Annotated in this window: 97 protein-coding genes and 16 pseudogenes (2 of these 113 cut by a window edge); 59 read left to right on the top strand and 54 right to left on the bottom strand. The window is 68.9% G+C overall.

What is annotated here, in order from left to right:
• Window positions 1-531, top strand: the end of a protein-coding gene (locus OH809_RS43415; RefSeq protein WP_406415271.1) for a glycoside hydrolase family 97 catalytic domain-containing protein. Its footprint begins 2,130 nt before the window's first position; only the last 531 of its 2,661 coding nucleotides appear in the window; its start codon lies beyond the left edge, outside the window; its stop codon occupies window positions 529-531.
• Between the two features lie 318 nt (window positions 532-849).
• Here OH809_RS43415 and OH809_RS43410 read toward each other — a convergent pair.
• Window positions 850-1,721, bottom strand: a pseudogene (locus tag OH809_RS43410) (integrase core domain-containing protein).
• Between OH809_RS43410 and OH809_RS43405 the strand changes: the two are divergent.
• On the top strand, window positions 1,656-1,970 hold the full coding sequence (locus OH809_RS43405; protein ID WP_406425455.1) for a hypothetical protein: 315 nt from the start codon (window positions 1,656-1,658) through the stop codon (window positions 1,968-1,970). The pseudogene OH809_RS43410 and the gene OH809_RS43405 overlap by 66 nt on opposite strands.
• Before the next feature lie 270 nt (window positions 1,971-2,240).
• Here OH809_RS43405 and OH809_RS43400 read toward each other — a convergent pair whose 3' ends face one another.
• Window positions 2,241-3,479: a protein kinase domain-containing protein gene (locus OH809_RS43400; RefSeq protein ID WP_406424614.1), complete on the bottom strand. Its 1,239-nt coding sequence runs from the start codon at window positions 3,477-3,479 to the stop codon at window positions 2,241-2,243.
• Window positions 3,480-4,017: 538 nt separating this feature from the next.
• Here OH809_RS43400 and OH809_RS43395 point away from each other — a divergent pair.
• Window positions 4,018-4,158, top strand: coding sequence for a hypothetical protein (locus OH809_RS43395; protein WP_406415273.1), 141 nt, complete (start codon window positions 4,018-4,020; stop codon window positions 4,156-4,158).
• 331 nt (window positions 4,159-4,489) lie between these two features.
• Window positions 4,490-5,767, top strand: coding sequence for a helicase associated domain-containing protein (locus OH809_RS43390; protein WP_406415274.1), 1,278 nt, complete (start codon window positions 4,490-4,492; stop codon window positions 5,765-5,767).
• A 524-nt stretch (window positions 5,768-6,291) separates the two neighbouring features.
• On the opposite strand, the pseudogene OH809_RS43385 reads toward OH809_RS43390, so the two are convergent.
• Window positions 6,292-7,169: pseudogene (locus OH809_RS43385) on the bottom strand (transposase); the annotation flags it as partial.
• A gap of 452 nt (window positions 7,170-7,621) precedes the next feature.
• Between OH809_RS43385 and OH809_RS43380 the strand changes: the two are divergent.
• The 9 genes and pseudogenes from OH809_RS43380 (at window position 7,622) to OH809_RS43340 (ending at window position 14,797) form a co-directional block, all read left to right on the top strand.
• The gene (locus OH809_RS43380) at window positions 7,622-9,085 is read left to right on the top strand and encodes an APC family permease (RefSeq protein WP_406415275.1); all 1,464 of its coding nucleotides are present in this window, start codon (window positions 7,622-7,624) and stop codon (window positions 9,083-9,085) included.
• Window positions 9,082-9,771, top strand: a complete 690-nt coding sequence (locus OH809_RS43375; protein ID WP_406415277.1) for an SDR family NAD(P)-dependent oxidoreductase — start codon at window positions 9,082-9,084, stop codon at window positions 9,769-9,771. Before OH809_RS43380 ends, OH809_RS43375 begins: the two co-directional genes overlap by 4 nt.
• On the top strand, window positions 9,771-10,550 hold the full coding sequence (locus tag OH809_RS43370; protein WP_406415279.1) for an SDR family NAD(P)-dependent oxidoreductase: 780 nt from the start codon (window positions 9,771-9,773) through the stop codon (window positions 10,548-10,550). Before OH809_RS43375 ends, OH809_RS43370 begins: the two co-directional genes overlap by 1 nt.
• A 32-nt stretch (window positions 10,551-10,582) precedes the next feature.
• Entirely contained in the window at window positions 10,583-11,479 is an 897-nt protein-coding gene (locus OH809_RS43365; protein WP_406415281.1) for a polysaccharide deacetylase, read from the top strand.
• 111 nt (window positions 11,480-11,590) lie between these two features.
• Window positions 11,591-11,908, top strand: a complete 318-nt coding sequence (locus OH809_RS43360) for a hypothetical protein (protein WP_406415283.1) — start codon at window positions 11,591-11,593, stop codon at window positions 11,906-11,908.
• A 227-nt stretch (window positions 11,909-12,135) separates the two neighbouring features.
• Complete coding sequence (locus OH809_RS43355; protein ID WP_406415285.1) at window positions 12,136-12,507, top strand: hypothetical protein; 372 nt, start codon at window positions 12,136-12,138, stop codon at window positions 12,505-12,507.
• Window positions 12,477-13,034, top strand: a pseudogene (locus OH809_RS43350) (helix-turn-helix domain-containing protein); the annotation flags it as partial. The gene OH809_RS43355 and the pseudogene OH809_RS43350, both read left to right, overlap by 31 nt.
• 112 nt (window positions 13,035-13,146) lie before the next feature.
• Window positions 13,147-14,424, top strand: a complete 1,278-nt coding sequence (locus OH809_RS43345) for an ISL3 family transposase (RefSeq protein ID WP_406415286.1) — start codon at window positions 13,147-13,149, stop codon at window positions 14,422-14,424.
• A gap of 37 nt (window positions 14,425-14,461) precedes the next feature.
• Window positions 14,462-14,797, top strand: a complete 336-nt coding sequence (locus tag OH809_RS43340) for an integrase core domain-containing protein (protein WP_406425450.1) — start codon at window positions 14,462-14,464, stop codon at window positions 14,795-14,797.
• 163 nt (window positions 14,798-14,960) lie between these two features.
• Here the strand turns inward: OH809_RS43340 and OH809_RS43335 are convergent, their stop codons facing one another.
• Window positions 14,961-16,154: a M14 family zinc carboxypeptidase gene (locus OH809_RS43335; protein WP_406415287.1), complete on the bottom strand. Its 1,194-nt coding sequence runs from the start codon at window positions 16,152-16,154 to the stop codon at window positions 14,961-14,963.
• A 281-nt stretch (window positions 16,155-16,435) separates the two neighbouring features.
• Between OH809_RS43335 and OH809_RS43330 the strand changes: the two genes are divergently transcribed.
• Window positions 16,436-17,491, top strand: a complete 1,056-nt coding sequence (locus OH809_RS43330) for a M14 family zinc carboxypeptidase (RefSeq protein WP_406378336.1) — start codon at window positions 16,436-16,438, stop codon at window positions 17,489-17,491.
• Between the two features lie 354 nt (window positions 17,492-17,845).
• Window positions 17,846-18,532, top strand: a pseudogene (locus tag OH809_RS43325) (helicase); the annotation flags it as partial.
• A 327-nt stretch (window positions 18,533-18,859) separates the two neighbouring features.
• Here the strand turns inward: OH809_RS43325 and OH809_RS43320 are convergent.
• The 5 genes from OH809_RS43320 to OH809_RS43300 form a co-directional block, all read right to left on the bottom strand.
• A complete protein-coding gene (locus tag OH809_RS43320; protein ID WP_406415289.1) occupies window positions 18,860-19,096 on the bottom strand; it encodes an IS3 family transposase in 237 nt (78 codons plus the stop codon).
• Window positions 19,097-19,122: 26 nt separating this feature from the next.
• Window positions 19,123-19,752: an IS3 family transposase gene (locus OH809_RS43315; RefSeq protein ID WP_406425448.1), complete on the bottom strand. Its 630-nt coding sequence runs from the start codon at window positions 19,750-19,752 to the stop codon at window positions 19,123-19,125.
• A gap of 17 nt (window positions 19,753-19,769) precedes the next feature.
• Window positions 19,770-19,991: a transposase gene (locus tag OH809_RS43310; protein WP_406415291.1), complete on the bottom strand. Its 222-nt coding sequence runs from the start codon at window positions 19,989-19,991 to the stop codon at window positions 19,770-19,772.
• Between the two features lie 104 nt (window positions 19,992-20,095).
• A complete protein-coding gene (locus OH809_RS43305; protein WP_406415293.1) occupies window positions 20,096-21,043 on the bottom strand; it encodes an NAD(P)-dependent oxidoreductase in 948 nt (315 codons plus the stop codon).
• 281 nt (window positions 21,044-21,324) lie between these two features.
• Entirely contained in the window at window positions 21,325-22,092 is a 768-nt protein-coding gene (locus tag OH809_RS43300; RefSeq protein WP_406415295.1) for an SDR family NAD(P)-dependent oxidoreductase, read from the bottom strand.
• Window positions 22,093-22,412: 320 nt separating this feature from the next.
• Here OH809_RS43300 and OH809_RS43295 point away from each other — a divergent pair, with 320 nt between their 5' ends.
• The gene (locus OH809_RS43295) at window positions 22,413-22,610 is read left to right on the top strand and encodes a helix-turn-helix domain-containing protein (RefSeq protein WP_406415297.1); all 198 of its coding nucleotides are present in this window, start codon (window positions 22,413-22,415) and stop codon (window positions 22,608-22,610) included.
• A gap of 9 nt (window positions 22,611-22,619) precedes the next feature.
• Here OH809_RS43295 and OH809_RS43290 read toward each other — a convergent pair whose 3' ends face one another.
• Both OH809_RS43290 and OH809_RS43285 read right to left on the bottom strand, forming a co-directional pair.
• Complete coding sequence (locus tag OH809_RS43290) at window positions 22,620-23,459, bottom strand: CPBP family intramembrane glutamic endopeptidase (protein WP_406415299.1); 840 nt, start codon at window positions 23,457-23,459, stop codon at window positions 22,620-22,622.
• A gap of 400 nt (window positions 23,460-23,859) precedes the next feature.
• On the bottom strand, window positions 23,860-24,774 hold the full coding sequence (locus OH809_RS43285; RefSeq protein WP_406415300.1) for a DUF5937 family protein: 915 nt from the start codon (window positions 24,772-24,774) through the stop codon (window positions 23,860-23,862).
• Window positions 24,775-24,888: 114 nt separating this feature from the next.
• Between OH809_RS43285 and OH809_RS43280 the strand changes: the two genes are divergently transcribed.
• The 3 genes from OH809_RS43280 (at window position 24,889) to OH809_RS43270 (ending at window position 26,764) form a co-directional block, all read left to right on the top strand.
• Window positions 24,889-25,362, top strand: a complete 474-nt coding sequence (locus OH809_RS43280) for a cupin domain-containing protein (protein WP_406415302.1) — start codon at window positions 24,889-24,891, stop codon at window positions 25,360-25,362.
• 267 nt (window positions 25,363-25,629) lie between these two features.
• Complete coding sequence (locus OH809_RS43275) at window positions 25,630-26,304, top strand: SDR family NAD(P)-dependent oxidoreductase (RefSeq protein ID WP_406415304.1); 675 nt, start codon at window positions 25,630-25,632, stop codon at window positions 26,302-26,304.
• A 109-nt stretch (window positions 26,305-26,413) separates the two neighbouring features.
• Window positions 26,414-26,764 carry an antibiotic biosynthesis monooxygenase family protein gene (locus tag OH809_RS43270; RefSeq protein WP_406415306.1) on the top strand — a complete coding sequence of 117 codons (351 nt, stop codon included), beginning with the start codon at window positions 26,414-26,416 and terminating at the stop codon, window positions 26,762-26,764.
• Window positions 26,765-26,946: 182 nt separating this feature from the next.
• On the opposite strand, the gene OH809_RS43265 is transcribed toward OH809_RS43270, so the two are convergent.
• Both OH809_RS43265 and OH809_RS43260 read right to left on the bottom strand, forming a co-directional pair.
• The gene (locus tag OH809_RS43265) at window positions 26,947-27,093 is read right to left on the bottom strand and encodes a hypothetical protein (RefSeq protein WP_406415308.1); all 147 of its coding nucleotides are present in this window, start codon (window positions 27,091-27,093) and stop codon (window positions 26,947-26,949) included.
• 61 nt (window positions 27,094-27,154) lie between these two features.
• Window positions 27,155-27,592, bottom strand: coding sequence for an Lrp/AsnC family transcriptional regulator (locus OH809_RS43260; RefSeq protein ID WP_406415310.1), 438 nt, complete (start codon window positions 27,590-27,592; stop codon window positions 27,155-27,157).
• Between the two features lie 155 nt (window positions 27,593-27,747).
• On the opposite strand from OH809_RS43260, the gene OH809_RS43255 reads away from it, so the two are divergent.
• The 4 genes and pseudogenes from OH809_RS43255 to OH809_RS43240 all read left to right on the top strand — a co-directional run bounded on the left by OH809_RS43255 (window position 27,748) and on the right by OH809_RS43240 (window position 31,809).
• Window positions 27,748-28,932 (top strand): trans-sulfuration enzyme family protein, encoded by a 1,185-nt coding sequence (locus tag OH809_RS43255; protein ID WP_406415312.1) that lies wholly within the window; start codon window positions 27,748-27,750, stop codon window positions 28,930-28,932.
• Between the two features lie 90 nt (window positions 28,933-29,022).
• Window positions 29,023-30,303, top strand: coding sequence for an amidohydrolase family protein (locus OH809_RS43250; protein WP_406415314.1), 1,281 nt, complete (start codon window positions 29,023-29,025; stop codon window positions 30,301-30,303).
• 107 nt (window positions 30,304-30,410) lie between these two features.
• The gene (locus OH809_RS43245; protein ID WP_406415316.1) at window positions 30,411-30,683 is read left to right on the top strand and encodes a GFA family protein; all 273 of its coding nucleotides are present in this window, start codon (window positions 30,411-30,413) and stop codon (window positions 30,681-30,683) included.
• Between the two features lie 110 nt (window positions 30,684-30,793).
• Window positions 30,794-31,809 (top strand): annotated as a pseudogene (locus OH809_RS43240) (hypothetical protein).
• Window positions 31,810-31,859: 50 nt separating this feature from the next.
• Here the strand turns inward: OH809_RS43240 and OH809_RS43235 are convergent.
• Both OH809_RS43235 and OH809_RS43230 read right to left on the bottom strand, forming a co-directional pair.
• On the bottom strand, window positions 31,860-32,273 hold the full coding sequence (locus OH809_RS43235; RefSeq protein WP_406415318.1) for a hypothetical protein: 414 nt from the start codon (window positions 32,271-32,273) through the stop codon (window positions 31,860-31,862).
• A 28-nt stretch (window positions 32,274-32,301) separates the two neighbouring features.
• Window positions 32,302-32,784: a methyltransferase domain-containing protein gene (locus tag OH809_RS43230; RefSeq protein WP_406415319.1), complete on the bottom strand. Its 483-nt coding sequence runs from the start codon at window positions 32,782-32,784 to the stop codon at window positions 32,302-32,304.
• Between the two features lie 345 nt (window positions 32,785-33,129).
• Between OH809_RS43230 and OH809_RS43225 the strand changes: the two genes are divergently transcribed.
• Window positions 33,130-34,092: a transposase family protein gene (locus OH809_RS43225; protein ID WP_406424628.1), complete on the top strand. Its 963-nt coding sequence runs from the start codon at window positions 33,130-33,132 to the stop codon at window positions 34,090-34,092.
• A 681-nt stretch (window positions 34,093-34,773) separates the two neighbouring features.
• Window positions 34,774-36,609, top strand: coding sequence for a glycoside hydrolase family 15 protein (locus tag OH809_RS43220; RefSeq protein WP_406415321.1), 1,836 nt, complete (start codon window positions 34,774-34,776; stop codon window positions 36,607-36,609).
• Window positions 36,610-36,665: 56 nt separating this feature from the next.
• On the opposite strand, the gene OH809_RS43215 is transcribed toward OH809_RS43220, so the two are convergent.
• Both OH809_RS43215 and OH809_RS43210 read right to left on the bottom strand, forming a co-directional pair.
• Window positions 36,666-36,800: a hypothetical protein gene (locus tag OH809_RS43215; protein WP_406415323.1), complete on the bottom strand. Its 135-nt coding sequence runs from the start codon at window positions 36,798-36,800 to the stop codon at window positions 36,666-36,668.
• Window positions 36,801-37,625: 825 nt separating this feature from the next.
• Window positions 37,626-37,799 carry a hypothetical protein gene (locus OH809_RS43210; protein ID WP_406415325.1) on the bottom strand — a complete coding sequence of 58 codons (174 nt, stop codon included), beginning with the start codon at window positions 37,797-37,799 and terminating at the stop codon, window positions 37,626-37,628.
• A 189-nt stretch (window positions 37,800-37,988) separates the two neighbouring features.
• On the opposite strand from OH809_RS43210, the gene OH809_RS43205 reads away from it, so the two are divergent.
• A complete protein-coding gene (locus OH809_RS43205; RefSeq protein ID WP_406415326.1) occupies window positions 37,989-38,627 on the top strand; it encodes an SMI1/KNR4 family protein in 639 nt (212 codons plus the stop codon).
• Between the two features lie 313 nt (window positions 38,628-38,940).
• Here OH809_RS43205 and OH809_RS43200 read toward each other — a convergent pair whose 3' ends face one another.
• Window positions 38,941-40,293, bottom strand: a complete 1,353-nt coding sequence (locus OH809_RS43200) for an endonuclease domain-containing protein (RefSeq protein ID WP_406415328.1) — start codon at window positions 40,291-40,293, stop codon at window positions 38,941-38,943.
• A complete protein-coding gene (locus OH809_RS43195) occupies window positions 40,254-40,490 on the bottom strand; it encodes a hypothetical protein (protein WP_406415329.1) in 237 nt (78 codons plus the stop codon). The genes OH809_RS43200 and OH809_RS43195 overlap by 40 nt, the downstream gene beginning before the upstream one ends.
• Before the next feature lie 999 nt (window positions 40,491-41,489).
• Here OH809_RS43195 and OH809_RS43190 point away from each other — a divergent pair.
• Window positions 41,490-42,512, top strand: a complete 1,023-nt coding sequence (locus OH809_RS43190) for a tyrosine-type recombinase/integrase (RefSeq protein ID WP_406415331.1) — start codon at window positions 41,490-41,492, stop codon at window positions 42,510-42,512.
• The gene (locus tag OH809_RS43185; RefSeq protein WP_406415333.1) at window positions 42,512-44,341 is read left to right on the top strand and encodes a tyrosine-type recombinase/integrase; all 1,830 of its coding nucleotides are present in this window, start codon (window positions 42,512-42,514) and stop codon (window positions 44,339-44,341) included. Before OH809_RS43190 ends, OH809_RS43185 begins: the two co-directional genes overlap by 1 nt.
• A gap of 27 nt (window positions 44,342-44,368) precedes the next feature.
• On the opposite strand, the gene OH809_RS43180 is transcribed toward OH809_RS43185, so the two are convergent.
• Window positions 44,369-44,962 (bottom strand): Imm21 family immunity protein, encoded by a 594-nt coding sequence (locus OH809_RS43180; RefSeq protein ID WP_406415335.1) that lies wholly within the window; start codon window positions 44,960-44,962, stop codon window positions 44,369-44,371.
• Window positions 44,963-45,141: 179 nt separating this feature from the next.
• Here OH809_RS43180 and OH809_RS43175 point away from each other — a divergent pair, with 179 nt between their 5' ends.
• The 3 genes from OH809_RS43175 to OH809_RS43165 all read left to right on the top strand — a co-directional run bounded on the left by OH809_RS43175 (window position 45,142) and on the right by OH809_RS43165 (window position 52,076).
• Complete coding sequence (locus OH809_RS43175; protein ID WP_406415336.1) at window positions 45,142-46,122, top strand: Mu transposase domain-containing protein; 981 nt, start codon at window positions 45,142-45,144, stop codon at window positions 46,120-46,122.
• The gene (gene istB / locus OH809_RS43170) at window positions 46,119-46,952 is read left to right on the top strand and encodes an IS21-like element helper ATPase IstB (RefSeq protein ID WP_406415338.1); all 834 of its coding nucleotides are present in this window, start codon (window positions 46,119-46,121) and stop codon (window positions 46,950-46,952) included. The genes OH809_RS43175 and istB overlap by 4 nt, the downstream gene beginning before the upstream one ends.
• Window positions 46,953-47,927: 975 nt before the next feature.
• A complete protein-coding gene (locus tag OH809_RS43165; RefSeq protein ID WP_406415340.1) occupies window positions 47,928-52,076 on the top strand; it encodes a carboxypeptidase regulatory-like domain-containing protein in 4,149 nt (1,382 codons plus the stop codon).
• A 323-nt stretch (window positions 52,077-52,399) separates the two neighbouring features.
• Here OH809_RS43165 and OH809_RS43160 read toward each other — a convergent pair whose 3' ends face one another.
• Window positions 52,400-53,329 (bottom strand): NADP-dependent oxidoreductase, encoded by a 930-nt coding sequence (locus tag OH809_RS43160; RefSeq protein ID WP_406415341.1) that lies wholly within the window; start codon window positions 53,327-53,329, stop codon window positions 52,400-52,402.
• 89 nt (window positions 53,330-53,418) lie between these two features.
• On the opposite strand from OH809_RS43160, the gene OH809_RS43155 reads away from it, so the two are divergent.
• Window positions 53,419-54,354 (top strand): AraC family transcriptional regulator, encoded by a 936-nt coding sequence (locus OH809_RS43155; protein WP_406415342.1) that lies wholly within the window; start codon window positions 53,419-53,421, stop codon window positions 54,352-54,354.
• A gap of 489 nt (window positions 54,355-54,843) precedes the next feature.
• Here OH809_RS43155 and OH809_RS43150 read toward each other — a convergent pair whose 3' ends face one another.
• The 5 genes and pseudogenes from OH809_RS43150 to OH809_RS43130 form a co-directional block, all read right to left on the bottom strand.
• A complete protein-coding gene (locus tag OH809_RS43150; RefSeq protein ID WP_406415344.1) occupies window positions 54,844-55,140 on the bottom strand; it encodes a hypothetical protein in 297 nt (98 codons plus the stop codon).
• Between the two features lie 244 nt (window positions 55,141-55,384).
• On the bottom strand, window positions 55,385-58,075 hold the full coding sequence (locus tag OH809_RS43145) for a SpoIIE family protein phosphatase (protein WP_406424630.1): 2,691 nt from the start codon (window positions 58,073-58,075) through the stop codon (window positions 55,385-55,387).
• An 88-nt stretch (window positions 58,076-58,163) separates the two neighbouring features.
• A pseudogene (locus OH809_RS43140) lies at window positions 58,164-58,643 on the bottom strand (hypothetical protein); the annotation flags it as partial.
• A 103-nt stretch (window positions 58,644-58,746) separates the two neighbouring features.
• Complete coding sequence (locus OH809_RS43135; RefSeq protein WP_406415346.1) at window positions 58,747-58,887, bottom strand: hypothetical protein; 141 nt, start codon at window positions 58,885-58,887, stop codon at window positions 58,747-58,749.
• Between the two features lie 337 nt (window positions 58,888-59,224).
• Window positions 59,225-59,656: a hypothetical protein gene (locus tag OH809_RS43130; RefSeq protein ID WP_406514806.1), complete on the bottom strand. Its 432-nt coding sequence runs from the start codon at window positions 59,654-59,656 to the stop codon at window positions 59,225-59,227.
• A gap of 33 nt (window positions 59,657-59,689) precedes the next feature.
• On the opposite strand from OH809_RS43130, the gene OH809_RS43125 reads away from it, so the two are divergent.
• The 5 genes and pseudogenes from OH809_RS43125 to OH809_RS43105 all read left to right on the top strand — a co-directional run.
• Entirely contained in the window at window positions 59,690-61,102 is a 1,413-nt protein-coding gene (locus OH809_RS43125; RefSeq protein WP_406415349.1) for a Mu transposase C-terminal domain-containing protein, read from the top strand.
• Window positions 61,006-61,458: a transposase gene (locus tag OH809_RS43120; protein ID WP_406424632.1), complete on the top strand. Its 453-nt coding sequence runs from the start codon at window positions 61,006-61,008 to the stop codon at window positions 61,456-61,458. The genes OH809_RS43125 and OH809_RS43120 overlap by 97 nt, the downstream gene beginning before the upstream one ends.
• Before the next feature lie 252 nt (window positions 61,459-61,710).
• Window positions 61,711-62,913 (top strand): M14 family zinc carboxypeptidase, encoded by a 1,203-nt coding sequence (locus OH809_RS43115; RefSeq protein WP_406415351.1) that lies wholly within the window; start codon window positions 61,711-61,713, stop codon window positions 62,911-62,913.
• A gap of 11 nt (window positions 62,914-62,924) precedes the next feature.
• Window positions 62,925-63,956, top strand: coding sequence for a M14 family zinc carboxypeptidase (locus OH809_RS43110; protein ID WP_406415353.1), 1,032 nt, complete (start codon window positions 62,925-62,927; stop codon window positions 63,954-63,956).
• Between the two features lie 218 nt (window positions 63,957-64,174).
• Window positions 64,175-65,080: pseudogene (locus OH809_RS43105) on the top strand (RNA-guided endonuclease InsQ/TnpB family protein); the annotation flags it as partial.
• A gap of 430 nt (window positions 65,081-65,510) precedes the next feature.
• On the opposite strand, the gene OH809_RS43100 reads toward OH809_RS43105, so the two are convergent.
• The 3 genes from OH809_RS43100 to OH809_RS43090 are packed head-to-tail and all read right to left on the bottom strand — an operon-like array spanning window position 65,511 to window position 69,170.
• Entirely contained in the window at window positions 65,511-67,685 is a 2,175-nt protein-coding gene (locus OH809_RS43100) for a xanthine dehydrogenase family protein molybdopterin-binding subunit (RefSeq protein WP_406415354.1), read from the bottom strand.
• 17 nt (window positions 67,686-67,702) lie between these two features.
• Window positions 67,703-68,680 (bottom strand): FAD binding domain-containing protein, encoded by a 978-nt coding sequence (locus OH809_RS43095; RefSeq protein WP_406415356.1) that lies wholly within the window; start codon window positions 68,678-68,680, stop codon window positions 67,703-67,705.
• Between the two features lies 1 nt (window position 68,681).
• Window positions 68,682-69,170: a (2Fe-2S)-binding protein gene (locus OH809_RS43090; RefSeq protein WP_376667718.1), complete on the bottom strand. Its 489-nt coding sequence runs from the start codon at window positions 69,168-69,170 to the stop codon at window positions 68,682-68,684.
• A 279-nt stretch (window positions 69,171-69,449) separates the two neighbouring features.
• On the opposite strand from OH809_RS43090, the pseudogene OH809_RS43085 reads away from it, so the two are divergent.
• The 7 genes and pseudogenes from OH809_RS43085 to OH809_RS43055 all read left to right on the top strand — a co-directional run.
• Window positions 69,450-70,202, top strand: a pseudogene (locus OH809_RS43085) (DUF4158 domain-containing protein); the annotation flags it as partial.
• A gap of 203 nt (window positions 70,203-70,405) precedes the next feature.
• Complete coding sequence (locus OH809_RS43080) at window positions 70,406-71,557, top strand: Gfo/Idh/MocA family oxidoreductase (protein WP_406415358.1); 1,152 nt, start codon at window positions 70,406-70,408, stop codon at window positions 71,555-71,557.
• A gap of 462 nt (window positions 71,558-72,019) precedes the next feature.
• Window positions 72,020-74,809: an AAA family ATPase gene (locus OH809_RS43075; RefSeq protein WP_406415360.1), complete on the top strand. Its 2,790-nt coding sequence runs from the start codon at window positions 72,020-72,022 to the stop codon at window positions 74,807-74,809.
• Window positions 74,810-74,919: 110 nt separating this feature from the next.
• Window positions 74,920-75,612 (top strand): alpha/beta fold hydrolase, encoded by a 693-nt coding sequence (locus tag OH809_RS43070; RefSeq protein WP_406415362.1) that lies wholly within the window; start codon window positions 74,920-74,922, stop codon window positions 75,610-75,612.
• Between the two features lie 345 nt (window positions 75,613-75,957).
• On the top strand, window positions 75,958-76,203 hold the full coding sequence (locus OH809_RS43065; protein ID WP_406424634.1) for an alpha/beta fold hydrolase: 246 nt from the start codon (window positions 75,958-75,960) through the stop codon (window positions 76,201-76,203).
• A 108-nt stretch (window positions 76,204-76,311) separates the two neighbouring features.
• Entirely contained in the window at window positions 76,312-77,574 is a 1,263-nt protein-coding gene (locus OH809_RS43060; RefSeq protein ID WP_406415364.1) for an RICIN domain-containing protein, read from the top strand.
• A gap of 216 nt (window positions 77,575-77,790) precedes the next feature.
• Window positions 77,791-78,501, top strand: coding sequence for an IS6 family transposase (locus tag OH809_RS43055; protein WP_406424636.1), 711 nt, complete (start codon window positions 77,791-77,793; stop codon window positions 78,499-78,501).
• A gap of 75 nt (window positions 78,502-78,576) precedes the next feature.
• On the opposite strand, the pseudogene OH809_RS43050 reads toward OH809_RS43055, so the two are convergent.
• A pseudogene (locus OH809_RS43050) lies at window positions 78,577-78,819 on the bottom strand (transposase); the annotation flags it as partial.
• A gap of 411 nt (window positions 78,820-79,230) precedes the next feature.
• Here OH809_RS43050 and OH809_RS43045 point away from each other — a divergent pair.
• Entirely contained in the window at window positions 79,231-79,422 is a 192-nt protein-coding gene (locus OH809_RS43045) for a hypothetical protein (RefSeq protein WP_406415366.1), read from the top strand.
• A gap of 147 nt (window positions 79,423-79,569) precedes the next feature.
• On the opposite strand, the gene OH809_RS43040 is transcribed toward OH809_RS43045, so the two are convergent.
• The 8 genes and pseudogenes from OH809_RS43040 to OH809_RS43005 form a co-directional block, all read right to left on the bottom strand.
• On the bottom strand, window positions 79,570-79,974 hold the full coding sequence (locus tag OH809_RS43040; RefSeq protein ID WP_406415368.1) for a hypothetical protein: 405 nt from the start codon (window positions 79,972-79,974) through the stop codon (window positions 79,570-79,572).
• Window positions 79,971-80,821, bottom strand: a pseudogene (locus OH809_RS43035) (IS5 family transposase). Before OH809_RS43035 ends, OH809_RS43040 begins: the two are co-directional and overlap by 4 nt.
• 617 nt (window positions 80,822-81,438) lie before the next feature.
• Window positions 81,439-82,653 (bottom strand): M48 family metalloprotease, encoded by a 1,215-nt coding sequence (locus OH809_RS43030; RefSeq protein WP_406415370.1) that lies wholly within the window; start codon window positions 82,651-82,653, stop codon window positions 81,439-81,441.
• Window positions 82,650-83,033 carry a BlaI/MecI/CopY family transcriptional regulator gene (locus OH809_RS43025; protein WP_406415372.1) on the bottom strand — a complete coding sequence of 128 codons (384 nt, stop codon included), beginning with the start codon at window positions 83,031-83,033 and terminating at the stop codon, window positions 82,650-82,652. The genes OH809_RS43030 and OH809_RS43025 overlap by 4 nt, the downstream gene beginning before the upstream one ends.
• Window positions 83,034-83,245: 212 nt before the next feature.
• Window positions 83,246-83,632 carry a hypothetical protein gene (locus tag OH809_RS43020; RefSeq protein ID WP_406415374.1) on the bottom strand — a complete coding sequence of 129 codons (387 nt, stop codon included), beginning with the start codon at window positions 83,630-83,632 and terminating at the stop codon, window positions 83,246-83,248.
• Window positions 83,633-83,710: 78 nt separating this feature from the next.
• Window positions 83,711-85,561, bottom strand: a complete 1,851-nt coding sequence (locus OH809_RS43015; protein WP_406415376.1) for a phosphatidylglycerol lysyltransferase domain-containing protein — start codon at window positions 85,559-85,561, stop codon at window positions 83,711-83,713.
• Complete coding sequence (locus OH809_RS43010; protein ID WP_406415378.1) at window positions 85,537-85,998, bottom strand: BlaI/MecI/CopY family transcriptional regulator; 462 nt, start codon at window positions 85,996-85,998, stop codon at window positions 85,537-85,539. The genes OH809_RS43015 and OH809_RS43010 overlap by 25 nt, the downstream gene beginning before the upstream one ends.
• Before the next feature lie 103 nt (window positions 85,999-86,101).
• Window positions 86,102-86,548 carry a hypothetical protein gene (locus OH809_RS43005; RefSeq protein WP_406415379.1) on the bottom strand — a complete coding sequence of 149 codons (447 nt, stop codon included), beginning with the start codon at window positions 86,546-86,548 and terminating at the stop codon, window positions 86,102-86,104.
• A gap of 93 nt (window positions 86,549-86,641) precedes the next feature.
• Between OH809_RS43005 and OH809_RS43000 the strand changes: the two are divergent.
• Both OH809_RS43000 and OH809_RS42995 read left to right on the top strand, forming a co-directional pair.
• Window positions 86,642-87,514, top strand: a pseudogene (locus OH809_RS43000) (hypothetical protein); the annotation flags it as partial.
• Window positions 87,515-87,546: 32 nt separating this feature from the next.
• Window positions 87,547-88,491 (top strand): lysylphosphatidylglycerol synthase domain-containing protein, encoded by a 945-nt coding sequence (locus OH809_RS42995; protein WP_406415381.1) that lies wholly within the window; start codon window positions 87,547-87,549, stop codon window positions 88,489-88,491.
• A 661-nt stretch (window positions 88,492-89,152) separates the two neighbouring features.
• On the opposite strand, the gene OH809_RS42990 is transcribed toward OH809_RS42995, so the two are convergent.
• Window positions 89,153-90,799: a DUF1416 domain-containing protein gene (locus OH809_RS42990; RefSeq protein WP_406415383.1), complete on the bottom strand. Its 1,647-nt coding sequence runs from the start codon at window positions 90,797-90,799 to the stop codon at window positions 89,153-89,155.
• Window positions 90,800-90,842: 43 nt separating this feature from the next.
• Window positions 90,843-91,676 (bottom strand): sulfurtransferase, encoded by an 834-nt coding sequence (locus OH809_RS42985; protein ID WP_406415385.1) that lies wholly within the window; start codon window positions 91,674-91,676, stop codon window positions 90,843-90,845.
• A gap of 1,014 nt (window positions 91,677-92,690) precedes the next feature.
• Here OH809_RS42985 and OH809_RS42980 point away from each other — a divergent pair.
• Window positions 92,691-92,993: a DUF1778 domain-containing protein gene (locus tag OH809_RS42980; RefSeq protein WP_406415387.1), complete on the top strand. Its 303-nt coding sequence runs from the start codon at window positions 92,691-92,693 to the stop codon at window positions 92,991-92,993.
• Window positions 92,990-93,376 (top strand): fic family toxin-antitoxin system, toxin component, encoded by a 387-nt coding sequence (locus OH809_RS42975; RefSeq protein WP_406415388.1) that lies wholly within the window; start codon window positions 92,990-92,992, stop codon window positions 93,374-93,376. Before OH809_RS42980 ends, OH809_RS42975 begins: the two co-directional genes overlap by 4 nt.
• Before the next feature lie 300 nt (window positions 93,377-93,676).
• Here OH809_RS42975 and OH809_RS42970 read toward each other — a convergent pair.
• Both OH809_RS42970 and OH809_RS42965 read right to left on the bottom strand, forming a co-directional pair.
• Window positions 93,677-94,605 (bottom strand): annotated as a pseudogene (locus OH809_RS42970) (integrase core domain-containing protein).
• Window positions 94,606-94,617: 12 nt separating this feature from the next.
• Window positions 94,618-94,749 carry a hypothetical protein gene (locus OH809_RS42965; RefSeq protein WP_406415390.1) on the bottom strand — a complete coding sequence of 44 codons (132 nt, stop codon included), beginning with the start codon at window positions 94,747-94,749 and terminating at the stop codon, window positions 94,618-94,620.
• Window positions 94,750-95,637: 888 nt separating this feature from the next.
• Here OH809_RS42965 and OH809_RS42960 point away from each other — a divergent pair.
• The gene (locus tag OH809_RS42960; RefSeq protein WP_406415391.1) at window positions 95,638-96,531 is read left to right on the top strand and encodes a hypothetical protein; all 894 of its coding nucleotides are present in this window, start codon (window positions 95,638-95,640) and stop codon (window positions 96,529-96,531) included.
• A gap of 125 nt (window positions 96,532-96,656) precedes the next feature.
• On the opposite strand, the gene OH809_RS42955 is transcribed toward OH809_RS42960, so the two are convergent.
• The gene (locus tag OH809_RS42955; protein ID WP_406415393.1) at window positions 96,657-97,091 is read right to left on the bottom strand and encodes a hypothetical protein; all 435 of its coding nucleotides are present in this window, start codon (window positions 97,089-97,091) and stop codon (window positions 96,657-96,659) included.
• Between the two features lie 1,279 nt (window positions 97,092-98,370).
• On the opposite strand from OH809_RS42955, the gene OH809_RS42950 reads away from it, so the two are divergent.
• From OH809_RS42950 to OH809_RS42940, 3 genes are all read left to right on the top strand, one after another.
• Window positions 98,371-99,228, top strand: a complete 858-nt coding sequence (locus tag OH809_RS42950; RefSeq protein WP_406424638.1) for an IS982 family transposase — start codon at window positions 98,371-98,373, stop codon at window positions 99,226-99,228.
• 697 nt (window positions 99,229-99,925) lie between these two features.
• The gene (locus tag OH809_RS42945) at window positions 99,926-102,184 is read left to right on the top strand and encodes a M4 family metallopeptidase (RefSeq protein WP_406415395.1); all 2,259 of its coding nucleotides are present in this window, start codon (window positions 99,926-99,928) and stop codon (window positions 102,182-102,184) included.
• A gap of 56 nt (window positions 102,185-102,240) precedes the next feature.
• A complete protein-coding gene (locus tag OH809_RS42940) occupies window positions 102,241-102,456 on the top strand; it encodes a hypothetical protein (RefSeq protein ID WP_406415397.1) in 216 nt (71 codons plus the stop codon).
• Between the two features lie 37 nt (window positions 102,457-102,493).
• Here the strand turns inward: OH809_RS42940 and OH809_RS42935 are convergent.
• From OH809_RS42935 to OH809_RS42925, 3 genes and pseudogenes are all read right to left on the bottom strand, one after another.
• A pseudogene (locus OH809_RS42935) lies at window positions 102,494-102,762 on the bottom strand (hypothetical protein).
• 41 nt (window positions 102,763-102,803) lie between these two features.
• Window positions 102,804-102,989, bottom strand: a complete 186-nt coding sequence (locus OH809_RS42930; protein ID WP_406425446.1) for a hypothetical protein — start codon at window positions 102,987-102,989, stop codon at window positions 102,804-102,806.
• 22 nt (window positions 102,990-103,011) lie between these two features.
• Window positions 103,012-103,506 (bottom strand): putative T7SS-secreted protein, encoded by a 495-nt coding sequence (locus tag OH809_RS42925; RefSeq protein ID WP_406415400.1) that lies wholly within the window; start codon window positions 103,504-103,506, stop codon window positions 103,012-103,014.
• A gap of 213 nt (window positions 103,507-103,719) precedes the next feature.
• On the opposite strand from OH809_RS42925, the pseudogene OH809_RS42920 reads away from it, so the two are divergent.
• Window positions 103,720-104,133: pseudogene (locus OH809_RS42920) on the top strand (IS630 family transposase); the annotation flags it as partial.
• Window positions 104,134-104,319: 186 nt separating this feature from the next.
• Here OH809_RS42920 and OH809_RS42915 read toward each other — a convergent pair.
• Entirely contained in the window at window positions 104,320-105,807 is a 1,488-nt protein-coding gene (locus tag OH809_RS42915; RefSeq protein ID WP_406415402.1) for a lipase family protein, read from the bottom strand.
• 279 nt (window positions 105,808-106,086) lie between these two features.
• Between OH809_RS42915 and OH809_RS42910 the strand changes: the two genes are divergently transcribed.
• On the top strand, window positions 106,087-106,254 hold the full coding sequence (locus OH809_RS42910; RefSeq protein WP_406415403.1) for a hypothetical protein: 168 nt from the start codon (window positions 106,087-106,089) through the stop codon (window positions 106,252-106,254).
• A gap of 476 nt (window positions 106,255-106,730) precedes the next feature.
• On the opposite strand, the gene OH809_RS42905 is transcribed toward OH809_RS42910, so the two are convergent.
• From OH809_RS42905 to OH809_RS42895, 3 genes are all read right to left on the bottom strand, one after another.
• Complete coding sequence (locus tag OH809_RS42905) at window positions 106,731-106,907, bottom strand: Tn3 family transposase (protein ID WP_406425444.1); 177 nt, start codon at window positions 106,905-106,907, stop codon at window positions 106,731-106,733.
• Between the two features lie 111 nt (window positions 106,908-107,018).
• Complete coding sequence (locus OH809_RS42900) at window positions 107,019-107,390, bottom strand: fic family toxin-antitoxin system, toxin component (RefSeq protein ID WP_406424642.1); 372 nt, start codon at window positions 107,388-107,390, stop codon at window positions 107,019-107,021.
• Window positions 107,391-107,392: 2 nt separating this feature from the next.
• Window positions 107,393-107,656, bottom strand: a complete 264-nt coding sequence (locus tag OH809_RS42895) for a hypothetical protein (protein ID WP_406415405.1) — start codon at window positions 107,654-107,656, stop codon at window positions 107,393-107,395.
• Window positions 107,657-107,970: 314 nt separating this feature from the next.
• Here OH809_RS42895 and OH809_RS42890 point away from each other — a divergent pair, with 314 nt between their 5' ends.
• The gene (locus tag OH809_RS42890) at window positions 107,971-108,612 is read left to right on the top strand and encodes a GNAT family N-acetyltransferase (RefSeq protein WP_406415407.1); all 642 of its coding nucleotides are present in this window, start codon (window positions 107,971-107,973) and stop codon (window positions 108,610-108,612) included.
• A 49-nt stretch (window positions 108,613-108,661) separates the two neighbouring features.
• Window positions 108,662-109,186 (top strand): annotated as a pseudogene (locus OH809_RS42885) (transposase); the annotation flags it as partial.
• Between the two features lie 597 nt (window positions 109,187-109,783).
• Here OH809_RS42885 and OH809_RS42880 read toward each other — a convergent pair.
• Window positions 109,784-110,380, bottom strand: a complete 597-nt coding sequence (locus tag OH809_RS42880; protein WP_406415409.1) for a hypothetical protein — start codon at window positions 110,378-110,380, stop codon at window positions 109,784-109,786.
• Window positions 110,381-110,624: 244 nt separating this feature from the next.
• Between OH809_RS42880 and OH809_RS42875 the strand changes: the two genes are divergently transcribed.
• Complete coding sequence (locus OH809_RS42875; protein ID WP_406516332.1) at window positions 110,625-110,783, top strand: hypothetical protein; 159 nt, start codon at window positions 110,625-110,627, stop codon at window positions 110,781-110,783.
• Window positions 110,784-110,829: 46 nt separating this feature from the next.
• Here the strand turns inward: OH809_RS42875 and OH809_RS42870 are convergent.
• Window positions 110,830-110,991 (bottom strand): annotated as a pseudogene (locus tag OH809_RS42870) (VOC family protein); the annotation flags it as partial.
• Between the two features lie 117 nt (window positions 110,992-111,108).
• On the bottom strand, window positions 111,109-112,635 hold the full coding sequence (locus OH809_RS42865; RefSeq protein ID WP_406415410.1) for an MFS transporter: 1,527 nt from the start codon (window positions 112,633-112,635) through the stop codon (window positions 111,109-111,111).
• A 632-nt stretch (window positions 112,636-113,267) separates the two neighbouring features.
• Between OH809_RS42865 and OH809_RS42860 the strand changes: the two genes are divergently transcribed.
• The gene (locus OH809_RS42860; RefSeq protein WP_406415412.1) at window positions 113,268-114,767 is read left to right on the top strand and encodes a carboxylesterase/lipase family protein; all 1,500 of its coding nucleotides are present in this window, start codon (window positions 113,268-113,270) and stop codon (window positions 114,765-114,767) included.
• A gap of 533 nt (window positions 114,768-115,300) precedes the next feature.
• Here the strand turns inward: OH809_RS42860 and OH809_RS42855 are convergent.
• Window positions 115,301-115,343, bottom strand: the final stretch of a protein-coding gene (locus OH809_RS42855; RefSeq protein WP_406415414.1) for a hypothetical protein. 143 nt of this gene lie beyond the right edge of the window; the window shows 43 of its 186 coding nt (coding positions 144-186); its start codon lies beyond the right edge, outside the window — the gene reads right to left on this strand; the stop codon is at window positions 115,301-115,303.

Raw genomic sequence — 115,343 nt, 5'->3', positions numbered from 1 at the left:
ACAGTGACGGCCCGCTACAGCGTCGACCTCCAGGGCAAGAACGCGACCCTCTCCAAGGAGAGCAAGCTGCGGGTCTTCGTTCCGCAGCCCGGCGTGGCCTATGTCAGCGAGCTGCCTTTCGCCGCAGAGTCCAACGGCTGGGGCCCGGTGGAGCGTGACATGTCCAACGGCGAAAACAACAGGGGCGACGGCAACATCATGCAGATCGCCGACACCCGGTTCTATAAAGGGCTCGGAGTGCACGCCGCCAGCTCGGTCTCCGTCCAGCTCGACGGACGGTACAAGCGCTTCATCACCCAGGTGGGCGTGGACGACGAGGTGGGCAGCAACGGCTCCATCGCCTTCGAGGTGGTCGCCGACGGCAAAGTGATCGCGACCACCCCGGTCATGACCGGGAACGACCCGGCGCGCACCATCGACGTCGATGTCACCTCGGTCCAGCAGCTGACGCTTCGCGTCACCGACGGCGGCAACGGAGTCGGCTTCGACCACGCCGACTGGGCCAACGCCCGCCTGGTGCCGACCGACTGACATCCCGCATCGACAGGCACCACTGCCCCGGCCGATCCCCGGTCGGGGCAGCACCCTGGTGAGCCTCGTCTGCGACGCCGTCGGCCGCCCGCTCGCCTTCGCCCTCGCCGGCGGGAACACAACGGCTGCACCCGGTTCACCGCCGTGATGGACGCGATCCGGGTGCCCCGCACCGCCTCGACAGACGCCGCCGCGATCGCCTCGGCGGCATTCTCCACGAGTACCGACATGCCGCATGACCTCAATGGATGACGTTTTCGGCAAGGGCAGCGTCTTGACCGTCAGCCCTGCGCTTGCCGAATACCTCATCCGTGCTGGTCAGGCCGCATGCTGGTACTCGTGGAGGGTGCCGCCAAGCCGCGCTCGTCGTCGTATGTCCAGACGGGCGATCCGGTCCCGGTCCTCGATCGGAACGGGCAGCAGGTGGGGGGCGGGCGTTCGCAAGGCCCTGGTGCGGCCTCTGCTCGTTGTAGAACGTCTCGAACTCGCGTAGTGCGTACAGGAGATGACGCTGATCCCAGATCAACATGCGGTCCAGCAGTTCTCGCCGGCAGGTCTGCACCCACCGCTCCATGATCGAGTTCATTCTCGGCATCCGGACGCCGCTGAGCACGACCTCGATACCCTCGTCCTGGAGCACCTGGTCGAACAACCGCGGGAACTTCCCGTCCCGGTCCCTGATCAGATAGCGCGCCCGGCAGCCGGCCCTCAAGGTCCATGACAAGATTCATCGCCGCCTGGACCACCCAGGAGGCGGTCGGATGCGCGGTCGCGCCCAGGATCCGGATCCGCCGGCTCGCGTGCTCGATCGCGGCGAACACGTACAAGCGGGCCCCGGACAGGGTGACGGCCTCGAAGAAGTCGCAGGCCAGCAGGGCGTCGGCCTGAGAGCGCAGGAAGTCCGCCCACGTGCTGCAGGCGCGTGCGGGTGCCGGGTCGATTCCGGCCTCCTTCAAGATCTCCCAGACCGTGGATGCCGCCACCTTCACCCCGAGCACGAGCAGTTCACCGTGCAGGCGCCGATAGCCCCAGCCTGGATTTTCCCTGGCCAGGCGCAGCACCAGCGCCCGGATCGAGCGCACGGTGCGCGGCCGGCCTCCGCGCTTCGGCCGGGACTGGGCGGCGTGCCGGCGCGCGATGAGATTACGGTGCCAGCGCAGCAGCGTGTCCGGCCGCACCAGCAGTCGCATCCGGCGCAGCACCTGTCGCGGCAGGCCCTGGAGCAACGCGGCCAGGAACGCCCGGTCACTCGCGTGGAACCGGACCCGCTGCCCGTTCAACTGCCGCTCCAAAGCCGCACGGATCTTTGGCACGACGTCCGCAAGGTCGCAGGGCCTGAAGCCACAGCCGAGAGCATCGCCGAACGCCTGCCAGTCCTCGGCTACACGACGTCATCGCAACGCCTGAAGGAACTCCCGCAGCTGTTCATCGCAGTCTGAAACCTGATCGTTCTGTCCGCCGAACACCTTGCTCGGTCACGGTATTCAGCGGTCCAGGCAGAGTCCTACGACGAACGCCGTGACCAGCCGCCGCGCCCTTGGACCCCCAACTGCCGGACGACGCGCCCCGGCCCGGCCCACGCCCCCAGGGCGCTGAGAAGGACAACCGAACGGGACCACGGCCCACTATGGTCTTTCCCCTTTCCCGCAGAGCAGCCAGATCACGCGTGTCCCGCTCCGCCAAGGCCGGCACGCGCGATCGGCCCCGTGTCACAAAAGCTTGGCGTATGCGACCGCCACCTCACCGGTGATACGCCGCAAGGCAACCAGCGCACTGGGCAGAAGAACATTCACATCCTCATCCCGGCTGGCCAGCACCTTGCCATCCTGCTGGATTTCCGCCGCCAAGGTCGTGATGGTCCCCATGAGGAACCCGCCCAGCACGATCCGACGTCCTGCCGCGTCCGGCACCGTGCTCAACACCGCCATGCCGTCGACCCCCGTGTCGTACTCGGGATCATCGGGATAGCCGTGCAGGTCGATCAGCCGCACACCCTCCGGGTGCCGTTCAGCCAAGGCAGACGGGAGCCAGCGGTCGCTCTCACCGTGCTGCGCCTTGGCCAGGCGTCGCATCTGATCAGGCAGGAGCCGCCGCAACTCCTCCTCATGACGCCGCACGTCGGCGGTGGCCGCTTCCAGAGCGCGAAAGCCCCGCCGGATTGCGGGGTGGGCGGGTGCGACCGGGCCCGGATGCAGCTCCAGCCACGCAGCGAGCTCGTCGCGGAAGGCAGCCATGGTCAGCCTGTCGCGCGGCTCGTAGGCGGTCGCCGCCTCCATCACCGGGGCCAGATCCATCGCCGCTTCCCCACCCTGCGCCCACAGCGAGTATTCGTTGCCCTGCATGTAGTGGGTGCCCTCAGGGGGGTACTTCAGGCCCTTGGCCAGCACGAACAGCGACTTGGCCAGCGACCACACATCCGCCGGATAGCCGGGCGTGCCCGGCTCGGGGAACCGCATCTCCGGCGCGAGAAAGTACCTCGGCCCCATCTTTTGGGTGGCGGCCGTCAGCTCCGGCCGCTCCGGCCACGCGGCGATACCGAAGTCCGCGACCGCCGGCCGGCCTTGGTAGTGAAGGAGGTTGTCGGGCTTGATGTCCCGGTGCGAGATGTCCCGCTCGGCCAGCACAGCCAGAGTGTCGGCGACCTGAAGGATCACCTCTACCGCCTTCCGCAGCTCGGCCGACCGACCATCCGGGCTGAGGACATCGCGCAGTTTCACAGCCTTCGGCATGACGAACCACTGCGGTGGATCGTCCGGGTCGGCATCGAGGACCGGCACGATGCCCGTGACCCCGTCCCGGGTCAACTGCTGCATGCGGCGCACCTCCTCGTGGAAGCGCTGCCGCGTGGTGTCGTTGACTTTGCCGCCCCCGCTCGGCCGCGGCGACTTCAGCACGCCTTCTCTTCCGTCTTCGTGCCTTACGAAGTGGACGTGTCCGAAGCCCTTCATAGGACGGACTTCACGCCAAGGGCCCCAGGAGAGGCGAACAGTTGCAGACATGTCAGGCAATGTAGAGCAGCACCGAGGCTGCCGTGGTCCCTTCGCCCAGTCGCTGTCCGACGCTCCTGGAAAGCCCGACCGAATCCGCCCGGCGGAAACACCCGCCCATCACGGTGAGCTCTCCCCCGGGACAGCGTGCGAACGCCACCGTCCTCGCCCGCGCCGCCCAGCCCCGACGCACCCTTGACCCCAGCCCGCCACCGCTCAGCCCACCGCTGCAGTGCCGGCCGGGCGTTCTGGGCGGCTTCTCCTCACCCGCCGCCTGCCCCGCCGAGTCCGAAAGCCGGACCGCGCCCGCACGACGCCCCCGCCGCGCACCGCAGCGCACCCGCCGGCACCCGGGCCAGAGCCGCTGACCGCCCGGCACACACCTTCCGCAATGATGTGGCTTGTGCTGACGGGCCCGACCACACCGTGAGTGACCGCCTGCCCGACCAGAGGAAGGCTCTGACCAACGCCTCGCCGCGTCCCGATCCCTACCCGGGCCATGGGTGCTTCGATCCGTCAACTTCGCCTCGGCTGCGGAGAACGCCGAATCCTGGCCATCCTGCTGCTACGTCCGATCATCCTGCCGCTGATCGAACAGACATCGCTCGTACCCACCGACGGGCTGGCCCCCTTCCAGTGACGCGAGCAGCAAGTGAGAAACAGGGCATGGTCGTCGCAGACGCCTGGGGACCAGGCCAGTACTCACGGGTGATCGTCCCCTCCACGGTCACCTCGTTCTTCTAATCTTCGTCGTCGCCCTCGAAGCCTTCCACGGCGCGCCCCCGTTCCAGGGCGCGAGGTGGGAGGCTTCCGGGTGTGTGGGCAGAAGCCAGGCGCCCGGCCCGCTCGTGTACTTCGACCTGGAACGACCGGGAGCCGGGTCTCAACTGGAGTGTCAGCGGCATGTGCTATGCCATGTCGCAGTGCCCTGATGGGGGGCTTGCGCAGGTTAAAGCTGTGGGGGGGATTACTTGATCACGACGGATGCTGACGGTATCCGGGCCTGCTCGGAGGCCGAAGACCACCGCTGGCCGGACGACGGCCGCGGCCGGGGCTGCCCGTTCTGCGCCGGCCACCGCATTTCTTCCACCAACCGTTTTTCGGACCTCTATCCGGACGACGTCCCGAGGTTGGACACTGAGCGCTCGGGCATCACCGCAGACCAACTGCGCGTCGGCAGCAGCCAAGTGGTGTGGTGGGCATGCGACATCAACCCCGCGCACCCTTCGTTCCGGCGGATCGTGAACGCCTTCACCGGGGGCAGGAAAGGTAACGGCACCAAGACGTGTCCCAAGTGCCGCCTGGTGGGGACCTCGGTACAGGAGCTTCAGCTGAAGGCTGAGCTCGCCACCGTGCTACGCATCGATCAGGCCCGCAAACAGGTGCCGGACGCCGACGGGCGCAGCGCGGCCGTCGACATCGTTGCCCTCGATGAGCACGGCAACCCGTCTCTTGTGTTGGAGTTCGACGGAGTCTGGTGGCATGAGGGCAAGGAGGAAAAAGACGCAGCCAAGGCTGCCCGGCTGCGCGCTGCGGGGTTGACTGTGGTGCGGATCCGCGAGGCGCCCCTGGCACCACTGGATCCGACGTTCGATGTGGTCGTCGGGTTCCTGGCTGTTGCCGAAGACGCCGCCGCCGACGTGCTGGACCACCTGGTCGGGCTGGGCTTGGTAGGAAAGGCCGAGGCCTATCGCTATCGCGAGGATTCCTTCGCCGGTCCACAGAACCGACCTCTTGCAGTGCAGTGGATTCGCGACCGCCTCGGGGAAGCCGCGCTTCACGTCGAGCGGAACCTGCACAAGGAACGGTGGGCGCGGATGTATGCCGCACTCGTTGACTACGAGGATATCGAGGGCCATTGCTACCCGAGCGATCGGGAAGTCACGGTCGATGGCGTCGATCTGGCCCGTTGGGTCCGAAAACAGCGCGCCTTGGCGGCCAGTGGCGGTTTGGATGATGAGCGCGCCCGACGTCTGGCCATCATCGACTCGTGGTCGACCGAGAATGCCCACGACGCGTCATTCCGCCGACAGCGCGACCGCTACCGAGCGGCCATCCTGAACGAGCACGGCGCGATGGAAGCGCGCGAGGCGACCGTGTGGGCGAACAATATTCGTATGACCCGCAAGCGGCTGGCCGACCAGGGCGAGGACCTACCCGTATGGAAGCTCGAAGCCCTGGCGTCGATACCCGGTTGGAGCTGGGACCCGTTCGAGGAGGGATTTCTGGCCAAGGTCGTGATCCTCTAGAACTTCGCCGCCGAGACCCAGCGCAGTGTCGGCAGCATCAAGCAGAGGGAAGAGTGGAGTGGCCACAGGGTAGGCGTCTGGATCAATTCCTTCCGGAGCCGACGGGCTATCTGTGACGCGGAGCGCAGAGCCGTTCTGGAAGAGTTACCGGGCTGGGCGTGGACACCACAGGAAGACGCCTGGAACGCTGCGTTGGCCGAGTTGTGCGTCTGGGCGACCGAACACGGCCGGATGCCACGAGCACACGCTTCCGATACCGCCGAACGGCGACTTGGGGTGTGGAAGCGGAATAATAAGAGCAAACGTCAAGGTCGCACTGACGACGACCAGGCTCTCCGGCTACGGGCTCTGCTGGCCGAGTACGGCGAGCACATGCCCTGACAACGGCTGGCTGCGCGAGCAGCAAGCGGTCGTGAGCGGTCTCGGTGGCAGGTCCGCCCTCTCGCCCAACTGGACCGCTTCTAGAAGACTCATGAAGATCTTGTTGAGGGGCTGTCCGGCCGGGGCCGGGCGGCCTCCTCTGGTCATCCGGTGGCTGGGGCGAGGTGCCAGATTCCGTCGGTTCGGGTGAGTCCGAGGTTGATCAGTCGGCGGAGGTTGAGGGCGGCTGCTCGGGTGTGGAGCCAGGTGTCGTTCTTGATGGTTCCGCGGTAGCGGAGTCTGCGGTTGTTTCGGTGGACGAGCCAGGCGACGGCGCGTTCGACCGGTGGTCTCCAGCGGCGGTAGTCGGCCTGCCAGTCGGGATCGGTGGCGGCCTGGTGGCGGGCGGCGGCGAGCAGGTCGTGGTGCGGGCGGATGGTCAGGACGCGTCCGGCCTTGGCTCTCGTGCACCGCTCGCGCAGCGGGCATCCGGTGCACAAGCCCCCGAAGGAGGCTTTGCGCTGCTGGTGCCGGCCGCCGGGCTGGGAAAGCTCGACGGTGTGTCCGGCAGGGCAGGTCACCGTGTTGGCGGTGGTGTCGATGGCGAAGTCGTCGAGGGTGAAGCCGCCGGGGACGGCGCCCGCAGCGGGGCGGGCTTGAAGAACAGCCGGTGCCCGGCCTCCTCCAGGGCCTGGCGGGCGTCGCCGGTGGAGTAGGCGGTGTCGCCGAAGGCGTCCACGGGGACGTCCTCGTCGGCGAGCAGGTCGAGACCGACGGCGGCCTCGTGATGCTCCGGTCCGGTGCCGGGGGTCAGGGCGACGGCGGTGTATAAGCCGGTCTCGGGTTCGATGGCCAGATGGGCCTTGAAGCCGTCCTGCTGGTGGGAGCGGGTCTTGTGCACGTGCCGGGCTTCGGGGTCGACGGTGGACACGACGCGGTCGTAGGCGGTGCCTTGGGTGATGCGCCAGCGTCCGCCGCGGCCGTCACTGTCGTCGGCGGGTTCAACGTCCTGCCCGGCGACCAGGGCCAGGATGCCGATCGCAACCTGTTCAACCGCATGCTGGGGATGCGACAAACAACGCGCCCGCGGCAAGACCCACACACAGGCCCTCCTCCGCCTCGCACGCCAACGCATCAGCGTCCTGTTCGCCATGCTCCGAGACGGCACCTTCTACGAGCCCCGCGAACCCCGAACCAACACCCCAGCAACCGCATGAACCCCATCCCGGCAAACCATCCCAGAACCGGCACCTTGGGGTTGACGAAGAGCATAGAGGCCCCCCGCGCCGGCCCCGGTGGCCGTGCCGAGCGAGGTCGCCTGAGGCAGGACCCCCGCGCCCGGCGGCGCCGACCCCGTGGTCGGCGCCGCCGGGCGCGTTGTGCATTCGTATAAGACGTGCGCCAAGGGTGTGACGTCGGGCGGCTATTGCGCGGTGCCACGGTGCCACGAGACTGAGGCCGAAATTCACTGGCCCACCCCAGGAGGTCACCGCAATGGGACCAGCCAGCCCTGAGAGCACCGCCGACCGCGCGGTTGTGACGCTGCCGGACGGCGGCCACGACGTACTGAACCGCGGGTTCGGGTTCCGCTCCGCACTGTCGCTCGCCTTCGCCGACGTCTCGCCGATCGTGGCGCTGTACGCCATCTTCGCGCTAGGCCTGTTCGCCGCCGGCCCGCGCTTCTTCTGGGCGTTCCCGATCGTGCTCGGCGGCCAGCTGCTCGTGGCGCTCGTCTTCGGCGAGCTCGCCTCGCGCTGGCCGTACGCCGGCAGCGTCTATCAGTGGGCCCGGCACGCCCGCGGCACGGCCTGGGGCTGGACCGCCGCGTGGGCGTACATCTGGGGCCTCACCCTCACCCTGTCGACGATGGCGTACGCCGCGGCAGGCTTCCTGCTCGAGGTCTTCGACGTCGCCGCGCCGGGCCGGCTGCAGCTCGTCCTGGTCTCGATGGGCATCATCGGCCTCGGCACCGCGGCGAACATGATCGGCCGCCAGGTCCTCAAGGTGATGATCATCGCGAGCATCCTGTGCGAGATCGTGGGCTCGGTCGGGCTCGGCATCGTGCTGCTGGCCTTCCACCAGGTCAACCCGGTCTCGACCCTCTTCGATGGCCTGCCCCACGCGAACGGCGGCACGCTGAGCACGATGCTCGTCGCGATGGCCTTCGTCGGCTGGGCGTTCCTCGGCTTCGAGTCCGCCGGGTCGATCGCCGAGGAGGTGCAGGATCCGGAGCGCAACGTGCCCAAGGCCATCGTCTTCGGCCTGCTCCTGGTCGGCGTGATCGTGATGTTCTCGGCGGTCGCGGTCATCCTCGCCATCCCGGACCTGCCCGCCGTGCTGAGCGCGCAGAGCGGTGACCCGGTCTCCGCGACCCTGACCGAGCAGCTCGGCGCCTCGATCGCCAAGCCGCTGCTCATCATGTTCGTGATCGGCTTCGTCTCGGCGTTCCTCGCCGTCCAGTCGGCCGTCTCGCGCGCCGTCTACGGCATGGCCCGCGACGGGGCCCTGCCCGGCGCGGCCTCCCTCGCCAAGCTCGGTGGCCCGGAGCGGATGCCGATCCGCGCGATCGGCCTGACCGCCGTCGTCTCGGCGCTCTTCCTGCTCTTCGCCGGCTCGGACCTCTACAACGTGCTGGTGAACTTCTCCGTGCTGGGCCCCTACATCGCCTTCGCGGTCCCGGTCTTCGCCGCCGTCCTGCTCCGTCTCAGCGGGCGCTGGGTGCCCGGGCCCTTCTCCATGGGCCGCTGGGGTGTGATCGTCACGTACGCCGCCGCGGCGTGGCTGGCCTTCGAGATCGTCAACGTCCTCTGGCCGCGCACGAGCCCCGGTCAGCCGTGGTACATCAACTGGAGCATGGTGATCAGCTTGGTCGCACTGGGCATCGTCGGCGTCGCGGTCTACGCGAGCCGCCGCAACCGGATCAGTGAGCCGGTGGGCGAGCGGGAGGTCGTCCGATGAGCGCGCGCGTCGCGGTCGTCACGGGCGCCGCCTCCGGCATCGGCGCGGCCGTGTGCCGGTCGCTGGAGAAGACGGGCTGGATCGTCTGCGGTCTCGACCTGCGTCCCGTCGAGCACCTGAAGCACTCCTACGAGTGCGACGTCGCCGACCCGGCGTCGGTGTCCGCCGCCTTCCGCCGGATCGAGGCCGAGGTCGGGCCGGTGGGCGCGCTGGTCACGGCGGCGGGGCACTACGAGCTGGTGCCGGTCGGCGAGATCACCGAGCAGGCCTGGAACCGGATGATGCACGTCCACGTGGGCGGCCTGCTCAACCCGGTCCGGGCGGTGCTGCCCGGGATGATCGACAGGGGTGAGGGCGCCGTCGTGGCGATCTCCTCCGAGCTCGGCATCGGCGGCACCGAGAGCGAGGCGCACTACTCGGCGGCCAAGGGCGCGATCCTCGGCTTCGTGCGCAGCCTCGGCGCGGAGGTCGCCGAGCACGGCGTCCGCGTCAACGCGGTCGCGCCCGGCCCGACCGACACGCCCCTGCTGCCGGCGGCCCAGCGCACGCCGGAGTACCTGGCGTTCCTGCCGGCGCGGGCCCTCGGCCAGCCCGAGGACATCGCCCAGGCCGTGCAGTTCCTGGTCGACGAGGGCGGGTTCTGCTTCGGCGAAGTGCTTTCCCCCAACATGGGAGCGGTGATCTGATGAGCGAGCCGAACGTACGACGTCACCAGGAGGGCCGGGTCGCCGTCGTGACCGGCGCGACCCAGGGGATCGGCCGGGCGATCGCGCTCCGGCTGGCCGCGGAGGGCGCGAAGGTCGGCGTGAACGGCCGGGCCGACACCCCGCAGATGCGTGAGGTGGTCGAGCTGACCGGTGGCTTCCCGGTGGTGGCCGACATGGCAGACCCCGAGGCGGTGCGGACCGCGTTCGCCGCGGTCGAGCGCGAGCAGGGACCGGTCGACGTACTGGTGTGCAATGCGGCATACATGTCGATGAGCCCGATCCTTGACCAGCCGCTCGACGACTGGTGGCGCAATATCGACACGAACCTGTCAGGCACCTTCCGGTGCGTGCAGGCCGTGCTGCCCGGGATGCGGCGCAAGGGGCGCGGCAATATCGTCGTCATCACCTCCGAGTGGGGGGTCGTCGGCTGGCCGCGCGCCACGGCGTACGCCTCCTCGAAGGCGGGACTCATCGCGCTCACCAAGTCGCTGGGCCGTGAGCTGGCGCCCGAGAACATCACCGTCAACGCGGTCGCGCCGGGCATCATCGACACGCCCCAGCTGCAGGTGGACGCCGACGACGCCGGCCTGAGCCTGGAGGAGATGCACGCTCAGTACGGCGCCGAGATCCCCGCCGGCAGGATCGGCCGTCCCGAGGAGATCGCCGCCACCGTCGCCCTGCTCTCGCGGCCGGGTCTGACCGCGTTCGTCGGTCAGACCATCTCGGCCAACGGCGGCAGCACCCGCGCCCGCGCCTGAGCTCCTGCTTCTCTGGATCTGAAGGGACCGTCATGACCACCCCCACCGGCGACGCCACCCAGCCGGCCGCCCCGATCACCTGGCCGACCGGCTTCCGGGCCGCCGCCAACCTCGGCTTCGACCTCGACGCCGAGGACGTCGCCCTCACCATCGACCGTGGCACCCGGGACCGTCTGTCCGTGATGAGCCACCAGGCGTACGGCGCGCTGACCGGCGTACCCCGCGTGCTCGACCTGCTCGACCGGTTCGACCTCAAGGCGACCTTCTTCGCGCCCGGGTACACCGTCGAGCGCTACCCCGACCTGCTCCGGCGGATCCGCGATGCCGGCCACGAGATCGCGCACCACGGGTACATGCACGAGGCGATGGCCGGGCTGTCGTACGAGGAGGAGGAGGCCGTCATCGACCGCGGACTCGAGTCGCTCGACAAGGTGCTCGGCGTCCGGCCCGTGGGGTACCGCGCGCCGCTGTGGGAGACGTCGTACTCGACGGCGGAGATCCTGCTCGACCGCGGCTTCCTCTACGACTCCAGCCTGATGGACTCCGACCTTCCCTACGAGCTCGCCGAGCGGCCCGGCGACGGCACCCGCTCGATCGTCGAGATCCCCGTGTCGTGGGCGCTCGACGACTGGGAGCAGTTCGCCTTCGTCCCCGAGGTCTTCGGCCCCGGCGTCATCGAGGACCCCGCCAAGGCGCTGTCGATGTGGACCGGCGAGCTCGCCGAGGCCTACCGCTACGAGTCCTGCTTCACCCTCACCATCCACCCGTTCCTGAGCGGCCGGCTGGGGCGGCTGCGCGCGCTGGAGTCGCTGCTGGAGACGATGGCCGGGTTGCCGGAGCTGTGGGTCACCACGTGCGGGGAGATCGCGGAGCACGTGCGGTCGCTGGAGCTGACGCCGCGGGTGTTCCCGCAGCCGGAGGTGGACTGACCGGAGGATCGACGTTTTGCGTACCCCGCTTGCCAGCAGATTCCGCGATCGACTTGGCATTGAGGCAATGCGCGGCACATCCGCGCGTTCTCGGGCTCATGGGAGAAGAGCGTGATCGGAAGGTCCTTGGCCGCGCTCGCGGTCGCGCAGGTGGACCAGAGCCCGATCGGCGACCAGGTCCCCGAGAAGTCGGTGGGTCCCGTGGAGGACGTCGACAAGGGAGCCTGCTCGACCAAGGTGACGAAGGATCTCGGGCAGCGCATCACGCAGGTCAACGCCGCCGGCGTCCGGTGGTCGGGCGCGACGACGGACTTCGTCTATCGCGTCGGAGCGACCTCGACGCTCGGCGTCGTGGTGTCGCTCACCGGCAAGGCGGTGACGAAGAACCGCGTGGCCAGTCCCGTGCTCGCGGCATCGGAGCACGCCTGATTTCGGACGTGATCGACGGTCACCAGGGTCGTCAGGGCGCTGACCCGCCAAACCCTGACGGCGCCTCCACCCGGCCTTGCGGTCGGGCTCGACAACTGACCCTGTTGCCCATTTGACTGATGACTGGTCGTCATGGTGCTTCTGGTGTCAGGCTTGCCGATGCGGCCGGTTGTCTTCCGTTCCCCCGGTCGCGGGGTGGGAGCGGTCGTGTCGATGGAGCCGATGCCGTGGCCGGAGCCGCGCCTGAGGTCGCGCGGGCGGTGCGGGCGAAGAACTACGGGTGGAAGGTCCCGTTACCGGTGGCGGTGCGTGACCGGCTGGGTGAGCTGTTCCCGGACGCCGAGTACGCCCAGGCGTTCGGGAAGACCGGGCCGGCCGGCTGGTCGCCGGGGCGCCTCGCGCTGGTCACGGTGTTCCAGCTGGCCGAGAGCCTGACGGACCGTGCCCTTGCCGATAACCTCATCCGCCCTGGTGGGGGTGGGTGTGCCGGGTTTCGCGGATGCCGACAGCGATCGCTCAAGCAAGGGCTCTCGCGCTGCCGGCGGTCACTGCGGCATCATGATCGACCGTGCTGCTTCGACTGGCTTACCTCGGTGTGACGAACACGTTCGCCATGCTGCGCCTGCTACCGATGGGCGACAGGGACAAGGACATCGAGATCCTCGCCCAGCGCCACCAACTGTCGGTGCTGGAGCGTCAATTCGGCAAGGCGAAGGTGCGGTTCAGCCCGAGCGATCGAGTGTTTCTGGCGGCGCTGCTGCATCGGCTCCCGCTGGACGTACTGCGCCGGCTACGGCTACTCGTTCAGCCGGACACCGTGCTGCGCTGGCACCGCGACCTGGTCGCACACCGCCACGCTGCCGCGTCACGCCCGAAACGACCGGGACGGCCGCGTACCGTGCAGTCCATCCGCGTTCTTATCCTGCGCCTGGCACGGGAGAACCCCAGCTGGGGCTACCGCCGCATCCACGGCGAACTGATGGTCCTCGGCGTGAAAGTGGCCGCCTCCACCGTCTGGGAGATCCTGCGGGACGCCGGGATCGACCCGTCACCCGAACGGAGCTCGAGTACCTGGGCGGACTTCCTGCGTTCCCAGGCCGAGGCCCTGCTGGCCTGCGACTTTTTGGGCTCTCCTGTCGCTTCCGTGGGTCGTTGACCAGGGCTGATACGCAGAACACGCCGTACCCGGGGTACGTTTCGACTGCTGAAGGTACGAAACGAATAAACCTGGATACGGCGTGCAAAGTAAGAGTATATGGGTTCGGTTGCTCGGTTTCGAAAAGACGCTGATCGAGCAGGTCGAGGCCGAGGAGGCAGACCCCGAGGGCGGTGTCGGTGGTGAGCTGGTGATCGTGGCGCATGTCCGACCGGCGAAGGGCCACAGGGAGCGGTGCGGGATCTGTCGGCGCAAGGTGGCGAAGTACGACGCTGGTGAGGGACGCCGCCGCTGGCGGGCCCTGGACCTGGGCGTCATCCAGGCATTCCTCGAGGCCGACGCGCCCCGGGTCTCCTGCCCCGAGCACGGCATAGTGGTCGCCTCGGTTCCCTGGGCGAGGCACGGCGCCGGACATACCCTGGCGTTCGACGCGCAGGTGGCCTGGCTGGCGACCTGCTGTTCCAAGACGTCCGTCACCCAGCTCATGCGGACCGGTTGGCGCACGGTGGGCAACATCGTCGCCCGGGTCTGGGCGGACGTCGAGAAGTCGGTGGACCTGTTCGCCGGGCTACGACGGATCGGTATTGACGAGATCAGATACAAGAAGCGCCACAAGTACCTGACCGTCGTGGTGGATCACGACTCTGGGCGTCTGGTCTGGGCTGAGGCCGGCCGGGACAAGGCCACCCTGCGTAAGTTCTTCGACGCCCTGGGGAACGAGCGCGCCGCGAAGCTCACCCACGTGTCCGCGGATGCGGCCGACTGGATCTCCACGGTGGTCGCCGAGCGCTGCCCGCAGGCGGTACGGGTGATGGACCCGCTTCACGTCGTTCAGTGGACCACCGACGCCCTGGACGTCGTGCGCCGTCAGGTGTGGAACGCCGAGCGCGGAGGCAAGGGCAGATCCACCCGAGGCTCGAAGTCCCTGAAGAAAGCCCGCTTCGCGCTGTGGAAGAACCCCGAGGACCTCACGGCCGGGCAGCGGGCCCAGCTGCTCTTCATCGCCAAGGCTCACCCGCTGCTCCACCGGGCGTACTTGCTCAAGGAAGGTCTGCGCACCGCCCTCAAACAGGGCCCCGACACCACCGAGGCGCTGTGGGACTGGGTGCTCTGGGCCCGCCGCTCACGGATAGCGGCCTTCATCGAGCTGCAGCGCAGCATCGTCAGACACTTCGACGCCATCACCGCCGCCGCCGAGCACGGGCTGAGCAACGGCCTGGTCGAGTCCATGAACACCAAAATCCGACTGATCACCCGCATCGCCTTCGGCTTCAAGGACCCCAAGTCCCTCATCGCCCTCGCGATGCTCAGCCTCGGCGGCCACCGACCCCAGCTACCAGGCCGTCAACTCACGAACTGACCACCCACGGAAGCGACAGGAGAGCCAGTTTTCCGACCTGTTCAACACGGTCCTGCGGGATGCGGAGATAGAGGTCGTACTCAGTGGCGTCCAGATGCCGCGAATGAACTCGATCATGGAACGCTGGGTGCAGACCTGCCGACGCGAACTGCTGGACCGCACCTTGATCTGGAACCAGCGACATCTGATCCACGCCCTGCGCGAGTTCGAACACTTCTACAACGGGCACCGACCCCATCAGGGCATCGCCAACGCCCGTCCGCTGTACCCGCTGCCCACGCCGATCACCGATCCGCACGGGATAACCCGCCTGGACATACGACGACGCGACCGCCTCGGCGGTACTCTCCACGAATACCAACATGCAGCCTGACCTCGGTGGATGAGGTTTTCGGCAGGGGCAGGGTCCGCGGTCCGGCAGGCGTGAAGCGGCACCTCCCGGCACGGCGGCGGTTCCCCTGGCTCCGGACCGAAGTGTCGGTGCGGAGCCAGGGGAGAGCCGGACTGCCGGGCGATGCCGCGGGCCGTCCACTCCGTCAGACGCCGGGGCCGTCGGAAGGCAGCGTGACGCGCTTCGGGATGGCGTCGTAGACGCCCGTGTCGAGGGAGTTCACCGAGCCGTCCGCGACGGCGTCGACCAGGCCGCCGAGCCCGGTCTCGACCATCTTGGCGAGCATGCCGTTGCGCTTCATGCCGTCGTATTGGGTCTGCGAGGACGTCTCGAAGAGAATCGCCGCAGAGCCGCGCAGCTGGTACGAACCGAGCGCGGTGCCCGGCAGGTTGGTGGACTGGGGGTAGAGGGTCAGGTCGCCGTAGGAGGACTTGCCCCGCTTCTGGAGTGCCTGGTAGACGGCGACGTTGGCCCGCTTGGAGGCGTCCATGTCGAACTTGGGCCAGCTGCCGAACTCAGCCGGGTTGTCGATGAACTTGGCCGAGATGGACAGCGGCGACATGCTCTCCATGTCATCGGTGGCGTAGCAGGACCACTGGTTGTGCAGGTCGACGAAGTAGTCGACGGTGCCGAACTCCTGCTCCAGCGAACGGTAGACATTGCGGGAGGTCTGCGCCTCGGGAGTGATGTACCAGCCGGTGTCGGCGCTGTCGCCCGGGAAGTCCTTGGCGGCGGGAACGTAGTCCAGGTTCGGGTGGAAGTCACGATTGATGTCGAAACCGCCGACCCGGGAGTTGTAGTTCCACGACGGGGACGCACCCGCCAGCTGCGGGAAGTCGGCGACGACCTCGTCCCAGGTCATGTCATTCTGCCGCTGGTCGAGCTCGCCTCCGTCGACGTTCAGCCGGGGGATGACCACCACGGTGACGTTTTTCCGCAGCTTCTTGGCCGCCGGGCTGTTAGAGCCCCACTGCTTGAGCAGCTCCAGGGCCGCCTCGGTGCCGTGCATCTCATTGCCGTGGATCTGCGTCTGCACGTACACGACCTTGTCGCCCTCGCCGACGCGCGCGGTGTGGATGGCGCGGCCCTGGTTGGAGTACCCGGCCACCTCCACGTCGACGGTGCCGCCGGTGCTGGTCTCCAGCTGCTGGAGAGCGGTGGTCAGTTGCGCGTAGTCGGCGAAGCCTTCGTTGCCGGATCCGGAGGCCTCGGTGCCGCAGTGGGACACCGGCGGGATCGCGCCGTTGGTGGGGTTGCCGGTGGCGTTGGCGGCGACGGTGGAGAGGCCGGCGATCAGGGCGGTGCTCGCCAGTGTGGCGACCCAACTCCGAGCGGACATTCACTGCTCCTCAGGTTTCGTAAGGCGCTTCCGAGGGGGGCGTGCGCCACTCTAGGCGGCCGAGAGACATCTGTGAATGGGGGTCTTGCTCCTGTCGCATACGCGCCTGGCCCGGCGGGCGGCCGTCCTGCCTGCAACGGCCATGCACTTCGCGATATTTTCCCGCCAAATGCTCTCATCTGCAGTAACGCCGCTTTAGACGCAAGGGCATTGACGGGTTTTCACCAAGATCATAGGCTCGCCCGCCGTCAGACGCTGCTCGCGACACCAGGGAGAAACACATGCGTAGGTCCAGTGCTTTCGCCAGATCCGCCCGTACTACTACCGCCGCCCTCACCGGCGCACTCCTGCTGACCGGTGCCCTGTTCAACGGCACCGCCGCTGCGGTCGGGGAAGGCCCCGACTACCGGGGCAACGAGACGATCAACACCTCGATCCTGTCCACCTACGACGATGTGGCCCGCTTCCTGAAGGACCAGGACGCCAAGCAGGACGCCATGAAGCTCGAGGTGATCGGGCAGACCGTCAAGGGCCGCGACATCCACCTGGTCAAGTACGTCAGCAACCCGGACAACCCGACGATCCTGTACCTGGCGCAGCAGCACGGCAACGAGCAGCTGACCACCGAGGCCATGCTGCACACCATCAAGTCCCTCGGCTCGCCGTCCAAGGCCTCGCTGCTCAAGAAGGTGAACGTCCTCTTCATCCCGATGTTCAACGCCGACGGCGCAATGGGCGACGTGAACTTCCCCCTCGACGGCTACCTCGCCAAAGGCGAACGCCACCTGACCCGCTACAACGCCAACGAGGTCGACCTCAACCGCGACCACGTGGCCAAGGAGCAGCCCGAGACGCAGGCCCTGCACGAGAACGTGCTGCGCGCCTACGACGTGGACTACGCGATCGACCTGCACCACCAGGGCACCCAGTCCCGCGTGAACGGGGATCTGGTGTCCGGTTCGATCCTGTACCCGACGACCCCGGACGTCTCGCCCGAACTGGTCGAGAAGTCCAAGCGGCTCGGCTCCGTGGTGTACCACAACGTCGACCGCACCGGCTGGGGCCACATCGGCCGGTACGACGGGGGCTCGGCCAACACCATCGGCCGTAACGGCATGGCGGCCGAGTACGGCATCGCCACGCTGCTGTTCGAGATGCGCGGGATGAGCGACCACGAGTACGCACCGTATGTACTCGGCCAGAAGTCCAACGGCTACCTGATCCGGCAGTCGGTGGTCACCATGGAGGCCACTATCCAGGCGGTCGCCGACGGCTCGATCGACCAGGCGGACACCTCCTTCTGGGACACTCTCCCCCAGCAGTGCAACACCTGCTGACGACGGCACCACCGCGGTGAACCCCCGGGTCACCGCCCCTCGGAGGGCGGTGACCCGGGGGTTCCGCTGCCCGGCAGGCCCTCAGAAACTGGAACCTAAAGCGGGAGCCCAGGAGCACGTCGGCCGGTGAAGTCGGTGAGTCGACCTGAGGCGCGGTGCCGGGATTGCTCCCGGTCCGTTTCCTCAGGCCGCTCTCCGCACCCGCCGTGCGGCTCACACCGCAACGGGCTCTCCACGGAATCTGCCGTAAGGCTGTGTTCTTGCAGGTCAACGCCAGGGACTGGGAATCTTGCTGCCTCGGTGGCGGTATCGGGTGACGGGCACCCGCGCCAGGGCGAGTAGTTATTTATCGACAGCTCGCTGGACGACCCGGACGGCACGTACGGCGCGTGGCTGGCCGAACTGGGGCTCTCGGAGGCGATCGAGCGCGAGATCCTCGCCGGATTCGAGATCGACGTGCTGGAGATCCGCGACCCCTCCCCCGTCCTCGGGGAGTCGGAGTAGGCGCGGCGGGGCCGGCGCCTCGCGCTCCTGCAGACGGCGCTCCTGGAGCACGCGGCGGCGTACAACCTGCGCACCGTGATGACGTTCCACCAGAAGGTGGAGGAAGCCGCCGCGTTCGCGGAGAAGCTGCCGGAGACCGCCGCCGAGCTGTACGTCAACGACGCCTCCGACGACGACCTGGCGGCCGCGGACCGGCTGTCGAAATCGTCGATCGCCGCGGAGTTCTACGAGCTGGAGGCCGACCGCCACGTACCCCCGGACCGGGTGTGGTCAGCGTGGCTGTGCGGCGACCACCTCGTGTCCGAGCGGCGGGAGGTGTTGCGGCAGTTCGCCAACAGCATCGACGCGGCCGGTCGCCGGGTACACCGCGCCTTCCTCGCGAGCGTTCGCGTGCTCGGGGAAGGCGTGGACATCACCGGCGAGCGGGGCGTGGAGGCCGTCTGCTTCGCCGACACCCGCGGCTCCCAGGTAGAGATCGTGCAGAACATCGGCCGCGCGCTCCGGCTCAACCGCGACGGCAGCACGAGGAGACGGCGTACCACTACCTGCCGGGCCAGTCGCCGGTCCTGCGCGCGAGACACAAGTGGCCCCGCATCAGCAGCACTCGCGGTGACCAAGCCCCCATGGGCAGCAGCACGCGACAACGACCGAGCATTCATACCCACCAGAACACCCCGGCGCCCACCCGGTGAGCACAGGAATGTGCATCCTCACGTCAGCCGGATACCAAGTGTGCTAGGCCGAACTAGCAGGTGATGACAGCAACTCAGTCACCCCATGACAGCCGAGATCTACAGAAGACGAGTCGGAAGAGACCAGCTCAACGCACTATGAAGTTCCCCCCTGATCTTGGACAGCGGTTGCTTACGCTGCGGGGGTGAAGTCGTGCTGCAGCCTGGCTCGGGTTTCGAGTGGGGTGAGGTACCCGAACTCGGGGTGCTTGCGGAGCCGGGTGCGATTGTACTCGACTTCGATGAAGCGGAAGACGTCGGCGCGGGCCGCCTCGCGGCTCTCCCAGACGGTGGTGCCGATCTCCGCTTTCAGCAGTCCGAAGAAACTCTCGGCTGCGGCGTCATCGCAGCATATGCCGGTTCGTCCCATGCTCTGTCTCAGGCTCAACTCCCGTATTACAGTGCGGAATTCGCCACTCGTGTACTCGCTTCCGAACGATCGGTGTGCATGATGCAGCCGCACTGGAGGTCGCCGCGGCCGGCGGCCATCCGCAGCGCGTCGGTGACCAGCTCGGCACGGTGGTGTTCGGCCATCGCGTACCCGATCACCTCGCGCGTCGCCAGGTCGATGACGGTCGCGAGATACCACCAGCCCTCGACCGTCGGCAGATAGGTGATGTCGCCGACGAGCTTCGTGCCGGGCCGGGTGGCGGTGAAGTCGCGGCCGACCAGGTCCGGGGCCGGTGCGGCCTTGGTGTCCTGCTGCGTCAGGTGGCGGCGCCTGCGGCGGGTGACGCCGCGGATGTCGCGCTCGCGCATAATCCGCTCGACCTTCTTCCGGTTGATCGCATGACCCTTGCGCCGCAGCGCGGCGTGCACGCGCGGAACACCGTAGGCACCCCGTGAGGAGGCGTGGATCTCACGGATCTCCTCGGCCAACGCGTCCTCGGCGCACCGACGTTCGGCCGCTGCCGGCCGGGCGCCCAGCCAGGCGTAGTAGGTGGAGCGGCTGATCCCCGTGACGCGGCACAGCAGGGCCACGCTGTAGCCGCCGGGGTTGGTCCCGGCGGCCTTCTCCGCGTCGATGAAACGGCACAGCGTGCCTACTTCATCGACTCCTTCGCGAAGAAGGCCGCGGCTTTTTTCAAGATCTCGATCGTCTGCTGCTGTTCCCGGCTCTCCCTGCGCAGCCGCTGGAGCTCTTCCCTCTCCGCCGTGGTCAGCGCGCCGGGCGCCCCCTCGCCGCGGTCAATCTTCGCCTGCTTCACCCAGCCGCGAAGCCCCTCCGGACTCACACCGAGTTCCCGGGTGTCCAGTGCGGGCATCGCCATACTCGTCCCGGGTCATCCGGCGCTGCTTGGGCGGGTGGGCTGTCCGTTCTCATCGAAGCCAGTCGCCGTCTCATCCAACCCAGTCGAGCTATAGCCGGTCAGGGGTGCGGTGACAGGCCGTCGCCCACGGGGACGTTCTGGGCTTCCAGCGTGAGGCCGGAGTTCCTGGCCTGCTCAAGGATCAAGGCGGCGAAGTCCTCCTCGGCATGCCCTGCCCCGATGGCACCCGCGACGAGCTGAGCGGTGGCGGCGGCGAGAGGCATCGGGACCTCCAGCTCGCGGGCTGCGGACAGCCCCAGATCGAAGTCCTTGCGCAGCAGCGGCATGGTGAACGTCGGTTTGAAGTCCAGGTTGACCATCGCTGGCGACTTGTAGCGGGTGTAGACCGAGCCCATCACGGAGCCGTTGAGGAATTCCAGGAAGGCGGCACGGCTGACACCGCCCTTCTGCGCGAGGATGGTGATCTCGGCGAGCGACTGGGTGACGACACCGAGGAAGACGTTGTGCGCGATCTTGACGAGACGGGCGACTTCGTCCTCACCGACGTAGGTCACCCCGTGCCCCAGCAGTGCCAGCAACGGCTCGACCTGGTCGAATACCTCGCGCGAGCCGGAGACCGCGACGGTCAACTTCCCTGCGGCGATCACCTGCGGGTTCCCGCTCACCGGGGCGGCCAGGAAGTCGGTCCCCCGCTTGGCAGCTGCGGTGCGGATCAGCGCGGACATCTGCGTGGACACCGTGGAGTTGTCAACCAGCGCCCCCGGTGCGGCATCCGGCGAGGTCAGCACGCCGCCAGGGCCAGTCGTGACCGCCTGCAGGTCGGGCGAGGCGGAGACCATGGTGAAGACGACGTCCCGGTCGGCCAGATCGGCCGGCCGGTCGACGATCGCGGCTCCCCGTTCAGCCAGTGGTTCGGCCTTGGCGCGGGTCCTGTTGTAGACGGCTACGTCATGCCCCGCGTCCAGCAGCCGGGCGGCGAGCTGGAAGCCCATGCGGCCGGTACCGATCCAGCCGATACGCGGGCGGTCCTGGGCGACATACGTCATTCCTCTACCTCAATCCTGGAAGACGGCTCGAGTGGTGCGGCCCCGCGGCTCACGGGCCGGACGGCGGCATACAACCGACAGGCGACGGCCTTCGCATGCGCTTGCATGAGCACCCCCGCCCTGCCGGACACGGTGCCGGTCGAAAGCGGTCGCCTGCCAACTACAGCGCTCAGCGCCTCGTTCATGTGCGGGTGAAGGCTGCGGTGGTGTGAAAAGGCCCAGCAGGACGCTGTGGCCCCCAACCACCTGATACTCCATCGCGCGAACCTGCCCTTCTCGGGTCAGAACCAGCCGCCGTCGGCCTGGACGGTCCGGCCGGTGATGAACGAGGCATCGTCCGACACCAGGAACGAGACGACCGCGGCGATTTCGGAGGGCTGGGCCATCCGCCCGAGCGAACTGGCAGTGCGAATGAGCGTGTTGAAATCAGTATCGACGTCGGGATGGACGTAGTGGGAAGCCGCTTGAGCAGACATGTCGGTGACGGTTCCACCAGGCGCGATGGCGTTGATGGTGATGCCGCGCCTACCGAGTTCAGGGCTGAGGTTGAGCGCGATGCATTCGACAGCGGCCTTACTCGACGCATACAGGGCGTGGTAAAAGACCGCCTTGTGGGCACTCTGCGATGACGTCAGTACGATCCTCCCTCCTTCGCCCATATGCCGTACCGCATTCTGTACGGCGAAGAACTGGGCCCGTGTGTTGATGGCGTAGACACGGTCGAAGTCGGCAGGGGTGACGTCGTCCAGCTCGCCGAAGTACTCGATTCCGGCGTTGCTGGCCAGAATGTCCAGTCCACCAAGAGCTTCGGCGGCCTGATCGGCCAGCCGCCGGATCTGGTCCGGATCACTGACATCCCCCTTGATCGCGATCACGCGGCGGCCGTCGGCGGCGATCTCGGCGGCGAGCGCTTCGGCCGCGTGGCCGCTGCTCCGGTAGTTGAGCGCCACGTCGGCTCCGTCGGCGGCGAGCCTGCGGGCCACAGCGGCACCGATCCCTCGTGCGCCACCGGTGACCAGAGCCTTCCTGCCTGTGAGCTTTCCGCTCATCGGTCTTCTCCCGTCCACGGGAATCCGGTACTCATACCGAATGGGGGCAACATGGTGTGAGGGTGCCAGAACTCACGGCAGCAGATGACTTTCCTCATAGAAGTGGGCGTGTCCTCGTTCACCCCGTTCGCCCCTGGGCCGTCGGCATACGAATCGCCCCGGCCTGGGCACCGACGCCACTCGGAGCAAAGTCCGGCCCCGAGTGGCACACCCGCCGTTCCGGCACCAGCTCGCCCCGCCTCCGGCCAAGACAACTGGCCCGCAATCGACGCACGAGGGCCGGAAGCCCTGCCCACCCCCGGCCGGCCCCGTCGCCGTTCATGCCGATCAGCCACCACCGACAGCGCGGGCTTGCCCGCGGCCAGACCGGCGGACGGCCCCCACGGCTCACCCCGGAACAGATCGAACTGGCACAACAGCTCTACGACTCCGGCACCCCGGTCCCGAAGATCGCCCGCACCTTCAAAGCCTCGCCCGCCACCATCTACCGCTACATCACACCCAAAGCGGAGAAGTGACAGCCGGGCTTATCGCAGGATCAACACGGCCAGCGTCCCGATAACTGCGTTGGCGGTCACGTGCACCAAGTAGGTGATCAGGATGCCACCGCTACGCACGCGCATGACACCCAAGACGAACCCCCAGGTCCCCGCCATGATCATGCCGACGGGGCCGGACGGGAAGCCCACGAAATGCGCGGCTCCGAACAACACAGCCTGCAGCACCACCGCGGCCCTGACCCCCCAGACCGAGGCCAGTTCGGTCAGCAGCACCCCCCGGAAAAGCATCTCCTCCCACACCGGATTGACCAGGGCGAACGCCACGATGCCCAAGATTGCGAGCCAGAGCGGGAGTCGTTGCAGCTCACTCATGTATTCCGGTGGCTCGGGCCGCACAACGAGGACCCATGCCGTGAGCGCCGCCGCACTGAGCACCACAGTTGCCACACCCAGCCACGGGGCCTCGGGGGTCAACGATCCGCGCGTCAGCCACGGAACCGCCGGTCTCAAGGCGGTACGGCGACCAGCGAACAGCAAGCATCCCAAGGGAAGCACGCACACCAGAACCGTGGTGACCGCGGGCGGCCACCCGCCGAGAATCCCCACCGCGAAACAGCCGAAGAGCGGACCGATGAACACCGCCACGCGGATCGCCGGCGCCGATCGCAGGACGCAGGCGCCGATGATCAGCACGACCGCGACCACACCGACGATCGCCGTCCGGGCAGGCGCCTCCGGCCGGATAGGCAGGACCGCGCATACGCCCAGAGCGACGATGCACGCTCCAGCAAGTGTCGTCCCGACGGAGGAGAAAGCTCTCCCGGCGGCCAGCTGCGGCGGCGCCGAATCTTCCAGCTCGGAGGTCATCCATGGCTCCGATCAACTTGCTGGCAGCAGAGGGCAGGCAGATCATCCTGCTACATCACGCCGAGAACGCCGATCGCAGGTCTCGCGGACACGATGAATTGAGACACAGTCCGCCGTCTATGTTTGGCGGACACGACATTGTGAGATTCCGGCAACGGCACGTCTCGCCACACACGGCATCACGCCTGCTCAGAGCGCCGACACGAAGCTAGATCAAATGAGACGGGACACTCGTTCGCCTTCGGTGAAGATCACCAGTGGTCGGCGGGGACGGCTGGGGTCATCTGTTCGGGCTTCGCGGGCAGCGGCTTGCAGTCGGCGACGGCGTCGTGCGGGCCGCCGAGGGGGTTGGTTGCGGTAGGCGCCGCGCTTGACTGACCACCAGCAGCTCCCCGACCTGTCATGGCCGCGGCGAGGCCGCGTCCAGGAGAGCACGTCCAGCCTTGGTGAGCTCGTGCGTGGCCGTGCGACCGGCCCGGCTGCTGTCGATCAACCCGGCGTCTCGCAGGATTGCCAGGTGTTCGCTGGCCGTCGGGGGGGTGACGCTCACCAGCCTGGCCACAACGGTCGTCTGCAGCGGAGTGGCGAGCGCGGCCAGGATCCTCGATCGAGTCACCCCCAGAAGACGGTCAAGCGACCTCGGAGTGGGAGGTGCCGCCCAGAGGTACCGCCCGGATGCCGGGTAATAGATCGCCGGAGTCCAGTGGTCCGAGGTGGTGCACTGCATCCGGTCGGTGATGAACAGCGACGGTACGAGAATGAGTCCTTCAGGGCAGTCGACGTCGATGTCGACGGTCTTCTCGACGGTGATGGTGTCGCCTTCGCACGCAGCGGAAGGGTGCAGGCGCGGAAGGACTGCGCGCAGCCCCTCGCGGTTGACCTGGATGGCCCGATCCAGCATCTCGGCACGCAGCGCCTGCCGCATGGACGGCCATTCCGGTTCGACAACTGCCTTCCAGAGGCGGCGCAGCGCATCGGCGGCCTCGGACCTGGCTCGGTCGGGGTCATCGAGCAGTCGGCGGCCCATTGCTGCCCCGCGCCCCATCGTTGCGTCGACCAGCTCGGCGTACGTCTGGTCCGCCGGCGCGGCGAGGAGGGCATGCATGCCTTCCTCGAACGTTGGCTCACTGGACATCGGCGATGGGTCGAGGAAGTCGGGTCGATACGCGCCATCGGCCATGAAGACCGTGAGCGCCCCCAGGTCGGGGAGCGAGAGACGGCGGTGGCGACGGCGAAGCCACGGGTGGAACATCGGGTGACGCTGCGGTTCGGTCAAGAGCTGGGCAAGACTGACCACTTCGTGGATCGGCGACATCGCCCACCGCACGCTCGCAGCACCAACGCCCAATCGGTAACGGATCACTCCACTATTGTTAGGCCACCGCCGAAGTGAGCGCGAGCAGAACGGCGAAGCACCGAGACTCGGGTCATGACCGACACGGAGTCGATTGCCCGGTGTTCCAAGGAACCCGAGCGAGCCCAACAGACGCGAACGATCCGGCTGGGCGCCAGCGGATCGACCATCGAAGTCCTCGCGGGTCCGGCGGAGACCAGCGGGATCGTGAGCATCTACCGGTGGCGCATGTCGCCCTCCAGCCGGGGACCTGCCCCGCACTTTCACACGACCTTCAGCGAGACCTTCATCGTTGAAGAAGGTGAAGTCGACTACTTCGATGGGCAGGCCTGGCGAACACTGCTGCCCGGCGACACCGCGCATGCCGCGGTGGGTGACGTCCACGCCCTCCGGAAGGAGCGCGCCGAACCTACCACCCTCCTGATGGCACTCTCGCCAGGTGTACCGCGGGAGGAGTACTTCGCACAGCTCGCCACTGTGAACGAGCGTGACCTGAGCCGGCTTCACGAAGCCCACGACAACCATTTCGTCGACGACTACGAGCGGTGAGGGCACCGGCAACGGCATGTGCCCCGTCCCCCGAACCACCCCACTACCTGGAATGCGCTCGTAGAACTGCTCCCGCGCGTGATCGCCACCGCCGAGCCGGGTCCGGAGGCCGACTTCGTCCGCAGTGGCCCTCGAGGTGTTGGTGATCTCTGCCTACGACCTGGAGCAGGCTGGCGAGGCGTTCGGCGCCGGCACGCTCGGCAAGATCGCGCTCACCGTCGCCTGATCCACCCCTTTCCCAACGGGTTTCCCAGCAAAGGATTCACTGTGCCCAGCATCGCCATCGTCGGAGCCGGCCCCGGTATGGGCCTGGCCATCGCCCGTACCTTCGGCTCCCACGGCTTCGACGTCGCCCTCATCGCCCGCAACCGCGACAAGCTCAACGACCTGGCCGGCCGGCTCGACGCCGAAGGCATCACCGCCGCCGCGTTCCCCGCGGACGTACTCGACCATGACGCACTCACCCAGGCGCTCAAGGACGCCGCCACCCGCTTCGGCGGAATCGACGTCCTGGAGTACTCCCCAGCCGGGAGCCTCGAATCCACGACGCTCACCGCTCCGTCCGAGACCAACCCGTCCGATGTGCAGTGGGCGATGGACTTCCTGCTCTACGGGGCCATTGCCGCCACACGGGCCGTGCTGCCCGCAATGCGCGAGGCCGGCGCGGGCACCCTGCTCTACACCAACGGCGCCGGCTCGGTCGACCCCACTCCGATGCTCGGCAACCTCAACGCCGCCCAGGCCGCGCTGCGCAATTGGGTACTCAGCCTGCACAAGGAACTGGCCGACACCGGCGTCCAGGCCGCGCACGTCGCCATCGGCGTGTGGATCGGCACGGACGGCCCGCCCGGAGTACCGGCGGCCTCGGCCAAGGAGGTCGCCCCCCTCTACTGGGACCTGCACACGCAGCGCGACGAAGTCGAGCGCGTCTTCACCGTGTGACGCCGTCCCGGCCCTACCCGTCCCACCATCGTTGATCCCTGATCCGCCAGTACGGCGGTGGCCGGCCTCGGTGCCTTGGGACAACCGATTGCGAGAGGAAGTACCGAAGATGGCCAAGCTGCAGAGCCTGGACTCGAATACGTCGGTGTTCGCGCAGTTCAAGGAGGAGACCGGGCCCATCGTCCTGGCCAACACCTTCTTGGTTCCGAAGGAGAGGACCGAGGCGTTCCTGACCCTCTTTCGGAGGCAGGCGGAGTTCATGAAGGCTCAGCCGGGATTCGTCTCCCTGCAGATGCACAAGGGAACGGCGGGCAGTCGACTTCTGATGAACGTCGCGGTCTGGGAGTCGACCGAGGCTCTCGCCACGGCGTTCGGCAGCCCGGAGTTCCAGCGCATGGCTGCCGAGTTCCCCGACGACATCGTGTCGTACCCGCACATCTTCGAGCGGGTCGACGTATGACACCGGAGCTGTAGAGGCGTCACTGTGCTCGTCAGCGACCCCGCCCTGCACGGCACCCTCTCCACTCGCTCGGCCAGCGACACTCCTGACGAACGCGCCATGCCCATCCCCTCCTCAACCCATGGCCAGGCCCTCCCCGGCCCGGCGTTTCACCCCGGGAGCGACGCCAGGCGGACGGGTCTTCAGGATGCCGACCCGGCCGCACCGTCCGCAGCCGACTGTGCGCTTTCCGCCTCGGGCGCGGTGCGGGGGCCGGGCACCGTGGCCGTGGCGGCGGCGAGGGCGAGGTGGGAGTTCATGTCCAGCTCGAACCGGCCGTAGGGGTTCACGTGGGTGCCCCCTGGTCGCGGGCCTCGAAGAGGCGGGCGGCGTAGGTGGGCGGGAGGGCTGTCATGCGGTGTCGAGCGTCTTCATGATGACGAAGCTGTTGACCGTGCCCACCCCGGGCAGGGCGGCCAGCTGGTTGGCGTGGAATTCCTCATAGGCCGGCAGGTCGGCCACCTCCACCTGGAGCAGGTAGTCGAAGTTGCCGGTGATGTGGTGACAGGCGATCACCTCGGACAGCCCCATCACCTCCTCTTCGAAGGCGACCACGTCCGCGCGGGTGTGCCGCATCAGCCGCACGCCCGCGAACACCCGCAGGCCCCGGCCGACCGCTGCCGGATCGATCAGCGTCCGGTAGCCGCGGATGACCCCGGCCTCCTCGAGATGGCGGACGCGCCGCAGGCAGGGGGAGGGCGACAGCCCGACCCGGGCGGCGAGCTCATTGTTGCTGATGCGGCCATGCCGTTCGAGTACGGCCAAGATCGACCGGTCCACTTCATCCATGACAGCAGAATATTGCTACTGACGACTCTTTAGCACAACGGTATGCCCGCACCCGGCGCAATCTATTGCCAAGATTGCTGTCAGCCGGGTCGTGTCGGGGTCACCGGCAGCCATGCTGGTTGCAGACATAGCGTCGAATTCCGGAAGGGTTGGCCATGCCTGGCAAGAGCACCGTCACCGTTCACACTGACCGTGAGACTCACCCCAGCCGCGCCGTGGCGCCGCCCATCTACCAGACGGCCGCGTTCTCGGCCGAGGACGCGCACACGTTCGCCGCGGGCGCCGTCGAGCCGCGCGGCAAGGACTTCTACACCCGCTTCGGCAACCCGAACCATGCCCAGGTCGCCGCCGTCGTCGCCGAACTCGAGAGCACCGAGGCGGCGATGGTCACCGCGTCCGGCATGGCAGCGATCACCACGGCCGTGCTCGCCCTGGTGTCCGCCGGCGACCACGTCATTGGACAGAAGTCCATCTATGGGGGCACCGCGTCGGTGCTGCTGAACCTGCTGCCGCGCCTGGGCGTGTCCACCACGCTGGTGGACCAGAGGGACCCTGAGGCGTTCGAGAATGCCCTCACCCCCAAGACCCGCCTGATCTTGGTGGAGTCCCCGAGCAACCCGCTGCTGCAGATCACCGACCTGCGCGCTGTCGCCGACCTGGCCCGGGCGCACGACGTGCTGACCCTGGCGGACAACACCTTCGCCACGCCTCTGAACCAGCGGCCGGCGGACTTCGGCATCGACGTGGTCTGGCACAGCGCGACCAAGTACCTCAACGGTCACTCCGACGTCTCCGCCGGAGTGCTGGCCGGACCGGCCAAGATCCTTGACCGCATCTGGGACACCAGCCTCCTCACCGGCGCCACCCTCGGCCCGATCGACGCCTGGCTCCTGTTGCGTGGCATACGCACCCTGCCGCTGCGCATGCCACGGCACAACGACAACGGCCTGGCGCTCGCCGAGGCACTGAGCAAGCACCCGGCCGTGACGAAGGTGCACTACCCCGGCCTGGCAACCCACCCGCAGCACAAGCTCGCCGCCGACCAAATGAACGGATTCGGCGGAGTGCTCAGCGTCGAATTCACCGGCGGATTCGACATGGCCGACGCCTTCCTGGGACACCTGCGCTACCCCCGCCGCTCCGCCAGCCTCGGCGGCGTGGAATCACTCGCCGTGCACCCGGCGTCCATGTGGGCCGGAATGCTCAGCGACGACCAACTCACCGAAGCCGTGCCACCGGGCCTGGTGCGGCTGGCGGCCGGCACGGAGGACACCGCCGACCTGGTCGCCGACGCACTCGCCGCGGCCGACGCCGTACTTGCCCAAGCCGCAACCGCCTGAACGGCTGTCGTGCGATGCAGCGCACACGCCCCTGCCCACCCACCCCCACCGCAACGAGCCCGTGAACCACCCCGAAGTGAAGGAGCCCCCATGAAGATCCTGCTTTCCGGCGGCACCGTGGTCAGCATGGACCCGTCCGTCGGCGACCTCGGCCGCGGTGACGTACTCATCGAAGACGGCGTCATCTCAGCCGTGGCCGAGCGCATCGACGCCCCGGACGCCGAAGTGATCGACGCGAGCGACCGGATCGTCATGCCCGGCTTCGTCGACAACCACCGCCACGCCTGGCAGACCGCGTTCCGCGGCATCGGCGCCGACTGGACCTTCCCCCAGTGGGCCGCCGCCATGCACGGCACCCTCAAGCCCCACTACACACCCGAGGACGTCTACGCGGGCACCCTGCTCGGCCGGCTGGAGGCCCTGCACTCCGGCGTGACCACGATGCTGGACTGGTACCACGTCGCGCAGGGGCACGAGCACGAAGACGCCGCCATCGCCGCACTGCGCGACACGCCGGGACGCTCCATCTTCTGCCTCGGTGCCGGATGGGGCAGCCCCGACCCCGTCGACGACGACATCCGCCGCGTCCGCTCCGGCCTCACCGAAGACGGCCTGGTCACCATGGCACTCGGGCTGCGTGGCCCCGAGGCCACCAGCATCGACACCGTCGCTCGGGAGCTGAAGCTGGCGGACGAACTCGGCCTGCGCACCAGCCTGCACATCGAAGCCGGCGGCACGATCACCACATTGCGCGAACACGGCCTGCTGCAGGCAACCACCACGGCCGTGCACGCCAACGGGATCAGCGACGAAGAACTGCGGACGCTCGCCGACGCCGGCGCCTCGCTCTCAATCAGCCCGGACGTCGAGCTGAAGATGGGCTTCGGATCGCCGATGACTGGCCGCGCACTCGCCGCCGGCCTGCGCCCGACCCTGTCGATCGACGACGTCCCCTCGGTCGGCGGCGACATGTTCTCCACCATGCGCACCGCCTTCGCCGTACAGCGCGGCCTGGACGGCAGCCTGCGCTCCCGCGAACTGCTGGACTTCGCCACCATCGACGCTGCCCAATCATGTGGCCTCGACGCCCGCACCGGCAGCATCACCCCCGGCAAGGACGCCGACATCATCCTCTTGCGCACCGACGACCTGACCGTCTTCCCGGTCACCGACCCGGCAGGCACCATCGTCAGCGCCGGCCACCCCGGCCTCGTCGACGCCGTCCTCGTCGCAGGCCGCATGGTCAAGCGCGACGGCGTACTGGTAGACGTCGACCTGCCGGCGCTCAGGACCCGCCTGCTCGCATCACGCGACCGGATCGCCGCAGCCGCCGGCGTCCCGCTCGACGGCACCTGGAACCCCCTGCCGTAGGCGGAGCAGGAGCAACTGGGGCACGGCGCCGCTGGAGTTGAACAGAAGAACTTGACAGGGAACTGTGCTCCTGCGAGCACTGCACGCTCATCTCCGGCTCGCCAGCGATGTCGTGGGTCGGGTTCCGCAAGGAGGAGCTGACCTGGACCGGCCCCGGAGGCGAGCCGACCTGGTATGCGACCTGGCCGAGCCTGCACCGCGGCTTCTGCTCACGCTGTGGGACCCACCTCGTCTCCGTCGCAGACGACTCGGCAATGATCATGGTGACGATCTTCAGCCTCACCGAGCAGAGCGGCCTCGAGCCTGTCGGACACAGCTTCCGCCAAGTCGCCGCGCCGTGGATGACCATCACCCTCGCCCCCGACCCGCTTCACCAATAGGGCCGCCCCCCGTTCCCCGGCAAGTTGTTGATGCCCACCTCCCGCTCGTCACCGGACAGGAGTTGGCTGCTGGTTACATTCACAAGCCGGGCAGCGGCTACGGTGCTGTTGTGGTGATCAACGGGGAGGACACGGCATCCGGGACCGCGCTGTTGATCGCGGCAGCCCCGGCCGGCAAGGGCTGTCTCATCGACGCAACCAGTGTCCTGCCCACGCTCGCGGCGGTCCCGCCCAGCATCCTGACCGGCACGACGGCGGCCACCATCATTGAACTCGCCGACCCGACCGACCCGCAGACCGTCCTCACCCGCATCCGCGCCGCGGCCGCCGCACCCGGCCCACTCTCCCTCTACATAACCGGACAACTCCACCTCGACCACAAGCAACGCCTGATCCACCTCGCACTCGCCCGGACCACGCCAACCACCCTGCGCTACACCGCACTGCCCTGGCACTGGCTGGCCAGCGAACTCAAACTGCGCCGACCGGGCACCACTACCGTCGTCACCGATATGGTCGCCACCCCAGACGCCTGGCAACAGCTCCGTGCCGAGGGTCTCGTCCGCGGCTATGGAATCCGCGTATACGGCCGGATCACCCCGCCGCCGCCCCGCCGCCGAATCGCAGAACCGGCCTACCTGAAGGCCCTCGCCACCACCTGGCGCAGCGGCATCAACCCGCCGCTCGCCCAGCTCCACGAACAGGCCGCCGCCCAGGCCGGCCCCGACGACGCGTCACTCGCAGCCTTGTGGGAGGGGTGGGCTCTGCGGACCTACGGCGCGGGCTCCGCGCAGGCCACCCACTGGCTGGAGGTCCGGGCCGACCTCGCTCGCATAGCCGACGACCCGGCGCGCAGCTGCGAGTTGTGGATGGCTGCCGCCGACGCCCGCCTTGCCCGGCAACACCCCCGGACGACCCCGCCGTAGAAGGCGCCGTGGACCGCGCCCACCACCAGTGGCAGGAACTTCGCGACCCGCAGCGGGCCCGGGAACTCGGTCCGCCTCTGGTCTCGTTGCGGCGCCACGTTCCTGGCCGGCGCTCCGGGGCGGTCGAAGCCGTCCAGCGCCGTCTGGAACTGCTGCACACCATGTCCCCGGTGGGAGGGGCCCGACGTGCGGCATCCTGACGAGGGACCGTCCCTTGGCTTTGTCAGCGAGTTTCGAAAGTGCCTGTAGCTCAGCCGCGAGAGCACCTTCTTCCACGGGAGAGTGATGTTGCTGAGTTCAGGGTGTCGGCGGCTTCGGTGAGCGTGATCGCCGGGTTGTCGTCGAGGAGTTCGGCGATCCGGGGCAGGATCATGTCGCCGCTGCCCGTGCGGCGGCCGCCGCGGCCACCGCGGCCGGGCCGGGATGCCTTGAACTCACGGACGACGCGGCGCGGCCAGTGCTCGGTGCCGCCGTCGCCGGCCGGGACCAGGACGACGTGCTCGGTCAGCTTCGGGTCGCTCTTGTACTTGTTCCAGCTGGCCGCGGACATGCCCAGCTCGGCGGCGGCCTCGTGGCGGTCCAGCAGGTCCTCGTCGGCGTCGGCCGCCGGCAGGGCTGGGACGGGCTTGCCGGCGTGGAAGGCGGCGGTCTGCTCGCTGTACACACCCCAATAGTGCCGCCCCCTTCGGGGCTCACCTTGGTTGAACTGTGGATCGTAGGGCCACGAACGAGCGGCGGTGCGCGTCCCACTGCTCAACATGTCTCCATCCCGCAGTTCGTGCTTCGCGCAGAAGTGCGGTGATGCCGATTTTGGCCCACGGGAAGTGCTGGCCGTGCACGCCGGTCTGGCTCTCAAGCGTGACCAGGAACCGCTGGTCGACGTCGAGCGGGGAGAGTTCTACCAGGAGAAGGCCCTCAGGCTCGACGATCTCTGCCACGCGTTCGAGGAGTTTCGCAGGGGCGCCGCCGATGCCGATGTTGCCGTCCATGAGCAGCGCGGTACCCCATCGGCCTTCGTCCGGTACGGGGTCGAAGACGGAACAGTGCAGGGCTGGTCCGCCGTTGCCTTGTGTTCGGTTGATGGCTGCCGGGCTGACGTCGATGCCAAGCACGGTGTGGCCCAGCTCCCTGAGGGCGGTAAGCATTCGTCCCGGTCCGCAGCCGATGTCGAACACTGCTTTCTCGCAACGTTGGAGGACGGTCATGTCGTCCTCGTTGGCGGGCTCACACCATCGCTCGACGTCCAGCGGGATCAGCTCTCCGTCCGTGCGGCGCAGGAACAGGGGGCCACGGCCGGAGTTGATGGCGTCGGCAAAAAGTCCGTTGTGCCAGGGGCTGGGCGCGATGCCTTGTGGTCCTCTCCTACTCGTAGCGCGGCCGCCTTCAGCCGCGGGCCCATCTGCGCGCATAGCGCACCGGGAGCGTAACGGGCTGCCCCGCGATTGATCGGGGGTGTGCCGTGACGTGACGATGGCCGCGCGGGTTCTTGAGGTGTGAAGATCAAGCAGGCCCGCGCGGCCATGGCCCATCCTGCCTTCTGCGGCGTCTCGCGCCAACATCTCGGCGAGTTGATCGAAGAACTCGCGCCACGCTGGGAAGCGCGCTGTGAGTCCGGGCGGCATGACCGGCGCCAGGCCAAGCGTCGACGGGAAGCCGGGGCCGGGCCGAAGTACGAACTCGTCTTCACCGACCGGGTATTGGCGACCCTTGTCCACCTGCGGACCGGACTGACCCACCAGGCCCTGGCCGTCATCTATGAGGTCGACTCCTCCACTGTCGGCCGGGCGATCGGCGAGATCCGTCCGCTGCTGGCCAAGCGTGGGTTCGCCGTGCCTGACCGCCCCGGAGTACGGCTGCGCACGCTGGAGGACGTGTTCGCCTACGCGGAGGCCGAGCAGGTGACGTTGCGGATCGACGGGATGGAGACCCAGGTCCGCCGCCCGCAAGCGAACCGTCCCGGCCGACGGGCGTTCGTCTCGGGCAAGCGGAAACAGAACACCATCAAGACCACCACGATCAGCGACCACCAGGGCCGGACCCTGTGGTCGGGAGCCGAACGGCCGGGCCGGATGCACGACCAGACCGCCCTGCGCACCGAGGGCATCGCCGAGCAGTTTTACCAACATCCCGGCGTGAAAGCCGAGGTCGACGACGGATACCGGGGCCTGGCCAACGAGTTCCCCGGCCAGGTCTCGGCCCCGCCGAAGAAACCCAAGGGCCTCGACGATGACGACGCCCCGCTGAGCGAGCGGTACGGCTGGCGCGAAGCGAAACGCCGCCAGTCCTCCCGCCGGATTTGCGTCGAGCACGCCAACGCCGAACACCGCCAGTGGCGCCCTCTCCAGCGGTTCACCGGACGGCGCGAGACCTACGGCGAAACCCACCGCGCTGTCGCGGCCCTGGTCTCCGACCGTGCTGCCCAGCGGGCCACCCAGCGCAAGCCCAGCACCGAGCTCGTGCTCGTCCGCACCACGGCCTGCTGAATCATCCACCAGCCGAACCTCCAGGCCAGCACGACCCAACATCAATCGCGGGGCAGCCCGTAAGTGTCCTTACTCAGCGGCCCGCCGCGTGTCTGGCGCCTCAGCCGGGCGGTCGGATCGCGCCTGCGTCCCGGATGCCGCAGGAGGGATCTTCGGTTCCGTCACGGTGCAAGGATGCGACCGTTCGCGTTGTGCGTCCGCGCCCCACACTGCCGCGTCACTCGATCATCCGAAGAAATACATAAGCGCGTCCCATTTATGTCTAATGTGCGTTTTGGCTGATGGTCTTTAGCTCCGTGAACGCACAGGGAATTCCATGGGTGACTCGCACGGCAAGGACGAACCTCCACAGGAAGGCACGGCTGCGCCGAGCTCTGACGGCCCGGACCGGCGTGTCCAGGGCGGGACCACGGAGCCGCAACGGAAGGCGCCGCCTGGGAATCCTCAAAGAGCGGGTGGTCCCGCGCCGACGGCAGGGCGTGGGGACAGCGGCAGCGGGCAGAGCAGTACCTCCGCGGGCGGGACGCCCCGCGAGCGGGAAACGGAAGGCCGTCCTGCAGGACCTGTCAAAGCCTGCCCTCCGGCCCCAGGCCGGGCCGGGCAAGGAATCCGCCCCGTGAGCATGTGCATCGGACCACTCCCCCAGCAGCGCGTGGTCCCTGCCCAAGCTGCAAGCCAGCCATGAGTACGCGCCCGATTGGTGACTACGCGCTGCTGTCGGACTGCCATTCAGCCGCGCTGGTCGGTACGGACGGGTCGGTGGACTGGCTGTGCCTCCCCCGATTCGACAGCCCCTCCGTCTTCGGCCGTCTGCTCGACGAGAATGCAGGCCACTGGTCGATCCGCCCGCGCGGTCCGAGCGAGGTCAGCCGCCGCTACGTGCCGCAGACCCTGACGCTGGAAACCACATTCCGCACACCGACCGGAACAATGGTCCTGCTCGACACTCTTGCCATGGGAAACCGGGAACGAGGACACGCACTCGGGGCATCCTCGCCCGGCATCATGCTGCGTCACGTCACCTGCACCGCCGGCTCAGTGACCGTGGAGACCAACTTCGCACCGCGACCGGAGTTCGGCCTCATCCACCCGGTACTCACCGCTGTGCGTGGCGGCCTCACCGCCAGTGGTGGCGCTCACCGGCTGGTGCTCTCCGCCCCGCTCCCGTTGACGACCGACGGATCGACAGCGCATGGCCACATCGTCCTTCGTGCCGGGCAGCGGCTCGGGTTAGCACTGCAGTCCGCCTCCACCTGGGGGGACAAGGAACCAGCCCCCTGGCGTGCTGGCCGCATCCGCCGACGCCTCAGCGACACCATCAACGGATGGCGCTCGTGGACACGAGCGCACCAGGGCTACCAAGGCCCCTGGCAAGACCAGGTCGCCCATAGCGGACGCGTACTCCAAGCCCTCACCTTCGCTCCCACCGGAGCCATCGTCGCCGCCCCCACCACCTCACTGCCGGAATGCGTCGGCGCCGACCGCAACTGGGACTACCGCTACACCTGGGTACGCGATGCCAGCTTCACCCTCCAGGCGCTGTCAACCTCCGCCTGCAAGAAGGAAAAGGCCGCGTACTTCGGCTTCCTCGCACGAGCCGCGGCGACCCAGCTCCAACGCGGCGTGGACCTCCAGGTCATGTACGGGATCGGGGGCGAAAGGGACCTGAGCGAACGCACCCTGCCACACCTGAGCGGCTGGCGCAGCAGCACACCGGTGCGCTCCGGCAACGACGCCTGGCGCCAGCACCAGCTCGATGTTTACGGGGAACTGCTCGACGCAGCGCACCAGACACTGCCCCACGGCGAGTGGTTCGATCCGCCCATCCGCACCTTCCTCCGCCAAGCAACCGAGACCGCCGCCCACCGCTGGAGCGAGCCCGACCAGGGCATCTGGGAAGTGCGCGGGCCCAGTCGGCACTTCCTCTACTCGAAACTCATGTGCTGGGTCGCGCTGGACCGCGCCATCAGCCTCACTCCCGCCCTCGGAGCGACTCCTGCAACCGTCACAGCCTGGCAAGACACGCGTGAAGAGATCCGCACGGCCATCGAAACCCGAGGATGGAACCCGCACCTGGGCGCCTTCACGCAGTCGTTCGGCTCCAGCGAACTCGATGCATCAGCACTCGTGATTCCCCTCGTGGGATTCCTGCCCGGCGACGATCCCCGCGTCCGCTCCACCGTGACGGCGATCGCCGACCAGCTCACGGATGCACGCGGGCACGTACGCCGCTACCTCACCGATGACTTCACATCCGAAGAAGGCTCATTCCTCCTATGCACCTTCTGGCTCGCCCACGCCCTGGCGCTCACTGGGGAAACCACCCGCGCCCGCAAAGTTTTCGAATCTGCCCTCACCTGCGCCAACGACGTCGGCCTCCTCGCCGAGGAAGTCTCCCCCGCAACCGGCGAAGCACTGGGAAACTACCCCCAGGCTTTCAGCCACATCGGCCTGATCAACACCGCACGAGCCATCCACCAGGCGGAGAACACACGCATCAGCCAGACAGATCGGTGAATCAACCAGGCGCGGGCTGCCGAACTCCGGTCGCGGTGCGAAGTTGGTCTCCACGGTCACTGAGCCGGCGGCTGACCGACCCTGTCGTCACCCCAGCCCGCCTCGCCGGCGACGAAAAACGCGAGGAGCAGCTGCGGGGTGAGCGGATGGGGGCGCTGCAGGCCGCGCCGCTGGAAACGATGGCGGTCCATGACCTGCAGACCACCATCACCTTCCATCACCGGACCATGAGGCCTCCGCCTTCGCGAAGGGGCTGCCCAGGGTCGCGCAGCGGCTGCATGCGTCGGATCCGGAACGGTACCCGGAATGTGTGTGGGCGAATTGGCTGTGCGGGGAGCACGAGACAGACCACCGACGCCAGGTACTGGGAGACTTCGGGCGCCGGGCCGGGCGGGCCGTGCTTTCAGACTGCCGAGTCCTGGGGGGGCCGCCCGTTGGGACGTTCACCCGTAGTGGGCGCGCCGCTCCCCCACGGTTGTTGCGTAGGGGAGCGTCGTCGTCTCCGGCAGTTCCGCCGTGCCTGTCAGCGGCCTACGGGCTCCGGGTAGCGCTGGCGGCGCCGGTCCGGGTCGGCGACGCCGATCTCGAACTTGCGGGATGTCGCACATATGCGCGCACGCGTACGCGCGCGAGGAGGACCCGTCGAGCCTCACCGGTCCCGGCGGGTGAGCACGGCGAGCCACCGCACCAGCCCGGTGTGCACGGCCGCGAGTGCGAGCAGGCCGAGGCCCATGTCCCAAGGGGATCCGGTGTCGAAGCCGTCCCCGCCGCAGTCGACGAGGAGGTCCAGGAGCAGCCCGGCCAGCAGCCGGGCGTACAGCTCCTGCCAGGGCCGGGGCGCTGAGGTGCGAGCGGATCGAGCGGTGGGGCAGGTGGTCCTTGTTAGTTCATGGGCCGGACCGTCACACCCGAAGCGGACACCCCCGCCGAGCCGAGGACGACGTGGGAGAGACTGGAGCGGCCCGGCGGCGCGCCCTGCGTCCGGCCGATGCTGCCGCCGCCGGGCCGCTCCCCTACTACTGGCGGGCTTCGGTGCTCTCCCGGATCGCCGCGGCGACGTCCAGCAGCGCGTACGCGACGGCCGCCAAGCCCTCCCCGATCGCGTCGGTCTGCTTCTCCTCGCCCTCCCGGCCGGCCGCCGAGTCCGCCCTGCTCTCCGCGTAGTCGCCCCACACACTCTTGTCCGGCATCCTCGCCCCTCTCCCCTGCCGCCGGTCCGTCCGGCGGGCGCCTGCACCCTCCCCCTCCGGGACCGGGGTGAACCGCCCGGGGCCGGGAGGCCGTCGAATCCGCGCCAGCCCATGTGTTGGTAAGGACGGCTGTTGGTGAGGGGTGAGTAGCCCTCGGGGGCTGTCGTAGCGGGGTGCGACAATCCGTCCGTGTCCGAGGAGCTCTCGCGTTGGTATCGGGGTCGCCTGGTGGGCGGTCCGTTCAGGCCGTTCGACCCAGGCGAGTGCGTCGCGCTCGAACGGGAGATCGGGCTGCCCCTGCCACCCGCGTACCGCTCGTTCCTGGAAGCCGCTGGCGGGGAGAAGCTGGACTACTCGGTCCACCTCCCTGCCTGTGAACCAGAACCGGTCCAGGGCTTCGACGGCCTCTACCAGTTGGGCCGTGACGACGCCAGTGAGTACGGCTGGGGAACTCTCTTGGGCGAGTATCGGCGCAGTCGCGACGGGTGGCTCGCTGAGAACGTGCCCCTGACCGGCCTGCTGCCCATCGCCCGCAACGGCGGAAGCGACACCCTCTTCCTGGACCTGAACCCGGCCACTCGTGGCCAGCTCCATGCGTTCGTCCATGCCATCGCCTGGCCGGGGTATTTGGGCAGCCATGTCTTCACGAAGGTCGCTGACGACTTCGACGCCTACCTCGACAGCCTGTTCATCGACCCCGATATGGCGGAGGACGCCTGGGCCGATGTCGCCGACAGCGATCCCTCGGATCCTTGGCGGAGGACCGTCGAGGAGTGGCTGGACAAGGAACTGCCAGGCTGGCGTGCTGAAGTCTGGGCCACGACCTGATCTTCAGGCGCTCGCCTCAAGCGTTTTCGGGTCCCCGAGGACTTCGCAGGGCTGCGTAGCCCAGGTAGTCCGTTCCGGCTCGCTCGGCATAGCCCATCGCCGTCTGAGGGTCCATGCCAAGGGCGTCTGCCAGGACGGCCGGCGGGGCTTGGCGGACCATCTGGATCCAGGCTCTGGAGCGCGTGGCCATGGCCGGGAACACCAAGGCCCACTGTCTCTCACACCACTGCCACGAACCCGAGAGATCGCAGGCAATGCTCCCGGCAGGACTCGAACCTGCGGCCAGACGCTTTAGAAGGCGCCCGCTGTTTGCTCAGAACAGCGCCAGGCCCTCACTGCTGGTGTCCGCGATGACTGGCCGAAACCGGGTGGGGAGGCCATCCAGGCGGTCGGGTCCGGCCGCGGCGGCAACGGCAGGGGCGGTCTCGGCCAGCCAAGTGCCAAACCGCTCGGCGGCTTCGCGGTAGGGGACTCGCGCCAGGACACGGTGCTCGCCGGAGGGGCAGAAGTCGACGGCGACAGTGAGCAGGCAGGAACGGGGCGTGTTCTGGCTGCCCGTCCAGGACACGCGCAGCGCGCCGCAGGGTTTGCGTGCGCGGGAGCCGCGGGGGTCGCGGTGGGTCGGGCGCAGTGATCGGCAGGCTATGTGGGCGGTCCATGCGGCGAGGTGGGGCAGTGGGAGGGTGGTGCGGGTGCGGCAGCCGGGGCAGCGGTGCCAGTGGTGGAGCCAGTCGGCCGTGTGGGTGTGGAAGAGGCGTGTGTAGTGGTTGGCCACGCGGATGTCGTTGCTGTAGAGGTGGTCGGGGCGTTCTTGTGTGTTGCAGGAGTGGCAGACGGGGGCGCGGACGTAGCCGTGTTCGTGGCAGTGGTCGAGTACGGCGGCGGGTGCGGTGCGGCAGATGGCGCAAGTCCACCCAGCCACCTTGCGGGAGGTGCCGGGTTTCCTGCTGAGTACCGAGTACAGGTGGCCTTTCAGTTCCTCGTTGTACGGGCGCAGTGGGGCGGTTGGGCAGTGGGGGCTCGTCGTCTGCCGGCCGTCGGCGGCTCGGGCCTGCCAGTGGTGGGAGGGCGACTCGGTGGCGGTTGCGCTTGCCTGGCGGGTCCGTGCGGCTTGCAGCCACTGCGTTTCGGTGTGCTCGGCCGCGTCCAGCAGTCTGACCACGGCGCGCGGCAGCCACCATGTCCGCGCCGTCCGGTCGCGGGTTTCCTCCACGAGTATCCGCCGCCAGTCGATCCCCGCCAGATGGTGCGGCCGGCCGCCTTCAGGTTGTGCTGCCCGCTCGGGGTCGCCCAGCTCCTGCAGTTCCCGGGTGATGCGCTGGCGCCATCGCAGCGGCGTTTTCTCGTTCTGCTTCTGCTTCTGCGCGCTACGGAACGGACCGATGCGGACCAGGTCCTGGCGGTCCATCTCAACCGCGTTCAGTTCCGCTGCCGCCCGGCGCACCTCAGTCTCCGGAACACTCCACTGGCCGCCGCTTACCTTCACCGTCACCACCACACGGCCGCCGAGTAGGACGTAGCCCGCCTGGGCATTGGCAGGAGAGCAGGTGAACGCCGCAGAAGCCGTCGGCACAGCGCTGCCGGCCGTCAAGCCGGCCCACAGAGCGTCCGCGGCACCAGGAGTGATCAGGCCGCCCGTACGGCCCGGGATGACACGCTCTGACATACCGACAGGCTAACGGTCGGTCTCCGCAGCGCCGCCCGCATCGCCTCCGCATCTGTGGCCTCGACGACCGCGCGCGACCCCAGACCCACTGCGGCATTGGCGGCCGGGACCAGGTTCGAGGCCGCCGCCCACCGCCAGGCCGCAACCGGCACCTTCAGCCGGCCCGCTGCCTGGTACCCGTCGTACGCCTCACGCATCACGACCACTCCGTTCTCACATCGCTGCGACCTCTCGTTTTCGTGTCAGTACGCGACCTTCACGTATACCGCCCGGTGACAGTACCGACACCCCCGATCTCTCATCTCATGACAGTGGCAGCACGTACGGCGAGCCCGACGTATGGCTCACTGTCTAGGACGGCCTTTTTTGGCCCCGGGGTAACGGGTTGTTTTGGACCCGGGTGAAGAACGGATTGTTTTGGCCCCATCTAGGAGTCATTGAGGCGGGATGCACTCGTTTGGAGTAATGCCGGATTGACCCGGGTTCGTGGCCGGGATCACGCTGTGCGGGTTGTCAGCTGGCCGTGTCAGGAGGCCGGGTTTTGCAGCGTGTTGAGTTGTTCGAGCGGATTCGTCGTGACCGAAGGCTGGAGGACGCCTCGGTCCGGACTCTTGCTCGGCGTTACGGAGTGCACCGCCGGGTGGTGCGCCAGGCTTTGGACAGTGCATTGCCACCTGCGCGGAAGCCCATCGAGACGCGCCGGTCGGTTCTTGACCAGGGCAAGGGCTGGATCGACGAGATGCTGCGGGCGGATCTGACCGCGCCGCCGAAGCAACGCCACACCAACAAACGGATCATGGACCGGCTGCGAGACGAGTACGGATTCCCCGTCGCCTACAGCACCCTCAACGACTACCTGCGAGTGCGCCGGCCGCAGATCCGTGAGGAGGCTGAGCGTTTCCGGATGCTGACGGAGGGCATGGTTCCGCAGTTCCACCGGCCCGGCGAGGAGGCCGAGGTCGACTTCGCCGAGGTCTGGGTACGGGTCGATGGCAAGCCGATGGCCTGCCAGCTGTTCACGCTGCGGCTGTCATATTCGGGCAAGGCGGTCCACCGGGTGTTCTCCACGTCCGGGCAGGAAGCCTTCATGCAGGGGCACGTGGACGCCTTCCGGATCCTGGGCGGTTATGTGGGTGACAACTCTTCCGCGATCTCGTGTTCCCGGTCAGGATGGTCGCTCCCGTCGAGGAGCTCGGATGGCCTGGCAGCCGCAGTTGGTACGACGCGTCGATGCCGCAGGGAACCCCACGGCATCACTCGGGCACGCCCTGGTCGACGACTACCTGGAGTTCGTGGCCGCCCGCTGCCGGCCGAACACCCTGCTGGCCACCGCCTACGACCTGAAGGTCTTCTTCTCAGTGGTGCCCAAGGAGCCGACCGACGTCGTCACCGCGGACATCTTCGCGTTCATCACCGCGCAGAAGAAGCCGAGGCGAGGACCGAAGGTCGTCCGGCTCGAAGACGGTGAAGCAGGACTCTCGGCCCGGACCATCAAGCGCCGACTTGCCAGCATCTCCGGGCTGTTCGGCTACCTCATGACCCGCGACGACCTGGCCATTGATCGCAACCCGGTGCCGACGGGGCTGGCCAACCGCCGCCGCAGCGGCAATCGCGGGGCACCGCTCCTGCGCACGCCCCGAACCCTCCCGCGCGTCCTCGGACCGAACGAGGTCGAATTGGTCCTCGGTGCGCTGAACACCGCACGGGACCGGGCCATGGTCCTGGCCATGTTGCTGGGCGGACTGCGCCGCTGCGAAGTCCTCGGTCTGCGCCTGGGTGACCTCTCACCGGGTGAGCGTCGGGTCTTCATCAGCGAGGGCAAGGGCGGCCACCAGCGCCTGATACCCATCTCTGCACAGTTCTTCAGCGCGGTCGGCGACTACCTGGACCGCGAGCGTCCGCCGGTCGGGCACGACCGGCTGTTCGTGGTGTTGCGCGGGCCGACCCGTGGCCGGCGGCTCTCCGCCGACGGCCTGGACGAGATCCTCGACGGCGTCCGGAAGCGCACCGGACTGCCGAAGTTGACCTGCCACCAGCTCCGCCACACATGCCTGACCCGGCTGCGGGAGGCGGGCATGGCCCTGGAGGCGGTACAGGCTCAGGCCGGCCACCGTTCCATCGAGTCGACCCGCGTCTACATCCACCTGGCGAACAGCTGGCTCGTCGAGCAGTACCTGGAGGCAAGCGCCGCCATCGACGCCGACCGGGCGGAGTCCTGATGCGCCGAGCCCGCGCCGCTGCCCTGCCGATCGTGAACCCGGACCTCGTCGAGTGCTACCTCGCCCACCGGGCTGCGCAGGGCATGGGCACTGATCACAAGGTCCGCTGGGGAGCTCGGGCACTGCTCGCCCAAGTCCCTGACCTGGCCGACTTCTGCCGCCTGCCGCTGGAACGCCAGCTCGCCTTCAACCACGAGACCCACCGGTTCATCAGCTGGCTCTCGGTGACCGGACGCCTGCAGCCCGGAGCGGACTACCTGGTCGCCCGGCGCCCGCGACTGGGCATCGTCCTCGCCCGCACGGAACCGGAACTGCATCTGCGGTTCATGGAGACCGCCCGCGCGCTCGGTTTCCGCGACACGGTCGCCATGACCCAGTTCAACCTGCTCGCCCACTTCATCGCGCTGTTCGGCAAGCAGCCGGAAGAGCTGCAGCAGAGCGACTGGGACGAGGGTCGCCGCCTACTGCTGGAGGCCGCCCGCCGCATCCCCAACCGCGGCGTCAAGGCGCTGTCGACCGCCCTGTTCAACCTGGAAGCGACCCTGTTCCACTGCGAGTTGAGTGATCAGCTCCCAAGGCGACGGTCCCCGGACCGCGCCGACATGCGGGCCCGAGAGTGGGCCCGCGTCCCGCCCGGGATGACCGACACCATGCACCACTATCTGCAGCAGATCGCCGGAACCGTGCGGCCGGGCACCGTGAAGAACGCCGAGCTGACACTGCGGGAGTTCGCCCTGCTGGTCGCCACCCAAGACACCACCGTGACCCGCGTCGCCGAGCTCAGGCGAAGGCACGTCGAGCACTATCGGCAGTGGCTGCTGGAACGGCCGGCCGCCCGCGGCGGACCGCTGCACCGGCACACCGTCCGCGACCGCCTCAGCAAACTGCGCGGCTTCTTCCGCCGCCTGGACGAGTGGGACGCCGCCGACCGGCCACCCCGCCAGCTGGTGTTCGACAGCGACTTCCCGATCGCGGACGAGCCGCTGCCCCGCTTCCTCGACGACGCCGCTGCCGCCAAGCTGCTGGCCGCCGCCCGCCAGGATCCCGATCCGTTCGCCCGGCTGGGCATCGAGATCCTCGCCCGCACCGGGATGCGCCGCAGCGAGATGCTCGGCCTGACCATTGACGCGGTGGTGCAGATCGGGTCCGCCTACTGGCTCCGTGTCCCGGTCGGCAAGATGCACACCGACCGCTACGTTCCCCTGCACCCGCAGTTGAAGACGCTGCTGGACGACTGGCTGCTGCACCGGCCCGAGGGCCTGCGCTCGAACCTGCTGTTCACCGACCACGGCCGCCCGGTCAACGCCTCCCGCATCGAGGCCGCGGTCCGCAAGGCGGCCGAGAGGGCAGGGCTGGGCAGGGTCACCCCGCACCAGCTCCGCCATACTCTGGCCACCCAGGCGATCAACCGGGGCATGTCCCTGGAAGCCATCGCCGCACTCCTCGGACACCGCTCGTTGTCCATGACACGTGTTTACGCCCGGATCGCGGACCGGACCGTCGCCGACGAGTACTTCGCCGTCTCGGAGAAGGTCGAGGCCCTCTACGACGCCCCGCGCCAGCTGCCCGCCGACGCCGAGGGAACGGAGATGGCCAAGCTCCGGCGGGAGATGCACCGCCGGATGCTCGGCAACGGCTACTGCGCTCGCCCCGTCGAGATGGACTGCCACTTCGAATCGATCTGCGAGTCCTGCACGTTCTTCGTCACCACGATCGAGTTCCGGCCCACCCTCAAACGCCAGCGAGACGACGCGGCGGCCAAGGGACAGGTCGCCCGCGAGCAGATCTTCGACGGACTCCTCAGCCGACTCGACGGGGAAGCGTCCTGACCTCCTCCTGCCGAGGGCTGATCTCGCTCAGCTCGATGGCTGAGGCAGAAGTCGGATCACGCCCACCGAGGTGTCCTCGATGGGTGAGGCATGGACGGCGCGGACCATCCAGCTGCCGGGCGGCAGGGCGACGGGGGCCTGCTCCGGCATGCCTCCGCCGTTCGGGTACTCGACGCTGAGCTCGGCTCCGGCGGTCACGGAGTCCATGAGAACCGCTGGGCCGTCCGTCTCCCAAATGCCGTACTCCTCCCACATGGTGGTGGAGTCGGCGAGCACGGCCCGGGCCGCGGCGATCAGGTCGGCCTCGCTGTTGGCGCCCAGCCAGCGAACGAAGGCCTGGTGCTCCGGCAGATAGAAGCTGCTGGCCGGCTCGTCCGCCAGGACAAGTCCCTGGGCGCCCTCCTCGCCGACGGCGATCACGCCGGCCAGACCCTCCACCTCGCAGGCGCGGTCGTAGTCGTCCAGAACGTCACCGCTGCCGACGACCATCCCCGACTGGGTGCAACCATGCCACTGGGTCAGCGCGGAAACCGGCACTGCGATCAGCGGGCCGCCCATCGACTCGACCCAGGTGCGGGAAGGCTCGGCCGAGCCGGCTGCGGTGGAGGGGAACGGCGTCATGACGCCAGTATCCCCGGGGCCTCTGACAACGAGCCGTCAGGCTGCCCACGCAAGCCATCTCTTGACACCAAGACCCGCATATTAGAGGTGTCCCGACCCGGCACATCCGTTACGACAACCTCAAGCCGGCGGTCTCGCAGGTCTGCTTCGGCCGGTCGCGGGTGGAGTCGCAGAGGTGGGTGGCCTTCCGGTCGCACTACGGATTCGACGCCTTCTACTGCCGTCCCGGCGTCGAGGGCGCCCATGAGAAGGGCGGCGTCGAGCACGAGGGCGGGCGGTTCCGCCGGTCGCACCTGGTCCCGGTCCCCGAGGTCGACACGCTCGCCGAGCTGAACGAGAAGATCGAGCGGATCGAGATCGACGAGGACGTCCGGCACATCGACAACCGGCCCACCTCGGTGGGCTTCGACTTCGACTATGAGGCCCCATTGCTGGCCCCGTTGCCGTTCGAGGACTTCGACATCGGGCTGACGCTGACGCCGAAGGTCGACAAGACCTCCCGGATCACGGTCCGGCAGAACAAGTACTCCGTCCCGGCTCGCTTCATCGGGACAAACGTCCGTGTCTCGTTGCGGGCGGACGAGGTCTGGGTCTTCGAGCGCAACGAGCTGGTGGTCCGTCATCCGCGTCTGGCGGGCCGCTACGGCTTCCGCGACCTGCTGGACCACTACCTGGAGATCCTGCGGCACAAGCCCGGCGCCCTGGAGCACTCCACCGGGCTCGCCGCGGCCCGCGAGAGCGGGCAGTTCACCGCGACGCACGACGCGTTCTGGGCGGCGGCCGTCGAGTCGCGGGGACGCTCGGCGGGGACCAGGGCCCTGATCGAGGTCCTGCTGCTGCATCGGCGGCTGCCCGACGAGGCGGTCGTCGCGGGCATGAAAGCGGTCCTGGAGGCCGGTTCGGTCTCGCCGGACCTGGTGGCCATCGAGGCCCGCAAGGCGGTTGCCGCAGCGGGGGGTCCGCCGCCGGTGGTCATCGCCCCGCACGCCGCCGTGGTGACGGTGACGGCGGAGCCCGACACGGCGGAGCCGGAACCGGATTCCGCGCAGGTCATCTCGCTGCCGCAGCGGCGGCCTGTCCTGCCGCCGGACTCCCGGCCTGAACCATCGCTGGCCGCCTACGGCCAGTTGCTCTCTATCCAACCGAAAGGCTCAGCATGACGCAGAGCACCACCCCTGCCCCTGCGACCTCGGGGCGGTGGGGTTCCTTCGGCCTGCCTGCTCAGCGCGGGCCGAACCCCTCGGACACGATCGACGCGGCCTGCCGGACCCTGGGCCTGTCCGGGGTCCGTTCACGCTGGGACGAGTTCGCCTCCCAGGCCCTGCGCGAGCAGGCGTCCTACGCGGACTTCCTGGCCGACCTGCTGGAGAGCGAGTGCGAGGACCGTGACGCCCGCCGCAAGGTCCGCCGGGTCAAGGAAGCCAACTTCCCCCGCCCGAAGCGGATCGAGGACTTCGACTTCTCGAAGAACCCGAACATTCCGCAGGAGGTGATCAACACCCTCATGCAGCCCGCCTGGGTCCAGGCCGGCAACCCGCTCTGCCTGATCGGTGACTCCGGCACTGGCAAGTCGCACCTGCTGATCGGGCTAGGCACCGCGATCGCTGAGGCCGGCGGGCGCGTCCGTTACACCACCGCGGCGAACCTGGTGAATGAGCTGGCCGAAGCCGCGAGCGACAAGCAGCTGGGCCGCACGATCAAGAAGTACGGCCGGGTGGACCTTCTCTGCCTGGACGAGCTCGGCTACGTCAAGCTCGACCGGCACGGCGCCGAGCTGCTATTCCAGATCTTCACCGAGCGCGAGGAACGGCACGCGATCGCCGTCGCGTCGAACAGGCCGTTCACCGAGTGGGACCAGACCTTCACGGACAAGCGACTCTGCCAGGCCATCGTCGACCGGCTCACCTTCGAAGCCCACATCATCGAGACCGGCACCCAGTCCTTCCGCCTCGCCAGCACCACCGCCAAGCGCAAGGCGGCGGCGGCCTGAGAACCTGCCGGCCGGGGGCAAGGACTCACACCTTCGCCCCCGAGCCTCGGCCCTCACGAACACACAGCTGCATCGCCGAGTGCTGCACGACTACGCTGACGTCATGTCACCGTCAGACTGGACACGGCTCACCGAAGCGCGGGGATGGCGCCGACTGGGAATCGTTTGCAGCCACGTCATCAGGCGTCCCTGTCCTGATCATCGCCCTCGCAGGGCTGGCCTTCCTCATCACCAGATTCGGCAAAGACTTCCCCGTGCTCTATGGCATGACCCCTCTGGGCGCCGTTCTGATCTCCAGGAGCATGGGCCGCTACCGTGTGGCCGATCCCGCTGACGAGATTGGCGATAAACCCCCAAGCTAAGTAGCTGTTGTCGTTCCGATCTTGAGCGGTGTCCGTCGAACGGGAGTCTCGATTGGGTGGTCGCGGGGCGCTGGGCGCATACGAGCAGGGCCTCCTGAACAGCTCGTTGGTGTCGAATCACCGAGCAACAGGAGGCCCGCCGCTCCGGCAGTTCCGGGAGCTCCTTCTCAGGCTGGCCGCCGACGCCTTCTGCCGTCCCGCTGCGAGCCGTGGTCGAAGTACCTGACGGTTGATTCAGGATTGGAACCCGGCCGCTGAGCACCGCCGCCACCGACAACAACGCTGTGCGCCCTGCGCCGAGGACAGCGGAGTGTGCAGCCGGTCCTCATGGCGCAGCTCACGGATACGCATCCGGACGCTGCTGGGCAATGTGGTGATGGTTCATCGGAAAAGTCTTGTTCGGTGCATGGCGGATTGCCGCCATGCCATGCATCCGCCACGCGTTGCTTCTTGCTGCGGTGGCGGGTTGCCGCGCCAATGGTGGACCGGCGGATGAATGCCATCCGCTGTCGACCGGGAACCAGTGCACGGGTCGACCCCAGCTCTACATGGGAGTCACACGTTGCCCACTTTGAGGCAATCGAGACCAGTCGCGCGGAGGATATCCGCGCGGTTGGCCGTACTGACCGCGGTGGCCGTGGCCGTCATGGGGGCGGGCTTTCCCGCCGCCCAGGCCGCCACGGACAGCGCGGCCGCGGCTTCGGGCACCTCCGCATCAGCGGCCGGTCCTGGGGTGGAGCAGGTCTGCAGCACGCCCAAGAAGGGCGAGTTCAGCTGCTTCGCCCTGCGTCGTACCGACATCAAGGGCGTCAAGGGCGTCCAGTTGGCGGCCGCCGCACCGAGCGGCTTCGGCCCCGCTGATCTGCAGAGCGCCTACAACCTGCCGGCGGACGGTGGCGCGGGCCAGACGATAGCCATCGTCGACGCCTACGACAATCCGAACGCCGAGGCGGACCTGGCTGTCTACCGCCAGCAGTACGGCCTGTCCCCGTGCACCACCGACAACGGCTGTTTCCAGAAGGTCGACCAGCGTGGGGGCACCAACTACCCGGCCCCGAACGCAGGCTGGGCGGGCGAGATATCGCTGGACCTTGACATGGTCTCCGCGGCCGCCCCCAATGCCCACATCCTTCTCGTCGAGGCCGACAGCGCCGGCTTCGCGGACATGGGTGCGGCCGTCGACCAGGCCGTTGCCATGGGCGCCAAGTACGTGTCCAACTCCTACGGCACCAACTACACCAGCACGCCGGGCAGTGGCGAGGACTCGTCCGAGCTCCTGCTGGACGCCCACTACAACCACCCGGGTGTCGCCGTGGTGGCCTCCTCCGGCGACAGTGGCTATGGCGTCTCCTACCCGGCGGCCTCGCAGTATGTGACCGCGATCGGCGGCACCGCCCTGAAGCGGGACACCGCCACCAGCCGCGGCTGGTCCGAGTCGGTGTGGAACAACGTTTCAGGCGGCACGGGCTCGGGCTGCTCGCTGTACGAGCCCAAGCCGGCCTTCCAGACCGACACCGGCTGCCGCAAGCGGTCCGTCGCTGATGTGGCCGCGGTCGCCGACCCGGCCACCGGGGTCGCGGTGTACCACACCTACGGCGGCTCCGGCTGGGCCGTCTACGGCGGCACCAGCGCCTCGGCGCCGATCATCGCGGGCGTGTACGCGACCGCAGGCACCCCCGTCACGGGCAGCTACCCCAACTCGTACCCCTACCAGAACTCCCAGAACCCGTCGGCGCTCAACGACGTGACGACGGGCGCCAACGGCAGCTGCAACCCGGGCTACTTCTGCACCGCCGGTCCCGGGTACGACGGCCCGACCGGCCTGGGCACGCCCAACGGCACCGCAGCGTTCCGCAGCGGCCCGCACGGCAAGGTCTCCGGAACCGTCACCGACACCTCCGGCGCGGCCCTGTCCGGCGTCTCCATCGCCGCCGGCGACTACCGCGCGACCACCGACGCCAAGGGCCACTACAGCCTGGTCGTGCCGCCCGGCACCTATGACGTCACCGCCTCCGCCTACGGCTACGCGACCAAGAAAACCACCGGGGTCACCGTCCTCGACGGCGGCACCCTGAACGCCGACTTCGCCCTGGCCGTGGTGCCCAGCCGGACCGTCACCGGCAAGGTGACCGACGGCTCCGGCCACGGCTGGCCACTGTACGCCAAGATCACCGTCGACGGTGTGCCAGGCGCACCGCTGCACACCGACCCGTACACCGGCGCGTACAGTATCGAGCTGCCGCAGGACAGCACCTACACCCTGCACATCGACGCCCAGTACCCCGGCTACCAGCCCGTCACCAAGCAGGTGACCGTCGGCGGCTCGGCGCAGACCGTGGACGTCGCCGTCCCGGTGGACGCAAAGGCGGCCAGGGCCCCCGGCTACGCGGTCAAGCTGACCGGCCCGACCGAGCCCTTCGACTCCACCACGTCCGCTCCCGAGGGCTGGAGCGTCGTCAACGCCGATGGCACCACCGGCGGCTGGGAGTTCGGCGACCCGGGCAAGCGGGGCAACAGGACCGGCGGCTCCGGCGGATTCGCCGTAGTCGACAGCTATTACTACGGCAGCGGCAAGAAGCAGGACAGCTCGCTGCTGTCGCCGGTCTTCGACCTGACCGGCTACGCCGACCCCAAGGTCGCCTTCGACACCCAATTCCTGACATTCGGCCAAGGCCTGACCGCCGACATCGACGTCACCACCGACGGCGGTGCCACCTGGACCAACGTCTGGAAGCGCACCGCCACCCTGACCGGCCCGAGCCACGTCGAGGTCCCGCTGACCGCCTACGCCGGGAAGTCCGGTGTGCAGCTGCGGTTCCACTTCACGGGCTCGGGCTACTGGTGGGCGCTCGATAACGTGTTTGTCGGTCAGCGCACCTACGAGCCTGTCCCCGGCGGCCTGGTCGCCGGTACCGTGACCGACGGCAACACCGGTGAGGCCATCGTCGGCGCCACCGTGGTCAACGGCGACGCCCCGCAGGAGAAGGCCATCACGGCCGCCACCCCGGACGACCCGGCGCTCGGCGACGGCTTCTACTGGATGTTCACCACCAAGACCGGCGACCACGCCTTCACCGCCTCCAGGCCCTACTACTCCGACCTGGCCAAGACGGTGAACGTCGCCCCGGACAGCACCACCCAGGCCGCGTTCGCCCTCAAGGCAGGCCGGCTCACCATCACCCCAGGATCCGTCAACAAGACCCTTGACTGGGGCAAGCAGACCACGCAGGACCTGACGGTGAAGAACACCGGCGGGGCACCCGCCACCCTCACCCTGGGCGAGCAGTCGGGCGGTTTCCACATGCAGGCCGCCGGAGGTGCGCCGCTCAACCTGGTGAAGGGCACCTTCTCGCCACTGGCCACCAAGGCCGACAAGGGCACCGGGACGCAGGCCCGGGCGAGCGCGGCGACCGCCAACGCGGGTGGCGATGCCTGGCAGCTGGCGGCCACCCTGCCGACCGGCCTGCAGGACAACGCGGTGGACGCCGGTGGCGGCAAGCTCTACTCCGCCTTCGGCTACACCGGTAGCGAGGACACCAACGCGCTGTACGCCTACGACCCCGGCACCGGCTCCTGGTCCCAGCTGGCCTCCGCGGCCGACACGCGCAGGGCCCCGGCCCACGGCTTCATCGGCGGCAAGCTGTACGCGGTCGGCGGCTGGGGCGTCTCCGGCAGCCCCGACGCCAAGCTCGAAGTCTATGACCCGGCCTCGAACGCCTGGACCACCAAGGCCCCCTCGCCCAAGCCGTACGCCGGTTCGGGCAGCGCGGTGCTCGACGGCAAGCTGTACGTCGTCGGCGGCTGCGCCACCAGTTCCTGCGGCACCAAGGACGTCACCGTCTACGACCCCACGTCCGACAGCTGGTCGCAGATCGCGCCCTACCCGGAGCCGGTCTCCTGGGCGGCGTGCGGCGGCATCGGCGTCAAGCTCTACTGCGCCGGCGGCGTGACCGACACCGCCTCTGTGAAGCATGCTTACGTCTACGACCCGGCGTACGACAGCTGGTCTGCCATCGCCGACCTGCCCATCGACCTGTGGGGCTCGGCGTACAGCTCGGCCAACGGCCTGCTGCTGACCTCCGGCGGCGTCACCGCACAGGGCGTCACCAACCAGGGCTTCGCCTTCGACCCGCGCACCGGCAGCTGGACCGCCCTGCCCAACGCCAACCTCGGCGTCTACCGTGCCGGCGGCGCCGCCGGCTTCTACAAGGTCGGCGGCAGCCCCGGCGGCAGCGTGACGCCGGTGGTCATCGTCGAGGTGCTGCCCGGCTACGACCAGGTGGGCTCCTGGGACGTCAGCTGGCTGTCCACCTCCCAGCAGAAGGTGACGCTCCAGCCCGGGGCGAGTACCACGGTCACGGTCACCCTGAACGCTTCGGTCCCCGAGATCACCCAGCCCGGCGACTACACCGCCGCGCTGACCGCCCGGACCGACACTCCGTACCAGAGCCCCGAGATCGACGTGACCATGCACGTCAACCCGCCGGCCAGCTGGGGCAAGTACGCCGGCACCGTGCTGGGCGCCGACGGCAAGGGCGGCACCGTGCCGCTCGCCGGGGCCACGGTCCAGATCAACGGCTCGGCGGCGAGCTACACGGTGCGGACGGCCAAGGACGGCACCTTCGCCCTGTGGCTGGACAGCCGCAACAACCCGCTCACCGTGACCGCGTTCAAGGACGGCTACCAGTCGATCACCACCAGTGTGAAGATCAAGAAGGGTGAGACGACGACCGGCAACTTCACGCTGAAGAAGGCCTCCTGACCGTGTCCCTCTGACCCACGCGGGCCGGTCCTCCGGGACCGGCCCGCGTGGCACTCAGATGCCAACCGTCGTCCAGGAAAGCGGGGGGGTACCGCTGGCAGTTCACGGAAACGCATGCGGCCACGGCTGGGCAATATGGTGATGGTTAACCGGTAAAGTCCTATCTAAGGACGCAGCGGCGAACTGACCGGCAGCGGTCCCCTGCTGACAATCCTGCGAGCCCCTCTGTCGGCGTACCCGCCAACATGCTCAGCCAGGTACACGGGAACGTGCCCACCGGGAAGGGTGCGCGGGAGCTGAAGAGAGCGTTCGGCCGCCCAGCCTCAAGGAATGATGATGACCTTGCCTCGGGTCCGGCCGGCCTCACTGAGGCGGTGAACGTCTGCGAGGTCGGTCAGCGGGCGTGACTCGCTGATGTCGATGGCGACCGCGCCCGCCTCGACGAGTTCCACAAGCGCCGCCAGACGCGCTACATCGTTTCGGGCGACCATGTGCATCGCAGTCACCCCGGCATCAGCAGGTGACTCGACCGGGGTCGCGATCGAGACGATACGCCCGCCCGGCCGCACCAGAGGCGCCAAAGCTGCGGCGTCCGGCGGGCTCAGCGGGACCAGATTGAGCAGAGTGTCCACCGGGCCGTCGAGCGAGGCGCCCACCGGCCCTGCGGTGTAGTCGATCACTCGGTCCGCACCCTGCCTCCGGACCGCCTCGGCGCTTCGAGCACCGGCCGTGGCGATCACCTCGGCTCCGGCATACTTCGCGAGCTGCGTGACGAAGCCGCCGATGCCGCCGCCTGCACCGTTGACCAGCACCCGCTGGCCAGCGGCTACCTTCCCATGCTCGAAGACCGCCTGCCATGCCGTCAGGCCGGCCAAGGGAAGAGCCGCAGCGTTCGCGAGAGGGACAGCGTCCGGTACCGCGACCAGCACGGCGACGGGCGCCCGTACGTATTCGGCGGCCCCACCGCTGTCGAGCCACCCGATGACCCGGTCGCCGACGGCGAACCCCTGCGCCCCCGCGCCGATCTCGGCCACGGTGCCGGCGACGTCCCACCCGAGTGTGTAGGGCAGGTCCACAGGGAGGAACGCCTGCAGCATTCCGGCGCGCAACGCGGCCTCGGTGGGATTGAACGAGGTCGCGGCGACACGGATGAGCACTTCACCGAAGGCGGGTCGAGGGCGCGGAACTGCGTCGTAACGGATCACGGAAGCATCGCCGAATTCATGGATACGCGCGGTCTTCATCATCGTCATACCGCGAATCTACGAACGCACGCGGAGACGATCCATGCGTCAGAGCGCCCAGTTCATGCGCGTACGTCTCGCACACGTACGCTCAGCGCATGGATGTACTCAGCGACGTGGTCGCGGTGACGCGCACCGGCCGCTCCCGGTCGGCGCACGTGCGGTGGCATGCCCCGTGGAGACAGGAGTTCGCCTCCGTCCCAGGGTCGGCGGGCTTCCAGGTGGTCCTGCAGGGTTCCTGCTGGCTGCTGCCTCCGGAGGCGCAGCCCGTCCAGCTGGGCGCGGGCGACGTGGTGTTCCTTCCCCACGGCAGCGGGCACACCCTGGCCGACAGCCCCGAAACCCCAGTGACGGCCCCTGCCTGCGGCCCCGACGACCACCAGCTGTCCGGCACCTACGCCTCCGACAGCGTCGACCGGAGCGGAGACGACGGCCCGGTCACCGTGGTGCTCTGCGGGGCCTACCAGCTCGACCCGTCCCGCACTCACCCCCTGTTGCTGACCCTTCCGCAACTGATCCACTTGCCGACACAGGCGGTCCGCCATCCGCAATTGAGCTCAGCCGTGGAGCTACTGGCCGCAGAGGTGGAGAACCCGCGTCTGGGCACGGACGCAGCCGTCCCCGCGCTGCTGGACGCGCTGCTGCTCTACATCCTGCGCATCTGGTTCAACGGACAGTCCTCCCTGGGCAACACCACCGGATGGGCCGCCGCACTCAACGACCCCCCGGTCACCGCCGCCCTCCACGCCATCCACCGAGACCCGGCTTCGCCGTGGACAGTGGCGAAACTCGCGGCGGAAGCCGGGCTCTCCCGGGCTCCGTTCGCCAGGCGCTTCGCCCTGCTGATCGGTCAACCGCCCCTCGGCTACCTGACCTGGTGGCGGATGACCACGGCGGCGCGCCTGCTGCGGACTTCGGACGCACCCTTGAGATCCATCGCCGCCCAAGTGGGCTACACATCCGAGTTCGCCTTCGCCAACGCGTTCAAACGAACGCACGGAACGGCACCCGGTACCTACCGGCGGAGGAGCTGAATCCGGCGCTGCAACCTGGGCACGTTCAGTTGTACGTGACTGGGGACAGTCAGGTGTACGCCGACACCATCGCCCACGGGCGGGCGCCAACAAGGCGCCCGCCCGTCCGCATTCCTGTCAGGGGAAGCGGCCGGGCGGGCGTCGTGAATCACACGTTACCGCCACCAACCCGGGCCAAAAGACACGATCCTGCTCCGTCCTAGGACAGTCAGGAAACGTCACCCGATCGAGGGTGGGGCCAGAACAATCCGTTCCTCCCGCAGCCCTCCCACGCCGTTCACCCACACGGCCCAAAGTGGGGCCAAAACAACTCGGCGGGGTGGGGCCAAAACTGCCCGGCGAAAACAACTCACTGACCAGCATGTCCCGGCAACACACGAGGAACCCGCCACTGTCACACCATTCACTGCACGAAAGCGAGAGATCGCACCCCACTGACACCAAACCAGCACATCGCACTGATCCGCCTGGCCGAACCACGGCCCACGATCAGCCGGCGGCGGGATCTCTGCCGACCAGCTGCGCGAGCAGCTCAATGATCTGCGCCTGGCTACGCTCCATCTGCTGGCTGAGCGAATCAAGGCGGCCATCAAGCCGGTCCACCTTCTGATCAAGGTTCCCAACCTGCAGACGCACCGCGGTGAGGTCGGACTTGATGATCCCGAACTCGCGGTCGGTCTTCTCCGCGACCTCTTCGAAACGCCGGGTAAGAGCAGCGTCGCTGGACGTGAACAAAGCCAGCGCTGTGACCTGCGCTGGAAGGCAGCGTGCGGGCTGGGGCTCCACGACACCGCGTTTCGATCCCTCGCTGCTGACCTACTTCCGCCGCCGCCTGCAACGCTCCGGTGACCCGAACCGGCTGTTCCACAAGGTCAGGGAGGTCGTGGCGGCCACGGGCGTCCTCAAAGGCCGGCGGCCGCGGGCTTTGGACTCCAATCAGGTTCGACCAGCGCCAGCAGTGCCGGCCGCAGACCCGGATCCAGATCCGCGACCCGCACCAGCAGTTGCGCTGCAACCGAATACGCCGCCGTCACAGCTCTGTGTCAGTCCATAGATCCAACAGGTTGTCGCCGAGGCCTGCACCGGGTTCGGCTGCGGCGTCGTGGAGGGATTGTTCGGTCCAGATGACCTTGCCGCGGGCGCCGTACCGGGTGCCCCAGCGCTGGGCGAACCGAGCGACGAGCAACAGCCCGCGGCCGCCCTCGTCCGTGGTGGCCGCCCGCCGCAGGTGGGGGGAGGTGCTGGAGCCGTCGGTGACCTCGCAGATCAGGTGGTTGCGGTCGTGCAGCAGGCGCAGCCGGATGGGCTGGGTGCCGTATCGGATGGCGTTGGTGACCAGTTCGCTGACGATCAGCTCGGTGGTGAAGGCGACTTGGTCCAGGCCCCAGGTCTCCAGCTGGCGGGTGACGTCGGTACGGACGCGGGAGACTGCCGCCGGGTCGGAGGGCACCTCCCAGTCCGCGACCCGGGCCGGGTCCAGCAGGTGGGTCCGGGCCACCAGCAAGGCGATGTCGTCGCGGGGGCGCTCGGGGAGCATGGTGGCGAAGACGGTCTGGCAGGTGGCCTCCGGGGTGCGGTCCACAGCATCGGCCAGGGCCGTGCGCAGCTGCTCGATTCCGGTGTCGAGGTCGCGGTCCCTGTCCTCGATCAGCCCGTCGGTGTAGAGGACCAGCTGGCTGCCCTCGGGCACAGTGAGTTCGGCTGTCTCGAAGGGCAGGCTGCCGCCCAGGCCCAGCGGGGGACTGACGGGTACGTCCGGGAAGGTGACGGTGCCGTCGGGGTGGACCAGGGCGGGGCCGGGGTGGCCAGACCGGGCCACAGTGCATCGGCCGGAGACGGGATCGTAGATGGCGTACAGGCAGGTGGCCCCCGTGACCCCCTGGCCATCGGCCTCGTCGTGGTCGATGTGGGCGACCAGCTCGTCCAGGTGGCTCAGGAGTTCGTCCGGGGCCAGGTCCAGGGCGGAGAAGTTGTGCACGGCGGTGCGCAGCCGACCCATGGTGGCGGCGGCGTGCAGGCCGTGGCCAACGACGTCGCCGACCACCAGGGCCACCCGGGTGCCGGGCAGGGGGATGACGTCGAACCAGTCGCCGCCCGCCCCGGCCTGGGCGGGCAGGTAGCGGTGGGCGACCTCGACGGCGGTCTGCTCGGGCAGGGTGCGGGGCAGCAGGCTGCGCTGCAAAGTGGCCGCCAGGGTGTGCTCGCGGGTGTAGCGGCGGGCGTTGTCGATGCACAACGCAGCACGTCTGGCCAGCTCCTCGGAGAGGGAAAGGTCCTCCTCCCCGAAGGGAGGGGAGGCGTCCGCCCGCCAGAAGTTGGCCATCCCCAGCACCACCCCGCGGGCCTGCAGCGGCACCGAGATCAGGGAATGGATTCCGTACTCCAGCACCCGCCGCGCCCGCTCCGGGTCCTGGGCCCGCCAGCCGTCGGAGTCGGCGAGGTCCGACTCCAGCACAGCGTGGCCGCCGGCCGCCCCGGCGGCGATGGGGTTGGTGGAGGCGAAGCGGATCAGCTCCCCCACGGGGTAGAGAGGCAGGTCGCCACGGACGCCGCTGACGGCGGTGCGGCGCATTTCGGTGCTTGCCTCGGCCGGCTCCTCGCCACGCAGCACCGGATCCAGCAGCTCCACAGTGACGAAATCGGTGAACCGCGGGACGACCATCTCCGCCAGCTCCTCGGCGGTGCGCACCACATCCAGCGTGGTGCCGATCCGCACGCCCGCGTCGTAGAGCAACTGCAGGCGCTCGCGGGCCACCTCGGCCCGGCCTGCGAGTGTGCGCAGTTCGGTGGTGTCGCGCAGCGTGGCCACGCTGCCCGCCGGGCCGCCGTAGCGCTCGATGGGCCGGACGTTGACGGCCAGCAGCCGGTCGCCAGCCAGATGGACCTCGTCGGTGGCCGTCCGCCCCGAGGAAAGCAGCTCGGCGGCGCCCGGGGTCAGGCCGAGGTCGGTGATCTGGCGCTGCTCCGCGTCCGCCGGCAGCTCCAGCAGCCGCCGCGCCTCGTCGTTGGCCAGCAGCAGCCGCCCATCACCGCCGACGATGAGCACGCCCTCGCGCACCGCATGCAGCACCGCGTCATGATGCTCGTACATGCGAGTCATCTCGGCGGGGCCCAGTCCGCGGGTCTGGCGCAGCAGCCGCCGGCCAATCAGCGCCGACCCGCCCGCGACCAGGGCGAGCGCGCCGCCCGCGGTGCCAAAGAGCACCGGAAGCTGCCCGGCCACCGCTTCGTTCACCTTCTTGACCTTGATCTCGGGGGACACGATGCCGGCGACCGAGCCGTCAGGCCGGAAGACGGGGACCTCCGCGAAGACCGAAACGCCCAGCGGAGTCACCTCGGAGTCCGTGAGGGCCGTGCCCCTCACCGCCTTCCGGTAGGGGTCGCCCTTGACTACGTGTTTCCCGATCCGATGCGGGTCGGGGTGGGTGTACCGGATCCCGTCCGTGCTGATGACCACGATGGCGTCGACGCCGGACCGCTTCTGGGCCCTCTCGGTGAGCGGTTGCAGTACCGCGCTCGGATCGCGGCTGTCCAGCGCCTGCACGATCCCCGGAGAATTCGCGAACGCCTCGGCGACGGCAAGCACCTCGTCGCGGGCTTTCTCCGTCCCTTGGTGCTGGGCCTGGACCGCCAGCGTCACCACCATCGCGGCCACGAGCAGCACCACGACCGCCAGCTGCAGGAGGAACACCTGACCGGCGACGCTCCGCGCGCTCACCAGGGAGCGCAGGCGCCGCCCGGGCGACCGGTGCTGGATCTCCCGTTCGTCCGCGGGACGAGTCGGCTGCTCCGTTCCCGGACGTGGAACCTCACGCCGTCTCCACGCACGCCAACCAGCGAACCGACGGGCGAGCTGTCGGCGCGCGGTGCGCCGGGGCGGCCAGGGCGTGGTCATCTTCGGCCTCGTATTCATGGTGCGGATTCGGGAGCGGGCCGCCGCCGGAGCGCTGTGTGGCGGCCCGCAGAATATGGTTTATGGCAGGCCCGAAATTCGACCGTGCCAGAACCGGAAATCTATTGACTGGACGTGCGTAACATCCGCACGCAGGCCAGCGGCGCTGGTGCCCCATTTCCGTGAAACTGGTGCCCCATTCCGTGAAATACGACTCGGTGATGACCCCCGCGACGATCGGATGCAGCTCCTCCTCCGTCGCACCATCCTCCCGAAGCTGGAGGATCTGCGCGGCGTAGGTGGGTGAGATCGGCGTGGTGATGGTGCGCTCGCGGCCATCGTCCGAGCTGCCCTTGCAAGCGAATCCGAAGTACGCCGTCACCTCCACCATCATGCCGCTGGAGGCGGCTGCCTGCTCGCGCGCCTGTGCCCTGACCTGCGGTTGCCACTCAGATTCGGTTGCCTACACCAGGCGGCCTGGAGCCGCTTCTGAGGCTTGGTCAGCTTCCCAGCGCGGTGAACCAGGGCGCGGCCTTGCGCGGGTCTTTGAGGCGCAGCAGCGAGGCGTAGGCGAACAGGATGCGGTGGGCGGGGCGGTTGCCGGTGTCGCCGTAGAGCAGGACGTCCCTGAAGGGGTTCACAACTGCTGAGCAAGCACATCGTTTTGGCGAACATGGACACGATTGGGTGAACGGTGTGACGAGCTGCGGGTATGCCCGGCGGGGTGTGCGTAACGTATTCGGTGCGATCTGGGACGCCGGGTGTGGCGTCAGCAGTCGGGGCCCCCGTGTCACCAGCGAGATGGTTCGGGGCCTCCCCGTCGCCTCTGGCCACACCCATATGGCCAGGTCGTAGGAATTCCGCCCGCCCGGGACGGACCGCATACGGGATATGCGTCGCCGACCGGGACGCGAAAGCGGAGTACCAGTGCGCCCAAGACCGTTCGGGGCGTACCGGTGAGCCGGGACTCACTCCTGCTCACTGCCCAGGAACGGTACGGGAGGGACTGCTGGAGGACGCAGACGCCGGCGGCCGCCCATGCCAGGGCTGTGGTGAGGTCGCCAGTGCCGTTTTCGGCGTCGGTGAAGTCGCCTTCGTCTTCGAGGCGGCGTACTCGTAGGCGAAGGTGGCGTAGGAGTCGAGATCGCGGGGGTGCAGCAGGCGGCCGCCGATCGTCACGCTGGCCTTCTCGTACGCTGCGTCGTGTTCCTCGCTGGACTCCTCATCCGGGGTCCAGATCCGCTCCATCCTCCACTCCCGCCGCGGCGGCAGAGCAGCGATCTTCTTCTCCAGCGGAGACAGGCCACCCGGCTCATCGGCGAACTCGGCGTAGTGCGCGGCCGAGTCGAACAGGTACGCCTGCGACTCCTGTGTCCACGCAAGCAGCGGTCGGTCCAGTTTCTTCAGCACCAGCGGGCGGCCGAGGATCCGGACGCGCCCGCGGTGCCGTCGCTCTCCACGTTGCACCGGGCGGTCCGCCGGGACCTGACCCGCGGGGAACGGGCCGGCCTCAAGAGCGGGGAAGCGGCGCGGCACGCGCATGACGTCTTCGGGCAGCGTCCGGCGACGCACCGCAACGCGGTGTGGGAGGGCGACCACAAGCACGTGCCCGTCGGGGTCGATGTGGAGGGTGAGCTGGCCACTCCGTGGGTGACCTGGTTCATCGACTGCGCCACCAAAGCAATCACCGGGGTGGCGGTCACCGCGCACGCGCCGAGCCGGGACGCGGTGCTGGCGTCCTTGCGCATTGCGATTACCCGCACCGAGCCGTTCGGGCCGGTGGGCGGGCTGCCCGGTCAGATCCGGGTCGATCGCGGCAAGGGGTTCCTGTGCGCGACGGTCACCGCGGCGATGGGCGCGCTCGCCGTCCCCGTGGCCGATCTGCCCGCCTACACCCCGCATCTGAAGGGCACCATCGAGGCGCTGAACGACGCGGTGGAGGAGATGTTCCTCGTCTCACTCCCCCGCTACACCGGCCGCCAAAAACTCACCGGCGGCCATCTCGCCGACCCCGACGCCCCGCCCCTGACCTACGAGGCGTTCGTGGGCCTGCTGCTGGACTGGGTGGCCTGGTGGAACACCTGCCACCACCCGTCCGCGTTGAACGGGAAAACCCCCGTCGAGGCGTGGCAGGCCGACGCGACACCGCTGACGGATGTGTCCGCCGGGCAGCTGGCGACGTTCGCCCTGGAGGACGACGGCCGCACGTACACGATCAGCACCAGCGGGGTGCGGTGGCGCCGCCGGGACTACCTCGCCCCCTGGATGAACGGCCGTACCGGCACCAAAATCTCGGTACGGCACCTGCCCCACCACGACGACACCATCGAAGTCTTCGACGCCGCGACCGGCCGCCACCTCGGATCGGCCTTCCTGGCCGCCGCCGCGAGCAGGGAGCAGATCCGCTCCGTCCAAGCCGCACGCACCGCGGCCGCCCGCCGGCTCAAAGCCGATCTGAAAGCCGCGGAGAAACTACGCCGCCGGCGCTTCGAAGCCTCCACCACCGCCGCCCCGCCCCACCCGCTCACCTCCCCGACCTCCGTGCAGGCCGAAGAGGAGCTGGGCGCGGCGGCGCAGACGGACCACCGTGTGCTGGCCCGTCCTGATCTCGTTCCGTACGGCCCCGCGCCCGATACCTGGGCCCGCCCGAGGTCCGACGCCCACGCGCCGGACGGCCGGGGCGCAAGGCCTTCGTGTCCGGCAAGAAGAAGCAGAACACGATCAAGACCACCACCTTCAGCGACCAGCAGGGCCGCACGCTGTTTTCCGGTGTCGTCCGCCGTCGGGACGCGGACACCGTGCGGGCGTTCTTCGACCTGCTGGGCGAGGAGCGGTCGGCGAAGATCACACACGTGACCGCGGATGCCGCCGAGTGGATCTCCACGGTCGTGGCCGAGCGGTGTCCGAACGCGGTGCGAATAATGGACCCCTTCCACGTCGTGCAGTGGGCCACCGATGCCCTGGACGAGGTCCGCCGCGCCGTGTGGAACGCCGAGCGCGGTGGCAAGGGCCGCGCCACGCGCGGGTCAAAGTCCCTGAAGAAGGCCCGCTTCGCGCTGTGGAAAAACCCCGAGGACCTCACTGCTGGCCAGCGTGCCCAACTCGCCTTCATCGCCAAGGCCCATCCGACCCTGCACCGCGCCTACCTGCTCAAGGAGGGCCCGCGGGCCGGCCTACGCAGCCCGGTGGCGTTCCCGGTTCCGAAGCGCTGACCACAGGGGTGGCCGTTCCATGGGGAGCTGCCACCCCGGGCCGTCCCGCCCCGACTGGCGCCCCAGCGCCTCGATGACCGGCCGGGCCGATGCCCGTTCCTGCCCCGATACAGCAGTGAAACCAGAGGATGCTGATGTCTTGTCATGCACGCTGCCAGGAATCAGACTGGGCCGACAGACCGTGATCGCTGCAATCGTTCTTGTCGGAGGGGACCGGGGGGATCCCTCCCATCGACCGGAAAGCGAGAGCACATGCGTCGACGCACGATCCTGGCCGGGATGGCAGGCCTCGGGGTGGGGACGGTTCTCCAGCCGTCGGCCTACGCGGAACCGCAGTCGCGGTCCAACGGGCCGTGGATCCAGCCGGAACAGACAGTCCAGAAGGCCGCATTGACGGCGAACTCCGAACTCGGCCCCAAACTCCAGAGCATCGCGGCCGGTTCGAAGGGCAGGATGGCCGTGGAGGTGGCCGGTCACTCGGCCGGCGGCTGGCCCATCCATGTCGTACGGTTCGGCGAGCCCGCCGCCGGCAAGCTCCCCGTACTGATCCAGACCCAGATCCACGGCGGTGAACCTCTCGGCACCGAGGTCGCGCTGCATCTGATGCAGACGCTCGCCACCAGCTCGCATGCGACCGTCAAGGCGATCCTCGACCGGCTCGCGGTCTGGTTCATCCCGCGGCTCAACATGGACGGCGCCGACTTCCGGGACGCCGACGGCTTCCTCGTACAGCGGCGGCAGAACACCCAGCGCTGGACACCGCAGGAATGGGGACTCGCGGCGGGCACACCGGCGCCGTGGTATCTGCCCCGTACGCTGCTGGAGCCCGGCCGGGTCTCCGGCTACGACATCAACCGCGACTTCCACCCGGATCTGACGTTCCGGCTGAAGCCTGGCGACGAAGGCCTGCTGCCCGGACTGTCCGAGCTGCCGGGCTTCTTCGTAACGCCCGAGGCGCGCACCTCCGCGGCGGTCTTCCAGCGGATGCGGCCGCAGGTCTTCATCGACCACCACCACCGCGGCAGCAACACGCAGTCCGAAACGGACAACCAGCTCACCACGCTCCAGCTGGTCGGCATCGTCACCAAGGGCACCACCGGGTATCCGCTCGACCCGGCCGCCCGCGACCTGGGCTTCCGGGTCAATGTGCTCGTCTGGGACACCCTGCGCGCCCTGGGCCAGTCGGGCTTCGGAGGCATCACCCGCTACCCCGACGTCGAACTGCCGGGCACCGCGCTCGGATCGTACGCACTCAACGGCGCCGGAATCATGCTCTACGAGACGCGCTCGGTGGCCCAGAAGTCCATGGGCATGCTGATCCGCCAGTCGCTCATCGGGATGGGCACCACGCTCGAGAGCCTCGCCACCGGTGACATCCAGAACGTCGACCCGGCCCGCTACTACGACATTCCGCCGGCCGGCCCGTCCATCGGCAATCCGCGCAACGACCTGTGAGGGAGGCACCCATGATCGGACGACGCACACTGCTCGGCGCTGCTGGCGCGCTGGCCGCCGGACTGGCCGGCGTCTCCACCGCCTCGGCGGACCCGGCGCATCTGCCGGGCGGGCCCTGCATCCAGCCGGACCAGAACGTCAGCCTGGCCAGCGTCGCGGGATACGACGACGTGGTCCGGCAGCTCGACCGTATCGCCCGGAACTCGCATGGACTCGTCAATGTCGGAACGGCCGGTCTGTCGGGCGAGGGACGCAAGCTGCTGTACGCCACCGTCGGCACTGGGCCGACCGTCTTCTGGCTGCAGGCCCGTATCCACGGCGACGAACTGCACAGCACCGAGGCCGTCCTCCAGATTCTCGGGCACCTGGCGAGCGGCGACCCTGCCGCACGCCTCATCCGCGAGAAGCTCACCGTCGTCGTCCTCCCCATGTACAACCCGGACGGCGCCGAGGCCAACATCCGCCAGAGCACCACCCCGACCCGTACCGACCTCAACCGTGACTGGGAGAACTTCGCCCAGCCGGAGTCGGTCGCCTACTGGAAGCTGTGGCGCCGGACCGCCCCGCAATTGGGCCTCGACCTGCACCACATGGGTCAGGCCCCGGTGGTCGCGGGAACGAACGACCTCAACCAGTTCCAGATCGGAGCCCGTTCGATCGCCCCGTCCCGGATGACAGCCGAACAGTGGCTCACCAACCGGCAGATGGCCATGGTCAGCGTCGACGCGCTGGACCACTACGGCCTGGCCAATGCCGCCCACTACCCGCTCATCGACATCACCAACGCCGTCTTCAGCCGCATGCTCATGGGTGGCACGGCCCCCGCCGACGAACAGCCGGTGCTGCACACCTCGACCAAGGGCGCGATCTTCTACGAGGTCCGCTCGGTCGGCCAGAAGAGCAACGGCCAGCTGGAACGGCTCTTCACCATCCCCACGATGGCGGTTCTCACCGCAGCCGCCGACGGCTCCCTCGGCTCGTATAACGTCTCGGGCTACGGAAGCCTTCCGTTCGCCGTGCAGGAGCAGTGCGGCGGCAGCTAACGACTGCCGGAGCGGGTATCACCGCGCTCCCGCGGAGCGGGAGCGGAGCGCGCACCGCTGGCGGCAAGCCGGGCAGGTCCCTCCGCTTCGCTCCGGGACCCAAGTGCAGTGCGAGCGGCCCGCATTGCGGGCCGCTCCCGGGCTCCGCCCGGCCTGGTGGCCTCCGGCGGTGTCTCTGCCCCGGCGAAGGCGCTGCTGAAGTTCTCCACGCCGCGCGCCCGCGTTTTCGTGGGGTGAACTGGTTCGACACGGTGGAGTTTCCGAAGGACGGGGACGGCTGCCGCTGGGATTCCACCCCGCACGACACTGTGACCCGCGTGCGCTTGCAGGGTGTCGGACATGTCAAGGTGAACCAGTACCGGCCCGTAGTGGGCAAGGTCAAGACGGTCAGCGTCAAGCGCAAGGGCCACAAATGGTTCGTCGTGCTGACCGCTGAGCAGGAGCGGCCCGAGCCACTGCCGCCGACGGGTAGCGTGGCCGGCATCGACCTGGGCATCGCCAGCTTCCTCGCCGACTCGGGCGGCGGGTTCGTGGAGAAACCCAGGCACGGACGCCGCGCTGCCGCGAGGCTCGAAGCCGCCCAGCAGGCACTGTCCCGGTTCCCGCGCCGCAAGGCGAAGGACCGCACCGCCAACCACCGGCGGGCCGTGGAGCAGGTCGCCAAACTGCATGGCAAGGTGCGCCGTCAGCGCCTGGATCACACGCACAAGACCGCCCTCGGCCTGGTCCGCGCGCACGACGTCATCGCGCACGAAGATCTCAAGATCCGCAACATGAGCAGGGCCCCCGCCTCCAAGCCGGACCCCGACCAGCCGGGCACCTTCCTGCCCAACGGTGCCGCCGCGAAGGCCGGGCTGAACCGCTCGATCAACGATGCCGGTTGGGGGGTGTTCCTGACGATCCTGCACGCAAAGGCTGAAAGCGCCGGGCGGGAAGTGGTCGCCGTGGACCCCCGCAACACCTCCCGTACGTGCCCCGAATGCGGGCACACCGCGAAGGAAAACCGGCCCACACAGGAGAAGTTCCACTGCGTCGCATGCGGCCACAGCGCACACGCCGACACAGCCGGGGCTCTCAACGTCCTACGGGCCGGGCTGGTCCGTCGCGAAGCCCAACCGGCATAGCGAGAAGCCCCGCTCTTCAGGGCGGGGAGGAGTCACGATCCTGCTCTTCCGGCTGACAGAGCCGAATTTCGCGCAAGTGGCCGAGCTACACCCTGCCGCCAGGGCAGGCGCGGTAGGGCCGTTCCGCAAGCTCCTCCGGTGGCCCGTTCATGGCGGCTCGTGGCCGTCGGTGCTGTCGGGTCCTCGGTTCTGGGCTCGGCTCAGTGGAATCCGCGCTCCAGGCCGACGTGACGTCTGGCTCGGCCCGCGGGTTCCCGTGCTTCCAAGCTTAGGAATCTGCGTACCGGTGTCGAGACCAGGTAACTGGTCGACCCCACGGTGGCGACCGCAAAGGTTCGGCCCCGCACACTCCATCCGTGCAGCGCCTCGGCTGCGATGTCCGGCACTTTCTCTTCCATCGGCTTGGTGTCGACCGGGCCCGGCCCGGCTCTTACATGCGGGGGTCCAGAAGCTTTTCCGGTGTGATCGGCAGGTCCCGCACGCGCCGCCCCGTCGCGTCGAACACCGCGTTGGCCACGGCCGCCGCGATGCCGGTGGCGGACAGCTCACCGATTCCCTTGGCGCCGAGCGGCTCGGCGTGCGGGTCGAACTCGTCGACGAAGGACATGTCGATGTGCGGCGGGATGTCGGCGTTCACCGGCAGTGCCACCCCGGCGAGGTCCTGGGACAGCCAGCGGCCGAGATTCGGCTCGAAGCGGCTGGCCTCCATGGCGGCCATGCCCCAGCCCCACACGAGTCCGCCGATCATCTGGGAGCGGGCGGTGCGCTCGTTGACGACCGCGCCCACGCTGTAGACGCCGGTCGCGCGGCGCAGCCGCAGCAGCCCGAGGTCCGGGTCGACGCCGACCTCGATGAACATGGCGCCGAAGGTGCGGGAGGCGACACCGGGCGCTCCCGCGTCGGCGGACGCGCCGCCGGGCAGCACCAGCTCGCCGTTGCCGGCCACCTCGTCCAACTCGGCCGCGCGCAAGATGTCCGTGTACGGCCGGCGGTGCTCGCGCCAGATGAGGGCGCCGGAGTCGGCGCGCACCTCCTCGGCCGGCCAGGACATCAGGTCGGCGAGCCGGCGCAGCGCGTCGTTCGCGGCCAGGTGGACGGCGGTGCCCATGGCGATCGTGGTGCCCGAACCGTAAGTGGGACCGGCGTACGGCAGCTCCGTGTCGCCGGAGATCCCCTGGACGGAGCGGATGTCGATGCCGAGGGTCTCCGCGGCGATCTGCGGGAAGATCGTGGTGGAACCCGCGCCGATGTCGGTGTAGCCGGCTTCGACCTTCGCGGTGCCATCGGCTCGCAGCCGCACCCGAGCCTGCGAGGTGAACCGGAACTGGCCCTGTGTGCAGTCGGCCATGCCGCGGCCGATGAGCCAGTGCCCGTCCCGGGTGCCGCCCTTGGGCCGGTCCCACCAGCCAAAGCGCCGGGCACCCTCCTCGTACGCCTCCCTGAGCTTCTTCGAGGACCAGGGCGTGCCGTCGGCGGGGTAGCTCTCCGCGTAGTTGGCTAGGCGCAGGGTGAGCGGGTCCATGGACAGGGTGTGCGCCAGCTCGTCCATCGCGGAGCCGAGCGCCCAGGTGCCAGGGCCGTCGATGGGCGAGCGCATGAACGACGACAGGTTGACGTGGCCGCGCCGCACCCGTTGGCTGGTGGAGATGTTCGGGGAGGCGTACAGCGCCTTGGCGGGCACGGAGCCGAACTCGACGTAGTCGTCAGTGATGGCGGTGACGTTGTCGACCTCGTGGACGACCGCCTGGAGTTCGCCGCTGGCGTTGGCACCTAGCAAGACGCGGTGCTCCATCAGCGGCTGGTAGCCGACGATGCTGTACATGTCCTGGCGGGTAAGCACCAGCTTCACCGGCCGGCCGACCGCCTTGGCGGCCTGGGCGGCGAGGATCTCGTGCGGCCAGATGAACGCCTTGGTGCCGAAGCCGCCGCCGGTGTGCGGATTGATCACCCGCACCTTGTCGAAGGCGATGCCGAAGACCGCGGCCAGGGCGTCCCGCACCGCGTACACGTGCTGGACGGAGTCGTGGACTGTCAGCCGGCCGTCGTGCCACTCGGCGAGGATCGCGCTCGGCTCCATCGGGTTGCCGTGCCGGGACGGCTGCGTGTAGGTGCCGGCCGCGCGCACGGGCGCCTCGGCGAGCACGCCGGCCGCGTCGCCCTTGCGGAACTCCTGCGCGTCGAGCATGCCGTAGCCGCTGTCCGGCGACGGCGGCACGGACACCGCCGTGTCCGGGTTGATGAACGGCTCCCGCTCGTACGACACCCGCACGCGCGTCACAGCGCCCTCGGCCGCCTCCAGGGACTCGGCCAGGACCATCGCCACGGGCTGCCCCCAGTAATTGACGACGTCCCCCTGCATGGGAAGGAAGCGGGTGGCGAGCGGAGGGCTGGGCACCCCGGCGAATGCCTCGTCGACGGCCGGCAGCCCGGTCAGCACATGGACGACGCCCGGCTCCCGCCGCGTCTCCTCGACGTCGAATCCCGTGACCCGGCCGGCGGTGATCGTCGCGCCGACCAGGGCCGCGTATAGCTGGCCTTCCGCGTTGTAGTCGGCCGCGTACGTCGCCGCTCCAGTGACCTTGGCGGGGCCGTCCTGCCTGGTCACGCCACACATGCCGGTCATCATGCCTCCAGGGCTAGGTCGAGGGCACGCAGTGCGGTGTTGCGAGCGAGGGGGATCTTGTACGCGTTCGAGGACAGCGGACGGCTGGCGGAGAAGCCGGAGGTAACCGCGTCCCTCACCGCAGGGCTGCCCGGGCGCAGGCCGACGAGCGCCTGTTCCGCGTCGTACAGCCGCCAGGGACGCAGCGCGACCGAGCCGAGGGCCAGGCGGGCGCGGGAGATCAGGCCGTCTTGGATCTCGACGGCGGCGGCCGCCGAGACGAGCGCGAACTCATAGCTCTGGCGCTCACGCACCTTCACGTACGCCGACTTGGGCGCGGGCGTGCCGATCTCGATGCCGGTGATCAGCTCGCCGGGGCGCAGCACGTTGTGCGCCGACGGGTCCTCGGCAGGCAGGGTGTGAAACTCGGTCGCCGGAATCCGGCGTCCGCCGTCCACGTGCTCGGTGATGATCTCCGCGTCCAGGCAGGCGAGGGCGACGGCGGGGTCCGAGGGCTGTACGGCCACGCAGTCCTCGGTCCATCCGAAGATGGCCAGCCGCTCGTTCGCGCCGTGCAGAGCCGCGCAACCGGAGCCGGGGACACGCTTGTTGCAGGCCACCGGGCCGTTGGAGCGGAAGTAGGGACACCGGGTGCGCTGCACCGGGTTGCCGCCAATGGTGGCCAGGTTGCGCAGCTGCGCGGAGGCCGCCCTGAGGATGGACTGGGAGAGCACCGGGTACGAGGTCTCGACGCGCGGGTCCTGGGCCACGTCATTGAGCCGGGCCAGCGCACCGATGTGCAGGCCGTCGCCGGTGGAGGTGATCTCGTGCAGCCGGGGCAGGCGGCCGATGTCGACCAGGTGGCTCGGCGACTCGATGCCGATCCGCGCCCAGTTGAGCAGTTCGGTGCCGCCGGCGAGGAACATGGTGTCCTCGGTACGCGCGCTGTCCAGGGCGCTGGGCAGGGACTCGGCTCGTACGTAGGTGAACGGGTGCATGTCACCGCCCCTTTCCGGCTGCTGCCTCGACGGCGGCGGCGATCTGCGGGTATGCGGAACAGCGGCAGATGTTCCCGCTCATCCATTCACGGATCTCATCGTTCGATCCGGTATGGCCCTCCTGAATACAGCCGACGGCCGACATGATCTGACCAGGTGTGCAGAACCCGCACTGGAAGGCGTCCGCGTCGATGAATGCCTGCTGGACGGGGTGCAGTTCGCCGTCCCGGGCGAGTCCTTCGACGGTTGTCACCTCGGAGCCGTCGGTGCTTGCAGCCAGCACCATGCAGGCGTTGACCCGGCGCCCGTCGAGGTGGACGGTGCAGGCACCGCACTCGCCCCGGTTGCATCCCTTTTTCGCCCCGGTCAGCCGAAGCCGCTCGCGCAGGAGATCGAGGAGGGTCGTGCGCGCATCGCACGTCACCTGCGTGGTCGTCCCGTTGACCTGCAAGGTGAGTGTCGTTTCCGGGATGAGACTCTCATTCGGCATTGCATCGCTCCTGGGGCGGGCAGCAGATCTTAGGAAGGAAGCATTTTTCGCAACGAACGAGAAATATGTGCATATTATGACGGACTCGGATGCCGGTGACTCGCCGCCTTGCTGACATGTGGTGGTGTTTCGGCTGACGTGAGAGGACCGTTCTGCGGTTTCGCTGCCGCCACGAAGCCAGCAGACCGCAGCCCGGCCGTCGTCGCCGCCCAGTAGTCACGGGTCCCGGACCGCTGCCCCTGACTTGACCGTACGCACCGGCGACAGTCGCAGGCCGCTGTCTACGGGGCCTTCGGTGAGGTGCCGACGCGCCCCGAGCTGGAGCGGTTCTTCTTCTTCCTGGATGACGACGACCGCGACCTGATTGTGTTGCGGCGATCCGACGGGCACCGCCTGGGGATGGCGGTGCAGATCGGTACCGTCCGCTACATCGGCACGTTGTCCCGGGTGCCGGTGAACCGGTTGAACACGCTGGCTCGGCAGGGGCAGCTGAGCAAGGCTCAGACGATCGAGCGGGCGCCGGAGCCGCGGAAGACGGCGCTGCTGACGGCGGTGGTGCGCAATCTGGAGGCCCAGGCGGTCGATGACGCGTTGGACCTGTTCGTGCTGCTGATGGCCACTCGGCTGATCAGCCCGGCGCGGCGGGTGTCGGACAAGCAGCGCCTGGCGGTGCTGCCGCAGCTGGAGAAGGCGGCCCGCATCCTGGCAAAGGCGTCGAAGATCCTCGCCGAGGAGCTGGACCTGGTCGCCGAGCATGACGCGGACCTGGACGTGGCGGCGCTGTGGGCGGCGGTGGAGGAGGCCGTGCCGCGCGAGGCCGTGTCCGGCTCGGTGGCTTGGGTCGAGGCACTGGTACCGAAGGACGACGAGTCGGCCGAGGCGGCGATGCGCGAGAAGCTGGCCCTGCGCTACAACACCGTGCGCCCGTTCGTGTCGCTGTTGGACGAGTCGAATGCGCTGGGCGCGGCCCAGGGCGGCAAGCGCATCCTGAAGGCGGTCCGCCGGCTCCCGGCGCTGTCGCGGCGGCGGGTCAAGGAGCACGTTACGCCGAGAGCATCGCGGCAGGAGGCGCCGACGAGCCGCAAGGCGGGGCGAACTCTCCGAGTTGAGGTGCCGTTGACGAACGGCGAACCAATCGGCATGTGGCTGAACGCGATACTCAGACCGTGTCCTCCATGGCTATGGGCCGTTTTGAGGTGAGAGAACAGCCGGTCGCGAACGTTGGGGTGTACATGATGTCCACTTCCCCTCATCGGGAGCTGATTCGTGTCGGTGTCGTAGGGCTGAGCGCGAGCGGCGGGTGGGCGGCGACCGCGCATGTGCCGGCGCTGGCCGGGCTCGATGGATACGAGTTGCGGGCGTTGAGCGCCAGCAGCGCCGAGTCGGCGCGTGCGACCGGCGAGAAGTATGCGGTGCCGCTCGCCTTCGGCAGCGCAGAGGAGCTGGCCCGCAGTGAGGAAGTCGATCTCGTGGTGGTGACGGTGAAGGTTCCGCATCACCTGGAACTCATCCGACCCGCGCTGGAAGCGGGGAAGATGGTGTTCAGCGAATGGCCGCTCGGTGCCGACCTCGCGCAGGCCGAGGAACTTGCCGACCTTGCGCACCGCAGGGGCGTGCTCACGGCTGTCGGCCTGCAGGCGCGGTCGGCTCCGCCGCTTCGGTATCTGCGCGACTTGGTCGCCGACGGCTACGCGGGGCGGGTGCTGTCGACCAGCATGCTCGGGTCGGGCTGGATCGGGGGCGCCACTTACGACGACAGCCATGCATACGTGCTGGACGGCACGAGCGGCGCCACGCTGCTGTCGATCCCCTTCGGGCACTCGGTCGACGCGCTGACCATGGTGCTCGGGGAGTTCCACGACGTGTCGGCTCACATCGAGAACCTGCGCCCGGAGGTCACCCACGTCACGAGCGGGGCGGTCGCGGCCAAGAGCGCAGAGGACCAGATCGCCGTCACGGGGGTGCTGGAGTCGGGGGCCGTGGCCGCGATGCACATCCGCGGTGGGACGTCACGCGCCACCGCGTTTCATTGGGAGATCAACGGCACCCAGGGTGATCTCGTCGTCAAAGCCGACCAGGCTCTGTGGTTCCAGGGGCGGCTGCGGCTGTACGGCGCCCGGGGAGAGGACGGCGCCTTGGCCGAACTTCCCGTTCCCGCCCGCTACCAGCGGTCGCTGACACAATGGACCGAGCGATCCGCCGAGCCCGCCTGCAACGTCGCCCACGAGTACGCGCTTCTGCGCGACCAGATCACCGGGAGCCTTGCGCCGGACGAGGACGGCGTTCCCGACTTCCGGCACGCCGTCCGGCGACACCGCATGCTGGAGCGGATCCGAGAGGCGGCGCGCGCGGGCCGAAAGGTCACACTCACAGAGCAAGGCGCGTAGGCCCCGAAGCGAGAAACGCCGCCGCTCAGAGCACACCGCAATGAGAATCCGCCAGCACGAACGAGAACGAGTGAGAATCCGACAGCCTCAATGCGACAACGGGGATCCAGGCCCTGTTCTCGTATAGCTGCCGCTACCCGACAAGTAGCTCTCTGTAACCGATTGCAGGGGGGTTGTCCCGCGATCCGTCATTCTCGTCCCATCGGAATCCGTCCCGTACGCCGGACAGGGGGCGCGCGTGCGGCAGGACGGCTGGGAGCCCGAGGACCTGATGGAGGTCTGGACGCTGGTCGCTGCGGTGGGGCTTCCGAGTTCGGCCGTCGCGTTCCATGCTGGAGCCGGCGTACGGGGGACGCTTACAGCGGAGACCACACAGCGAATGTGTCCTGCGTTGTGATCGGACCTGTTCTCCCCCCACAAGCACATGTCTGCCGCCGACGACGATCGCCAAGGGGTGTGGGGATGGACAACCGCAGCACCGATTGCACCGCGCCTGCCGCGAAGCATGCCCACGTCGTGGGGCACGCACTGGTCGGCCGCGAGGCCGACATGGAGCTGTTCGGTGCCTTCCTGGCCGGCGTTCCGCGCATGGGCGGGTCGCTGGTGGTGCTCGGCGAGCCGGGCGTCGGCAAGACGGCGCTGCTGGCCGCCGTCGCCCAGGAGGCCGAGTCCGCGGGGATGCGGGTGCTGCACGCGACGGGCGTGCAGTACCGGGCGCAGACCAGCTACGGCGCACTGCGGCAGTTGCTGACGTCGGTGCCCGAAAGCCGGGCGGCAGTGGCGGATCTGCCCGCCCTCGCCGCGGCCCTGGACTTCAAGCGGGGCAGGGCACCCGGGCAGGACGCGGTCGCCGAGGCCGTCGTCACTCTGGTGGCGGAGCTGTCCCGCAAACAGCCGGTGCTGCTGGTCCTGGACGACGCGCAGTGGCTGGACCGGGCCAGTGCCGCCATCCTGGGCCGGGTGGTGCGCCGGCTCCCGAACTCCGGTGCGGGCACGGTGTGCTCGGTCCGGCTCGGCGACGAGAGCTTCTTCGACCACAGCGGGCTTCCGCTGCACGAGTTGGGGCCACTCAGCAAGGCCGCGTCCGAGGAACTGCTCAGCCGGCGTTTCCCGGCGCTGGCCCCGCGCGTGCGCCGCCGGCTGATGGCCGACGCCGAGGGCAATCCGCTGGCGCTCCTGGAGCTTCCCGCCGCCCTCACCGACTCACAGCGCACCGCGTCCCACACCCTGCCCAAACGCATTCCGCTGCCCCAGCGCCTGCAGGCGACGTTCGCCTCCCGGATCACGAGCTTACCCGCGCCCACCCGGCACCTGCTGCTCGTGGCGGCGCTGGAGGGCAGCGGCAACCTGCTGATCGTGCGCCGGGCGGTGGAAGGACGGTGCGGCCTGAAGCACTTAGCCCCCGCAGAGCGACTCCGGCTCGTCCACGTCGACGACGCCACCGGGCGGCTGGCGTTCCGGCACTCACTCATGCGCTCCGCGGTGGTGGACCTGTCCACCAGCGACCAGCGCCGCAGCGCCCACCGGGCGCTCGCAGAGGCCTGGACCGGCGTCCCCGAACAGCGGGCCTGGCACCTGGCCCAGGCCGCGGTCGAACCCGACGAGCAGATCGCCGCCCTGCTCGAAGACGCCGCCGGCGTCAGCGCCCGGCGCGGCGACGGGCCCAACGCGGTGGCAGCGCTCGTACGCGCCGCCGCACTGAGTCCGGCGGCCGCCGAACAGGCCCGGCGGCTGGCCCGGGCGGCGTACCTCGGGACGATCCTCACCGGCGGGGTACGCGACGTGCCCCGCCTGCTGGACGACGCCCGCCAGGCCGCCCCGGACGGCGCGTCCCTGGCCGGCGCGGTGGCCACCGCGCTGTACCTGCTCAACAGCTACGGCGACGTCGACACCGCCCACCGCCTGCTGTCCGGCGCGATCGCCCTCCAGCCCGAACCGTACGACCCGGCCGACGGGACCGTGCTCGAAGCACTGTCCACCCTGCTGATCGTGTGCGTCTACGGAGCCAGAAGGGATCTGTGGGCCGGATACGACGTGACGGCGGCGAAGTGCACCGCCGTCCCGGACACGCTGCGGCTGTTACGGGCCACCTTCGCCGACCCGGCCCACGCCCTCCCGTCGGACTGGGCCGCTCTCGACGCCGCCGTCGAAGCGCTGCCCGGCACCTCCGACCCGGTCCGGATCGTACGGATCGGCACCGCCGGCGCGTACGCGGACCGCCTCGGCGCCATGGACGAGCCGCTGCGGCGTACCGCGCGGGGCGGCCGCACCGGGGAGAACAACTTCCCCGCCATCCAGGCCTCGTTCCTGTGGGGCAGCCACGCCTGGTTCACCGGCCAGTGGGCGGAACTGCGCCAGGTGGTCGGCGACGGGCTGGCACTGTGCGAGGAGTACCACTATCCGCTGCGCTCCTGGACCGGGAAGTTCGTGCTCGCCTGCGTGTCCGCGGCCTGCGGGGACTTCACCACCGCCGGCGCCTTCGCCGACCAGATGGACCAGTGGGGCGGATCCCGCCGCGCCCACGCCATCACCTGCTATGCCGCGCACGCCAAGACGCTCATCGCCCTGTCCCAGGGGGATTTGGACGAGGCGTACCACCAGGCGTGCCGGATCACCCCGGCCGGCACCCTGGCGCCGTTCACCGGACACGCCCTGTGGGCGTTCCTCGACCTGGCGGAGGCGGCGGTGCGAACCGGACGGCGGGACAAGGCCCTTGAACATGTCCGGGCGGCCCGGGACGCCGGTCTCGACACCGTGTCACCGCGCCTGCGCATGGTCCTGGGTGCCTGCGCCGCCCTGGCGGCGGACGACGACAGCGAAGCATCCCTGGGATTCAGCGAGGCGCTGGCCGTCGAGGGCGGCGAGCGGTGGCCCTTCGACCACGCCCGCATCCACCTGCTCCACGGTGAGCGCCTGCGGCGCGGACAGGCCCCGGCCCGGGCCCGCCGCCACCTGCGCGCGGCCGCGGAGGTCTTCCGGCGGCTGGGCGCCGAGCCCTGGTCCGCCCGGGCCGAGCAGGAACTGCGCGCCTGCGGCAGCCCGGTGCGCGCCCTCCCCGGAAAGGCCCTGACCCCTCAGCAGCGGGAGATCGTGGCCCTGGCCGCGGCCGGCCTGTCCAACAAGCAGATCGCCGAGAAGCTGTTCCTGTCCCCGCGTACCGTCTCCACCCACCTCTACCAGGCGTTCCCCAAACTGGGCGTGACCTCACGGGCGGGCCTGCGTGACGCACTGGAAAAGCTGCACCGCCCCTAACGTAACAGCCCCCGGAACTAAGTCATTTGACGGAGGCGACGGCACCGATGGCGTTCCTACAGTGCTCGGCACGGGCCGCGATTCCCGGCCCGGACAACCCGGGAGGAACGATGAGCGACAGCGCACCGCGCGGGAGTATCGTGCTCGTCCACGGAGGATTCGTGGACGGTTCGGGATGGCAGGGGGTGTACGAGGCACTGAAGGACGACGGCTACACCGTGGCCGTCGTGCAGAACCCCACCCTCTCGCTGGACGGCGACGTGGCCGTCACCCGGCAGGTCATCGACGCCCAGCCGGGACCGGTGACCCTGGTCGGCCACTCCTACGGCGGAGTGGTGATCACCGAGGCCGGCAACCATGAGAAGGTGACGGCGCTGGCCTACATCGCCGCGTTCGCGCCCGACAAGGGCGAGTCGGTCAACTCCCTGATCGCCGACCCGCCGCCCGGCGCTGCGGTCCCGCCGATCCTGCCGCCGAACGAGGGCTTCCTGCTCCTGGACCGCGACAAGTTCGCCGACTCCTTCGCCGGCGACCTGCCGCCCGCCCAGGCCGAGTTCATGGCCGACTCGCAGACCCCCTGGGGCCTGGACGCGGCCGGCGGCGCGGTCTCCACCCCGGCCTGGCGCACCAAACCCGCCTGGTACCTGGTGGCCACCGACGACCGGATGATCCCGCCCCCGGCCCAGCGCGCCATGGCCGAGCGGATCGGCGCGCAGACCGTGGAGGTGGCTGGCAGCCACGCTGTCTACGTCTCCCAGCCCGCCACCGTCGCCAACCTGATCAAGCAGGCCGCCACCGGCTGACCACACCCGAAGACCGCACCCCGGCAGCGCCCGCCGCCCGCCCAAGGGCCGGGCGGCGGGCGCTGAACGTCCCGCGGCCACTGGCCCCGGCACGCCGTCCCCGAACCCGCCAGCCCCGGTCCGCCGCGGCGCGGCAGCCGCCGCACACCCGCCGCAGGCAACCCGAACGTCAAGGCCCTGGTCTACGTCGCCGCCTTCGGTCCCCAACGTCGGGGACGAAGCTCGGCAAGGTCATCGGCCGCTACCCCGACGGCACCACGGGGACCGACCTCTACATTCAGGCCGACCGGCTGCGCGACGTCTTCGCCGCCGACCTGTCCAAGAAGGAGACCCAGCTGATGGCCGCTGAGCAACGGCCTTCAGCACCTCCGCCTTCGCCTTCGCGACCACTGCGGCTGGCGCACCATTCCCTCCTGGGGCGTGGTCGCCGGCGTCGACAAGGCGATTCCGGCAGCCGTCGAGCGGTGGGATTACCAGCGGGCCGGCGCGCGCCGCGTGGTCGAGGTCCGCGGCGCGTCCCACGTCGTGATGATCAGTCACCCAGACGTCGTCGAACGCCTCATGGAGGAAGCCGCAACCGCCACCCGCTGAGCCCGTGCCGGTATCCGCGTGAACCACAGTCGTGTGCCGACGGCGCCGGAAACCGCCGGCACACGACTTACACACAGTCAACCAATCAGCTCAAGGAGTCTTCATCCCATGCCCTTACTGCGCCGCCTGGCCGCCGTACTCTTCACGCTCGCCTGCCTGTGCGGCCTGCTGGCAACCGGCGGCGGCACCGCGCACGCGGCCAACCCGGAAACCAACCGCGTCGCCACCTGGAACATGCAGGTCGGCCGCGACCGCTGGCAGGGCGCGGCAGCCATCGCCCGGGACAACACCGTGCTCGCCCTCCAGGAGGTGCCGAACGAACCGCCGGCCGGAGCGCGCTACATCGGCACCATCGGCAACTCCATCGACCACTACGAGTGGACCATCGCCCGCGGGGTGACCCGGCAGCTCTACATCCTGTACACGACGTCGCGGAACCTGGCGATCGCCACGGCGTGGGTCCCGGGCGAGGTGGTGGAGATCGAGGGCATGTACCGCCCGGCGCTGATGGTCACCCGCCCCACCGACGACGTCGCGTTCGCGTCCATCCACGCCGCGTCCGGCAACGGGTTCGACGTACGCCCGCTCGTCCAGGACGTCGCCGACGAAGCCAACGGCCGCGGACTCAACCACTGGGCCGTCCTCGGCGACTTCAACCTCACCCCGGACCGGGCACGGCTGCTCGGCCTCCCCGCGGACGCCCGCATCTACAACAGCGGCCAGGCCACTCAGCAGAGCGGCAACGAACTCGACTACATGATCAGCAACGTGGACACCGAGGACTGGCAGGCCACCGTCGGGGACAACCGCGGCAGCGACCACTGGCCGGTCTACTTCTCCGCGCTACGGGCCGGCGCCCTGCCGCCCGAGCTGACCATCCACGCTGACAACAGCGACCGCCTGCTGGACGTCTTCCAGGGCAACGACACCAACGGCACGCACGTGGTCCAGTACCACGCCAACGGAGCGGTCAACCAGCGCTGGCGCCTCCAGGCCATCGGCACCTCGGCCTCCACCGGGCACATGATGTACCGGATCATGAGCAGTGACAGCGGCAAGTGCCTCGACGTCAACCGCGGACAGCAGTCCGGCTGGGGCGACTACCTCAGCATCTGGGACTGCCACGACATCGACGGGGTCCCCGGCTCCGGCGGCAACCAGCGCGACACGCAGAACTTCACCCTGGAGCGGCCGGACCCGCGGATGCCGAACCTGACGCTGTTGAGGAACAACGCCACCGGACTGTACGCGAACATCAGCAACAACGACCGGGGCGACGGCGCGTGGGTCATCCAGTGGCCCGACCAGTTCGGGAGGTTCCCCGCCCCGAACGAGAGCTTCTATCTCCACCCGGTCATCGCCAACCAGTAATGAGCGTGAGCGAGGAAGGCTCGGCTGCCGCGTGACCATCGCGGACAGGCCGACTGAGTCGTGCGAATGCTGCACTACGGTCGGATCCCCGAGCAGCAGACGGCCTTGCACCCTTCACCACCTGGAGCAGCAGCCGATGCGGCGCTGTCACGTTGGCTGACTGGGCGGGATGATCTTCGGGTTGATCGCTGGTGGAGGGGGTCGTCCGTGGAGGGCATGTCGCCGTCGTACAGGGGTCACCGGTACCCGGTCGAGGTGATCTCCCATTGCGTGTGGTTGTACTTCCGGTTCCCGCTCAGCTTCCGTGAGGTGGAGGAGTTGATGCTCGAGCGCGGCGTGGTCGTCTCCCACGAGACCGTCCGGCGGTGGTGCGCCAAGTTCGGGCAGGCCTACGCCAACGGGCTGCGCCGCAGGCGTCCCCGGCCCGGCGACAAGTGGCATCTGGACGAGGTGTTCATCAGGATCAACGGCGAGCTGAAGTATCTGTGGCGTGCCGTCGACCAGGACGGCAACGTCCTGGACATCCTGGTCCAGAACCGGCGGGACAAGGCCGCGGCCAGGCGCTTCTTCCGCCGTCTGATGAAGAAGACCCGCGTAGTGCCGCGGGTGGTCGTCACCGACAAGCTCCGCTCCTACGGCGCTGCCCACCGCGAGGCGATGCCGTCGGTCGAGCACCGCTCGCACAAGGGACTGAACAACCGGGCCGAGAACAGCCACCAGCCCACCAGGCAACGCGAACGAGCGATGAAAGGCTTCCGTTCCGTCGGTGGAGCGCAGCGGTTCCTGTCCGCGTTCAGTGGCATCTCACCCCACTTCCGGCCCCACCGCCACCTGATGACCGCACCCCAGCACCGCCTCGAGATGACCATCCGCTTCACCATCTGGGAACAGATCACCGGCGCCACCGGCCTGCCCACCGGGGCCTGAGCACCGGCCCGGAGCACGGCCCCACCATGCCCCGACACACCGTCAGACACCCACGCACCCAACAACGTGACAACGCCTCGGGATGGCCAGGTCGATACTGCCGGCCCGGGTGTCCCACTGGCGGTGCCGGTAGCCGTTGCGGGAGTTGACGCGTTCCTCGCTCGGCATGCCGTAGGACGCGCCGCAGGCGGTGTCGACGTCGGCGGACATCATGGCGTCGGCGAAGGTCTTCACCATCTGCCGCAGCAGGTCGGGACTCGCCGAGGCGAGGTTCTCCTCCAGCAGCGCGGCAAAGGGCACACTGTCGGGTGCGGTCATCGTGCTGTTCTCCTTCAAGAGCTTGGTCGTTCTCGAAGGATCAGCCGGTGGCCGTCTTGCGTTCAGGCTTCTCACTCAACTACGGGATCAAACTCCCGATTTAGGTGGAAACCTGTACACCACTTCCCTGGACGCAACCTGAGACGGTCGTGACGCTATGAGAGGACGGTTCGTCAGCTGATATCCGTTTCTGGGTGAGGTTGGCGCAAGGCTGCTGGTCCCGGGGCTTCGGCCGGCGACTGCTTCCTGGCGACGCCGCCGGCGTCGGCTTTGGCGAGGACGTTGAATCTGCCTGAGCGCCCGTCCGCGTAGGATGCGCTCCGCGAACTGGTCGTCCGGGTGAGGGGTTGGGGACTGAAGGTGTTGGGGGGCAGGAAAAAGGAGGGCGGGCTGCCGAGGATCCCGCGGAGCGTGGATCCACGGCGAGCCCGTTCCTTGCCGGTTCCGGCCGAGGCGCAGGCCGATGCGCGCATGTTCATGCTGGGTGGCGACACCCTTCGAGCGCTCAAAGTGATCGTGGACGCGACGGGCTACGACCTACGCCAGGCCCGGGACATCGTGTATGCGCTGGTCTACGACATCGAGGTGCCGAGGGGGAGCTGAGCCGAGGCGCGACGCACGCGGATCCGGATGTCCTCCGTGATCGTCGAGGTGAGGCTTGGGCCAGGTGATCAGAGGACGGGTTCGAGAGCCGATATCCGTTTCTGGGTGAGGTTGGGGCAAGGCTGCTGGTCGCGGAGCTTCCGTCGGCTACTGCTTCCTGATGAAGCTGCCAGCGTCGACCTCGGTGAGGACGTTGAGCTTGACGAGACGTTTCAGCTTGGCGCGGGTGCCTTCGATGTCCTTCGGCAGCAGTTCGTGGTCGAGGGCTTGGCAGACGTCGCGAGCCCTGAGGGGGCCGGTGGCCTCGTTGAAGACGGTGAGGATGCGGGGGTAGTCCGGGTGCTCGGGCAGGTCTGGCGAGGCCGACTGGACCGGGAGGCGGTCAGCGAGAGCAGTGATGGTCTTCCTGGTGATCGCGAGGTGCTCGAGATGGGTCTCAGCCTCCCGCAGCCGGCCCTGCAGTTCGTCGATCTGCGTGCGGAGTTCGTCGGCCAGGGCCCGGGCGGCGTCTTCCTGGAGGTCGAGCGCGTCGAGCAGGGGCTTGATGTTCACGCCGTCACCGCTTCCGCATCGCGCCAGGTGGGAGTGCTCGCTCCGGTCAGGCGGCGGACCATGACGTGGGCCATCGCCCAGTAGACGCGCGAGGCGGAGGAGGACAGGTGGTGCTCGTAGTCGCGGACCAGGCGCCGGTGCAGTATCAAGACGCCGTAGGTCTGCTCGACTGTCCACCGCTTCGGCTGCGGGACGAACCCCGCCTCCTGCGGGTTTCGTTCGACGATCTCGACCTCGATGCCCAGGCCGCTGCCGTGCGCGACGACCTGGTTTCTTGAAGCCCTGGTCGACCAGGGCCTTGCGGACGGTTTCCCCGGCGTGCTCGACGACCTGGTTCAGCAGGGCGACCCCCGCGGCGTTGTCGTGCGTGTTCGCGGCCAGCACGATGACGACGATGACCAGACCGAGCACGTCAACGGCCAGTCCCCGCTTGCGGCCCCGGGACCTTCTTCGCCGGATCCCGGCCGGTCGTGGCGGCCGGGACCCCAGCGGCCACGCGGACACTCTGGGTGTCCAGGACCACCAGGGTCGGGTCCTCTAATCGGCGGGCCTTCTCCCTCACCTGGCAGCGCAGGAGTTCATGGATGACCTGGTCGGTTCCGTCGTCGCGCCAGGCGGCGAAGTAGTAGTACGTCGCGCTCTTCGGCGGCAGATCGTGCGGGAGGTAGGCCCATTGGCAGTCGGTCCGGCCCTGACAGAGGAGCGCGTTCACGATCTCCCTCATCGCGTAGGCGCCCTGATGGCCGCTGACCGAGCGGTGCCGTTCCTTCCACGCCGTGATCACCGGGTCGATCAGAGCCCGCTGCTCGTCCGATAAGTCGCTTGGGTACGGCGTGCGTTCACTCACCCCGCCACCCCAACAGACCACCGTCTGCGGACCGGTAGATTCCGCCCGCACCCACACCATCAGGCGACGACAAAAACACTTAAAGTCTTACAAACCGCCCTCTCATGGGTCTCGACAACCACATGATCACCAGCACCGTGCCTGCTCTGCTCTCCCGGACCCCTTGCCACACAGCGGACATGACGCCACGTCACTCACGAGACCGGCGAACCGGACCAATCCCAATCGCGCAATGCCCCTGGGCCCCAGCCATACCCACCACCGACCGGCAAACGAAATCACCGGCACACCGCGATGGGACCAGCTCAAACACCCGAAGCGAAACAGGGAGGCCTAAGCCCTGATCCACCGACGTGGTTTGGGGAGTGGTCTTCTGACTGGTTTCGGGCCGGTTTCAGGTCGGCGGTTGGGCATGGGCAGGTGGTAGCCGCTGGTCTGCCCAGCTTGTCGCTTCGGCGGCTGGCGGTGAGGCGGGCCCAGTTACGGAAGTTGCCGTGGGCGGCGTGCTGGTCGGCGAAGGCGATGTCGCCGGGGTCGGCGTCGGTCCAGAGGGGGTGGTAGAGCGGGATGACGTCCGCCCCTGGTCGTCCCGGATGCGGCCAGGGGCGACCCCGGCGTCAGCCGTTGGGGTAGGCCTGAGCGATCAGCTTCTGCCGCAGCACCCCCCACTGGGCGAACATGTCGTGGACCAGGTAGAGATCCCGCCGCCGCGTCCAGGCCTGACCGGACTCGGCGTCGTACGTGTGCGGCATGTCGAAGCCGCGCGGAGCGTACGCCTTCATGCCCCGGTCCCGCGTGGTCTGTACACAGCGTTTGATGTGATCGCGGAAGCCGACCACACCTGCGGTGCCGATACCGCCGGGCAACTGCTTGCGGGCTGCCAGGACCTGGGCGGCGACTCCGTCGGTGCTCAGATAAGTGATCGTGCCGTCCGCCGCGATCACCGGCTCGATCGACGTCACATGCGTCATGTGGTACTTGGACTCCAGGAACCGCGCGATCTCCCACTGCGCGTACACCGGGATGTTGCGCACCGCCCGGATCCTCGCCACGGTATCGGCCAGCTCCTCATTGACCGGGCCCGGCTCGTAGAGCACCTTCGTCGGGTCGCCGCCCCCGGCCGGCGCCCGGTTCCCGAAGCCGTACGCCACGATGAAGTCGATGTCCGCCAAGGGAATCGTCTCAGGGTGCCAGTCGAAGCCGACGTCGTAGAGGTGCGGGACGACGGCGCGGGCCGTGTCCTTGTCGTTGAGCAGAGGGTTGGCCGCGGAGGCGAGAGCGACGGCGTACGCGTACAGGGCGTGCCGGTGAGTGAGGTGGGCCCGTTCATGGGCGAGCAGGACGCGGCGCTCGGCGGGCTGCAGGGCGCCCAGCATGGCGGCGGTGACCAGAATCCGACCGGGCGCGGTCGAGGTGGCCGGGATGGCGAAGGCTTGCGGGACCGGGGAGGCAGCGACGATAAGTTCGGTGTCCTCCGGGTGGCCCTCGCACAGGCGGTGCAGGGTGCGGCGGGTGGCGTGCTCGGTGCGCAGGGCCCGGTAGATGCGGTGGGCGATGAGGCCGAGGGCCAGGACCGCGGCCAGCGCGATGATCTCGGGGACCGGTTCGGGCAGGCGCCGTCCGTCCTCGCGGGCCTCGGCTGCCACCGGCGGGGCCTCGTTGATGAGGGTGGCGGCCAGCAGGATCAGGGCCCAGGTGGCGGCGGCGGCGAGGACGGCGGCCACGGTCAGGACGCGGGTGGCCAGGGCGGGTGCCACCCGCAGGCCCACCTGCGGGGCCACCGTGGTCAGGAGCAGGGACAGGACGAGTGGGATATAGACGTCGATCCTCACGGACCGCTCCCGCCGAGCAGGTCGCGCAGGGCGCGCTCTTCTTCCGGGCTCAGCCCGGTAACGAACTGCTGGAGCGCGGCGATCGGGTCGGGGCCGCGGTCGAGGGCCCGGTGCATGGCCTCGGCGGTGAGCTCGGCGGCGTTCTTCGCCGGCCGGTACGCGCCCCGGCGTCCGGCCACGTCACGAAGCACAAGCCCCTTGTCGTACAGGCGCCTGAGGATGGTGTGCACGGTGTTGTACGCGAGACCGCCACCGATCTCGGCCTGGATCTCGGCCGGGGTCAGCGCCTGTTCCGTCGCCCACAGGGCGGCGAGGACTTCGCTCTCCAGTTCACCCGCGCTGCGCCGGTCCGCTCTGCCGTGGGGAGATGTACCTGCCATTCGGTCACCTTACAGCGCGTAGGGTTTTCAGGCAGGCGGTGCGGGTCCTGGCGGAGCCAGCTGCGGGGCGCTCAAGGCTGGCACGCTTTACTGCGGAGTGCCGGCTGCGAACATGTCCTCGACACTCTGGGCCGTGGCGCGGGCAGGCCGCACTGATCCCCGCTTCGGCGGTGGCGATGGGCGCGTAGCGACTGGAACAAGGCGAACCTCACTCATCGCTCGGCGCGCCGGACCGCGGAGTCGGCCGAGACAGCCCAAAACGGCAGGAGGAGAAGTGCCGTTGCGATGAGCACCATCGTCACTGTCTCTCCCGTCACGGCATCTCTTGACCCGTGTGCGGATACTTCGCTGATCAGAATGAGACGCCACAAAGCCATGGCGCCCAGCGCCGCGTAGAAGCCGAGCCGCAGAACTTTTGCCAGGCGGCTGTGCAAGCGGTAGAGCAGCAACAGCCTGCCGATGGAGACGTGTGGTTCCTCGTTGACCAGTGCGGATGTTTGATTGAGCCAGCCCTGCGCCATGGCGTGCCCCAGCCGGAGCGTTTCGGGATCGGAGGGGAGCAACTGCTGCGCCGCCCACCATTCGGCTGCGAAAGTCACCTGCCGGGACGCGTCGTCGAAGGCCAGCCGGCGACGTCCCGCCCGAGTGCGACGCCGTGCTGCTGCCCGGGCACTCGGTCAGGTTCTCACGGAAGTTGCCGTTTCTGTCGGGCAGTTGGGCTGGTCTGCGATGTGCGCGGTACGTCGGCGGCGGAAGAGGGCAGGCAGGCTCGGTGGGGTGAGGAAGCCCTCGGCACGGGCGCTGGCGATGCCGATACGCGGGAGGTCGCTGGTCTTCTCGAACAGCAGGAAGCGGGGCTCCCACACGGGGCGGTACTTGGCGTTGGCGCGGTAGAGGGACTCGATCTGCCACCAGCGGGAGAACAAGGTGAGCACCGAGCGCCACCCCCTCAGGACGGGGCCCGCACCCAGGCGGGCGCCGCGTTCGAAGACGGCGCGGAACATGGCGAAGTTCAGCGAGACCCGCCGTACCCCTAACTCGGTCGCGTGCAGGAGGAGTTCGACGACCATGAACTCCATCAGGCCGTTCTCGCAGGCGCGGTCGCGGCGCATCAGGTCCAGCGACAGCCCGTGCTCGCCCCAGGGCACAAAGCTCAGCAGGGCCCGGGGCTCCCCCTGGCTGTCGCGGCACTCCAGCATCACGCAGCGGCCGTCGTCCGGGTCGCCGAGCCGTCCCAGCGCCATGGAGAAGCCGCGTTCGGTCGCACCGTCCCGCCAGTGGTCGGCGTTGTCGATCAGGGTGGTCATGTCGCTGTCGGGGATGTCTCCGTGGCAGCGGATGCGCACGGTGTACCCGGCGCGGCGCACGCGGTTGTGCGCCTGCCGTACGCCCCGCATGGCGCGCCCTTCGAGGGTGAAGTCGGCCAGGTCCACGATGGCCTCGTCGCCCAGCTCCAGGGCGTCCAGGCCGTGCCGGGCGTAGATCGTTCCGGCCTCCTCGCTCGCGCCCATCACGGCCGGCGTCCAGGCGTGCCGACGCGCCTCGTCCAGCCACGCCTCGATGGCGCCGGGCCATGCCTCTGGGTCGCCGATCGGGTCGCCGGAGGCCAGGGTCACGCCGCCGATCACCCGGTAGGTGACGGCGGCCTTGCCGCTGGGGGAGCAGATGACGGCCTTGTCGCGGCGCAGCGCGAAGTAGCCGAGGGAGTCGCGCTCGCCGTGCTTCGCCAGCAGTTCGCGCAGGCGTTTTTCATCCACTTCGCCGAGCAGATCGCGGCCCCGCGGGGCGCGGAAGCAGGCGTACAGGACGAGGAGGAAAGTCGCGGCGATCAGAATGTTGATCGTGACGTCCACCCAGCGGGGCGCGTGCACGGCGTCGACGCGGTCGGCGAACGGGCCGACGCTGATGCCGCGCAGCAGGGTGTAGGCGATGCGGTCGTGCAGGGAGGCTCCGGACAGCCGGTTGGTGGCGCCGACGAGGAGGGTGCCGATGGTGCCGCTGACCAGGATGCCGACGACTCCCACGGCCATGGCCAGCTTCGGGTTGGAGCGGTCCCCGACGGCCTGGAACTCCGTGCGGCCGAGCAGCAGCGCGGTCACGAACAGGCCGGTGAGCAGGGCGGAGAGCCAGTTGAACGCATGCTGGCGGTACGGGTCCTGAGTCAGCGCGAGGACGTAGAGCGCGAACAAAGGGCCCGCGAGCAGCATGTTGAAGATCCACGCGGCCCGTTTGCGGCGCCGCATCACCACGGCGAGGAACAGGGCCAGCGCCGCCGAGACCAGGCCGGCGGTGGCCAGGTACGGGGTGAAGAACTCGCCCACGTTGTGCTCGTGAACCTCTTCACGGAACGGCAGCGAGACCACCGCCGCAATGTTGAGCAAGGCGAGCAGCCGCAGGTACCAGACCGTGGCCGCGGCTGCCCGTGGCCGGAGCCGTAGGAGAGTATGCGGCCGTCCGGCCTGTGCGGGGGCGTGGTGCGGGAGCGGGGATCGCTGCTTGGGGATCAGGACTGGCTGGTGTGCGGGCACCGTGAGGGATCACCTTGACGAGAGGCCGGGGGTACCGGCGGGGACGGGGACTGGCGGGCAGGTGTGTTGCGTGCGGCACGAATGCCCCAGGGGCGTCGGCGAGGACGGGGCACGAGCTGGGGTGCGGGCGCGTCCGGAGACGGAGCCCCACGGCCCGCGGCGTGTTTTCGGTCGAGGACCTGGTACATGACCTCGGCGGTCATCTCGGCGGCATTCCGCACGGGTTCGTAGGCTCCGTCGGTGTCAGGGGCGGGCCGGACGAGGTCCTGCTCGCCAAGGTGCTGGAGGATGACGCGCAGGGTGTCGCGCGCGAGATCGCCGCCGGTCTCGGCCTGGATCTCGGCCGCGGTCAGCGCCCGGCCGGTGGCCCACAGGGCGGCGAGAACCTCGCTCTCCAGCTCACGAGCGCCCTGCCGCTCGCCGCGGCCCGCGGTCACGGTCGTCTCACCCTCACCGGGTCGGCGCACAGGCGCTCCCCGTCGACGACCGTGCGCGCGGTGCCGCCGACCGGGTACATGTTCAGCAGCAGGAAACGGATCCTCACCCGGCCTGCTCCCGCGCGCAGACAATCGACAGGTTGTCCTTGACGGTGAAGTACGGCTCCACCCGCACCCCGGCGGCGCGCTGCGCCGGATAGACGAAGGACTTGTGCTTGCCGGCGATGTCATCCCAATGCCTGCCCACCCGCAGCGGCTCCTCGCCCATGCCCGCATCGCGACAGTCGAGGTACGGGTCCCAGATCCATTCCCGGGCGGTGCAGGCGGTGGCCAGGGCTTCCAGCGGGATCCGCACCTGGAACCGGTCGCCGTAGTCGTCGGTCGGCAGGCGCATCTCGGCGCGGCTTCCGTCGCGGGCCTTGAGGACGAGGACAGCCTTCTCGGCCGTCGCTCCGACCAGAGACAGGCGCAGCAGGATCTGTCTGTCGCGTGGCCAGACCTCGTCGACCTCCGCGCTGCACTCCTGCGAACTGTCCGTCAGTTTGACCATGTTCGTCCCTAGCGTTCGCCAGCATTCGCCACCGTTCCTACAGTCTGTAGGGTAATGGAAACCCTACATCTTGTAGGGCGCGAGGGGCGAGTGATGACCAAGACCCTGAACACGACGTTCAACCGTGCCGCCCGTCGTGAGCCGCCGCTGATCACGGGCACGCGGTGGGACCGGAGCGGCGAGTGGTGGCTGGCGGCGGTGGCGGGCGCGTTCACCTTGGCGCAGTTCGTCATGGTGCGGCCCGGGATGGGGCTGGGCTGGGACGAGTCGGTTTACGTCAGCCAGGTCAGCTCCCACGCACCGGCCGCGTTCTTCAGCGCGCCGCGTGCCCGCGGGGTCTCCCTGCTGGTCGCCCCGATCGCCTCGTGGACGTCGTCCACGCCGCTGCTGCGGGTCTATCTGTCGCTGCTGTCCGGCCTCGGACTGTTCCTTGCCCTCCGCGCTTGGCGGGGGCTGTCTCCAGTACGGGTGCTGGCGTTGGCGGGTGCCCTGTTCGCGAGCCTGTGGGTGACCGTGTTCTACGGTCCGCAGGCGATGCCCAACTACTCGGTCGCGACCGGCGCGCTCGCGGGCGTCGGCTGCTTCCTGCGCGCCCAGTCCGACCGCACCCGGCACGGTGCGGTGTGGGGGCTGGCGGCGAGTGCGGCACTGACGGCGTGGATGCGGCCAGCGGACGCCGTATGGGTGAGTCTGCCGCTGCTCGTGGCGTTGGTCGTCGTGCGCCGGTGGCGCTACTGGCGGCTGCTGTTCGCTCTGGTGGCGGGGCTGGTGGCTGGGGCGGGCGAGTGGGTGATCGAGGCGCACCTCAGTTACGGCGGGCTGGGCGCCCGGCTGACCGGGGGCTCCCGGATCCAGGACGGCCTGGGCTTCAACAACGCCGTCGACGACCAGCTGCGCAGCCTGGCCGGACGTACTCTGTGCCGCCCGTGTACCGGGACCATGCCGGCCGAGCCACTGCTCGCCTATGTCGCTCCCGCCGCACCGGAGAGCGGACGCCGATGACCACACCGTCCGACGCACCCGTCATCTCGGGAAGGCGGGCCTCCTGGCACACCGCGGCCACGCTGCTCGTCCTGCTCGTCGCGGCCGTGCTCGCGGCCCGGCACTGGACGGTCATCGACACCGGGGCGCAGGAGTTGGCCGCCGCCGACCGCGGCTGGCTGCTCGTAGCGGCCACCGCCGCCGCATTGACGTGGGGCTGCGCGGCCCTCGCCCAGCAGGGCACGGTCACCGAACCACTGCCCGCCGGACGGCTGGTGGCAGCCCAGTTCGCCGCGTCCGCCGCCAACCACGTCCTGCCCGCCGGAGTCGGCGCGGGCGCGGTCAACTGGCGCTTTTTGACCCGCTGCGGACTCACCCCCACCGACACAGCGACCGCCCTCGCCCTGAAGGCCACCGCGAGCGCCACCTCGCGCGCCGCCCTGATCACCGGGCTCAGCGTGGCCTGCCCCGGCATCCTCCGCCTGCCGCACCTTCCCGCAGGCATCCCCGCCATGCTCCTCGTGTCCGCCGCGGCGACCATTGCACTCCTCGCCCGTCTGCTGCGCACCCGGATCCGCGGCCTGCTCCAGACGGCGCTCGCGCAGGTGAGGGCGGTGCACGAACGCCCGGCGCGAGCGGCGGCGTTGTGGGCCGGCTCGCTCGCCTTCGCCGCATCGCATGCCCTCGTCGTGTACGCCGTCACCCAGGCCCTCGATATGCCGCTGCCCGCCGCCCGGGTCGCCCTGGCGTACCTGGCGGCGAGCAGTGCCGCCGTCCTGCTGCCCACCCCCGGCGGTATCGGTTCCCTGGATGCCGCGCTCGCCCTGGCTCTGGTCACGGCCGGGATCCCGGGCGGCGCAGCCGCGACGGTCGTCCTCGGCTACCGGCTGCTGACGGTTTGGCTGCCGTTGGTCCCGGGGCTGCTGGTGCTGGCTCTCCTGGTGCGCCGCAAGGTGCTGTGACCCGGCCTCGGCCGAGGGTTCCACGGGGAGGACACGCCAGTCACGAGCGCAGGGACGCGGGGTGAGCATCGGCCGGCGTACGGGAGTGCTCGGCGCCGGCGGAGGGGCCGTGAAGCCGATGACGGCGCCGCCGCAGGGCCGGTTGCGAGCGAATGCGATGCCGCCATGGGTGACGGCGACGGCGCGCACGATGGTCAGGCCAAGGCTGGAACCAGCCGCTCGTCGCCGTCACTGGTGTGGGACGTGGGATGCACCTTTCGTTGCGTTGTGGTGGGAGCGGTGCTGGGAGGAGTCCGGGGTCCAGCCTGCCGCATCGGGGTTAGCGGGGGCACCGGGAGCGCGGCACCGGTCTCACCGAGCGCCGGGGCCGGGGCGTGGGCTCGGCGCACGCGCAGGGCGTGCAGCGCCCCGGATCCCGCGGGCGTGGACGCCACCGGCCGGGTTCGTTGCACACCAGTTCGGAGCGGCCGGGCCGCAGCGTCACCGTGGTTGAGGTCGACGCGCCCGGGATGATGCCCTACCTCGGCCCCTGCGCCGCGGCCGCGTGGCACGCCTCCACCCCATGCCGCCGCCGCATCGATGCCCCCGGGGAGCCGATGGGGCGCTGCCCAACGGAGTGGCCTGCCGACCTCAGCCGGACTCGGTCTCGAACCTCTGTGCGCTAACCCTCCTGCACCACGGGGCGCGCGTGCTCGACGGTGTCGTCAATGAGGACGACCTGGTGTCCGACGGCGGCGAGCAGCGAGGCGGCGATCGCGGCCCGGAAGCCGCTGCGGCAGTGCACCCAGTGCTCGGCCTCCGGCAGGGACACGATGGCATTGGGCAGTTCGGGCAGCGGGATGTGACGGGCGCCGGGCAGGTGGCCGGAGCGCCACTCGCGGTCACTGCGGACGTCCAGGACCTCCACCTGTCGCCCGGGCCGGACAGTGGCGAGGGTGGCGAAGTCGGATCGCGGGTAGGAGGCCAGCTCTTGTGGGCCGACCCATTCGAGCGGGTTTCCGACGGCGGCAGCCGCAAGATGGTCGAAGCCGATCCGCAGCAGCTCGATGCGGGCTGCCTGCAACTCGTTGTGGTCGGCGGCCAGCAGGGTGACGGGGGCGTCGAACGGCACCAGCCAGCCGAGGTAGGTGGCAAGGGATCCGGAGGCGTCGAAGTTGACCGTGCCCGGCAGATGGACCGGCGCGTAGTCGGCTCGCGGACGCACGTCGACCACCCACTCGCCCGCTGTGATCCGGTCGGCCAGTTCGGCCGGATCCGCAAGCCTTGGCCCGGGGAGCGAGGCGCGGGGCGGCGGCCCGGCAGCGTTGATCGGCGCCATCCGGCGGTAGTACGCGGGGCAGGGCTCCAGACCCGTCAGTGTCCCGGTCACGAAGGCGTCTTCGGTTTGGCTGAAGACAGGGTTCACGGCCCGCTCGCGGCCGATGGTGGAGCGTTGGACCGCGCCGACGGTCGTCGCGGCGCAGAAGCTGCCGAAGCCGTGGGTCGGCAGGATGACAGTGTCGTCGGGTAGTACCTCGGCCAGGTGGCGCACTGATCGGTACTGCTGGTGGGCGAGCGGCTCGGCCAGGTCTGCATCCATGAGGTCGGTACGGCCCGTGGTGCCGTACAACAGGGAGCCGCCGGTGCATACCAGCCGAGGCGCCCCGTCGGCGGGCGCGAAGGCGTAGGCGAGGTGGTGGTCGGTGTGCCCGGGTGTGGCGATCACCTGGATCCGCAGCTTCCCGGCCGTCAGTTGGTCGCCGTCGCCGACCCGGACGGCGTCGAAGCCAAGGGGCGGCCCGGCTGGCACCGCGTAAGCCGCCTGGCAGCGGCGGGCGAGCTCCAGACCGCCTGTCACATAGTCGTTGTGCAGGTGGGTCTCCACGACCGTGTCGAGCCGCAGGCCGCGGTCCTCGAGCACACTGGTGACGCGCTCCAGGTCACGTTGCGGGTCCACGGCGACCGCGACCGACCCGTCCGTGATCAGGTAGCTGCGGTTCCCGAGGCTGAGCGTGGAGATCTGGATGATCTCCACGCTATCGGGCAGCCGCTCGGAGAGCCGCAGCTCGGCCTGGGTGGCCCGGCCCGGCTCCGCCTCGACCGGCATCTCCGTGACACCACGCGGCGAGAGCGCCCGCAGCACCCAGTGCCCCGGGGGCACGTAGAAGCGGAATTCCCCAATCGCGGAGGTGACTGCCTCACCGACGAACTCCCCTGCCGGATCGAGCAGCCGGACCCAGACGCCCGCGGCCGGCCCGTCGGCGACCTGGACGCGGCCGGTCACGACGGTTCGGGTGGTGGGTTTGGGATCCACGGGTGTCGCGGTCATCTCTGATCCGTCTCGCGCAGCCCCGCCTATGCTTCCGGCGGGGTCACTTCTCGATCGGAACGCCGACCATCGAGCCGTACTCGGTCCACGAGCCGTCGTAGTTCTTCACGTTGGGGTGGTCGAGCAGTTCGTGGAAGACGAACCAGGTGTGGGCGCTGCGCTCGCCGATCCGGCAGTAGGCGATGGTGTCGCGGTCAAAGTCGACGCCTGCGTCGAGGTAGAGCGCCCGGAGTTCCTCGTCTGTCTTGAAGGTGCCGTCGTCGTTGGCCGCCTTGGACCAGGGGACGTTTCTGGCACCGGGGATGTGACCACCGCGCTGTGCCTGCTCCTGCGGCAAATGGGCGGGGGCCAGCAGCTCACCTGAGAACTCCTGGGGGGAGCGGACGTCGATCAGGTTCTGGTTCTGCTGCCCGACCGAGGCCAGCACCTCGTCACGGAAAGCCCGGATCGAGTAGTCCGGCTCCTTGGCGGTGTAGCCGGTCCTCGGTCGCTGCGGCACCTCGTCGGTGAGCGGCCGCAACTGCAGTTCCCAGATTTTGCGACCGCCGTCGAGCAGGCGCACGCGCTCGTGCCCGTAGACCTTGAAGTACCAGTAGGCATAAGCGGCGAACCAGTTGTTGTTGCCGCCGTACAGGACAACGGTGTGGTCGGGCGTGATGCCGCGCTCCGACATCAGCTCCTCAAAGCGCTTCTGGTCCACGAAATCGCGGCGGACCGGATCCTGCAGATCGTTCTTCCAGTCCAGCTTCACCGCGCCCGGGATGTGACCGGCGTCGTAGGCGCTCACATCCTCGTCGACCTCGGCGATCACCATGCTCGCGTCGTCCACGTGCTGCTGCACCCAGTCGGCGTCGACCAGGGATTGGTCACGGCTCATGGGCATGCCTTTCACTCGGGGTGTACCCCTCTTCCAGCACAACCCCTGCCTCGGAAGGCGTCAACATCAGGATCCGCCTGGCAACTACAGGACCCCGCTCCAGAGCTGGAGCGCGCCGGTCGCAGGGCCGCTGGAAGACGTCGCCGGTGCTGACGATGGCTGGAGGCTCGCTCCAAGCCCCTGGGCGCCGCTCTGGCATCTGGCGTACGCCGTAGCGGGCGGCCCCGGATCCCGCGGGCGGTGGCCTCTACCGGCCGGTCACATCGAGCTCGGCGTACATGCCAGCGGCGTAGTGGCCGGGTTCGTTGCACACCAGTTCGTAGCGGCCGGGCCGCGGCGGCGAGGGTGAAGACGCCGGAGCCGGTGTCCTGCCGGCTGACGGGGAAGACGATCACGGGTGCGTAGGTGAAGAACTGCTCTCCGTGAGCGGCTCGCAGGATCGCGTTCCAGGCCACGGGCCCGAGGTCCGCGGCGGAAGGGCTCCAAAGCTACGACGAGGCCAGCGACATCCGCGACGATCTCGAGCCCAAAGAGATTCGCACGATCCTGCAGCACCTACGCACGTTTGGGATCTTCTACGCCGCGCCGCTTGACCTCGACTACGCCATGCTGCAGAAGTTCCAGGCCGCCTACAAGCATCCTGAACCGGGCGACTGCGGCCCGCACTCCAGCGACCCCGCCAACACGGTCATGGGGGAGGGAAAACCAGGCTGGCCTACTGGAGCAACGAGTAACGTCTTGAACTGCTGCGTTGGTACCGCTACCTGTTCCTGTCGCGCTCGAAACCAAGCACCCACCTGCAGGCGCTCGGCCACCTGAGCGACGGCGAGCTGAGCGCAAACCGGAGGTATGGGTGCCGACCGTTCCGCTCCTGTCGCTATCGGTGAGTCGGCAGGAGCGCGAGTGCCATCCGTTGCGACTGGTCAAGCCGAGCTTCTCCAGGCAGCCGAGTTTCACGGCTCCCGGGGTAGCAGATGGCGGAGGTCTGGGCACTGAGTTGGTACCGCTGGTACCATGGATACCATGTCGGAGCCCAAGGCCATGAACCTACGCTTCCCCGATCCCGAGCAGCGGGCCGCCATCGCGGCCGCCGCAAAGCAGGAAGGGGTCAGCATGCAGGAGTACATCCTGTCCGCCGCCTACGCCCGCGCCACCGCCATCGAGCACAGGTTCCTGGACAGTTTCAAGGAATCGATGGCTCGCAGCGGCGCCGCGTTCGCCGCCGAGCCCAGCAGCATCGACGCCACCGCGGAGCAGCGTGCCGCTGAGCAGCAGGCGCGCGAGTTCGAGCAGCAGGGGCAGGGCCACGCCGCGTGACCCAGCCCGAGCCGATCCACCCGCTCGACGTCACCTACCTGCTGCACGCCGCCGAGCTCCTCGACGGCGACCCCCAGGTCGACGACTACGGCCCCCTCTATGCCGCGGTCGCGCGCGTCAACGCCCAAGCCATGGACCGTGCCATCTACGGCTCCCTGCACCTCAAAGCAGCAGCCCTCCTCCAGACCCTGGCGAAGTTGCCTTGCCTGGAGCATTCCAACGAAGCATTCGCCTGGCACTCCGCCGAGGCCTACCTCGCCCTCAACGGACACCGGCTCGACTACCCGCCCAAAGCAGCCCTCGCACTCGTTCGGGACGCCGCCTCCGGGGCGCTCGGTGTCGCCCGGATCGCCCGCCAGCTGCACGGCTGGACTGTCACCTGACTCCTCGGGCAGAAGTCTGGGCAGCGGGGCACGGCCCGCCCGGTCGACGTGCGAAGGGCTCCCGGGCGGGCTCCACCTTCCACACTGACCGGCCCCCGCTGTTGCCGCGTGCGGCGCGGCCGTTGGCTGACCCGAATGGAACGGCGGCCGCCGCTAAGCGGCGGGACGTACTCAACGACAATGTCCTGGCACGGTCCATCAGCGAAGGTGCGCACCGCTTGCAGTTCGGCCATGTCGGCGGACAGCTGCCAGCGCAGCTTGGTCGCCACCCTGTGCCGTTCAGAAACTCATCGCTGCTGGTCAAGCCGCGTATCTGTACTCGTTGATGACGCCGCCCAGCACTCGGGTGCGGAGGAGTCGATGCGCGGTCAAGTCGGTCGAGGGCGCCGGGTGCTCCTGGGCGAGGGGAGGAAGGTGTCCCCGGGCCTGGTGGGGGCGATGGCCGTTGTAGTGGAAGGCGTAGACGTCGAGCACGCGTCGAGCGTGGGCTTCGTTCAGGATCAGCAGGTGGTCGAGGGCCTCGCGCCGAGTGTCCCGATGACCCTTTCGCAGTGCGCGTTCATCTGTGGGGCCCGCGGCGCCGTCTTCAGGGTCTCGATGCCCTCGGACGCGAAGACCGCGTCGAAGGACTCGGTGTACTTGCGGTCCCGGTCGCGGACCAAGAAGCGCAGCGACTCCAAGCGCAGGCACAGGTCGACGGCGAGGTTGCCGGCTTGCTGGACCGTCCACTGCGCGGTCGGATGCGCGATGTGCAGGCGGCGCGTGCCGTGCTCGAGGAAGACCAGCGCGTAGACCCGGCGAAGATCGACCAGGTCGATGTGCAGGAAGTCGCAGGCGATGACGCCGTCGGCCTGCGCCGTCAGGAACTCTCGCCACGTCGGCCCACCCCTATGGGGAGCAGGGCCTACTCCGGCAACAGTCAAGATCTCCCAGACCGTGGAGGCTCCGACCCGATGCCCGAGCCGCGCGAGCTCGCCTTGGATGCTGCGACACCCCCAACGCGGATTCTCCGCGGCCAGCCGCAGCACCAGCTCTTTGATCGCCTTCGTGGTCGGTGGCCGGCCGGGCCTGCTCCGGCGCTTGCTGTAGTCCCACCGGCGCGCCACGAGCCTTCGATGCCACGCCAGCACGGTACCCGGAGTCACCGGGAACACCTGCGCCCAACGACGCCGGGGTATCAGCGAGGACAACGCCGCGAACCACAGCCGGTCCGCCGGCTCGTAGCGCACCGGACCTGCAAGTTACCTGCGCAGCACCGCGTTCTCGTGCCGCAGGACAAGAAGTTCGGCGTCCTTGGCCACCTGCCGACGCAGCAGCAACACCGGGACCGACAACAGCTTCCTCGTCACCCGACAGACCAGCGAGACAATCACCCGCGGCATCGTCCCACGCGACCCTGAGCGCCACCACACCCCCTACGACCTGCAGCGACGCATGCGGTCCGCCGCCTGGGTCCGGTCGGCGATCAGGCGCCCCGTAGGCTGACCGGCTGCGTCCCGGCGCAGTCGTGTCCGGCGGGCGCTGCGAGCTCGGCGCCGCTGGTAGCAGGCCTCGCACTCGGCACCCGAGGCTGCGATCCGGATCTTCCCCGAACCGCAGATCACGCAGCCGACCCTCAAGATCAGCACCTGCACCGGTGCCCGGCCAGTGCGATGCTCCGGTGCCAGACGCCCTCCACTCTGACGGACCGTCCCGTACTTACGCCGCCGACCCCCAGCCACCGGCCCCACCCCCCTGGCATCCCCGGTTCGCCTTGCCGCGCGTCCTACCCGGCTCCTGCTGTCATCACACCGAACCGCGGCGTCTCGGAGGGCTGCCTGCCGCCGGTCCGCTGGCCTTGGCACACACGTCGAGCGCGGTCAGGCGGGGGTACAGCAGGTGATCGAGCACGGTGGCATGCGCCTTACAGGTGTTGGTCCGCCCGTGGTGCAGCACTCTCACGTACGGCTTGGTGTATGCGTGGGTCGGCGGTCCGGTCGTCAGCCACGCTGCTGAAAGTGCCGCGCGGAGTCTGCGTGGTCCCGTAGTACGGAGGTCATGACAGCGGCGGCATCCCCCTTCAGAAACAGCAGCCAGGGCCTGATCCTGTCCTGGGCGTTCCACTGATCCCAGGCGCCGTCCCACGTGCACACGGGTCGTGACGCCGGTGGAGGCGTACGGAACCTACGCCGCCACCGAGGAACCCGGCCGGGGGCCGGAACGTCACAGAGGCGGTACGGCGCACAGCCTCCACTCGTCACCGCCGCTCCCCGGGGGGACCCATGCGCATAAACACCACACGCACGGCTGGTCTGCTCGTCGTACTCGCCCTGTTCACCGTCGGAACCGTCACCGGCTGCGGCAACGAGACGGCAGGCGGAGGCCGCGGCGCGCAGGTCCGCGGCACCGATCCGGCGCCGGATCCGCAGGACCGCGCCCGCCAGGTCGCCGATGCCTGGGACGGCTCCAGGGCCGCCGAGTCGTGGGCCGAGGGCTACTACCCGATGGGGGAGACGGTCCAGCTACCCGAAGGCGCGTTCCGCAACGACGCCGACAAACGCGCCTACGGGGCGCAGAACTTCGTCCTGCGCGGCGAACTGCCCACCACCTCGCGGAAGGACGGGCGGGTGAAGTGGGAGAGCGGGGGCTCGCTCACGCTGCCCCTCATGGGGTCGCGGGAGGCCTTCGAGGCCATGGCCGGCGGAGGCGGCGACGGACCGCATCTCAGCGTGACCGGGGCAGAGCTGGGCTCCATGCCCCTGGTCACCAGCCGCGGCCCGGCGACCGTGCCGGCCTGGCTGTTCACGTTGGAGGGCTACGACACCCCTCTCAAGCGGGTTGCCCTCAGCCCCTCGGAGCTCCCCCAGCCGCCGATCGGGCCGGCCGGGGAAGTGCCCACCGACGAGTTGGCGCCGCTCGGCGGATTGGCCGAGGTGGCCGGCGACGGCCGGTCCGTCACGGTGGTGGCCACACACGGAGCCTGCGACGAAGGCCCTGCCGTGGACGTGCTGGAGACGGACGGCAGTGTGGTGCTTTCGGCATCCGTCGTCAGGACGAAGGACGGCCCCTGCGCCGCGGTTCTGCTCAGCAAGGAGATGACGGTGCAGCTGGACCGGCCGGTCGGCGACCGTGTCCTTCTGGACGCCTTCACAGGCCGGCCGGTGCCGCAGGAGTGACGAACTCCGGTCCGGAGCCAAACCGGCGACGGCGCGAGGCAGCGGTCGGGCGCCGTCCCACGCGCCGACGCCCGACGGGGCTCTTCGAGATCGAGGACGGGCACCGTGTGCCCCGCGCCTCGTCGTCACTCGCCCCGGCCCACGACCAGCCAGGTCGAGGGCAGTTCGAGGCGTGCGCCGTCGTCGGGATACTCGGTGGTGGCCAGCGGCAGTTCACCGGCCTGTGGGGCTCGAAAAGTCGTCGTTGCATGTCCCGCGGCGTATCGATACTCGTTGATGATGCCGCCGAAGACCCTGGTGCGGAGCAGGCTTCGGTCGTCGAGGTCGTGCACGATTGCGGGCTGCTCGGTCGCGCTGGGCGGTAGCTGCTGCCGGGATCGCTGCGCCCGGTGTCCGTTGCAGTGGTCCTGGTAGTCAGTCAGCACCTTCCAGACGTGGCTCTCGCCCAGGATAGGGACGTGGTCGAGGACCCGGACGCTTGCTTCCAGCCAGAGTTGACTACTCGGCACGACGATTTGAGAGCCGCCCGAGTCTTTGTCGTCGGTTCGTCCGCCATCCACGGTTTGCTCGCGGAATGTCCGCGAACCGCTCGCGGAATGTCCGCGTAACGGCGACTGGTGAGTAGCCGCGTACGCCCCGGTGCTGCTGACCTTGCTGTTCGCCGACCCCGGCTTCGAGGTCCTGAACGCCCCTGCAGCGGTGAAGGTGCCGCCGCTGGGTCTGCTGGAGGCGCTGCCCGCTCCGGTGCGGGAGCGGGCCTGGGCATGGGCGCGGCATGTGCGGGAGGTGGAAACCGGCCGCCCGGATGACGCGGGTGAGCCGCGGCCGCAGTACGACCCCGTCTCACAGACCCTGGCGCAGCGTGAGGAGGCCAAAGCCGCTGAGCTGACGGCGGCGGGGCTGCGTACGAGTGCGGTGACGGTGCGGCGGATGCGAGCGCGATATCGGGAGCGCGGGGTGTGGGGGCTGGTGGACCAGCGGGTCACCCGGCCGCGTACGGCGCTGGGGCGGGCCGATGATCGTGTGGTGGCCGCTGTCGTACAAGTACTGGAGGGCCAGCGGGAGCGGTCAAGCGGCACGTTCGGGCGGTTGCGGGTGTACACGGAGCGGGTGCTGGCCGAGCAGCACGGAGCTGGGGTGGTGCCCCTGCCGTCGCAGGCGACGTTCAACCGGCTCGTGCATGCCCTTGCCGACGGGCAGGGGCTGCTGGGCAGCGCACGGCAGCGCCGGTGGCGCACCGCGCGGCCCGCTCCCCCGTTCACCCCGACCATCGCCATGGCACCCGGTGAATTGGTGATGATGGACAGCACCCCGCTGGACGTGTTCGCGGTCCTGGACGACGGGGTCGTGGAGCGCTGTGAGCTGACCATCGCCCTTGATGTGGCCACCCGCAGTATCTGCGCGGCCGTAGTGCGTCCCAAGGGCACGCGCAGCGTGGATGCGGCCGTGCTACTGGCGCAGATGGTGGTACCGGCGCCAATGCAACCGGGCTGGCGCGAAGTGCTCACCATGGAACGGTCGGTGATCCCGTACGAGCGGCTGCTGAGCGTGGACGCGCGGTGTGAGGGGGCGGCGGCTCGTCCGGTGATCACTCCTCGGACCGTCGTGGTCGACCAGGGCAACGTGTTCATCTCCGCCTCATTCGTGGCCGCCTGCGAGTCGTTGGGGATCTCGCTGCAGCCTGCGCCGCCGGGCAACGGGCCGGCCAAGGGACACGTGGAACGGACGTTCTCCTCGATCAACACCCTGTTCGCGCAGCATGTGGCTTCTTACACGGGTTCGGATGTCAGCCAGCGCGGGCAGGACGTCGAGGATGAGGCGGTCTGGACCGTCCCTCAGCTGAAGGCGTCTCCGGATCTCGCGCCATGGCGGCCGGCCGTGGGGATCGCCCCGCAGCTCACCGACGCCGAGCTGGTCACGCTGGCGATGATGCAGGCCATGCTCGGCTTTACCTCCGAGGCCAGGTGGCTCCGCCACGCCGGCTCCCACCTGCGACATCTCTTCCCGTACCTGCCCAAGCAGCCCGGCTATAACAAGCGGCTGCGCAAGGCCGCCGAGCTGCTCCGCCGGGGCACCCGGCTACTGGCCACCGACACCTCGGTGTGGAGCGACGACGTGTGGATCGTGGACTTCACGCCGGTGGAATGCGGCCATTCACGCGAGACCGTCAAGCGTTCCGGCCTGGCCGGGTGGGCCGAGTACGGGTACTGCGCCAGTCACAGCCGGTTCTTCTGGGGCCTGCGGCTGCACCTGGTGTGCACCCTCCAGGGCCTGCCCGTCGCGTTCGCCCTGACCGGGGCCAAGGCCGACGAGCGCGAGACCCTGCTGGACCTCCTCTCCGCCGAACCCGGCCTCGTCGCCGCGCGTCCTGCCCAGACGCTCATCGGCGACAAGAACTACTTCGGCCGGGGCTTCGAAGACGAGCTCGCCGAACAGGGCATCCGGCTGCTGCGGCCGACCCGCAAGGGCGAGCCGGAACGGCCCGGAGCTCCCCTGTTCAAACCGTTGCGGCAGGTCATCGAGTCGGTCAACGAGACCTTCAAGGGCCAACTCGATCTCGAACAGCACCGAGGGCGCACGCCCGGCGGTGTCATCGCCCGCGTCATGCAGCGAATCCTCGCGCTGACCGCCGCGATCTGGCACAACGACCACACCGAACAGCCCGTCCTACGCTCACTGATCGCCTATGACCACTGACGTCTTTCGCTGTGTCTCGTCGTAACAGCACTGCTGGGACGGAGAGAAGACGTCGGGTCACCTGGTACAGGAGCGACACGATCACCCGAGCATGGTCGCAGACCCACGCACCGGCCGTGGCCTTTTGGCCAGCAGCGATGAATAACCGAGCCCCACACCCGGCAGGCGAATACCCGAACCGGTGAACCGTCCACACCCGGCTGTCCGTTCTCGGTCGCGGCGGTGCAGCCTTCCAGTGAGTGGTCGGGCAGCCGACCCTTGGGAGCCCAGGAGGTCTGGCCCTGGGTGTTCCACCCCGCGAGGCCTGCTCCTGACTCGTGTGGCCGCCGTAGATGCCCCACGCCGCGCTGGCCCGACGTGGAGGCGACTTTCCGGGCCCCACAGGGCGGCGGTGCGGAAGATCCGGCGGTGCCGGAATACTGCCGCTGCACCGCCGCGCGGGGCGGCCAGGACCGGAGGGAGTCACCCGGGCTGTCGGAATCCGGCATGTCAGGAACCTGACACCATCAGGGAGATGACATGCACAGGTCGACAATGGCAGGCTCTTGACCGGCCGCATGGGGCTAGGCGTTCCCCACAGGGATCTCGCACCGCTGCGGTCATGTCCTCCTCACCGCACCACCAGCTCTACTCGGGCAGCACCCCCTGCCCGGGCTGTCACCGGCCGCAACCCCGGTCGCCGCAGAAGGAGTTCCGCGTGAGAAAGACCCCCCGAAAGGCTGTTGTCGCGAGCGCGCTCATAGCGGGCGCCGCGATGATCGCCGTTGCGCTCCCCACGTCCGCCACCGCCGGCACCCAGACCGACGCGCCCAAGGCGCAGGTCCGGGCCGGCGCGCTGCAGGTCCAGCTCAGCGCGAGTGAACGCGCCACGCTGCTCGCCGACGCGCAGGCCACCGTCGCCACCACCGCCAGGACCCTGGGCCTGGGCAGCCAGGAGCAACTGCTGGTGAAGTCCGTCCTGAAGGACGCCGACGGCACGGTACACACCCGCTACGAGCGGACCTTCGCGGGCCTGCCGGTCCTCGGCGGGGACCTCGTCGTCCACGCGGCGGCGAACGGCGCCGTCAAGGGCGTCAGCAAGGCGACCAAGGCGACGGTGAAGGTCGCCTCGACCACCGCCGTGAAGAGCGCCGACTCGGTGAAGACCTTCGCGCTCGGCCGCGCCAAGGCCAAGGGCACCACCGCCCCAAAGGCCGACACCGTCCGCAAGGTTGTCTGGGCCGCCTCCGGCAAGCCCGTGCTGGCCTGGGAGTCCGTGATCGGCGGCGTGCAGCACGACGGCACCCCGTCCGAGCTGCACGTCATCGCCGACGCCACCACCGGTGCCAAGCTGTTCGAGTACCAGGGCATCGAGACCGGCACCGGCACCGGCCAGTACAACGGCCAGGTCACCCTCGGCACCACGCTGTCGGGCTCGACCTACGAGATGACCGACGGCACCCGCGGCGGCCACAAGACGTACGACCTGAACGGCGGCACGTCCGGCACCGGCACGCTGTTCACCGACGCGGACGACGTCTGGGGCAACGGCCTGCCGAGCGACCGTCAGACCGCCGGTGTTGACGCCGCGTTCGGCGCCCAGGCCACGTGGGACTACTACAAGGACGTCCACGCCCGCAACGGCATCAAGAACGACGGCGTCGGCGCCTACTCCCGCGTGCACTACGGCAACGCCTACGTCAACGCGTTCTGGTCCGACTCCTGCTTCTGCATGACCTACGGCGACGGCTCGGCCAACGCCAAGCCGCTGACCGCCGTCGACGTGGCCGCCCACGAGATGACCCACGGCGTCACCTCCAACACCGCCGGCCTGATCTACAGCGGCGAGTCCGGCGGCCTCAACGAGGCGACCTCGGACATCATGGCCGCGGCTGTCGAGTTCTACGTAAACTCCGAGACCGACCCGGGTGACTACCTGGTCGGCGAGAAGATCGACATCAACAGCAACGGCACCCCGCTGCGCTACATGGACCAGCCGAGCAAGGACGGCAGGTCCAAGGACGCCTGGTACTCGGGCATCGGCAGCATCGACGTCCACTACTCCTCCGGCCCGGCCAACCACTGGTTCTACCTGGCCTCCGAGGGCAGCGGCGCCAAGGTCGTCAACGGCGTGAGCTACAACAGCCCGACCTCCGACGGCCTGCCCGTCACCGGGATCGGCCGCGACGCCGCCGCGAAGATCTGGTACCGCGCGCTGTCGACCTACATGACCTCCTCCACCAACTACGCCGCCGCCCGCACCGCCACCCTGCAGGCGGCCGCCGACCTGTACGGGCTCGGCAGCGACACCTACAACAACACCGCCAACGCCTGGGCCGCCATCAACGTCGGCAGCCGCATCGTCCAGGGCGTGACGGTCACCGACCCCGGCCTCCAGACCACGCTGGTCAATAAGTCCGCGAGCCTGCAGATCCAGGCCACCAGCACCAACCCGGGCGCGCTGACCTACACGGCCACCGGCCTGCCGGCCGGCCTGTCGCTCAATGCCTCCACCGGCCTGATCTCCGGCACCCCCACCAAGCTGGGCACCAGCACGGTCACGGTCACGGTCACGGACTCGACCAACGCCTCCTCCACCGCGACGTTCACCTGGAACGTCGTCAGCGTGATCAAGACCTTCGAGAACACCACCGACGTCGCCATCCCGGACGGGGGCGCCGCGGTCTTCTCGGACGTCAACGTCACCGGGATCGCCGGCAAGGCACCGAGTGCCCTCAAGGTCGACGTGGACATCAAGCACACCTGGCGCGGTGACCTGGTCATCGACCTGGTGGCCCCTGACGGCACGCTGTACCGCCTGAAGGATTCCAACATCAGCGACTCGGCCGACGACGTGCTCGCCACCTACACCGTGAACGCCTCCAAGAAGACCGCCAACGGCACATGGAAACTCAAGGTCCAGGACATGTTCAGCGGCGACAGCGGATTCATCAACAGCTGGAAGCTGACCTTCTGACCTCAGTAGCAGCACACTGAGGCGGCGGGACCCCTCCCGCCCGGGCCCGGCCGGCCATGACCGGCCGAGCCCGAACGCTGCTCCGGGCTCCGGGCCGCGAGACCCGGGACGAATTGCAGATCCACCTGGTCCCTGTGCTGCTGGACGGTGGAGTGCGGCTGTTCGGAGTGCGGCCGTTCAAGGAGATAGGCGACCATACCCGCGAGTTCGAGACCACCAGGGTCATCGACCTCCCCGGGGTCGCCCACCTCCGGCTACGCCCCGTCAAGTGACGACCGGCGGCCCGGTGCGGGCTGCCGGTCGCCCGGCTCAGTGCGCGTCGCGGATGAGGGAACGCACCAGTCGGCACGTGGTGCTGGACGGCGGGTGGCTCCCGATCCGGGCGGCGGTGGCGCATATCCGCCGGTTACGAGCCTGCTCGGCGCGGTAGACACCCGTGTCGAGCAGAGCGATGGCCAGGCGCATGTCCTTCAGGCTGCAGTTGTGGTTGTGGGACTCGTACCATTCGCGCGGCTGCCGGCAGGCAGCCGCTTCTTCTTCAACGGCTTCGTCGTGACTGCGGCTACGGCTACGGCCATCAGCGACCTCCACCCGGCCGGTGGCCGGGAAGCCCCGGACCTCACCGCGGTGCGTGCCCCGGACCGTCAGCCGCACCCCGACCCGGTCGCCCGACCGAAGACGTCGTCCATCGGACCTCAAAGTCGGGGAAGGCGGCGCGCAGCACCTCGGCGTTCCGCCGCCACGCGTCGCGTCCCCGCATCTGCAAGGGCATCCCCGCGATGTTGATGGCGAAGTCTTCCGTCATCAGCCGGGTGCAGGCGTCGAGGTCATGGCGGTTCAGCGCGGCAAAGGCGGCACGGACGAGCGCCACGGGGTCCTGGCCGGGCCGGGGCGCGGGCGTGGGGATGTGGCCGGTCATGGCGGGTCCTTCGTCGGGTCGGCGGCGGGCGGGGACCGCGGCCTCGCCCCCCGTTCCACTGCCGGATCGCGTCCCCGCCCTGTCCCTGCGCCCACGCCAGGGTCGACTTGTAGATGGTCAGCGCGGTGGCGGCGTCGTGGAAGCAGTCGCCCGCCTCCAGCCACTTCCGGGGCCCGCCCTTGAAAGCGGCCCGGAACGCGTCGCCGGCCTTTCCCGACCAGCCGTCGGTGGTGTCGATTCGCTTGAGACCCTCGTCGGTCGAGTGCAGAGTGTCGCCGTAGCTCTTCAGCCAGGCGGCGGTCGAGGTGATCGCCTCCGGGTCGTCCGGTACGAGCTCCTTCGGGTCGCACGTCTGTCCGAGGTCCTTCGCCGTCACTTCGCCCCGGATCCTCGCCGTTGTCACGGCTGAGCGTGCCGCTCAGATGCCCGGCAAGCTGCCCTTCGAGCTGGCCGTAGGCCTTCACGCTCGCGTTTAGGCGCTGGGAGACCTGCGTGGCGTCCTTCGCCAGGTTCTCCACGCCGATCTCCCAGCGGGTGCAGAACTTCCCGAGGACGTCGGCCAGATGATCGTGGCCGACGTCCTCCTTCTTGTGGCCGAGATCGCTGACCTCACGGCCTGCCGTTCTCGACCTGGAGTCTGGCCAAGCTGGTCGCCGAGGGGGTGGTCGACGACATCAGCCACGAGGGCCTTCGGGCCCTGCTCCGCGAGGAGGCGTCTCCTTACGTTTGTCGGTGGGTTGATTCCTTTCAACGCGTGAAGACCTGGAAGACCTCCCGCGACCCCGACTACGCGGCCAAGAAGGCCCGCATCGAGCATCTCTACGCGATCGCCGACGGGGAGGTCATACCCGAGGAAGGCGAGCCCGAAGTCGTCTTCTACATGGACGAGTTCGGGCCGCTCAACCTCCAGCCCCACCCCGGTCGGCAATGGACCGAACGCGGCGGCCGGCACAGGGATCCCGATCGCAAGCCCCGGCCCCGCCGCCGGGCGACCTACACCCGTCCGCACGGGGTCCGCCACCTGTTCGCTTTTCTCGTAGCGGGTGGCCACCGCCCGGTGCCTCTTGAACCGGTTGATCCCGCATTCGACACGGTCGGACAGGCGAGACGCAGGAGCACGAGTGGTCATCATGCCGTGGCAACTGGCCGCGGCCGCAAGCGGGATGACCTGCGCGGACGAGATTCTCGGCACGCACAGAGCTGACCGACTCCGGTGTCACCCGGTGTAGGTGAACTCGTCGGCTGGACTGGTGGGGGACGAGTAGCCGTTCACGGTCACGGTGATGTCCACGGTCGTGCTCGTAGGCTTGCCCGACGGGGGTGCTTTGGCGACGATCTTGTCCGAGTCGACCTGGACGGATGGCGAGGTGTTCTTCCCGAAATGCACGGTGGCGCCTTTCGCGAAGCCCGCGCCGGAGATAGTGACCGAGTCGTTGGCCTTGCCCCTGTCCGGTGTGATGCCGGTGACCACCACGGGTTCGGGCCCGCCGTAGGCGAACTGCCCGAGCGGGACGGCCGGGGAGGTGCCCAGGGGGTTGGTGACATACACGTTGACGATGCCGGTCCCGTCGGGCACCTCGGCAGTGATGGTGCCGTCAGGGTTGAACGTGGGTGGTTTCTGGCACGGGACGGGGCCGAAGTCGACGTTGCAATCCTTGCTGAAGTCGCGGCCCTTGATAGTGACCTGTGTGCCCGATGCGCCGAAGCTGGGGATCACGCCGGTCACCACCGGCGGCCCGGAGAGGACGGGCGCGTCCAGCAGTTTGAGGTAGGTGGAGTTGGCATGCTGAAATGCGACCTGGCCCAGGAAATCCTCAACCGAGGCCTTGACCAAATTGTCGTCGCGAACCATGTAGTCGGTGTTCTTGCTGACGGCAGTGCCCGGCTGGACGTAGACATTGTTCCCGCGCAGAGCTGCGATCGACCCGAGGAGCACCTTCACCTCGAGAGTTGCCGCTGGTCCGGGATCCGGGTACCAGCTCTCCGCGGTGGGGAGATCGGCCCAGGCCAGCGGCACCACGTCGTAGGCGTTGACGTAGCGCTGGTTCATGCTCCCGAACTGGGAGGTGAGGTAGTCGGCGAAGCTCTGCAGACCGGCGGTGGGTGCCGCGAAGGTGACCACCCCGAACTGAGGCTGGCTTTGCTGCCAGGTCTGCGCCTTCAGGTACAGCGCGACCATGGTCGCGATGCAACCACCCAGGCTGTGACCGATTACGTAGACCGTCGGCTGCGGAATCCCCGTCAAGAGGCCGGCGAGCGCCTGCACGAGATTGGAGCTGGCGCTGAGCGAACGCATGTCGACGACCTGAGTGAAGGCGTCCATCGCCCCCTTCGACACGGAAATGGGGGACGTCGACCCGCTGGCGGTGAACGGCACCACCGTGCCGACGTCGAGGTCTTCGAGAATGTCGGTCACGCTGGCGATTGTCCCGCGGACGACCACGGCAAACTGGTTCGAGCCGTCGTTGTTCTTGGCGATGTACGCCATGTTCGCGTTGTCCGGGCTCAGCGCGAGCCACGTCGGTGTCCAGTTTTTCGTCAGGGGGGAGTTGGAGAACTGCCGGGAGATGCCGAGCTTGATCCGCTCGGTCTGGGCTTGCAGGGTCTCCCCCGACGGACGCGGAGTCGCTCCAGTTGCCGCGATCGCGGCCAGGGTCATGGCCACCTGAGGCGTGATCGGAGTGGCCTGTTGTGCCGCCGCCATGCTCGCTCCTTAAGTCTTCACCCATCGTCAAAAATCTCCATTTCAATGTATTCGCGTACTCAGTATCCTGACGGATGTCAGGCTCTTTGCGCTCTCTAATTCACTCGTTCGGAATGGGGTCCGACTTCAAGCGGAACCGTAGTAAACGGCTTCAAGGAACTGGTTTGCCCTACAACCGCGTCGTCGCGGTTGTTCCAGCGATTCCGGGGTGGACGGTGGAGGCAGCCCAGTTTAGGCCGTTGCGCCTACCGAAAACCTCATCCGCGCAGGTCATGCGGCATGTTGGTACTCGTGGAGGATGCCGCCGAGCCGTTCACGTCTCCGTATGTCGAGGCGAGCGATCTGCTCCTGATCGCTGATCGGGACCGGCAACGGGTGCAGAGGGCGGGTGTTCTCGATGCCCTGATGGGGCCGATGGGAGTTGTAGAAGTCCTCGAACTCGCGTAGGGCGTGCAGCAGGTGCCGCTGATTCCAGATCGATCTGAAGCACGCCCGAGCGCGCGTCGCGGAGCTGACCGAGCAACTCCGCGATACCGAGGACGACCTGGCCGACGCGCGGACCAACATCCGGCAGCTGATCCGCAACGCGAACACTGCCACCACGCCGTAAGGACGAGCGCCGAACACTGCTGCTCTCTGCTGCCAGCCCGGGCACGAGCGGCAGCAGAGAGCAGCAGGCGCAGACACGCTATGCAGCTCAGGCCGACCGGAGGCAGAAGGGGTGTCCGGCCGGGCTGGCGTAGACCCGACCGCCCTTAGCGGTGCGGAGCGTTGCGATCGGACACCCGATCCGGCGACGGACGGCACCGCCCCCACACGACCGGAGCGATCGTGCGGGGCATCGGACCGCCCAGGCCAGACCAGGTGACCGGGGGCGTGAGGGAACCCGCCCACCCACAACGGACCGGCCCCCCAAAGAGCCGTCACCGAACGGGACGCGAAAGCGGAACGGTGTCTGCCCACTTCGAGTCGGCGAGGACCTGCTGCATCAGCAGCGTGTTGACGTGAACCATGGCTGACTGGAGCAGGTGCAGGGCAAGTATGGATACCTCCTGGGACTCCTTGTCCGCACCCCTATTACATGCCCTCGAGCTCCCCAGTCGGGACGGGCCGCACCGGTCGCTCGGAGCTCCGACCGGGGGCCAGCCCGGGAGACATGACGCCGCCCGGCGCCGGGCACGGGCGTGCAGCGCCGGGCGGATGCCAGTGGTTCAGGGACGCCAGCTGCGCAGCTGGTCGGCGATGCCGGCTGCAGTGCAGCGCGGGTCGTACAGCTCCCGGGCCAGGGCGGCGAGCTGCTCGCGGGTCGGGTCGGCCGGGATTCCGCTGGCGTTGAGGTACATGACGGCAGCGGCGCAGGCGACGGTCAGGTTGGAGCGCTCGAGCCATCGGCAGCGGCCGAGGGTGTGCACCAGGGCGGCGGCGCGGGCGTACGGGCCGCCGTACACGGGCTGTTCGAGCAGTTCGGCCCGGTGGCGGGCGACGGCCGCGATCGGGACACCGAGGTCGTCGGGCGCGGGGTCGCGGTGGCCGGCACGTTGGGCGATTTCCAGGACCCAGGACAGATCGACGTGCAGGGACATGCTCACGCAGCGGCGCCCCGGGGGGGCCGGGCAGGGGTGCGCTGCGCGTCGAGGTCGGCTTCCAGGTGGTCGAGGAAGTCACCGTGGGTGTCGATGAGCCGCTGGGCTGCGGCCATACCGGCCGCACGGGCGCCGGTGGTGTCCTCGACGATGAGGCGCTGCACGTACTGGTTGAAGTCGAGGCCGCGGGCGGCCGCGGCATCCTTGCCGGCGGCGAGCACATCGGGCTCCAGCCGCAGCTGCGTCTGCTTCTTCGGGCTGCTCATACCGCCAAGGTAGCAGGGTGGTAGCAGTCCGGCGAGAGCTCGCCCCGTCTCTCGGGCGCCGATGCCACCGCCGGGCACAACGAAAGCCCCCCACCGTTAGGACAGTGACGGTCTTCGCCGGGATGTCGGAGATGAACCTACTGGCCTGAGTCAGAGATTCCTTGGTGGTTCTCTCTGCGCGGCGTGATCTTCCTCTGGTGATCCTCGATCTTGCGAAGAACTTCTGACTCAGGTCACTCGGGTCCCGCCCGCAGAAGGCCGTCCGGGTACAGAATTGACTGGTCCGCCGGTCCCGGCGGCCGTAGCATCCGTCCATGATCGAGGACGTGGCAGAGGCTGTGGCTGGGCGCGTTGCCGGGGAGGAATCGGAGGGCGACGCGGGATCGCCCCGGGAGATTTGCTGGCGGGGTAGAGGCGTCGCCTTCGCGCCGCTCGACGTCGACGACGCGGAGCTGGTCCATGTCTGGCGCGCCGACCCCGTGGCCGCCCACGAGGTCGGCATGTGGCCGCGTCCCCTCTCTGCCGTGCGCGAGCGCATCGAGCGTGACCGCGACGAGCACCACCGCGATGACTTCCTCGTCCTGCTCCCCGACGGCACGCCGATCGGCCACATCGCCCTGACAGACCAGGACATGGTCGACGGCACAGCCGAAATCATGCTGATGCTGGACCCCGACCACCGGGGCCAGGGCTACGGCGCGGACGCCGTGGACGCGCTGGTCGACCTCGCCTTCGGTGAACTGCCCATGCACCGCGTCCAGGCCGTCACCCACACCACCAACACCGCGGCCCTCGGCGTCCTGGCCAGGGCCGGGTTCGTCCGGGAGGGGGTGCGCCGCTCCGCCTGCCTGCATCGGGGCCGCCGGTACGACGTCGCGGTGATGGCCCTGCTCCGGGACGAGTGGCAGGCGCTCACTCGACCCCGGTCCTGGGACGTGCCGGTCACCGGCCAGTGACCTGAGTCAGGGGCTTCTGGCGCCGGCAGCGGTTCAGGCAGCGAAGATCAGCGAGGTGCTGCCGCTGCTGGATCTCCACGGTCTGTCCTCGGGTGATTCCGTGCCCGCGCTGGAGAAGTTCCTCGGCTCGGCGGCCGGCCTGCCGCCCGCCGCCATCACGCGGCTGACCGCGCAGTGGCAGGCCGACCACGCCGCGTTCATGGATCGTGACCTGTCCGCCACGGACTACGTGTACGTGTGAACCGACGGCATCCACCTGCGCATACGCCGGGAGGAGGCCAGAGCCGCAGTGCTGGTGGTCATGGGGGTGTGCGCCGACGGCACCAAGGAGCTGATCGCACTGGCCGACGGCTACCGCGAATCGGCAGGGGCATGGGCCGGGCTGCTGCGCGACTGCGCCCGCCGGGGCATGCACGCTCCGGTCCTGGCCGTCGGCGACGGCGCGCTCGGCTTCTGGAAAGCCCTGGCCGAGGTCTTCCCCGCCACCCGCGAACAAAGGTGCTGGGTACACAAAACCGCAAACGTCCTGGACAGCATGGCGAAGTCCGCGCAGCCCGCGGCCAAGCGCGCACTGTCACTGGCCAGTGCGAGTTCGGTGTCGAGGTCGGTGTCGAACCAGGTGACCGATGGGTCGCCATCCGGGCCGCAACCTCGGTAGTCGAGGCCGATCCAGCAGTGCCCGCCCCGGCGCCGCGGCACCGGGGCCGTCATGGATCGCCAACCAAGAATGGGTCGTCGGCTTCGAGCTGGAGTCGCGGAAGCTCATGCGATCCGTGAAGGGCATCACCTGTGGAGCCCCGACGGGTGCCCCTGCCGGGGCTGTTCCCGTCGTGTGACGCTTCCCGCTCTTCAGCCGCCTGCCGTCAAGCCCGTCAGCGTCAGCACCGCTCTGACGCCCCGACCTGACGTGGTGACGGCCCGCGTCAGCCCGGAGCCGGAGAAGGCATCCCAGAGCCCGCAGAAACCCTGAGCGGACCAGATCATCTGAAGGCTTTACGACGAACTCGGCGGCAAGCGGCCGGGGAACTGGCACATCGTTGATGCCCTCCGTCAGAACGGACTGCCACATAGCGAAGGAACCGCCCGGGAGGCCCGGAAGAGAGCGGATGCCAAGGAGCCGAAGCTGAAGGCGCTGCCGCCCGCCTGACGGCGGACAAGGCGAGAACGGCGGTCAGAGGCAGGACCCTTCCTTCTCGACCGTGTCGGGCCGGATGCAGGAGGTCCCAGCGGCGTACTCGCCACTACGGTCGTAGACCTGGAGGACCGCCGTCTCGTCGATCTCCCACCAGGCCGCGAACGCCTCAGCGATATACTGGCCCTGCTTCTCCAGGTCCAGCATCTTGTCCTGCTCCACCTGGTCCCCGTCCTCTATGGCCTCGTAGTTGATGGTCGGGTAGTCGGAGCCGGCCTCCAGAGCCGGGTAGGCCAACTTGCGCTCGTAGCCCCGCCACCCCTTCAGGTGCTTGACCGCTGTCTTCTGTTCTGCGGTCCCGTGCTTGGCAACGAACTCCTTGAACTCCCGGAAGGTACCAGGGGTGTCGGCGATCTCGCCGAGCGACAGAGTGACCTTCTCCGGTTCGGGGCTGACGGTCTTCTCCGGCTCCGGCGAGTCGGCCGTGACGCTCGCGGTAGCACTGGGCTTGGTCGTTGACGCTGCGTCCGAGGAGGAGGCATTGTCACCGCACCCCGCCAACGCCGCGATGAGCGTAAGGCCCACGACGACGCCACACACGAGAGTCGACTCGTTCTTCGTCCTACTGATGCCCACGTCACGATCTCCGTTGAGTGCTGGAGGGGTTACCGACAGGCGTCACCGCAGGTAGGAGCCCCCCTCACCTGATGACGCGTGATCGTACATGTGACCAATCCATGAAGAGATCGCGCCCCTGTCGTGTGGAGAATCTCCTGCGCACGCCCAGGAGCCTCGGCATGATGATGCGCACCATGGATGGATCCGTGTGGGTGGGACTGGCGGGCACGGTCATCGGTGGCGGACTTCGATTTGGGCGTCGATGGCGGCCCAGAGCCGTCAGGCGAAGGCGACACGAGACCTTCGGAAAGAAGAGAAGGCCGAGGCCGACGTGGAAGAGGCGATCACTCAGCTCTATGTGATCAAGCAGCGCGCCCGAGAACACCCCCAGAACCACCAGGAAGTGGGCGAGTGGGAGTAGTCGGGGCCGACGACCCGGTGACGCACCCTGACGTTCGCACGCATTTGCGGTGAATCGCCAGATGTACGCCGATGCGTCCGACGATTTCCACGAAGTCGGGATCATTCCCGATCCTTGTCTCCGCGCGGAGCACGTTGGAGTAAAAGTCGGCCAGTTCCAGCGGTTCGGCACAGTCCAGAACCAGGACGCTCGTCTTCTCGACGGTCATATTCCCCGGATACCCCGGGGTCGGCCGCGCACGCCGGGCGGAACGACCCGCTCCCAGGCCATGCTGACGGAGCCAGGTGCGAGCACCGGGTCGCTGGACCGTCTCCCTGAAGGGGTGTCACCCCGCTGGCGCGCCCGGCGAGGACCCCGGCTTCTTCTCGTCGGCCCCGCGGCGCAGAGCGCTGTCCTGTGACGTGACCGTTGAAAGCGGCGCAGCGATCTGTTCCAGCGACTTCTGTTCTGCGGCCACTGCGAAGAAGACGGCCACCAAACCCGCGATCACCATCAGGGCCGCCCCCACACAGAACGCGAGAGCGGCGTCTCCGACGACTCCGCTCTGCGTCAGGCCCGCGAAGAGCAGGGGGCCGGAGATACCGCCAGCCGCCGTCCCGATCGCGTAGAAGAAGGCGATCGCCATGGCCCGTGTCTCCATCGGGAAGATCTCACTGACCGTGAGGTAGGCCGAACTCGCACCCGCCGACGCGAAGAAGAGGACGACGCACCAGCACAGCGTCATCGTGATGGCGTCGAGCCGTCCGGCATCGAACAGCCAGGCAGTAAGGAACAGCAGCACTCCGGAGAGGATGTAGGTCCCCGCGATCATCGGCCGGCGGCCCCAGGTGTCGAAGAGACGGCCCAGGAACAGTGGGCCCAGGAAGTTGCAGAACGCGATGGCGGCGAAGAAGTAGCCGGTTGTTCCGGTGGAGACGTCGAAGAACGTGACCAGGATCGAGCCGAAGCCGAAAGTGATCGCGTTGTAGAGGAACGCCTGTCCGACGAAGAGCGCGAAGCCGAGCGTCGCACGCTTGGGATAGTCACGGAAGACGGTTTTCCCGATCTCGATGAAGCCGACGCTGCGTCGCTGTTCGACAGTGATCTCGCTCTCCGCCTCGGGGAGCGGGCGGCCCGTCTCCTCCTCGATCTCCCTTTCCACTTCGTCGACGAGCTTCTCCGCTTCCTCGGACTGTCCGTGGATGAACATCCACCGCGGGCTTTCCGGCACATGACGGCGTACGAGAAGGATGGCCAGTCCCAGAACGACGCCGAGGGCGAACGTCAGCCGCCAGCCGACATCCTTGGGGAAGATGTCGGTATCGAGTGCGAGGACCGACAGGAGAGCACCACCCATCGCACCCAGCCAGTAACTGCCATTGATGATCAGGTCGACGCGGCCCCGGAACCTGCTGGGGATCAGCTCGTCGATGGCGGAGTTGATGGCCGCGTACTCGCCGCCGATACCGAACCCGGTCAGGAAGCGGAAGAGGAAGAACCACCAGACGGAGAAGGAAATAGCAGTAAGCGCGGTCGCCGCGAGGTAGACGGTGAGAGTGATCAGGAAGAGCTTCTTACGGCCGTAACGGTCCGTGAGCCAGCCGAAGAAGAGAGCGCCGGAGCAGGCGCCCGCCACGTAGAGCGCTGCCGCGACGCCCGTGACCTGAGCGCTGCTGATCGTCAGGCCGCTGCCAGCTTCGGAGAGCCGGCCGGCGATGTTCCCGACGACGGTAACTTCCAGGCCGTCGAGGATCCAGACAGTGCCCAGGCCGATCACGATCATCCAGTGCCATCGCGACCACGGCAGGCGGTCCAGTCTCGCGGGGACCTTTGTCGTGACCGTTCCGGTGACTGCTTCTCCGCCTCGGCTCATAGGACTCTGCCTCCTGAGAGGGCGGCCCGCGTCGCCGCCCTTGGCGCCGAGGCCGGGTACCCCGGGTCCAAACGGATAAACAGCACCATGAAGCGATGCCCTACTGGTGAGGCGCGCCGGTCAACGTGGAGAGGGGTACACCCGACCAGGTCCTGTCCGGAGAGGGCCCCGGAGGCCATATGCCGCACAAACCGTAGCCGCGCTCATAGGCGACCGAGCCGGGGCTAGACAGTCCGGCGCGCTGGCTGTCTCCCGAATCGTAGGGCACCTCGGACGTCCGCCATGGCGTCCCGGATCGCCCCCAGGACGACCTCCTGCTGAGCCTGTCCGCTGCCACGCTCGCGGGCCGCGCAGCGTGAAGTCGACGTCCAGGTGCGGGGCGTATGCCTCGGGTTTGCGGTCGGTTCGTCTTCTTCCCGCGCCGCACAGCCTGCGGGTTCGTGGATGGCGGGCCGCAGTGTCGGCAGCGTCGTTTGCCGAACGTTTTCCGACACTGCGGACTGGTGGCAGCGGGGGATTGACATCACTGGTGCGTCAATCACCATGATCTTGGTGTTGGTCCTGGCGCGCTGAGCGATGCAAAGCTGAAGCCTCTCCCCCGGCGATCTGGCGTGTCACGAGAGGCAAACTCCTTGGACATCTTCAAGACGAAGCACGGTTCGGCCCTGGGCTTTCGGGCCTCTGACGACGTCGTCGCCGTCCTTGGCATCCCTTATGCCGCGCCGCCGTTCGGCGCCAACCGATTCCGGGAACCTCTCCCGGCACCGGCGTGGACCGGAGTGCGGGACTGCACGGACTTCGGCCCAGTCGCCCCGCAGTCGGCACAGCTGCCCGGCGCACCCGTGTGGTCTCCTGACGGCGAGGACATCCTCACCGTCAATATCTGGACCCCGGCCCCCGAGGGCGGCTGCCTGCCCGTCCTGGTCTGGATCCACGGCGGTGCCTACACCTTCGGATCCTCAGCCCAGCCCGACTTCGACGGCACCACGCTGGCCCGCGCCGGTCTGGTCGTGGTCACTGTCAACTATCGGCTTGGCTTCGAGGGCTTCGGACACATCCCGGCCGGCGAAGGAGCCGTCTACCCGGACAACCGGGGTCTGCTCGACCAGGTCGCGGCTCTGCACTGGGTACGGGAGAACATCGCCGCCTTCGGTGGCGATCCTGGCAACGTCACGGTTGCCGGCCAGTCCTCCGGGGCCGCTTCGGTTGCCTGCCTGATGGTGATGGACCGCGCCCGCGACCTGTTCCACCGTGCCATCGCCCACAGCGCCGCCAGTCCTTGCTACACGCTCGAAATCGCTGCAGCAACCACCCGCGAGGTCGCTGCGGCGGCGCGCTGCCCCGCCACACCTGCGGGCCTGACCTCTGCGACTCCGCAGGCCCTGGTCATCGCCTCCGACCAGGTGGTCGAGGCCTACCGGCGTGACCCTGCCTCCGGATCCCGCCACTACGACCCCTCCCTGTACGCCCCCGTCCTGGACGGCAACGTCCTGCTGACCGACCCCCTCACGGGGATGGCCGCCGGTGTGACCCGAGGAGTGGACCTGCTGGTCTGCCACACGACGGAGGAGTACTGGTTGCTCGACGCCGTCGGCAGCAGCGCGAAGATCACCACCGATGAACAGCTTGCTCTCTTCGCCGAAGACTTTAGCCTCCCCGACGGCCTGGTGGCCGGCTATCGCGCTGTGATGCCCCATGCCCCAGTGCTCGACGTCTACCTCGCGGTCTTCGGTGATCTGCTGTTCGGCGAGTACAGCAACCGACTCGCCGAGCTTCACACGCAGGCCGGCGGCCGGGCGTACCTGTCACGTTTCGATCGGCGGCGCACTGGCCCGCACGGGGTCGTGCGGGCCTGGCACTGTGCGGACATCCCCTTCGCCTTCGGCAACCTGGACAGTGACTGCCTGGCATTCCTCATCGGCGGCGCACCCACCTCTGCAGACCATCAACTCTCACGCAGCATGGTGCGCGCCTGGGCCGATTTCGCTGCCACCGGAGACCCGGGCTGGCTATCAGTCAACTCCACCACCGACGCCAAAATATGGAACACCGACGACGATCCTGTCGACAACGAACCCGCCGCTATCCGAGCTCTCTGGGCCAAGGCCGAATTTCCAGTCCTTCGTCCGTGAACCGGGGAACCACCCCGGGAACCTATGCACTGAGGACAGAGACGCTGCAGAGGGCCGCCTTCTCTGGCGAGCCCAGCGTCTCCGCCGCTGAGGCGAGGTCGGAGGCGGCGATGTAGGGAGGCGGTGAGGGGCCAGCGATGGGTCGCTGGCCCCGTCACGGGTGCTGGTGCTCGGGTAGGCCGGCACCGGCGCGGGGCCCTCGCGGCAACGTGGCCGCCCGCGGTGTGTCCCGAAGTCGCGGTGGAGCCACGAACCGACGGGGTCCTGCGCGTGTCACGTGCACACACGCATGGTGTGTCCCCCAGAGTCACAGCCGGGACGGTGTCCCTCAACGGTGATTGAGCGAGAAGTGGGGGGAAACGTCGGCGGGTTTCCCCGCTCACCTGCGGAAACGTTCGGTTTAGGCAACTGGACATGAAAAGCCCGCACTCTCCGGACGAAGAGTGATGCCGGGACCCATCGATAAGCGGTCTCGGTTAGAAGTGAACGAAGCCAGTCGTGAGCATGAGCGGCACGAACGCCTCCAGCGTGAACTACGCGCCGGCCGTCAGGGCCCGCAGCAGACGCGGGGCGAAC

Origin of the sequence: Streptomyces sp. NBC_00873 (assembly GCF_045207415.1) — a bacterium.
Classification (GTDB): Bacteria; Actinomycetota; Actinomycetes; order Streptomycetales; family Streptomycetaceae; genus Streptomyces.
This window is presented reverse-complemented; position numbering and strand designations above follow the sequence as displayed.

Bases quoted from the DNA above. Each gene is read 5' to 3' on its own strand.
- OH809_RS43375 (WP_406415277.1), top strand. From the start codon at position 9,082: ATGAGCGCGCGCGTCGCGGTCGTCACGGGCGCCGCCTCCGGCATCGGC.
- OH809_RS43005 (WP_406415379.1), bottom strand. From the start codon at position 86,548: ATGGTCAAACTGACGGACAGTTCGCAGGAGTGCAGCGCGGAGGTCGAC.
- OH809_RS42910 (WP_406415403.1), top strand. From the start codon at position 106,087: ATGTTGGTACTCGTGGAGGATGCCGCCGAGCCGTTCACGTCTCCGTAT.
- OH809_RS42895 (WP_406415405.1), bottom strand. From the start codon at position 107,656: ATGAGCAGCCCGAAGAAGCAGACGCAGCTGCGGCTGGAGCCCGATGTG.
- OH809_RS43290 (WP_406415299.1), bottom strand. From the start codon at position 23,459: ATGACCTCCGAGCTGGAAGATTCGGCGCCGCCGCAGCTGGCCGCCGGG.
- OH809_RS42960 (WP_406415391.1), top strand. From the start codon at position 95,638: ATGCGCATAAACACCACACGCACGGCTGGTCTGCTCGTCGTACTCGCC.
- OH809_RS42980 (WP_406415387.1), top strand. From the start codon at position 92,691: ATGGATACCATGTCGGAGCCCAAGGCCATGAACCTACGCTTCCCCGAT.
- OH809_RS43200 (WP_406415328.1), bottom strand. From the start codon at position 40,293: ATGTCAGAGCGTGTCATCCCGGGCCGTACGGGCGGCCTGATCACTCCT.
- OH809_RS42900 (WP_406424642.1), bottom strand. From the start codon at position 107,390: ATGTCCCTGCACGTCGATCTGTCCTGGGTCCTGGAAATCGCCCAACGT.
- OH809_RS43185 (WP_406415333.1), top strand. From the start codon at position 42,512: ATGCGCCGAGCCCGCGCCGCTGCCCTGCCGATCGTGAACCCGGACCTC.
- OH809_RS42940 (WP_406415397.1), top strand. From the start codon at position 102,241: ATGACCGGCCGAGCCCGAACGCTGCTCCGGGCTCCGGGCCGCGAGACC.
- OH809_RS43160 (WP_406415341.1), bottom strand. From the start codon at position 53,329: ATGACGATGATGAAGACCGCGCGTATCCATGAATTCGGCGATGCTTCC.
- OH809_RS43095 (WP_406415356.1), bottom strand. From the start codon at position 68,680: ATGCACCCGTTCACCTACGTACGAGCCGAGTCCCTGCCCAGCGCCCTG.
- OH809_RS43370 (WP_406415279.1), top strand. From the start codon at position 9,771: ATGAGCGAGCCGAACGTACGACGTCACCAGGAGGGCCGGGTCGCCGTC.
- OH809_RS43305 (WP_406415293.1), bottom strand. From the start codon at position 21,043: ATGACGTATGTCGCCCAGGACCGCCCGCGTATCGGCTGGATCGGTACC.
- OH809_RS43300 (WP_406415295.1), bottom strand. From the start codon at position 22,092: ATGAGCGGAAAGCTCACAGGCAGGAAGGCTCTGGTCACCGGTGGCGCA.
- OH809_RS43310 (WP_406415291.1), bottom strand. From the start codon at position 19,991: ATGCCCGCACTGGACACCCGGGAACTCGGTGTGAGTCCGGAGGGGCTT.
- OH809_RS42915 (WP_406415402.1), bottom strand. From the start codon at position 105,807: ATGGCGGCGGCACAACAGGCCACTCCGATCACGCCTCAGGTGGCCATG.
- OH809_RS43280 (WP_406415302.1), top strand. From the start codon at position 24,889: ATGACCGACACGGAGTCGATTGCCCGGTGTTCCAAGGAACCCGAGCGA.
- OH809_RS43250 (WP_406415314.1), top strand. From the start codon at position 29,023: ATGAAGATCCTGCTTTCCGGCGGCACCGTGGTCAGCATGGACCCGTCC.
- OH809_RS43245 (WP_406415316.1), top strand. From the start codon at position 30,411: ATGTCGTGGGTCGGGTTCCGCAAGGAGGAGCTGACCTGGACCGGCCCC.
- OH809_RS43180 (WP_406415335.1), bottom strand. From the start codon at position 44,962: ATGACGCCGTTCCCCTCCACCGCAGCCGGCTCGGCCGAGCCTTCCCGC.
- OH809_RS43190 (WP_406415331.1), top strand. From the start codon at position 41,490: ATGGCCTGGCAGCCGCAGTTGGTACGACGCGTCGATGCCGCAGGGAAC.
- OH809_RS43335 (WP_406415287.1), bottom strand. From the start codon at position 16,154: ATGTCCGCTCGGAGTTGGGTCGCCACACTGGCGAGCACCGCCCTGATC.
- OH809_RS42995 (WP_406415381.1), top strand. From the start codon at position 87,547: ATGACCACACCGTCCGACGCACCCGTCATCTCGGGAAGGCGGGCCTCC.
- OH809_RS43380 (WP_406415275.1), top strand. From the start codon at position 7,622: ATGGGACCAGCCAGCCCTGAGAGCACCGCCGACCGCGCGGTTGTGACG.
- OH809_RS42985 (WP_406415385.1), bottom strand. From the start codon at position 91,676: ATGAGCCGTGACCAATCCCTGGTCGACGCCGACTGGGTGCAGCAGCAC.
- OH809_RS42890 (WP_406415407.1), top strand. From the start codon at position 107,971: ATGATCGAGGACGTGGCAGAGGCTGTGGCTGGGCGCGTTGCCGGGGAG.
- OH809_RS43210 (WP_406415325.1), bottom strand. From the start codon at position 37,799: ATGCCGGACAAGAGTGTGTGGGGCGACTACGCGGAGAGCAGGGCGGAC.
- OH809_RS43195 (WP_406415329.1), bottom strand. From the start codon at position 40,490: ATGCGTGAGGCGTACGACGGGTACCAGGCAGCGGGCCGGCTGAAGGTG.
- OH809_RS43060 (WP_406415364.1), top strand. From the start codon at position 76,312: ATGCCCTTACTGCGCCGCCTGGCCGCCGTACTCTTCACGCTCGCCTGC.
- OH809_RS43285 (WP_406415300.1), bottom strand. From the start codon at position 24,774: ATGTCGCCGATCCACGAAGTGGTCAGTCTTGCCCAGCTCTTGACCGAA.
- OH809_RS43110 (WP_406415353.1), top strand. From the start codon at position 62,925: ATGATCGGACGACGCACACTGCTCGGCGCTGCTGGCGCGCTGGCCGCC.
- OH809_RS43255 (WP_406415312.1), top strand. From the start codon at position 27,748: ATGCCTGGCAAGAGCACCGTCACCGTTCACACTGACCGTGAGACTCAC.
- OH809_RS43270 (WP_406415306.1), top strand. From the start codon at position 26,414: ATGGCCAAGCTGCAGAGCCTGGACTCGAATACGTCGGTGTTCGCGCAG.
- OH809_RS43070 (WP_406415362.1), top strand. From the start codon at position 74,920: ATGAGCGACAGCGCACCGCGCGGGAGTATCGTGCTCGTCCACGGAGGA.
- OH809_RS43320 (WP_406415289.1), bottom strand. From the start codon at position 19,096: ATGGGACGAACCGGCATATGCTGCGATGACGCCGCAGCCGAGAGTTTC.
- OH809_RS43260 (WP_406415310.1), bottom strand. From the start codon at position 27,592: ATGGATGAAGTGGACCGGTCGATCTTGGCCGTACTCGAACGGCATGGC.
- OH809_RS42865 (WP_406415410.1), bottom strand. From the start codon at position 112,635: ATGAGCCGAGGCGGAGAAGCAGTCACCGGAACGGTCACGACAAAGGTC.
- OH809_RS43080 (WP_406415358.1), top strand. From the start codon at position 70,406: ATGTCCACTTCCCCTCATCGGGAGCTGATTCGTGTCGGTGTCGTAGGG.
- OH809_RS42930 (WP_406425446.1), bottom strand. From the start codon at position 102,989: ATGACGGAAGACTTCGCCATCAACATCGCGGGGATGCCCTTGCAGATG.
- OH809_RS43115 (WP_406415351.1), top strand. From the start codon at position 61,711: ATGCGTCGACGCACGATCCTGGCCGGGATGGCAGGCCTCGGGGTGGGG.
- OH809_RS43330 (WP_406378336.1), top strand. From the start codon at position 16,436: ATGCGTAGGTCCAGTGCTTTCGCCAGATCCGCCCGTACTACTACCGCC.
- OH809_RS43055 (WP_406424636.1), top strand. From the start codon at position 77,791: ATGTCGCCGTCGTACAGGGGTCACCGGTACCCGGTCGAGGTGATCTCC.
- OH809_RS42990 (WP_406415383.1), bottom strand. From the start codon at position 90,799: ATGACCGCGACACCCGTGGATCCCAAACCCACCACCCGAACCGTCGTG.
- OH809_RS43075 (WP_406415360.1), top strand. From the start codon at position 72,020: ATGGACAACCGCAGCACCGATTGCACCGCGCCTGCCGCGAAGCATGCC.
- OH809_RS43365 (WP_406415281.1), top strand. From the start codon at position 10,583: ATGACCACCCCCACCGGCGACGCCACCCAGCCGGCCGCCCCGATCACC.
- OH809_RS43155 (WP_406415342.1), top strand. From the start codon at position 53,419: ATGGATGTACTCAGCGACGTGGTCGCGGTGACGCGCACCGGCCGCTCC.
- OH809_RS43225 (WP_406424628.1), top strand. From the start codon at position 33,130: ATGGCCCATCCTGCCTTCTGCGGCGTCTCGCGCCAACATCTCGGCGAG.
- OH809_RS43395 (WP_406415273.1), top strand. From the start codon at position 4,018: ATGGGTGCTTCGATCCGTCAACTTCGCCTCGGCTGCGGAGAACGCCGA.
- OH809_RS43295 (WP_406415297.1), top strand. From the start codon at position 22,413: ATGCCGATCAGCCACCACCGACAGCGCGGGCTTGCCCGCGGCCAGACC.
- OH809_RS43220 (WP_406415321.1), top strand. From the start codon at position 34,774: ATGAGTACGCGCCCGATTGGTGACTACGCGCTGCTGTCGGACTGCCAT.
- OH809_RS43025 (WP_406415372.1), bottom strand. From the start codon at position 83,033: ATGGCAGGTACATCTCCCCACGGCAGAGCGGACCGGCGCAGCGCGGGT.
- istB (WP_406415338.1), top strand. From the start codon at position 46,119: ATGACGCAGAGCACCACCCCTGCCCCTGCGACCTCGGGGCGGTGGGGT.
- OH809_RS43215 (WP_406415323.1), bottom strand. From the start codon at position 36,800: ATGGACCGCCATCGTTTCCAGCGGCGCGGCCTGCAGCGCCCCCATCCG.
- OH809_RS43400 (WP_406424614.1), bottom strand. From the start codon at position 3,479: ATGAAGGGCTTCGGACACGTCCACTTCGTAAGGCACGAAGACGGAAGA.
- OH809_RS42875 (WP_406516332.1), top strand. From the start codon at position 110,625: ATGGCGGCCCAGAGCCGTCAGGCGAAGGCGACACGAGACCTTCGGAAA.
- OH809_RS43090 (WP_376667718.1), bottom strand. From the start codon at position 69,170: ATGCCGAATGAGAGTCTCATCCCGGAAACGACACTCACCTTGCAGGTC.